Here is a 93716-nt window from a genome sequence, read left to right on the forward strand (position 1 = left end):
ATTGGCACGGACATGATTGCGGTAGCCATTATGCTCATGCCAGCCAATCCAACAAAGCGTATTGGGGCCCAAAGATAGAGCGTACAAAGCAGCGAGATCAAGAACATATTCAAGCGTTAGAGGCTGCTGGATGGAAGGTCATAGTGCTGTGGGAATGCGAGATAAGAGCTAATTTTGAGGAAGTTCTTTTGAAAACTATTGCCACACTTTAAGCAATTTTGCCGAAACCGATTCTGGCTTCCTATGAAAAAGGGCTACATTCTGATGTGCTGGATCGCCCAGTCACCGGAATGTGGCCTTTATGATTTCTGACTGCCTGCACCGCTGATTTTCCTGTCGTGCTTTATGCAAGGCTGTAATTCAAGTGATATACAAAAGAAACATACAGTTAACTGGAATTTAACAATCTGGATGATTACTTTACCGTGCTAAGCATTCGATATGCGGGGATGTTTGAGCAGGAAGCGTTAACTTACATTTTAGGAAACCCGGCCAATATCACTATCTCTGATTTGGAAATGCCTGTTATGAATGGAACCGGGGCTAATTCGGGAAGTTAAACGGAAGGGCCTCAGCACACCTGTCATGGTGCTAGAAAGCCCTCAAAAAACATACAAGAGCGGCTTATCAAAAACGGCAGTTGGAAATACAGAATAAGAAAGTTCTGCTTTTTCACAAAAAAGCTGCTGCTTTACAGATATAGCATCTGCTTAGCAGCAGCCCTAAAAAAGAATCCGCAGCAGCTTACTCTGTATCCTCTACCCGGAATACCTCTATAAACCGTCTGCCGCTTTCAAGCGCTTCCTGATGGGTGTTATAAAAAATGTCGATTTTATTTCCCTTGATGGATGCCCCGGTATCCTCTACCGTATAGATTATCCCATCAATTTTCAGCCTGGTTCCCAGTGGAAAAACATGCAGATCAGCTGCAACCGTGCGCTCTGCCTTCGGTATCGTCTCCGAATAGGTAAGCTTGTAATCTCCCGTGCATATCTCACAGGCGCAATATCCCGTAACCTCAAACATACCGCAGGACTCCTCAGCTTCTGCTTTCGACTCGGCGTTGGAAGTTTTCTTAATACCTATGTCCGGTTTCAATATGGCCTGCCTTTCCGTTTGCAGCGCCCACTGCTGCCCTTCTCCCCCAGGGGCCCCCTGTTCTGCAGTTATACTGCCTAATTCCACCACAACCTCTTCTCCCTGTCCCTCAGCATAAGAAGGAAAAGAAACCAAACCCACAGCAAATAAAAGGATAAAAATTACGTTCCTCCCCTTATTAACCCCCATGCGTTTCTTCTCCTCTCATATAAATTCTGGCAGCTGAAAGACGGCGCTATAGATACGGCGCAGCTCCCCTATTGCTTATGGACAAAGCTCCGGCAGGGCCGTCTTATACTAGCATAATATTATATATATCGTCCCGATTGCCATGTAAATAAGGGCAGTTTTTAATATCTGCCTTTTATTCAGACTTTTTCCGCTTCATGGGTTCTTAGTTTTACGATTGGACAGAAGATGAAATTGCCTGTGATTTCCGCAGAATGCTAACATTAGAGCAATACAGAAATTCTGAGATCAGCGCGAATATCGCAGATCCTTTTACGAAATGGACCTGACGCCTGAACAAAGCACTCCGGTTAAGATTGACGCTGCAGAGACGTGATCCAAAATGCGGATGAAGATGCCGAGGGTATCTCAATATATGAACTAGAGAAAAATAAAGAGCTTTAGAAGGATTGGTTAAAGCAGGAAAATGCGGTTCCTTTGTTCGCCCGGAATAAGGCCCCAGCACTGATGATTACAGTGGCTTTTGGAGGAAGACGCTCTGTACTTATGTAAACTATACGTCTGTGAAGCATTATGCCCCACAGACGTTTTACGCTATCAATTCCTGCTTCTTGTTATCGGGTTCTATCAATTCCCCTTATTATTAGCTGGAAAAGGAGGCGCCTTCCTGCCCCTCAGGCTTCACAATCTCAATGCTCAGCTCCTCCAGCTGTTTGTGATCAACCGGCGTGGGCGCCTCCGTCATCAAGCAGGAAGCGTCCTTGACCTTGGGGAAGGCGATTACGTCACGGATGCTGTCTGCACCTACCATCAGCATAGCCACACGATCCAGTCCGTAGGCCAGGCCCGCGTGAGGAGGAACGCCGTATTGAAATGCCTTCAGAAGAAAGCCAAACTGCTCCTGGGCCTGCTCCGCTGTAAAGCCCAAAACCTCCAGCATTTTCTCCTGAATGTCCGCCTGGTGAATACGGACTGAGCCTCCTCCCAGCTCGGTTCCATTCAGGACGATATCGTATGCTTTGGCACGCACAGCTCCCGGATCGGTATCGATCATAGGCCAGTCCTCCTCCATTGGCATAGTAAATGGATGATGCATTGCCATAAAGCGGCCCTGCTCCTCTGAATATTCAAGGAGAGGAAACTCTGTTACCCACAGAAACCTAAAATCATCCTTTTTCAGTAAATTCTGCTGCCTTGCCAGCTCCAAACGGAGATTTCCCAGCACATCATATACCACCTTGTCCTTATCAGCGGCAAACAAAAGCAAGTCTCCTGCTTTCGCTCCCATTGCAGCTACAAGAGCAGTCATTTCCTCCTCCTTCATAAACTTTGAGAAGGAAGATTTCACTGTGCCGTCCTCCTGAATGGCTGCATAAGCCAGGCCCTTGGCCCCAAAGCCCCTGGCTAGCTCAACCAGAGCGTCTATCTTCTTGCGGGGCATCCCTCCCTGTCCCTCAGCATTAATGCCGCGGACTGAGCCGCCGTTATCCAAAGCGTCCCTGAACACGGCAAACTCGCAGTCTCTCACGACTTGGGAAACATTTTTAAGCTCCATGCCAAACCGCATGTCTGGCTTATCAGAGCCGAAGCGATCCATTGCTTCCTTCCAGGTCATACGCTGTATAGGCAGTGGAATGTCAATATTTAGGATCTCCTTAAACAGCCTCTGAAGAAGCCGCTCATTTACATCCAGAACATCCTCCACATCCGCAAAGGACAGCTCCATATCAATCTGTGTAAACTCAGGCTGGCGGTCTGCTCTTAAGTCCTCGTCACGGTAGCACCGGGCCAGCTGGAAATAGCGGTCATAACCGGAGCACATCAAAAGCTGCTTAAAAAGCTGGGGCGACTGTGGCAGCGCGTAAAAGGAGCCCGGATGCACACGGCTGGGAACCAGATAGTCCCGAGCGCCCTCAGGCGTGCTTCCGATCAGCGTAGGAGTCTCAATCTCCAAAAAGCCCTCTTCTGCCAGAAACTGCCTTGTAAGTATGGCAATACGGCTTCTGGTCATCATATTCCTCTGAATATCCGGCCTTCTTAAATCCAGATAGCGGTATTTTAAGCGCAGCTCCTCCTTTGTCCTAGAGTTTTCCTCAATCGGAAAGGGAGGGGTTTCCGACTCGGAAAGAATACGCAGCTGCCTGGCCCTGACTTCGATTGCCCCGGTTGCCAGATTTTCGTTTACCCCTCCGGATCGGGCCTCTACCACGCCTTTTACCGCGATTACGAACTCGCTTCTGAGCTTCTCAGCCTTTGCAAAGCTTTCCTCGCCACAGTCGCTCTCCTCAAAAATAAGCTGGAGGATTCCGGAGCGATCCCGCAAATCCACAAAAATAATCCCCCCCTTATTTCTGCTTTTCTGAACCCATCCCATAACGGTCACTTCCTGACCGATGTTAGCGGCAGTTACTTCTGTACATCTGTGGGAACGCTTCATCCCAACCATTGATTCTCCCATATTTAATCTCCTTTTGTCAGTCAGGGCTTCTTTAACCATCCCTGTTCCAATTATCAATACTTCCAGTACAGCCTATCCTTTAATTTTTCAGGCTCTTCCTGTAAAATTCCTTAAACTCTGTATAGCCTTCCCTGCTAAGCTGCTCCTTTTGAAATCTTTTATTCTTGTTCATCTGAGCTACCAGCACCTGAACACCCCTGCTGCGCTCCTGCATGGCTTCCCGTATGATTCCTGCCAGAACCCCGCTGTCCATTCCCTTTTCAAAAAGAAACGCCTTCTTTCCCGTGGCTCCAGGCACTGTAAAGCCGTTATCCAGCAAAATCGTAACGATTCTTTCAAAACCGATGGAAAAGCCGCAGGCCGGGGTTTCTATACCTGTAAATCTGCCAATCATCTTATCATAGCGGCCTCCGCCTGCAACCGAACCTCCAAAGCCCTTCATGGAAACCTCAAATATGGTTCCTGTGTAATAGGACATGCCTCGTACCAGGGTAGGATCAAACTCCAGCCCGAACCTGGCCTCTGCCACCTCTGCAACCGTATCCATAATATGGGCCAGATTCCTGCTGATTTCCACCGGCAGGACGTCGGAAAGCTGCTCTCCCAAAGCACGGACTCCTGTTGCGTCCTTATTCACATTTTTAAGCAGCTCCAGGTAGGCGGTTACGCTGGCCTTTGCATATCCGGCCTCTAAAAGCTCTCTCTCCACGCCCTCCAGGCCGATCTTATCCATCTTGTCCAGAATAATGAACACCTGCTCCATTGAGTCTTCCGGGAAGCCGCAATGGAGGGCCATCCCCCTTAAAATGCCTCTGTCATTGATCCTCACGGTAAATCCGTTGTCCGGACAGATCCTTCCAAGAGCAGTGGCGGTGGCCAGAATCAGCTCAATTTCAGCCAGGCTGGTGGCGTCTCCCAGAATGTCAATATCGCACTGGACAAACTGGCGGAATCTCCCCTTCTGTGGCCTGTCCGCACGCCACACGCTTCCCATCTGAAGAGCCTTAAATGGGTTGGGCAAAGACGCTGCGTGATTGGAATAATACCGGGATAAGGGCAGAGTCAGATCATAGCGCAGACCGCTGTCAACCAGATCCTTTTCTGAGGAAGCATGCTCCAGGTTCAGCTTCTCCCCCCGCTTTAAAATTTTAAAAATCAGCTTCTCATTATCTCCGCCCTGCTTACTGGTAAGGTTCTCTATATGCTCCACACAGGGAGTCTCTATCTGGGAAAATCCAAAGCTTTTATAGGTTTCTTTAATCTGGTTCATCACATACTCACGGATCTGCATTTCCTGAGGCGTAATATCCTTCATACCTGTAACCGGTTTTTTCGCTAATGCCATACCTGCTCTCCAATCCTGTTTTGTTTAATATCTATATTTTAATGAACTTTTATGATTTTGCAAGTCTTTTAGAGGAATTAATAAAGTATTTTTTCCTTTCGCTCAAGCATCTCGCCGATTCTGGAAATATACTGCTCTACTTCCTTAACGTTTTCACAGCGCTCCCTCCGGTTTTCTGCAGGATACACTACCTTAGTTGTAACGCCTGGGCCGCAGCCGATGATGGTCTGCTGTTCCTCCATAATCAGGATATTGTAAATACAGGCTTTGCCAGGAAGGGAATAGCCTACATTCTCAAAATTTCCTGCCATATTCTTCTGACGGTAGAGATAGTAAGGCTCCATGCCCAGCTCACGGGCGCAGGCCTCGCTCAGGTCAATCATCTCCGGCGGGTTCTGAATCTGAAGCTCTCCATGCTCCTCCTTAAAAAGCTTCAGCCGCGCCGCCCGCTTGATTGCCAGTGAGTGAACCGTCAGCGAATCCGGCCTTAGGGCCTTCACCTCTTCCAACGTATGCTCCACATCCTCCAGCCCTTCCCCGGGAAGACCCATAATCAGATCCATATTGATGTTGTCAAAGCCCAGCTCGCGGGCCATATGGAATTTCTCCCTCACCATCTCCACAGTATGCTTTCTGCCTATAAAATCCAGCGTTTTCTGGTTCATGGTCTGAGGATTGATGGAAATACGGCTAACTCCATGAGCCCGAAGCGTCTTAAGCTTTTCCTCAGATATACTGTCCGGCCGTCCGGCCTCCACAGTAAATTCCATCGCATTCTGCATGTTAAAGAGCCCTTCCAGCTTACATAAAATCAAATCAATGTCCTCCGTGGGAAGGGCTGTAGGCGTACCCCCTCCAAGGTAAACGGTATCCAGCGGCCGTCCCTCCATCTTCCTTGCCGTATATTCCAGCTCTTTAAACAGGGCCTCCAGGTAAAGGCCGGTACGGCCCATCCATTTGCTGATGGGATAGGAGGTAAAGGAACAGTACATGCAGGTGGTGGGGCAAAAGGGGATTCCTATATAAAGGCTGTAGCCTCTCTGGTAATCCAAAGGCCTCAAAAGTCTCTTTTCCCTGGCTGCAATTTCGACGCACAGATCAATTTTCCTTCTGCTGGCCAGATAGGTATCCTTCATAAACCTTCGGATTTCATCCTCCGTCCACCCTTCCTCCAGCCTTGCAAGGGCTATCTTTACAGGGCGAATGCCGGTGAGAGACCCCCATGGAAGGGTTCGGCCTGTGCGGGCTGTAAGCATTTCATAAAGCAGCTTCTTTACCACATTCTTAGCGCCGGAGTGATCCGTCAGATCCGCGGGGCGACCCCCCCAGGCTGTTAAGGAAAAGCCAGTCAGGCCGGGAGGACATACTTGGGGCTGTTTAGGCGCTGTTTTTGTGGAGCTTCTAAGGCTGCCCAAAGCCTCCGCTTCCACAGAAACCGCTCCGTCCTCAGACGCTCCCGGCTCCCATATGTAGACTCCGACTTCACCGGTTCCCAGCCGCGTCTCCACATAAAAATCCACACCATCCTTTACCTCATGGGCGTATGTCTCCCCCGGATAAAAAGACATCAGAAGCTCTCTGATGTCCTGTTCATATACATTATCCTGTATCAATAATCCTATCATATCTGTCCCGCTTTCTGTCCTTACTTTACCTTATATAAAGAAATGCCCCTTATCTGTAAAAGGCCATGGGATTGCACTGCTTCTCATATCCAATGGACGTAAGCTCCCCATGTCCCGGATATACTGTGGTATCATCAGGCAGTACAAACAGCCTGTCAAGAATGGAATGAACCATCTGGCTGCTGCTTCCCGTTGGAAAATCCGTTCTTCCATAAGACTCCCTAAACAGAGTATCCCCTGCCAGAAGCAGCCGCTCCTCAGGTATATAGTAGCAGACAGAGCCGGCTGTATGGCCTGGCGTTTCCAGAACCTTCCAGGTTACGCCAAGAAACGTCAGCTCCTGCCCATCTGTTACAAACTCATCTGCGTGAAAGCCAAGCGGCATCCCCTGAAAGCGTTCCGACAGATTCAGTCCAGGATCGGCCAGCATAGCGTCCTCTGTCTCAGAAGCATATATTTTTAGCTGGAATGCCCGGCGTATTTCAGGCGCGGCCAGCATATGGTCGAAATGTCCATGGGTCAGCAGTACGGCGGACGGAGTAACTCCCAGCTCCCTGCATTTGTTGGAAATGAAAGGATAATTGCCAGCCGGATCCACCACCACGGCTTCCTTGGAATCCTCATTGTAAACCAAATAGCAGTTGGTGCTCACTGCTCCCAGAACCCAGGTTTCAATCCGTATATTGCTCATCTTTTTTCTCCCTTCTATAGCCCCGTAAGTTCGATCCAAGCTGACCAAGGGTTTCCCTTCCGATGTTTAACCGCTTGTACGCTCAATATCCATCACACCCTCAATCTGGCGTATCTTATCTGTCAGACGGTTCAGCTCTTCTGTACCGTGAATATCAAAGGTCATTATAATCGTAGCCTTCCCCTGCTTGCTTGTACGCACATTCATCGATGTAATATCGATCTGCTTCTCCGTAAATACCTTGGAAATATCTGCGAACATGCCAATGCGGTTATTGGCAAAAATCTGAATTTCAGCCGAATACTGCTCGTTGCCGCTGGCTCCCTCTGCCACCTGCCATTCCGCGTCAATCATGCGTCCCCGCTCATCCTCAGGCAGATTGATAATATTGATGCAGTCTGTCCTGTGAATGGAAACTCCACGGCCTCTGGTGACGAAGCCTACAATCTCATCTCCAGGTACCGGATTGCAGCATTTTGAAAAGCGGACAGCCAGGTCATGGATACCTTTCACTACGATTCCGCTTCTGGATTTTCGAACCGTAGCTTCGCCGGATCTGCCGCCCGTATCGGCAATTCCCTTAAGCACATCCTCATCAGAGATCTCCCGCTTCAGCTTCTTCTCCCGCTCCTCCACCATCTTGTTGATGACCTGACCCTCCTTCAGGCCGCCGTGTCCGATGGAGGCAAGAACAGAATCCCAGTCCTTAAAGGCATAGCGGTTCATTACCTTTTCCATAAATTCCGGCTTTCCTATCTCGCCCCAGTTAATGCCCTTGGACTTACAATACCGTTCAATGGCCTCTCTGCCCCGGACAATATTGTCCTCCTTCATCTCATTCTTAAACCACTGATTGATCTTGTTCTTGGCCTGGGTGCTCTTGACAATATTCAACCAGTCTCTGCTGGGGCCCTTGGAATTTTGTGAGGTAATAATTTCCAGTTGATCTCCGTTCTGAATTACATACTCGATGGGTACCAGCTTGCCGTTGACTCTGGCCCCAACCATCTTATTGCCAACTGCACTGTGTATACAATATGCAAAATCAATGGGCGTTGATCCGCTGGGAAGGGTCTTCACATCTCCAGAGGGGGTAAAGCAGTAAACACTGTCGGAAAACAGATCCAAATCTCCCTTAACCATGCTCAGAAATTCCTTGGAATCATCTGTGTCCCTCTGCCACTCCAATATCTGGCGCAGCCAGCTAAGCTTCTCCTCCTCTCTTCCGGCCGCCACCTGCCCGCTTCCGCTCTCCTTGTATTTCCAGTGAGCCGCAATACCGTATTCAGCCGTCCGGTGCATAGCAAAGGTGCGTATCTGTATCTCAAAGGGCTGCCCATTGCTTCCTATAAGTGTAGTATGGAGAGACTGATACATATTCTGCTTGGGCATAGCGATATAATCCTTAAAACGGCCAGGAATGGGCTTATACATCTCATGAATCACGCCAAGGGCCGCATAGCAGTCCTTCACTGTCTCCACCATAATACGCACTGCAAATAAATCGTATATCTGATCCAGTGTTTTATTCTGGTTTACCATTTTCTTATAAATACTGAAAAAATGCTTCACCCTGCCGCCAACTGTAGCGTCGATGCCAGCCTCCCTCATATGGCGCCTTACTTCGTCTACTATCTCCTGAACAAATGCCTCCCTGGTATCCTTTCGCAGATCTACCTTTTCCACCAGATCATAGTAAACCTCCGGCTTTAAAAATTTGAGAGACAGATCATCCAGCTCTATCTTAATCTTTGATATACCAAGCCTGTCGGCGATGGGGGCATAGATCTCCAGGGTCTCCCTGGCCTTTTCCTTCTGCTTATCCGGCTTCCAGTACTGGCCGGTACGCATATTATGGAGCCGGTCAGCCAGCTTTATGATAATAACCCGGATATCCTTTGCCATGGCTAGGAACATTTTCCTCAGGTTATCCGCCTGAATCTCCACCTTATCTTTGTCCCAGTTTAACTGGGTCAGCTTCGTAACTCCATCCACCAAAAAGGAGACCTCTGAACCAAACTCCTCCGTCATCTGATCCAGCGTCATAATCGTATCCTCAACCACATCATGAAGAAGCCCTGCCGCGATGGTTTCCTTATCCATCTCCAGATCTGCCAGTATGATAGCTACACATAAAGGATGAATAATATACGGCTCTCCGGACTTTCTCTTCTGCTCCTGATGAGCCTTATCTGCCAGGCGGTATGCCTTTTCAATCATTGTAATATCATCCGAAGGATGGTATCTGCGGATGCTGCGGATTAAATCCTGGTAAAGCTCCTCCGGGCTTGTAAAGTCTGCAGGAGCCTCCAAAACAATATCCAATTTTTCTTTTGTTCCCTCGTTTGCCATATCTGCGGTCACCTTTTTCTATGGATAATTAAAATACATTATAAATTTATTTATGTAAAAAAGCAAGGGGGGCAGGGAAAAAACGGGATTCCAATTATAGCATACTGTAATCTCTATTCCAAGCAACCTAAAAATACCGCCGGCCGGGTATCGGCTGACGGTATAAGCTTTTTCATACTCCAGTATTTTCCTGGCAGTCAGCACACAGCATTCTGTCCAGAGCGTTTTCTTTCTTAACCGCAGATCCGGCTACCTGTTTTGCTTCTGTATCTGGGTCGGCTCAAAGGAACCAATGGCTCCGCATAAGCTGCAGACATCCTCTCGCTTCTCGTAGGTCGCTCCGCAGAACATGCAGCGGTAGCCCTGAACTGTAACTGTACGCGGAGTCGGTTCCTGTACCTCCTGCTTCTGGCTGCCCTTTGCCAGTTCCGCAAGAGCCATCAGAAAACGGTGCTCATGATCCCGTTCAACAGAAGCGATTTTTCTGAACAGCTCCGCAATCTCAGTAAAGCCCTCTTCCTCCGCCTTTTTTGCAAAATCCGGATACATGGAGGACCACTCCCCAAATTCTCCGTTCATAGCCTCCTTAAGATTAGCCGCGCTGTCCCCAATGCCGCCGCTGAAGGTTTTATAGAGAAGCTTTCCATGGATGGATTCGTTCTTGGCCATCCTTTCAAAAAGCTCTGCTACCTCTCCATGGTTTTCCTTCCTGGCCTTCTCCGCAAAAAAAGTATACTTATTTCGTGCCATAGACTCTCCGCTGAAGGCCGTTTTTAAATTTTGTTCTGTCTGACTTCCTTTTAGCTCCATTTTATCATCCTCCTCAAAATAGTAATAATTTTTAACGCTATATTAACACTTATATTAATACCATTATAAGTAGGACATTTTCTTATGTCAATCGCTCGGATTGTTTTTGGCATATTTTTATATCACATAATTAATTAAATATTCATTCGATTTCTTTCAGGGAGCTGCCTCCGCCTCGTACTACTGCCGGCACGCTGCTGCCTCCAATCAAAAGGATGCCCCGCAGCCAGACGCAGAGCATATAGAATCTAAGGTAAAAGGGAGCTATATTGTCATAAAGCAATCAAAGGCGGTTAATTTCCCTCATACATAATTGCTGATTCTACCTCATAGCCCTTCAGCCTCTCACGGCCCTTCAGGCCCTGAAGCTCCATTACGAAGCAAACCTTTACCACAGTGCCACCCAGCTGCTCAATCAGCTTAATCATGGCTTCTGTGGTTCCTCCGGTAGCGATCAGGTCATCGACGATTACCACCTTCTGTCCGGGCTTTATAGAATCTCTGTGCATTTCGATCTCGGCTGTGCCGTATTCCAGAGCGTACTGGGTGGAAATCGTCTCGCAGGGAAGCTTTCCCTTCTTGCGGACAGGAACAAAACTCTTATGCTGTACATAAGCCACCGGCACTCCGAAGATAAAGCCTCTGGATTCCGGCCCCACCACTACATCATAATCCAGATCCTTTACCATATCAATCAGTCTGTCCACAGCCAGATGAAGGCCATCTGCGTCCTGCAGAATACTGGTCACATCCCTGAATATAATTCCCGGTTCCGGAAAATCTGGGATACTTCTTACATATTCCTCTAATCTCTTCATTTTTCTCTCCTTCGTCTTTCCCTGGGCTCCCAGCCTCTGCATCCTATTATAACCAATTCCTGTAAGCCTGTAAAGTCCAATGGGCCAGTGTAACCCTCTTGCCCTGGGCCGGAAAATTGATTATAATTAAGGAAAGGACATCATGAACAGGAGAAGAAGCATGTTAAAAGAGGAACGGCAAACACTTATATTGAATCGCCTTCACACCTCTGGAAAGGTGGTCGTAAGCAAACTAGCTGTAGAGCTGAATGTATCAGAGGACACCATCCGCAGGGATCTTCTGGATCTGGATCAGAGGGGTCAGGTAAAACGGGTATTCGGAGGAGCCATCCCTCTGGAGCGCCCGGTCATCAGCTATTTTGACCGTGAGAGCGCTGATGTGGAATTAAAGCAGCGTCTGGCCGAGAAAGCTCTTACCTTTCTTAAGCCGGAGCAGCTGGTAGCCATAGACGGCAGCAGCTTTAATCTCCACTTTGCCAAGAACATTCCCAACCATATCCGGCTGACCGTTCTTACCAACAGCTATTCTATTGCCCACGCCTGTTCTATGAAGGAGCAGGTGGATGTGATTGTGCTGGGAGGCCGGCTTCTTAAGGACTCTATGACCAACGTGGGAGAAACAGCAGCCCGGCAGGCAGCTCTCTACCACCCGGACCTCTGCTTCATGGGCGTGTACGCCATACACCCGGAGTATGGCATGACCATCCCCTATCCCGATGAGGTCAGTGTTAAGAGCCAGCTGATTCAATCCTCCAGGCGGGTTATTGCCCTGGTAAATCCCATTAAGCTGAATACGGTCTCCAGATACCATGTATGCGGCATTGAAGCTTTCACCACCCTTGTCACAGACGAATCTGTGTCAGGAGAAATGGCGGCAGATTACAGAAACCGGGGACTGGATTTCATCTAGCCAAGGCACGTCTGCACGAGTTTGCGTTAAATCTTTCATAAATTGCATGCTTCCTATTTTAATTCTATATATTTTTCTTAATTTATCGCATATTATCGCAATTTCATGCGTTTTTTTGCTTGACATTACGGTAATATAGGCTATAATACACTTAGAGAGTATAAAAAGCAGGGCGAGGCAATTCCCCGTCCCAGAGAACACAGGAGGATTTATCATGAAATTTTTTGTTGACACAGCGAATGTAGAAGATATCAGAAAAGCCAATGATATGGGCGTTATCTGCGGCGTTACCACCAATCCGTCCCTCATCGCAAAGGAAGGCAGAGATTTTGGCGAGGTCATCAGGGAAATTACCTCCATCGTAGACGGTCCTATCAGCGGAGAGGTTAAGGCAACCACAACCGACGCAGAAGGCATGATTCAGGAAGGCCGTGAAATTGCAGCCATTCATCCCAACATGGTAGTTAAGATTCCTATGACTGTAGAGGGGCTAAAGGCAGTTAAGGTTCTGAGCGCCGAGGGTATCAAAACCAATGTAACGCTCATCTTCTCCGCCGCGCAGGCGCTGCTTGCCGCAAGAGCAGGCGCTGCATACGTGTCCCCATTCCTGGGACGTCTGGATGATATCTCCACGCCGGGCATCGACCTGATCTGCGATATTACAGAGATCTTTCAGATGCACAATATACAGACCGAGATTATCGCAGCAAGCGTCCGTAACCCGATCCATGTCATCGACTGCGCTAAGGCCGGCGCTGACATCGCTACCGTACCCTACGGCGTCATTGAGCAGATGACAAAGCATCCTCTGACTGATCAGGGAATTGAGAAATTCCAGGCAGATTACAAGGCTGTATTTGGCGAGTGATTTGTCTCCTTTCTAAAACATAAACTGCCTTTCTAGGTATTCCATAAATAGAGTCTCAGACAGCAGAAAAGCAGTTGAAGCAGGAAGCTCCATCACCGGCTTTGCCTGTTGTCTGTAAAGGCGGCGTAATCGGCCCTTGCGAAAATAGTGCATTATAAAACACGGTTCCAAGCGTTATCAAAACTATCTGGAACCGTGTTTTTACTCATCCTTTTTTACATGGCAGCCTGTTTCTGCCTCCTGCATATAGGCTCAACGCTTTCTTATATAATCCTTACATTCTTCAGGGCCCCTGTCTTAGAAAACTGCGTCCATTCACACACATTCACTGCATGGTCTCCGATGCGTTCCAGGTACTTGGCAATCATCAAAAGATCAATTCCCTGATCCACCTGGTCAGGAGAGGTCTTAAGAAGCTCCACCACATCAGTTTTTACCTGGTTGAACAGGGCATCCACCTCATCATCTTTTTGTATAATCTCCAGGGCAGCGTCCACATCCTGGCGGATAAAGGCTTCTATTGCATCATGAACCATCTTCTGAGCGGCAGATGCCATCACAGGAAGATGCTTAACGATGTGGTATGCGTGCTTGCTCTTGGTTCTCAGTATCAGCTCCGCAATATCCGAAGCATGATCCCCGATACGCTCCAAATCCGTAACCACCTTAAGGGCGGTGGACACCTGGCGCAAATCTCCTGCTACCGGCTGCTGACGCAGTATCAGAGACAAGCATCTGGCTTCAATCGCCCGCTCCATATCATTGACAGTTCTGTCTCCCTTAATGACATCCTCCGCCATCACATAGTTCTGATCCTCGAAGGCTGCAAAGGTCTGCTCTATTGCAGCCTCCACCGCATGGGCCATTTCCTTCAAATCCTTTTTTAACGCTTCCAGCTCATGCTCATAAGTAACACGTACGCTCATTCCAAACCTCTTTCAATATTTGATTAGCCAAACCGGCCCGTTATATAATCTTCCGTCCTCTTATCCCCCGGCATCGTAAACAGCTCATCGGTGGTAGCATACTCTACTACCTCTCCCACCAGAAAGAACGCCGTATAATCTGCGATACGGGTCGCCTGCTGCATATTGTGAGTTACGATGGCCACCGTATACCTGCTCTTTAAATCATCCATCAAATCCTCTATCTTCAGTGTTGAGATAGGATCCAAAGCAGAGGTAGGCTCATCCATCAAAAGAACCTCCGGCTCTACCGCCAAAGCCCTGGCAATGCACAGACGCTGCTGCTGTCCGCCGGAAAGCCCCAGGGCAGACTTCTTTAAGCGGTCTGACACCTCATCCCATAATGCCGCGCCCCTTAAGCTTCGCTCCACAATCTCATCCAGCTGTCCTTTGTTCTTAATACCGTGAATCCTTGGGCCATATGCTACGTTATCATAGATGCTCATAGGGAAGGGATTGGGCTGCTGGAAAACCATGCCGATTTTCTTTCTCAGAAGCGTTGTGTCTACCTGAGGGGAGTAAATATCCTCATTGTCCAGCAGAACGGTTCCCTCTATCCTTACGCCTGGCACCAGATCGTTCATGCGGTTTAAGGTCTTAAGATAGGTTGACTTTCCGCAGCCGGAGGGTCCGATGAACGCAGTAATTTTATTTTCATATAAATCCATAGTAATATCTTTTAAAGCATGATTTTCGCCATAGTACAAATTCAGGCCCTGGGTTGAAATCTTTGTTTTGGTTTCCACTGATTATTTCCTCTCTTTTTCTCAGGCGTTGGTTTCTACATTCAATTTATAGGACAGATACTTTGCCAGCCCGTTGATTCCAAGAACTATTACCAAAAGCACCACAGCCACTCCAAAGGCCTCATTATACTTCGCCTTCTGCATAAACAGATACAGCTGAATGGTCAATGTGCCGCCTGACTCAAAAATCTTAGAAAACAGATTTCTGGGCAGGTAGTATCCGCTTCCTGCGGTAAACAAGAGCGCTGCCGACTCTCCTACGATACGCCCGATTGCCAGAATCACTCCCGTGAGTATACCAGGCATAGCGCTGGGCAGAAGAATTGTACGAATCATATACCACTTCGTAGCTCCGATTCCCAAAGCGCCGTGGCGGTAGCTGTCAGGCACAGTCTTTAGCGCCTCCTGAGTCGTCCTTGTAATCAGCGGCAAAATCATAAGTGTCAATGTCAGCGCACCTGTCAAGATAGAATAGCCCAGGCCCAGAGTATTTCCAAAAAACACCATACCGAAAAGACCAAATATAATAGACGGGATGCCGGAAAGAGTCTCTGTGGTAAATTCAATCAGACGCACCGCCCGCCCCGGCTTCGCATACTCATTCAGATATACGGCAGAGCCGATTCCCAAAGGGGTTGCGATTAACAAGGTGATTACCACAATGTATAGGGTGTTAATAATATTTCCCAGGATACCATAGGTACCCTTTGTAGCGCTGGAGGCAGTGCTCAAGAAGGACCATGTCACATGGGGAAGGCCCCGGACAAAGGCATAGCCCAAAATGCCTGCCAGAAGGAGAATGGAAAGGCCCGCACACCCATAGATAATGCCTGTAAGAAGTACATCAGAGGGTCTTACACGTCTTCCGTAAATGCTGTCCCTTGGATCAGAATCGCCGTGAATGGAAACTGCCATATCACTTGTCATTTTTTTTATCTCCTTTCTTTAATATTCTGGTCAGGCTGATATTAATAAACATGATAAAGGCAAATAGTACCAAACCAATGGTAAAGAGCACCTGTCTGTGAAGCCCTGAAGCGTAGCCCATCTCTGAAACGATAGCTGTAGTAAGGAAGCGTACAGAGTTAAATGGAAAAGGAATATTAACGGAGCTTCCCGATACAAGGCTGATGGCCATAGCCTCTCCAATGGCGCGGCCGGTGCCCAGAACCACAGCCGTAATAATACCCGATCTGGCAGCAGGCACAATCACATGAAAAATCGTCTGAATCTTAGTGGCTCCCAACGCCAAGGAGGCGCTCTTTAAATGAGCTGGAACGGCTCTGAGAGAGGACTCGCTGATATTGATTACCGTAGGCAGAATCATCAGGGCCAGTACCAGCACCGCTGATATGAGATTCGCTCCGCCTGTAAACTGGTGGGTTTCAGAGCCCTTAAAAAGAATCAGCTCCAGCTTATACATCAGCGGATTCAGAATCAGAATACCCAAAAGGCCGTATATGACAGAGGGAATCCCAGCCAACAGCTCCACTGCAGGGCGAACCATGCCGCAAAGCCTTGGAGGAGCAACTTCTGCCAAAAAAACAGCCGTCATTACCCCGATTGGCACCCCGATTAGGATGGCCAGGAAGGTGCCTACAATAGAGGTCAAAATAACGTAAAGAATACCAAAGCTGGGTTCCGCTGCCGTCGGCTGCCACACCGTCTGAAACAGAATATCCCCAATACCTACTTTAAATAGTGCGGGCGTACCGCTGATGAGCATATACAATGTAATAGAAGCAACAGCTAACACGGCGAAAAAGCCGCAGACAGTAAAGATTACCTGTGCAGCTTTTTCAACGGCAGACTTGCTGCCATGATGGGAACGTATGGAAAAGGTTTCCGTAGTCATGCAGGAAAGTCTCCTTTCTATCTCTCTATTAGTCTACTGTAATCAGACCTACCGAGCGGACAATTTCAGTTCCCTCATCAGAGCTGATAAAGTCAAACATAGCCTTAACCAGTTCATTCTGCTGGCTGATTTCTCCCTTGGTTGCCATTACGAAGGGACGGCTTAAAAAGTAGCTGCCTGCCTTGATCGCTTCCTCCGTAGGCTCAGCCCCCTCCAGCTTCAGAGCCTTTACGCTGTCATCCACCACATCCAGCGATACATAACCGATGGAGCCTGGAGTAGATGCAACCTTAGCCATAACTGCCCCTGTACTGTCCAGCTCATTGCTGTACTTACAGGCGTCCTCAAGGCTTAACAGCTCCTCAAAGGCGCTTCTTGTACCGGAGCCAGCCTCACGGCCAATGACCACAATCGGAGCATCGCTTCCTCCCACATCCTTCCAGTTAGTTACGGCTCCTGAATAAATATCCGACAGCTGCTGCTTTGTCAGATCCTCTACTGCATTTGCCTTGTCAACCACTACCGCGATACCGTCGATTGCTACAATATTCTCTGCCACACCCTTGGCCTTCTCCTCATCCTTTAAGTTTCTGGAAGAATTACCAATATCCGCAGTTCCGTTGCTTACTGCCTCGATTCCTGCACCAGAGCCCACAAACTCAGCCGTTACCGTTACATTAGGGTATTTTTCCATAAATGCTTCGCTCAATGCATTTGCAAGCTTCTCCATAGAGGTGGAGCCTACCATGCTGATGGAACCGCTTAAGCCTGCCGCCGTCTCTGCTGTGGCTGCTGTCGTATCCATGGCCTCCGTATCGCCTGCTGCCTCCGCTCCAGAGTCTGGTTCTGTTGTCTTTGCTGCCTTTCCGTTACATCCTGCTACCGCTCCCACAGCCAGAACAAGGGAGCTCATAAGTGCTATTACCTTCTTGCTGTTCATTCTCATAATACATTGCCTCCAAATTCATTGGCGCCAGTCTATCTGTACGCTTTCTATTTTCTTTTCACCTGTTACAAGATGGAGTATACAAAAGATTTACATGAGCTGAAAGCAAGGTATGGTATAGTTTTTGTAAAATCTGTGTAAACCAGCATAAAGATTCTGTAAGGAGAGCCTGCAATAGAAATTTAAGAAAATCCTACAGCAGCATACCGCTTGGTATCAGCGCAAAACAGCCGGTCTTAATCCTTCTCAGGATGAAGCCGGCTGCTGCACTATTATTTGAAAGGCAAAAAGAACCTAATGCCATCTCTTTTCCTATCTATGCCTTATAACTCCCTGTAAGGACAGGCTGTATTCAGGAATCATATACAGAGACGGCTATAAAAATGCCCTGACAATTTCCTCCATCTCATTCCATTTCTTCTCCATATCCTCTACAAGCTTAAACTGGGTTCTGCAGCGATCCAGATTGTGCCTCTCCCTAGCTGTCTTAAAATATACATCTCCCTCCAGATAATCCGTCAGAAACCTCATTCCACATTCCAACGTCATCAGACGGGCGCCCTGAGGCAGCATGTTCACCTCATGCTCTGTCAGGCTTCCTGCACATCCCTCTAAAAAGCCCTTTGTATATGTTTCAAACAGAGGAAGGGACAGAGCTACCTTGCTCAGATCCCGTTCATCCTCCTCAGCCGTGTTGGCCCCAAAGCGGATGGAATCTCCAAAATCAAAGATGGATAGTCCCGGCATAACCGTGTCCAGATCAATGATACAGATGGCCTCGCCGGTGGCGTCGTCAATCATTATGTTATTTAGTTTTGTATCATTGTGAGTCACCCGCAGGGGAAGCCTGCCTTCCCGGAGCATATCCATGGCAAGGCCCATGTCTGCGCTCCTGTCCATAACAAACTGAATCTCCCTTTGAACCTCACTGGCCCGGCCGCATATATCTCTCTCCACAACCTCTTTAAAGGTAGAAAACCGCCTGGGCGTATCATGAAAGCCTGGTATGGTCTCAGCCAGCTCCTTAGCCGGATAATCTGCCAGCAGCCTCTGAAAATGTCCGAAGGCCTTCCCGCTCTGATAAAAGTCCTCAGGCTTTTCTACCAGATTATAGCAGGTGGCATGCTCAATAAAGAGGTACATTCTCCAGTAATCCCCTTTACTGTCTACATAAAAATGGTTTCCCGCCTTCGTATTGATCAGATTCAGCGTCTCCCGATCGGGATCTCCTCCATTTTTTATAACTTCCCGTCTTAAAAAGGAGGTTACTCCCTGAATATTTCTCATAAGAGAAACAGGGTCCTTAAAAATGCCTGTGTTCATTCTCTGCAGAATATAGGGGCGGCCGCACACCAGCTTAAAGGTGTCATTGATATGACCGCTTCCGTACCGCTGGCAACTTACCACCTCTCCCTCAGTAGCAAATGCCTCTGAGGCTTCCTTCCAAATACATGTATCCCTGTCTCCCATCCTTTAGTCCTCCCAAAGTTTCCGGGGATACAATCCCCTGTCCTTCAATTCCCGGATGGCATTTACCACCACCGCCTTATCCTCCTTATAGGTTACTCCGTACCAGCGATCCACGCTTTTTCGCACTGTAACCTCTGCCTTTCCGGCTTTTAACAGTTCATCTACTACATAGGGCAAAAAGTACTCGCACTTTAGCGGGTTCACTGGAAGATTTTCCTTTAAAAAGGCGCTGAATCTTTTTTCCAGCTCTCCTATAATGCTTTTTGTAAAGCCCCACATATTCATGGACACGATGGTGTCCTCCTCCAGCCTGGTCCAACTGGCCCCGTCGTCCTCCGTATATTCCGCCACGTCTCCGTGCTTCTCAATCCTGGTGCGCTCATGGATATCCTTCAGATGTCCGCTTTCGTCCACTGAGCAAACGCCTCTGGCCACATGCCCGTTTTCCGTAAGTGTATTATACAGCTGATAGCCTATCATAGTGTACTGATACCGCTCCTGATCCTCCGACTTCATCAGCTGGTCATAAATCATGCGAAAGGCCTCCTTTCCGTAGTAATCATCTGCATTAATAACCGCAAAGGGTCCATCGATCAGCTGACTGCAGCAAAGCACCGCATGGGCCGTACCCCAGGGTTTTACTCTTCCTGCCGGAACAGAAAAGTCTGCCGGAAGCTTATCCAGCTCTTGATATACATACTCCACCTCTATCTGTTTGCTGATGCGGTTACCGATATGAGACTTAAATTCTGCCTCAATGGACTTCTTGATGATAAAAAGCACCTTCTCAAAGCCTGCCTCCTTTGCATCAAAGATCGAAAAATCTATAATAATATTTCCGAACTCGTCAATGGGGTCTATCTGCTTTAAACCACCATAACGGCTGCCCATACCAGCCGCCATTATCACCAAAACCGGCTTTTTACCCATGTCATTTTACCTCGTTTCCACTTAATATTATGTTTTTATTTTATCCTTTCACCCCGCCGCCTGTAACGCCCGCAATAATCTTCTCAGAAAGGAAGAGGTACAGAATAAAGGTTGGCAGGAAAACGATAACTACAGCTGCAAACATACCGGCCCAGTCCCCCGTATACTTCATGGAATTGATCATCGAATAAAGCCCGACCGCTACAGGACGCACTCTGTCCGAGTTGCCGAATATTAAAGATATAAAGTATTCATTCCAAATATTAATAAAGTTAAAAATGGTCACAGTTACAATTCCCGGCTGGGCCATAGGGAGCATAATCAGCCAGAAGGTCTTTACAGGCGGACACCCGTCAATGGCAGCCGCCTCCTCAAACGCCCTGGAAAGATTGGCAAAAAAGGTGGTCAGAAAAATGGTTGTATAGGGCACGTTGATACCCACATAAAGGAATATAAGAGTTCCCATATTGGCAGTCACATTGTTAAGAATATTCAGACCTGCTACAATGGCAAAGAGCGGCAGGACAATCATGACCACAGGAACGCCCATGGAGGCAACCAGCCCTGTCTGAATCAGCTTATTACAAACAAAATCAAAGCGTGACAAGGCATAGGCTGCCGGCGCACAGATTACAATTAACAGAGTGCAGGACACAATAGAGTAAAGAAGAGAGTTAAAGAAAATTGTAGATACATTGGAGTTAACCCAGGCCTTTACATAATTTTCAAAATGAAATCCGCTGTCCAGCAGCTTATCCGCAAAAATTTCCTTTGTGGTAGAGAAGCTTGCCATAAGTACCCATCCTAATAACAGACAGGTGAATAAAATCCAGAGAGTAAGCGCCAAATACCCAGGCGCCAGCTTTAGCTCCTTCTTCAATCGGAAGGGCTCTCTGTATTTCCTTTCTTTTTTTCTAAATAATCCAGCCATTTCATGCCCCCTTTCTAGAATTCCAAATCCTTGTCTTTTAGCAGGTGGTTACAGAGCCAGAAAACAGCTACCACGCATACGCTCAGCATAACGCCCACAGCTGCGCCGATACCGGCATTTCGTTCCGTAACGCTATTGCCAGCTCCAAAAATCTGCATATACATGTAAACCATCGGCGTGATGGTCTGGGTATCAGCCGTTACCGTTGAAAACAGCTGGGACCATACGAAAAAGCCTACGCTTGTCACGCTCCACATGGTAACATTCGTTCTGAACACACCCTTTAGCAGAGGCAGTGTAATATAACGGAACTGGCGGAATTTGTTGGCTCCATCCAGAGTTGCCGCCTCATAGTATTCGTCGCTGATCCGCTCAATTCCACTGGAAAAAATCAGCATATGGTAGCCTACCATACCGAAGCAGTAAGCCACAAGAAGAGCCATAAACTTATGGTCATTATCCAGCCACTGAATCTTTGCCAGAGCATCCAGGCCCAGCTTTGAAAAAAACGACTTTAGCAGGCCATACTTAGGGCTGTATACATATTGCAGCCACATGGTAGCCAGGGCTACCGCACTTACAATATTGGGCAGATAAATCATGGCCCTGAAAAAACTTTTGAACCGAATACCGCTGGTAATAATCACCGCAAACAAAAGAGCCAGGGACATAACAATAATACCGCCCACAAACCAGATACGAGCCAAATTCCACATAGAGATGCGGAACAAGGTGGTATTTGCCAGCCTTGTATAATTTTCAATGCCGGTAAAGGTCCATTTTGACATAGGGTCCGTGATGCCTTCAATTTTAAAGAAGCTCATTAAAATCGTTCTGATAATGGGGTACAGGAATATCAGAATAAACATTACCACTGCCGGTGTCATAAATACAATAATCATACCTTTGTTTTTTTTCACACCTGTGCCTCCTTACTTGCTGAACATGCCTTCCCGGCATGGTATTGGATGTAAAAAAGGTGGCAGCGCGAAACGATGCCACCTCTAAAACGCCCAAAATTTAGTTTCCCGCTGCCTTCAGATTTGCCACAAACTCGCCGGCTGTGATAGTGCCGCTGCAAAGCTTCATCATGTTCTCCTTAATAATAGGAGTCATATCCACATTATCCTCTGCTCCGGCTGCCCAGGGGTAGCGGGTTTTAAGACTCTCAAGGACAGGCTTTACATCTGCCAGCTGTGACGGCCACTCTGTATTTGTTGTATCAGAGGGGATTCCCAGAGATTCCTCCGAAAGCTTCTTGTCAAACTCGCCCTTGGTAATATAGGTGATCAGCTGGAACGCAGCCTCTGCATTCTGAGAATTTTTATTAATCGCCAATACCTGAGCTCCGAAATTGGACGCCTCTGTGCCGTCCTTTCCTCCCTCAACTGCCGGGTAGCTAAAGCAGCCCCACCGGAAATCATCGCCTGCCATGTTCTTTACTTCGTTAGGCAGCCAGGAGCCATTAAGGTACATAGCCGCTGTCCCCATTGCCAGTTCCTGATTCTGGCCTGCCGGAAACACATTGGAAGCGATATTTTCAGAGAAATATCCCTTCTTGGCAAACTCCTCATAGGCTTTGGCAGTCTCCATCACAGAAGGATCATCCCACTTGTTATTTTTTACAATATCAGAGGTTGCCTCATACCCGTTGATTCTGCACATGTGGTGTCCGAAAAGGCACAGAACATAAGCGTCATCGCTGGTAATCGGCGTATATCCCGCATCCTTAATTTTCTGGCAGGCCGCATCCAGCTCAGCCCAGGTAGTGGGAACGGATGTAATTCCTGCCTCATCAAAGATATCCTTGTTATAGAAAAACGCAAATACATTAGGCTGATACGGAATGGATTTAAGGGTTCCGCCCCCTACTTCCCGGCAGGCCGCCATCAAAGACGCGTTGGCCGTAGCCTCATAGCCGGCACCTTTGGCCAGCTCCTCCAAATCCATCAGATAGGAGCCCCAGGTGCTGTTTACACGGTCAATATCCTCATCAAACAGATCGATATTGGTTCCTGCGTCCAGAGCAGGCTGAAGTCCTTCTCTAATGCCAGTACGTCCTTTAAACTGAAGATCCACCGTAATACCTGTGTCTGCCGTAAATTTGTCAACTGCTTCCTTGATTACCTGGCCCTGGGGCTCCGTTGACTCCCACATAGACCAGTATACCAGTCCTTTGGTCTCTCCACTGGAAGCTTCTGTGGTATCTGCCGCTGTGGTAGCTGGGGCTTCTGCCTTAGCATCTGCCGCCCCGGTCTGTGAGCCGCCTCCTGAGCAGGCTGTCAGAGAGCCAGCCATCACCGCTGCCAATGCCAGAGCACATACATTCCTTTTTTTCATCAAGACTTCCTCCTTTTTTATTTGGGCAGTGTCAAGTATTGCTGTTCCAATCGGCTCCTCCCCCCCAATGAAAGCAAGGGTTCCAGGCGTTTTTACCCCTGAAAAGCCTATCCCCCTTTTTACCCTCTTGATAACCAGTTAGTTTACTTCCGAACCCCTGTCAAATTCGGGCTAAAAACTGAAATGCCCCCAAAAGCCGGGCAATTCTTAAGGGACAAAGCCTGCCTGAATTTTGTATTGGACAGGGCTTTGCAAAGCATAAATGAATAATCCAGAAGGATGGAAAGAGGACTGGTTTTTTCATAAGTCACTTTCCACTGCCCTTATTTGTGTTTTTGTCTCATCAAGAACATTTTCTATATCCTAATTATAGTAAATATGTACATTTAATTCTTTGGATAATCTATTATTATTTTTGCACAAAAGGGTTAAATTATTAATTGTATACAAATATTCTCCTTCCATTTTTTATTATTATATCACTTTTATACACCTTTCAGGTCTTAAGTTCTTTTATAAACGCATTAGAAGCATAACAGCCGGAATATCTCCTTTTGTATCCTTTATCTCGTAAGCAGCAGATTTCATTCTCTTATTTAACATTGGGCGTCTTCGAGGTATAATATCACCAGACGGCATACCTCGCTGGTTCAGTGACACGCGAAAGCGGGTCAAAGCACCCAACCGGACCATGTGCGCCCCCGAAGGGATACCATGACCGGAAGATATGGTATACTAGACACAAAGCGGCTAGTATGGCTGCCGGTCTGGGATGCAGCAAAATAAGGCTCCACGAATTACATTCTATTTTGCCGCACCCCCTCGATGCTTTGTGGTATAATCATAAAAAAGGCAAGGAAGGTGAACGCTTATGGCTTATCAAAGCGTAGAATTAAAAGACAGTATTTCCATTAAAAAAATCGTGTCGGTTCATTACTTTCAGTACATGAGCGATTTTTCCTTTCCTGGAGAAAGCCATAACTTCTGGGAACTGATTTGTGTTGATCGCGGAGAAATTGACGCCATTGCCGGCGATCGAAGGCTGACTCTCAAAAAAGGCAATATACTCTTTCACAAGCCCAACGAATTTCACAATGTGCTGACCAATGGCCGGGTCTCTCCCAGCCTTGTGGTGATCGGCTTTGAATGTCACTCGGAGTGTATGAAGGCCTTTGAAGATCAGCTTATGAACATACAGGATACGGAAAAGGAGCTGCTGGCTCAGATTATCATTGAGGCCCGCAATACCTTTTCAGGACGTCTAGACGACCCTTATCAGGAGCAGCTAATCTTTCTGGAGCCCTCTGCCTCCTTCGGGTCGGAGCAGCTTATAAGCCATTACCTGGAGCAGATTATGATTCACCTGTACAGGCGGTATTTCTCTTATTCCCTGCCTGTAAATACCCATCGGCTTTTACCTTCTGAGGCCGGCAGCGGCAACGACACCTTCAACCGAATTGTCCGCTATATGCAGGAGCATATCAGCGAGCAGCTTACCATTGAGCGCATCTGCAAGGATAACCTGGTAGGCCGCTCACAGCTTCAAAAAATCTTCCGGGACGCCCAAAAATGCGGGGTTATCCAGTTCTTTTCCAGGATGAAGATCGATACTGCCAAGCAAATGATACGAGATAATCAAATGAATCTGACCCAGATATCTGACCGTCTGGGCTATACCTCCATCCACTATTTTTCACGGCAATTTAAGAAAATCACCTCCATGGCCCCCTCAGAATATGCTACCTCCATCCGCCTTCTCTCTGAAAAGCCAGTATAAGCCAAAGACAATTAATGATGTATACCGAAAGGAATTGTTTATGATCTGTTTATTTTATCAATAATTAAATAATTTCAGATAATTAAAAAAATATATAAAATTAAACAAATTAATTATCAATTTATTTAGATATAGTATTGACAAATCAATTTTGTAATGTTATTATATGCTTAATTTAATAAAGCAAAAAGAAAGGAGGCTTAGTCCATTGAATTCTTCAGCAGAAGCATCGGATTGTTCGTAGTATGATCCATTCAGGTTCTATCTGAAGCATCCTGCATAACAGCAGCTCAGACGATCGAACCCAAGACCGGCGGCAGGGCTTCACATTGGACAACCTGTTGCGCCAAATACCGCATAAAATCCTCTATATGCAAAAAAGCAGAGGCGAACCTATCTAATTTTACATATGAAATATGTAACATACTTATCTTTATGGAATTCACAAAAGATCGATTGAATATACCAAATCATATCTATATCCAAATCCACAGAAGAATAATCGAATATACAATTATATCTTTATTCAAATCTACAGAAGAATAATCGAATATACCAAATCATATCTATATCCAAATCTACAGAAGAATGATGCAATATACTTGGTTTATCAATTTTACAACTGGCTAGTAATGATTGATCATACATAGCTAACCTGAAAACACAATATGTACTTTACCTGTAATCAGCGCCATCCCTGCAAGAGCAATTTGTAAGGGCAGCAGCCCTATGGACATTACCTATTTACCTTGGGATAGAAGAATGTCCTATTCATGAAAAGCTGGCATTTAAGGCATCGAAAGCTATTTCTCTTGGAACGTTGGAGAGGGCGCCTTCAGCAGATGTAACGGACAACCTTACAGCAGCCTGAGGGCATCGGATTATAGAATCTGGCAAAGCATCACCTGGCTACGGCCCTTTGCAGATTTCAGGCAGCAAAGAAATAGCATCAATTAAGCTGGAAAGGAGGCTGAGCATGCGAAAGTCAGCTTTATATTAAGCTCTGATTTTCAACAGAAAGCATAACGGGATAGAAGGCCCCATGGATTTCAGGTTAAATAAACACTCTTAAAATCATGGAGGAAAGGAATGAAACCATTTAAGAATCGTTGTATATCCCGATTGTTAATACTGAATCTGCTTCTGGCTAGTTTATTAACAAATACCACCTATGCACGAGATTTACATCGTTATACCTGTCAAACAGCTAACAACCATATATCCAGAGGTATGACAGAACGGCCGGAAGATTTCCTGAAGGATAAAGAAAAGGCCGAGGCATGGGAAAGAAAAGAAGCAGAGCGAATCGAAAAAACCCTTGAAAAGCCTGAACGAGAAGCATTGGAATCTTTTAAAAAGGATTCCGTAGAATTAACGAAATACTCTCAGACAAGAAACTATTTTTATGACTATCAAATAGAAGCAAACGAGAGAGAAAAAGAGTACAAGGAGCTTAAAAACGCGGTATCCAAAAACAAGATAGATAAACCTATGTTTGTTTATTATTTCGAATCCCCTGAGAACTTTGCATATAAGAAAGAAATAAGAACAACCGCTCAAAATGAAATCTCTTTGGAGAAGTTTAATGAATTTAAAGATACGATTCAGGATAAATTATTTAAGCAGGATGGCTTTAAGGATATCTCTTTATACGAACCAGGTAAAGGGGACGAAAAGCCAACTCCCCTGCTTATACATTTAAAATTACCTGTCAATACGGGTATGCTGCCCTATACCACTTCTGAGGGTGTAAGCACCCTGATCGAGCAGGGATACAGCATAAAGGTGGACAAGGTTGTCCGCGTCGTATTAGAAGGGAAGCAATATATAAAGGCAGAGGCCTCTGTAGTAAGCAGTCTGGACTTTAAGGATGATGTAAGTAAAGGTGACGCTTGGGGAAAAGCAAATTACAGTAACTGGAGCAATCATTTAACTGCTAACGAGCTTGCTGATGTAAATGACTACATGCGTGGAGGCTATACTGCTATTAATAACTATTTAATAGCCAATGGTCCCGCAAATAATCCGAATGCAGAGCTGGACGCTAAGATCACCAACCTTGAGAATGCGCTGAAGCGCGAGCCCCTTCCGTCTAATTTAATTGTATATAGACGATCCGGCCCTCAGGAATTTGGATTAACCCTTACTTCTCCTGAATACGACTTTAATAAGGAGGCAAATGTAGCCGCATTTAAAGAAAAATGGGAAGGACAAACACTGTCATATCCAAACTTTATCAGTACGAGTATCAGCAGTGTTAATATGAGCGCATTTGCTAAAAGAAAAATAGTGCTGCGCATCGCTCTCCCCAAAGGTACTTCCGGAGCCTATGTATCAGCCTTGCCCGGCTACGGAGGTGAATATGAAGTACTCTTAAATCATGGGAGCAGCTTTAAGATTAACAAAATTGATACCTTTAAAGATGGAGCCACCACAAAATTAATCGTGGATGCAACATTGATACCGTAAGATTTTCAGATTTAACATTTACAGGTAATTGCGAAACTCACTGATTGAGATATATGTGCTTTTTTATAGAAATAGATTCGGTTTAGCCATAATACAATCCTGATTTTACGCAGCCTATTAACGATATTTGAAAGGAGACAAGCAATGAAAAGAAAGATGACGAATAAAAAGGCCTTAAACTTTATAACACTTGCAGCAATAGCCAGCCAGGCATTCGCATGGCCTGCATATGCGCAAACGGTTACCCCCAATTACACTGACCCCAATATCCCCAGAACAGAAGCAGCAAGGGAAGCCCCACTTCCCAGCAGCGGACTAATGGCCTACTTTTTCTCTGATGAACACTTTAAGGATCTTGAACTAATGGCCCCAATGAGAAACGGAGGTTCTGAATTTGATCAAAAGGAGGCGCAAGCGTTTATAACAAAGGATCGCATAAAATCCATTCGCTGGACAGGCAGAATTATTCCTTCTGAAGATGGTGAATATACCCTATCGACGGATAAAGAGGACGCTTTAATGCAAATAAATAATTCAGGCGATATTGCCAAAGAGCTTACGGTCAATATGAGAAAGGGTCAGGAATATACGATCCGAATTGAAATAAAAGACAGCGGTTTAAGCTCCATCGAAACGCTCTCAGCCCCTGCCCTTTATTGGGAATTAAATGGCAATAAGGCCGTAATACCTGAGGAAAACCTGTTTCTTAGGGATTATTCGAACATAGATGAGAACGATCCATTTATACCTAATAATAATTTTTTTGACCGGAAGCTGAGAACAGCCAGATCCGTCAACTCAGGCTGGGAGGATGAAGATTTAGATACGGATAATGACAATATCCCGGATGCTTATGAACAAAATGGCTATACCATCAAGGATTTAATCGCAGTAAAGTGGGAAGACAGCCTGGCAGCACAGGGATATAAAAAGTATGTGTCAAATTATTTGTCAGCAAATACGGCCGGCGATCCCTATACCGATTATGAAAAGGCTTCCGGCACGTTCGATAAGGCCATCCGGGCAGAAGCAAAAGACCCATTAGTTGCGGCATTTCCAGTTGTTGGCGTTGGCATGGAGCGGTTGATTTTATCAACGAACGAGCATGCTTCCATTGATCAGGGCAAAACAGTTTCCAGAGCCACTACAAACAGCAAGTCTGATACAAATGTAGTTGGAGTATCGGTTAGCGCCGGATATCAAAATGGCTTTACCGGCAGCGTTACCACAAGCTTTTCTCACACTACAGAGAATTCAACCGCTGTTCAAAACAGCAACGGAGAATCCTGGAATACCGGCCTGGGCATCAATAAAGGGGAATCTGCATATATCAACGCAAATGTCAGATATTATAACACAGGTACTGCTCCTATGTATAAAGTCACGCCAACCACTAATTTAGTATTAGATGGAGAAACCCTAGCAACCATCCGGGCGCAGGATAATCAAATTGGTAATAACCTGTCTCCAAACGAGACCTATCCAAAAGCAGGCTTATCTCCTTTAGCGCTTAACACGATGGATCAATTTAGCGCCAGGTTAATTCCCATCAATTACGACCAGCTTAAAAAATTAGATGCAGGAAAGCAAATCAAATTAGAAACCACACAGGTAACTGGAAATTATGGGACTAAAAACAGCCAGGGACAAATAGTTACCGCGGGTAACAGCTGGTCTAACTACATAAGCCAGATTAACAGCCTATCTGCATCTCTCATACTGGACACAGGAAAGGAAACCCTAGAAAGACGTGTTGCGGCCAAGGATTCAAATAATCCAGAAGACAAAACACCTGAGCTTACAATCGGAGAAGCGGTTGAAAAGGCCTTCGGTGCTACAAAAAATAACGGCTTATTATATTTTAATGGTATTCCCATTGATGAGAGCTGTGTTGAGCTTATCTTTGATAATCATACAGCTAACCTCATCAAGGAGCGCTTAAAAACCTTAGATGATAAGAAGATATATAATGTCAGGCTTGAAAGAGGAATGAATATCCTAATAAAGACACCTTCATTCTTTACTAATTTTGACGGATATAATACGTTTCCTGGATCCTGGAGCAATACTGATACTGCTAATCAGGATGGTTTACAAGGCGCGGCAAATAAGTTAAACGGCGAGACAAAGCTTACAATCCCTATGACTCAATTACGCCCTTATAAACGCTATGTTTTTAGCGGATATGCAAAAGCCCCTTCAGCTGCTAATCCGATTACCTTAAGCATCAAGGCCAAGGAACAGAAAACAGTTACTGTAACCCCAGGCAACGGCTACACCAAATTCAGCTGCGAATTTGAAACAACGGAAGCAAACGCTCCCAATGTAGAAATTACCTTAACCGGCAGCTCCGTCTTTTTGGATAACCTATCCATTACAGAATTAAACAGTATACCTGAAATCCTGAAAGAACCTGAGGTTAAAGTTCCAAGTGACCAGGAAATTGTGGAAGCCCATAAGACATATTATGCAGATATAAATCTTGATATGAGTACCGGAAACGCATATATAGACGGTATGTATTTTGAACCAACACAAACCAACAAGGAAGCCCTTGATTATATTCAGAAATACAGAGTAGAGGCTACCTTACAAAACACAGGCTTCAAGGATATTGGAACTAAGGATAAGGAGCTGCGTAACTATATGGGAGATACAAATCAACCTAAAACCAATTATGTAAACCTTAGAGGTTACTATACAGGAGGGGACAAGGTTATGTCATATAAAAAGCTAAGAATCTATGCAGTTACCCCCGATAACAGGGAAATACTGGTAATGAGTGTGAATTAACTATGTATTAGCTTAGACAGTCCCAAGGCCATTTAAGACTCTGTATGAGGGCGTCCCAACAGCCATGCAATGACTTGCGGGGCGCCCCCTCTTTATGAGCGCCTGGTTCGATCCCGCAAAATCACATATCATTTACCTCATCCGCTTTTCCGGATAAAATCTGTTCCGCATTTGGGACAATGGATACTCACCCTTCCGTGGCCTCTGGGAATACGCACCCTCTGCTTACAGCCCGGGCATTTAAAAATACGGTATTTCCGGCCCTCTGTCAAACGGAATCTCATCTTTTTCCAGTACTCCGTTACATAAAACCTGTATCTCAAAAAAATCTGGTTTTCCTGATACCGCCTGCTGATATTTTTGGAAAACATACGCAGATATACGGTTATAAGGCCTATAAAAGCAAACGCCTCCAGCAAAAGAGAGGGAAGCCGCCCCCTAATCATCACATTCAAAAGCAGCAGGAGCAAAACCGCCCAAGCCATAGACTGACCAAGCTGATCCATGCCATACCTTCCTATCATAAAGCTCCTAAATTTCTCTCTTAATTGTTTCATCGATTCTACTTCCCTTCCTCTAGCTTCCCTGCTTATATACTGAAATCTCACTGAAAAACACTATAAACTACTTTGTCCAAGAAATCAATGCCCCGGCCGGTTATTAATGAATTGTTTATAACTGCTTCCTGGCCTGAACATAGTAAATGCTTATTGCCTGGGGCCTTTTTCCGTCTGTACAGGAGCTCTGGTTTAAAACAGCAGCTGAGGGGGCATTGACAAAGGCTCCGGCCCCGCGCCGCCGCCAAGACGGATATAATCCAGGGAAAAGTCCCAGAAGCAGGCGGTAGCTGCCGGCATCAGGCGGTGCCGGCGGCGCACCAGCAAAAGTCTGGAGAAATGCTCCGGCTTTATGATCCGCTTGTAAACCAGCCTCTGCCTGTCTGTAAAATATCTGGCTCCTTCCGGACATATAGCCAGAGCCGTATTCTGTTCTACCAAAGGAACAACGCAGGACAGGGTATTATATGTGCAGAGGATATTACTCTTTTTGGCAATCTGTCCAAACCAGCTGCCGATCTCTCTCTGGATAGGCGGTCTGGCCGGAATCATCAGCGACTCCCCCGCAATCTCTGACAGCTCAATGGTATCTCCCTCTCTCCTTGCCAGAGGATGGCTGCTGCTTAGGAGGGCAGCCCAGAATTCTGTTTTTATCTCAGCGATCTCATATTTCTCCGTATTGAAGGGATCTCTTACAAGTCCTATGTCTACCAATCCCTTTTCCAGCTTTTCACTGACCTCGTCTCCGTTACCGCACCAGATATTGAATTGAATATTGGGATATTTTTTATGGAAGCCCTTTATAAAGCCTGCAAGGGTGCTGGCCCCGCAGGTCTCTGTCACTCCTATGGAGATGATTCCCCTGTCGGAGCTTTTAATCCGCAGCAGCTGGTTTTCCGTCTTTTCCACAAGGGACAGTATTTCCTCCGCCTGCTGCTTTAGGAAAATCCCCTCCTCTGTCAGCTGTATCCGCCGCTTCCCCCGGACAAAAAGAGAAGTCCCAAGCTCCTCTTCCAGCTGCTGTATCTGCCTGCTTAAGGGCGGCTGAGCCATACAGAGGCGGGCAGCAGCCCTGGTTATGGTACCTTCCTCCGCCACTGCCAGAAAATACCGAAGATCTTTTATATTCATGCTCAATCACCATACCTTTTTAGTATTATAATATATATATTATATGTATTATATCATAATAAATCAATATGGTATAATATGCCCATATAACATACCGCTCTGGTTCGGTGACATGGGAAAGCGAGGCAAAACACCAAACCATGTGCCCTAGAGGGATTTCATAGGCGGAGGATATGGTATATTCATTTTTATAAAATAGTCGTTGGGAGGAATCTATATTGAACGAAAAAGAAAGACTGGAGCTATATCTCCATTACAGCCTGTCCCTTACCGGAGGCTTTATGGGCGCCTACGCTCTTATCAACCGGAGTGAAATTTTCGGCTCCGCGCAAACTTCTAATCTGATCCATTCCGTAATCGATTTGCTGGGGGGAAACTGGGAGTCCATTCTCCTTCGTCTGGCGGCCCTTTTCCTGTTTATTCTGGCTATCATGGCTTCCGTCCTTCTTCCCAGATATTATAAGATAAATCTCCGTCTGGGCTGTATCGTTCTGGAGCTTATAGTGGTGGCGGCTCTGGGTTTTTTTCCTGAAAGCATGAATCCCATGGAAGCCCTTTATCCTGTGTTTTTCATTATGGCTCTGCAATGGTGTACCTTCGGAAATGTAAGGGGATATGTATGTTCCACTATCTTTTCCACTAATAATCTGAGGCAATTTATAGCTTCCCTCTGTGAATACTATTATGATAAAGATCAAAAGCATTTAGAAAAAGCCAAAATTTATGGAGGCACTCTCCTTTATTATCATTTGGGAGCGGCATCGGCAATTTTGTCCTCCATTCCTTTGGGCATTCAGTCCGTCTGGCTTTGCCTGATTCCCTTGTGTATCTCCCTGGCTCTGCTGGAGGCAGAACGGCTTCTCCTGAAGGTGAGAGCCTCCCAGGCATCCCTGTAGCTTTACGCAACGCTGCTCTTTAAAAAAATAGGAAGGGGGTACAAATGCCGTACAACGGCATCTTTATTTATAGTCCTTCTTGCGAAGTATCAGGAAAAAATGCTATAGTATAGAGAGTATTTGCATAAGAAAGGGGGACTACTATGGCAGCTTTGCCAAACCTGGGTGAAACCCTGTGGGGCTTTACCGTGACACAGCTGGGAACGATACACATGCTGGGAGCAAAAACCGTAGAATTTTTTCATGAAGGAAGCGGCGCCCGGCTTTTATATATCCAAAACGACGACCAGGAGCTGGGCTTTAATATCATTTACAGGACGCCCCAGAAGGACGAAACCGATACTAACCATGTGCTGGAACATTTGATCCTCTCCTCCTGCCAGAAATATCCCAGCAGGGATATTTTCTTTGACATGGACAGCAAAAGCTATTCTACCTTTATGAATGGCCTAACTGACAATACCCACACTTCCTATCCCCTGTGCACGCAAAGCCAGGAGCAACTTATAAGGCTTATGGACGTATTTTTAAGCTGCATGGAATCTCCGGAGTTCTTGAGAGAAAAAAACTTCTTTCTCAGAGAAGGAATACGCTTTGAGCTGGATTCTCCCAAGGGTCCTCTGACACTTCAAGGCACAGTGCTCAGCGAAGACTGGGGACACCTTACAGATATCCAGGAAAATGCAGACAGCTTTACAGCCAAAGCCTTGTATCCCCACATGGAGGCCTCCAATCTTTTAGGAAGAGCCCACCTGCATTACAGGCAGCTAAGCTATGATCGGGTGAGGGAGGCATTTTACAGAAATTACAGATACTCCAACTGTTTGGTAGTGCTTTATGGAGCCATGGACTTTAGCCGGATTCTGGAATTTCTCCATAAAGAGCACCTTTCCTTCACAAAACAGAAGGCTAACCCAAGGGCAGAGCTTCCATACAAATACAAAAAGCCCCAGACGGGCTTTAGAACGCTTATCCAGGAGAGTCCCGCATACAAGGGCACGCCTGTAGAACAGGCTGCAATTATCGATTATGCCATCGACCTATCAAACAGCTCGCAGGAAGAGCTGATCTACTGGGATTTGTTTGCCGTCCTGCTGGATCATGATGCGTCTCCCTGGCATAAATACGCCAGAAATCAGGGTATAAACAATATAATGGAGGCATATCTGGATCTGGCTCTTCCCCTCCCTGCTCTGAAGTTCCGCTTAAGAAACGGGGAAGCTAGCCAGATGGAGGAGTTTAAGGCTTCCATCGGCAAAGGACTCAAGGAAATAAAAGCCTGCGGTGTTTCCAACAGACTGTATCAGGCCACATTAAAGGAAAACCGCCTGACAAATGCTCTTACCAGGGAGGCGGCCCACTTAGGCTACAGTATCTCCGAGGAAATCGGCCGGTATTGGAGCGTCACAGGGAAAACAGACTATTTTCAGCTCTATGAGTACGCTTTTAATAAATTTTCATCGGACAGAAGCCAATCCATTATCAAAATGCTGGCAGCAAAAGCATTGGAGCCCCAAACCAGCGCCCTCGTAGCCACACTACCCAGTCCCGGTTTGGCTGAGCAGCTAGAAAATGAACGGAAGCGTTATCTGGCGGAGACCTTTGCCTCCCTGTCCGAACACAAGCGAACCAGGCTGGTAGAGGAAACCCGCTCATTCCGGCAATGGAATGCCAGAGACTGGGGCTGCATGAACTTTCTCATAGAGCCAGAGTCCCTCCCCCTTCCTCCCCCTCCGGCCGCCTTTGCAAAAACAGAAGCCGGCTCCATCACCTGCTACACCGCCCCTGCTCCTGTTACCGGAGTGGGAAGCTATCAGCTTTGCTTTAACTTAAGCCCCATTTCACAGGGGGATCTGGCCTACCTGTCCCTGTACCAGCTGCTTCTGACCGAGCTGAAAACCCTCAGATATACTGTAGAACAGCAGAAAACGCTGGAGCAGGAGTATCTTCACGAATGTACCTTTGACGAATTCTATCCAGAGCCTGAGGCGGGCCTCTACAGCTATCCCCAGATGTCTGTGTCCTGGTATGGGCTGACAGAAGATTTTTCTCAAGGACTAAACTTTCTTCTGGAGGTAATGGGAGGCAGTGATTATAGTGACATACCTACGATTATCCAGGTTCTGGAAAAATACCTGCCAGATTATGATCTGTCCAGAACAGACAATGCCTCCGCCCTGGCCTTTAGTCTGGCAGAAGGCTACATCCGCCGGGAATCCAGATTCCGCAATCAATTAAACAGTCAGGAAATTTTTTATTTTCTGAAAAACATATTAAAACGAATGAAGAATGATCCAGATTTTGGAAGGAGCGTTTCAGAAAAGCTGAGGGAGCTCTCCCGCTCGATTCTGTGCGGTTCTCCTTTGATATTTATGGCCGCAGCCTCAGAAGAGGTCCTGGCTGCCATCCAAACGCAGGCCATTTCCAGACTGGGACAGCTAAAGGCTGCCCCCCGCAGATCCTTTCTCCCCTACTCCTTTCCTCCCCAAAGACAGAGGATGGCAGTATGTGTGGAGGCTGCCTCCCAGGAGACCAGAATGTTGGGAGATTTTCGTAAAAACAGCCAGTTTAAGGGCCGATACCTTCCCTTTCTGCTAGCCTGCGCAGATAAGTATTTAAAGCCCTCCATCCGTTACCAGGGCGGAGCCTACGACAGCGGGGCAGATTTCTATATTCCTGCCGGTTATTTCTCCCTGTGGAGCTCTGCCGATCCAGATGTAAAATCTACCTTAAATATCTTCTCTAAGGCCGGAGCCGCTATTGCAAGTCTCCCCCTGACCCAGAGGGAGCTGGACGGCTACATTTTAAACGCTTACGCCCAGGCCCTTCTGCCAGCGAAAGCCCTGGGCAGCCGCATGCGGTTTATGCTCAGGGATCTGGCAGGAATTGATACAAAGAGCATTAACCTCATGATTGAGGACATTCGCCATGCCCGCCTGGAGGATCAGCAGGAGGCTGCCCGTATGATCCAGGCCATTCTGGAGAAAGGGCCTGTTGTTACAGTAGGAAATGAACGCAGTATTTTGAAACACCGATCATGCTTTGATGAAATCGTTGACTACAGGCAAGATTTCCGTTCTATCTAGCAGCTTCTTTACGTATCGTATAGTGTATAGAAGGAGGAACCTATGCCTATGTATCTCCCGGAAATTCTTTTTGTTATTGTTCTTGGAACGCTTATGCACTTTATGTACAACTGGTCCGGCAAACATCCTTTCGCCGGACTCATTGCCCCTGTCAACGAATCGGTTTGGGAGCATATGAAGCTGCTTTTCTTTCCTATGCTCCTGACAGGTCTTTGGCTGCTGCGCCATGAAACCGATCCCTGCCGCATATCCGCTTTCCACGCCGGACTGCTGCTGGGAACAGGGCTGATAGCCGGTATTCACTACGCTTACGTAAAAGCGCTGGGACAGTCTTATCTCATACTGGATATTGCGGATTTTATCCTGTCCGTCCTCCTGGCTTTTGGGTTTTTCCGGTTTTTTTCCTCCAACTGCCTCCTTGGCAAGCTAAGCCCTATAACCTCCATAGCTGTTTTCCTGATGCTCATCTGTTTTTTCATCTTTACCTACCATCCGCCAGATTGGCCCATCTTTCAAGAACCTGCAAAGTAAAAAGATACCGGATTCAATACCTCTAACTTCTTTCCAAGCAACCATCCTAACACGCCTTTCCGCTCTCTTGAAAGGCGTTAAACATCTTCGCTACCTTTTCCACATCCTTAGCCTCACAGATTTTTTTTATATTTATCTCATCGCTGCACAGTCCTGCAATTGCCTGAAGCTCATCAATGTGGGAATTGTTATCCTGGGCTGCCAGAGTTATAACAACCCATACCGGCCCTAATTCGCTTCCAAAATCGACGCCCTGATCCAGCGTCAGCAAGCTGATTCCTGTCCTTTTTACGCTGGCATCCGGTCTGGAATGTGATAAAGCCAGGCCTGGTCCAATCACAATATAAGGCCCCATTTCCTTAACCGTGTTGATCGTCATTTCTATATAAGCTTCTTCTATATATCCGCTGTCTACTAAAAGCTGTCCTGACAGCCGCATTGCTTCTTCCCAGTCTTTTGCAGAGGCCTTAAGACGGATATTTCTTGTTTCTATGATTGACCTCACTGTCCATCCTCCTCTTTGTGCAATCCCAAACGTTCAAATTGTTCCTTCGGGCTGTCATTTTTTCGCATCTCCTCTATCATTGCCTTACACATTCGTTTTTCTGTCTCTGAATCCTTCACCGGATATCGTTCTTCTGGGTCTGTCCTGATATCAAAAAGCAAGGTACCAAACCTACCTACTTTAAATTTATCCTTTGCTTTTATCTTTAACAGCCTGCAGCCCTTTGTAAAAGAGAAGGGTTCTGTCAACTGAGCCGTACGCAATTCACCTACTGTGAAGCGTTGATTCATATGCAGGGGCATAAGTGTATAATTGTATATATCATTTGCCTTCTTTGGCAGAGGCGCCCGCATATATACATAGCTTCCATCTGTGATATTGACATGACCGCTGAATACTCCGAATATTGCATAATCCCTTACCCTTTTGTCACTGCGTATGGTATCTGCCAAATCATGCCCCTGCATGCCGCCTGGAACCTTCTTTCCAAAATAGCTCAGCAGGGTAGGCGCCCAATCAATCATCTGTACCAAAGCCTGACGTTTCTCGCCCTTGATCCTAGAACGCGGGTCCCAGATAAACAGAGGCGTATTCGCTATTTCATTGTAATAAGGCATCTGATTCTTACCCCAATACTGGTGCTCTGCCAACAAAAACCCATGATCCGTCCCCACAATCAGCATAGTATCCTTCCACATATCATACCGATCCATTAAATCTAATATTCTACCCAGATTGTGATCACACATAGATACAACTGCCTGATATTGGCAGCGGCAATGTGCGATTGCTTCTTCACTTTCCTCCACAGCCCCCCGGGGCCAGTCAAAATGGGCTCCTTGATAGTGCTCAGGATAGAGAGCTTTGTATTCCTTTGGCGCATAAAACGGCTCATGTGGATCAAATGTCTCCAGATGCAGCAGCCAATGATCTGAATTCTTGTTATGTTCAATAAACTCACAGCCACGGTCAAAGCATTTGGTCTGAGGGAAATCCCGTTCTTCCACAATATACTGCCGATTGACCCAATCATACCTCCAAAGCCCGGACTCCCCTCCCCCCGTCTGCTTCTGGGGCACTTTAACCACCGGGGGGATGTGAGGGCTGTCTACCTGTCCCTTCCAGTGATCCCCCTCCTGCCCTCTAACTGCTTCCCAGGAGGAATAGCGAGTGTGATAATCAGCTCCTCCGTCTTCCCAATAATGCAGATGATCGCTAATCAGATGTGTGTAAATACCCTGGTTCTTTAAAAGCTCAGGCATTGAATCATCAAAGGGTTCCAAAGGCCCCCATTCTCTATGAAGAAAATTATATCTTCCTGTATGAAGCTCTCTCCTTGCAGGTATACAGGGCATGCTCCCTACGAAGCTATTTTGAAAAACAGCCGTCCTTCTGGCAAGCCTTGTAAAATTAGGCGCAATGGTTCCACAAGCTGGATTATAAGGCGGAAGGTAACGGCGATTCAAGCTATCGTAAAATACAATGATCGCTCTCATAAAACCTCTTTTCTAGCATAGGGATAATGTGCATCTACAATCTTGCCTATCTGCTTTGCAATTCCGGCTCCATCCATAATATTGACAACTTCAACCATGTGCGTATCCTCTTTAAACCGCAATCCCTCTGACAGCTTTTTAGAAATAGCCACTACATCAGCCCAATCCATCAAAGAGTTCAGCTCGCCTACCGCTGTATGCTTTACATCTGCGTTGATTCCCTCGGCTGCCAGGCCTTTTTTTACCAACATCTCCGCTACTGCGCTGCTGCCCAAACCATAGCCGCACATAAATAGAACATTCACCTTATCCTTCATAACCTTCTCCACTCCTTCGCTTCTCAGTCAGCGTCACAAATAATAATGAAAGCGGTTCACACCACATCATGGTAAAAGCTTGCCAATCCAATTCATAATCTGAGTAATCGCCGGCCATACTGTGCTGAAATCAAACATGCCGGACCAGCCTACGCCCTGAGGATACTGCATCAGATGAATTGCCCATATGGACCCAAATGTCTGTATGACTCCAAGCAGTATACAGCATGTAATGATCGCCTTGATTCCACCTTTTTTATTAGCTACTACTCCCACTGGTCCGCCAGAGAAAAATAAGGGTACAAATCCTGGCAAAACCATGATAGGGCTTTTCACTAAAATCAGAATACCAATGCTGATTACCGTACCAACTGTGCAGAATATGAATCCCAAGGTCGCTGCATTTGGTGAAAACGGAAGCAATGCCGCAACATCAATCGCCGGAACTGCATTCGGCACTACCTTTTCCTGGATTCCCTTAAAGGATTCTGTCAATTCGGCGCACATCATTCTTACACCAGTCAGCAGGATTACCATATCCATCGAAAATGTAATTCCTACTTCAAGCATATAAACGATCCAGCTGCTGCCTCCAGCCAGCTCCTCAATTCCTGAAATTCCAAGGGGCATCATAAAGCCGCCTACAAAAATCCACATAATTACACAGGTCGCAACCACATTGTTGTTGAAAATAGACAGCCATCCCGGAAGCTTCAGATTCTCTGCATCCTGCTCCTTTTTTCCAAACAAATGCGAGATTTTTCCAAAGAACCAGAGTCCAACCTGTTGATTATGGCCTACCGTGAATCCAGCCCCTCCTGTTACCTCATCGCAGATACCCACAGCCAGAGTAGTTGAATAGGACCAGTAAACCCCTACCAAAATACCAGTAATGATTACTGCCAGCGTATTATTTACAGCAAGGTTGGCAATGACCAGCCAGAGTACGGACTGCGCGTGGGCAGTTCCAGCATTGCCTGTAAGAAACACCCCTTTTGCCTTTGTATATTTTCCAAAATATACCATCAATAAATTCACCCCAAAGGCAATGAGAAAGGAATATCCCATAAGGCCAAACAAATCGCCCAGCGCTTCCTGACTCGTAGCTTTCATTGCGTAAGAATCCATAATATAACCCTGAATTCCAGTTGCCTTACTTACTGCTGATACAATGGGCTTAAAGGTACTGCTAAATTGATTCCCCCCAAATATTACCATCTCAATACCAACCATAGCGCTGATGGTTCCGACGATTGTTCTTGCGGCGCTCTCCCGCTTCAACAGGTAACCGGCACAAATTAAAAGGCCTATCAAAATTACAGGTTTTGTTAAAAAATCGTTTAGCAAAAAATCAAAAATAATCCTCATCTTCAGCTCCCCCTTTTCCTTCTCATGGCTGTCTATTCCCCCACCCGCTCCTTTTCATAATAGGATAAAAATAGAGCCATCAAGCTTGTTTTCTGATGACTCTATTATACCATTTTAATCATATTTACTCAATATCAATTAAATATTCATTTGATTTTCATTAATTAAGAATAATATAATGATTTAATTTGACTATTTATGTTGTCTTTTCCAAATATATGCTTGTTTTTCTTGTACAAATTGCCCAATATTCTCTACAGGACTATCAGTAATAATATTCAGATAACAGGCAAGATCCGACGGCGTAACGTACATGGCAGTTTTGTTAAATTTGCTGTGCTCTGCCAGAATATAGGTCTCCCTGGCGTTCTGTATACAAATGTTTTTAATATCATACTCATATTCATCAGCTGATAAAGGAGCGAAGCTGGAATCAAACCCCTTTACTCCTATAAAGGCTTTATCAAACCGGTAGGATTCTAGCATCTTTGTAGTCTGCCTCCCTACAACGGATCTGGAATATTCTTTAAAAAAGCCACATAGCAAAAAAACATTTATATGCTTTTTCCACAGCGCCTCAAGCTGCGGAATTCCATTTGTAATAACGGTAATATTTCTTTCTGTAATACACTCTGCCATTGCCAGGGTAGTCTTACCGGCTCCAATGAAAATCAGCTCCCCGTCGTTTATTTTGCTAGCTGCAAGTTCTCCAATCCGCCGCATAGGATTTGTAATATTGCTTTCTACAATTTTTCGTTTATATATGGATCGATCCTTAATTCTTCTTGCTCCGCCCCATAGCCTGAGTAATAAGCCTTCCGTTTCCATTGCAGCCAAATCCCGCTGAATCGTGGATGGAGACACCCCCAGAGCCTCCTCTAGCTGTTTTTTGCTCACCGCCTCGTTTTCTGCCAGAAGCTCCATTATCTTCTCTTTTCTAATCTCAAACGTCATTTTCCCCTCCTGAGCTTTCCTGTGCTCCGCTTCCTGTAAGCGCCGCCTGTCTCTTTCAAAGGCACTGATATTTCCAGTTCCCAAGCTCCCCCTCATCTCAATGCAGGTATTAAAAACAAAACGGATTACAGTCTCCCTAAAGAGCTCTGCCGTTTATAGCAGCGGTAGCCCTCTTTCATTTAATCATTTAGTCATTTAGTATGACTAAATTTTATCCTATTTTACTATTTTTGTCCACCATATATTTTCATCTCGGCTTTAACACCTTTGCTGTTCACAGCCAGCCTTACTATGTAAGGTCAAAAAACCAATCTGACAAACAACAGACTTATGAGACATTTGTTCACTAACCGTAAACTACCTATTTCTGCAATACATTCACGGCATATTTAAAAAAACTATTGACAACTTATCTTTATTAGGATATAATCCTAAATAAGAAATATAACTTTTTACATGGAGTCCGATATAATGAAACGCAATACCATTCAACGAGCCTTAACACTGGAAGCCGTTCAGAAACTGCAAAGCCATCCAACCGCAGATGAAGTATATGCAGCGGTGTCAGCAGAGCATCCTCATATCAGCAGAGGAACGGTATACCGCAACCTGAATCAACTGTCAGAAGACGGGAAAATCCGTGAGATGGAGGTTCCTGGCGGAGCAGATCGGTTCGATCATTGCTGCCATGAACATTATCATGTACGATGCTTAAAGTGCGGCCGGGTCTTTGATGTGGATATGAAGGATATACCTGACTTGACAAAAGCGATCAGAGACACACATGGATTTCATTTTAGCGGATATGATTTGATGTTCAAGGGTGTTTGTCCAACCTGTATCCAATCCCAGGACGATTCTGAACCCCATACAGTAAACGGAGCTTCAGAGAACACCCCTTAAGCAGAGCGCATACGGGCGCATCATACCCGTAAATACATATACAGAAGGAGATAACTATGAGAAGCATTACACAGCTCGACCTGCAATATGCACACCGTTTTTATGGGTTCAAAGGAGAAGCCCAGTATCTGCATGGTCACACAGGAGTCCTCACCATCGAGGTGGAAGGAAGTGTCAATCCCGGAGTGAATATGGTCTTTCCTTGTAACGAAATTCAAAAAACCGCTTGGGAGGTTCTGAAAAACTTTGACCATGCCCTGGTGCTGCGGGAAGATGATCCTCTGCTGCCTGCCATTCTTGGTGTGTACGAAAAGCAGGGAATCAAAAACGGTGCCCCTGATAACACAATGACCGGCCCCGCTTTCAAGACGGAGCTTGCCACCGCCTATCCAGAATGCCGTCTTGTGGTGACAAAGGAAACTATGACTGTAGAGGGTATGATTAAAATTGTCTATGATCTTCTGAAAGACAAGCTGAACATCGTCAAGCTGACCTTTTCCAGCGGAGTCAATAAGGCGTCGGAGGAGTACGATCCGCATTTGGAGATAGACCGCTGTCCGCTGTGCGGTATTGCACTGGATGAAAACGGTGTGTGTCCCAAGTGTGGTTACAAAAAAAGATAATCGTTCATATTGAGTATTTCAAATGTCAAAGGGGCAGCCGCAGGGGTAAAAGCCAATAAGGAAGTATTACAAAAAGCTAACTTAAGGGCTGACAGACAGAGTTGCACTTAAAAGGGTGTGTATCGCATTCAACCGGTTCACACTCTTTTTTCTTCCTGTTACACAGTAGAACGCCATTTTTAGGGGTATGAGTATAAAACCCTTACCTTGCGTCTATTATTCCCGGAAATCCTTGTAAAATCAAAGGATTTTTGCCCCTAAATGCGAACTTTCCATCCTGGGTTGAGATTGTCCCAATTCTTTTCCTAGCTGTTTCAGCGCTGACAATTTCCAGTCGTCTGCATTGGTGCGGCAAATGTCTAAAATTTATTTTTGAGTTTTTTAACGATTCTCCAATATATTGAATCCATTCGTTCTTTACTCTGAACTAAAATATCATAGGTATCTGCTATTCCCACTACATAAATAAATAGATAAACAGAACAAGCTGTAAAAAGGCACTGAATTTCTAACACTGGAAATCTGAAAAAATTAAGTGTCTCCAAAATACACGCAATGAAGATTAAACTGATTGCAGCAATTATAAGTACCACACAAGCAAAGGTAATGGATAGTGTTTGGTTATTAGCAAAAAGATAATAAGGAATGCCTGCCAATATCATAATGGCAACCCTCATTGCGGCACGCATAGTTGTTTTTCTATGAAACGAAAGAAATCCCTCCGCACTCTCTCTGCTAACATAAAATCCTTTTTCGGTTGATATAGTTTGTTCTGCGTTTTCTTTCAATAAGCTGTCAACAGAAACTTCAAAGATGTTACTCAACATGAGAAGTTTATCCGTTTCAGGATAACCTTGATTATTTTCCCATTTACTAATCGCTTGTCTGGTAGTGTTTAGCTGTTCAGCTAATGCCTCTTGAGAAAAACCTTTATCTTTTCGTAATTTGAATAGCTTTTCACCAAATGTCATGTAAATGCCTCCTGTATAATTTGTATCCTAATTGTAGCAAATCACCATGTCATTCTCTAGCTTTTTTGAAATGCACATTGTCAACTTTGGGTTGCCAATATGTAATATTCTAAAACTTTATTCATAGAGTAGCTCATTTCTTTTCTTTTTCCTGCTGTCAATCGGTTTTTCTGTGTCCTTTGGCATTAGCCACATATAACTAAATTTAGCAGCTCTCAGCATGCGATTTTCTTCACGCAACTTTTGTACTCGTCTCTCGGAAATGCCCCATTTTTCCGCTTCCGAGGCTGTAATATACTCTATCATTTTCTATCTACCATTTCTTAGACTATATTATATACGGACATCCGAATAATGGAAAGACCATGAAACGACCTATTTCAGACAACGCTATGATGTTTTCTTTTCGTTCGCATTTGACATTTTTTAAGTAGGGTGTTATTATAAAATGAAGAAATCTTTTAGGAAACTTTTTTCAAAACTTCGTCAAAATCACTCTGTGTGGCGTTACAGCTGGTGAAAAGGAAAAGAGAGGTTGGGAAGTATCCCAAACCCTCATTTCGTCAGCCTTGCAAACTGCAAAAGCAATCGCCGTTCCAGCTTCCACACTTCCGTCATAAGCCCTTTTAAATCGTCCACATCTACGAAACTAATACCGCTCGTTCCGATTTGCCGGAGCAACAAACTGGAATCTGGAGAGGTGATCCCATGAGAAAAGAATTTGAAATCAATGGATGTATAGAAGTTCAGCCTGAAATAACCGAAGATGAATTTTGGAGTATTTTTATTGATTTTGTTGAATCTAAAGGTTGGTCCTTTGGTGGTGGAATTTCAGAAATTCATGATGGGTATTATATTTTGTCTAACGGCCAAAAGGGAAAGTCTGTGTTAGATGAAAATCCCGATTTGTAGAGAATAGCAGAGCTATTTAGCATTGTCAACGCTAAAATGAGCGGCTGCTGCCGCCGTTGACAATACTGCCTGCCCCTCCCCTCCTTTACGGGTAATCAAGAGGGCAAAAGCAGCAAGTGCTTTCGCCCTCATAATATGATGAATCTATGTATCCATTTAAAGGCCATAAAAGCCTGTATTTATGCGGCTTTACGGGTTCAGAATTGAGGTGGGTAATGGTTTTATACTCCCACCTCCAAAAACGGCGTTCGTTTTCACTATAGGAATACAGCACCCTATAAGATTAGTAAATTTTTAACAGAGCATATATAACAAATGCCTTATGCCGTCTAGAAAACCTTTGATGTAATCACATACGTTCAATGTATATATGTTACTTCCTCTCATCAGCCAATTCCTCCATACACGATTCCCAGAATAAACACAATTACAGCTAGGGGCACATATACATATTTTGCCAGAGACCTGAAAATGCCTGGCAGCCCTTTTTCTCTGCCTTCCTCCAGCTCTCTTCGGATCTCCTCATATCCCAGAACATAGTAAATGGACACTGCCCCCAGCACAGCGCCGAAGGGAACTACGATAATTGTAATGAAATCCATCCAGGAGCCAACCTTCGGCTCTGCCTCCAGGATAAGCCCTACCAGCAAGGCAATCCCTGCGCAGAGGCCTACAGACGTCCTTCTGGACAGCCTGAACCGCGTCTGCCAGGATTCACTCACCGCCTCGAACATATTAATCAGGCTGGTAATTCCCGCAAAGGCCACCGAGATAAAAAAGAGAGCCGCAAAAAGCTGTCCCATAGGCATCTGACGGAAGATATTAGGCAGCGTAATAAACATCAGAGGAGGTCCTGCATTGGGCTCAATTCCAAAAGCAAAGACAGCAGGCATAATTGCCAGAGCTGCCATCATTGCTGCCGCAGTGTCAAAGAACGCGGTGCGGATAGAAGCCTTTGGAATATCCTCTGACTTAGCCAAATAGGTTCCATACACAATCATACCGGAACCAGTAATGGAGAGAGAAAAGAATGCTTGGCCCATGGCCATAACCCAGGTGTCCACCTGAAGCAGATCTTCCCAATGAGGCGTCAGTAAAAACCTGTATCCTTCCACTGCCCCAGGCAGAAAAGCCACTCTCACCGCCAGAATCGCAAAAAGCACAAAAAAGGAAGGCATCAGTATCTTATTGACCTTTTCAATTCCCTTAGTTGCTCCAAACATCAGTATCAGCGCAGCCACAAGGATAACCATCACATGCCAGGGTACGCTTCCGAAGTCGCCCGTAGCCTGGCTGAAAAAAGCAGCCGCATCCTCCGTAAGTATAGCCCCTGTAAGGGAACCGGCCAGAGCACGCACAACCCAGCCAACAATAATGGCGTATCCAATAGCAATCCCCAGAGAGCCTAAAAGGGGTATCCACCCCAGGGCATATCCCAGCTTCCCCTTATTCAAGGTATTCCAGCAATATTCATAGGCTCCCAGTGTTCCGGTCTTAGCCCTTCTTCCAACAGCAAACTCCGCCGAAAGACCCACCAAGCCGAACAGTGCCACAAACAATATATACGGAACTAAGAACGCCCCGCCGCCGTACTGGCCCACACGGTATGGAAACATCCATATATTGCCCATTCCAACTGCTGAGCCTACACAAGCCAGTACAAACCCAAAGCTGCTTCCAAAGCCACCGTTTGGATGAACCGGCTTAGAGAAAGATGCCTGATCGTTCTGTTTACCCATAACTTCTCCTTCATCCTATCTTTGTTAGTTGGTTATATTCTATCATAAACCTTATTTACTATACTAACCTAATATTATAAATTAGTCAACGCTTTAAAGCAAGAAAGCACCAGTTCGATTCACCTTTGCCGCTATAAGAAATGAATTTCATATTCATAGGTAACAAAAGAAAAAACCTCCCAGGCGGTTTCACACCGCCCCAAAGGTTTTTTCTCTGATTTTATATTTCTTTCCTAGCCTGCACCATTAAAGCCTGTCCAAAAATCCAGGGGCCATGCACTCCCCGAAGGATCCAACCACATAATACGTGCCATCTGCAGGCTTCTCTTCACCTCTGCCAAAGGCTGCCAGCATTGCCTTCATTCCGCTGGTCAACGCTCCCCCAACGTCAGCCTGAAGGCTGTCGCCTATGAACAGGCATTCATCTGCACAGCATCCGCATTTCTCTGTGCACAGCCTGAAAAATTTCTCTGATGGCTTTTGCTCTGGGGCCTCCTCGCTAGTAAGTATCCAGTCTATATAGGGAGTCACTCCCAGCTTCTCCAGCTTTTTGTACTGGATATAAGCAGTCATATTGCTGCCTGCTCCAACCACAATATCCCTTCCCTTGAGAAATTCCATAAACTCCAGAAGCCCCGGATAGGCTGTCATTTTGTCCAGCATCGTATCCCAATAGGTGTGATACATGGCCAGGGCATGGGGAAACAAAGGCTTACCCAGCAGCTCCAGCATACACTGGTAACGGAGCAGACGGTTATGGCATGCGGCGCAGTCCCTCCCCACTCTTTCCTCCACCATCCTTCCAGCCTTCCGTAAAGCCTCCTGAAAACCCATACGTGAAAGACCGAGACACTCTCTGCAGTAGTCCCACAGAGCCTCTGTAGCCGTCTTATTATAGAATTCATAATCGTACATTGTACCATCTATATCGAATATCACTGCTTTTATCATCTTCAACTCCCCGTTTCCGATAACGATACCAATTATCTTTGACCATAATAAGCATTTGCTCCGTGCTTTCTTAAATAATGCTTATCCTGCAGCTTTTGGGGCGCAGGCTTTACATTGGGATTAATCTGTTCACAGCGGGCTGCCATCTTAGCCACCTCCTCTAGAACAACGGCATTGTGCACAGCCTCCGCAGCATCCCTGCCCCAGGCAAAGGGCCCATGGTTCTTACAGAGACAGGCAGGCACTGCCATATATTCCTTATCCTTAAAATAATCCGCAATCAAAAGCCCTGTATTTTTCTCATAGGCCCCCTCAATCTCCTCTTTTGTCAGGCAGCGCAGACACGGGATCTCACCGTACATATAATCTGCATGGGTGGTACCATAGCAGGGAATCCCTCTGCCCGCCTGAGCCCAGCTGGTGGCCCATGAGGAATGGGTATGAACAATACCACCCACCAGGGGAAGAGCCTTGTACAGCTCCAAATGAGTAGCGGTGTCAGAGGAGGGATTAAGGCTTCCCTCCACACGATTGCCCTCCAGATCCATCACTACCATATCCTCTGGCGACAGCCTATCATAATCCACACCGCTGGGCTTGATCACAAACAGCCCCTGCTCCCTGTCAATGGCGCTGACATTTCCCCAGGTAAAGGTTACAAGCCCGTATCGGGGCAGCTCCATATTAGCCTCATAGACAATTTTCTTCAGATGTTCCAGCATCCTTTACGCTCCCTCCTTGCTTTATCGCTGTCATTTCTCATATCCGGTATGTTCTCCAAAGGCTACTTCCTTATGGCTCCAGAATATACATATCTATCTCATCAATCTCACGGTTGGTAGAGACTATAACATCCTTTCCATCTCTGGTATACTTAAACACATTGGCAGATCCACAATCCTCATCTAGAATCTGAACCTCATAGCCTTGGGTATCCTTATTATATGTAAAGGCCAGAAGATTTCGGGCTCCCTTCCTATGTCCGATCACAACCCTCGGCTTTCCGCAAAGCATACCGCCGTAGATAGAGTGGGTAAATTCAGCTGGCCTGTCATAAGCATAAACCTTCTTATAATCCCCATCCTCCCTCTTATAAATACTGATATATTCCCCGTGAAAGGGAGCCATCACAGCCAGCTCCAGCTCACCATCCCCATCCAGATCCACAAGAACCCCATCGCTTGCAGGAGTATCCAGAAGCTGTTCTATTTCCCACGGTTCCCCTGCCTCTGCAGGAGGCTTAAAGAGGAACACTCCATTTTCAGAAGAAATTACGCTTGCAGGTGCCCCCTTAATTTCCACCCTGTAATACCCATGGTTCTTAAGCAGGCCGTCCTTAATCACTTCCAGCTGAAGCTGGTTTTCGTCGTTAAAGCTGCTTAGATCCCCAGGCAAAACCGCCGCGTACACCTTTCCAGGCATAGACCAGTCCTCCTTATATTCATGGCCTGACTTGAGGGTACAGGCAATCAGATAATGCACGCCATTTCTTTCCAGAATATCAAACCTGTGTACATGAGGAAGAGATACCAGCGTTCTCACTTCCCAGCAGCCTTTGTCCCTTGGGGTTACAATTACAATTTTAGCCTCTTTGGAATCATTGGGAGAATAGAATTTGTGGGTAGCCAAAAATTGCCCGTCTGTGTCCGGCACCTGAACCATAGACATAGTTCCCCCCGGCCCTGTCCACACAGTATCCTCCTCATTGCCGTCCATGTCAAAGAGCAGGCATCTGTCTACCTTCTCTGCGGCCACCAGAAAATGCTCTGCTCCCTGATAATGGAGAGGAGCGATGGAATAACATTTTGTCAGCTTCCCAATTACTTTTTTTTCAACCTTCATATATTTGCCCCTCCTTTAACTTGCAAAGCCAGTCTAAATGGCTTTGGCTTATATAAATACACTGCCTATCTGCGCTGTGCGTCCAGAATCCCCGCCATCATCCGATTGGCCTCAGCCAGCTCCTTCCTCCACTCAGGATTGCCCGTAAACCAAAATTCTGTCACATACGTTCTCACACCCAGCTCCCAGGCTGCCTCTATGGCGCGTTTAAAGTCCACATGCCCCTGGCCAAAGGGAACCTCACGAAATACGCCAGGGACGGTTTCCTTTAAATGCATAGCTGCCAGATGGCCCTTTCCCAGACGGAGATCGTCCACTACATCTGTGCCATAAGTTTTAGCTGCATTGGTAATATTCCCAATATCAGGATAGACGCCTAGATACATAGAGGAAACAAGATCCACATACTTCATGGCCTTGCCCACTGTGTTCATAAACTCTGTCTCCATGGTTTCAAAGCCCAGCACAACACCGGCTTTGGCCCCCATCTCCACTGCCTTTTTAAGGTTTTCTGTAAAGAGCCTTTTTGTCTCATCTGTAGACTCATCATAATATACATCATAGCCTGCCAGCTGGATAATCCGGATTCCCAAATCATCTGCCAGCCGGATTGCCTTCTCCATAATCTCCATTCCGCGGCTTCGGACAGCAGGATCGCTGCTTCCCAGAGGGAATTTCCGATGACCGCTTAGACACATAGTCCGTATAGGCAGTCCTGCTTCCTTCATCACCCTCACCAGCTTAAGGCGCTCCTCCTTAGAAGCATCCAGCCGCCCAAGCTTCTCCTCTGTCTCGTCAATACTGATTTCCACAAAATCGAAACCAGCCTCCTTTGCCGCCTCCAGCTTTTCCTTCCACGCAAGCTGTGATGGCATGGCTTTTTCATATAATCCAAGGGTATATGCCCGTTCCATTACTTGCCTCCCGTTCGTTTACGCCATTGTCCGAATACAAAGCTCAAAATAACATAACATCACTGTTCCGGCTTAAAATCGGTTTTATGCACCTGGTACACCCTCACACCTTTCTCTCTTATAGCATTAAGAGCATCCTGAGGCGCTTTCTCATCGGTTATAAGATATTGAATCTTCTCAATCGGACAGCTTGTAAAGCTGCTGTTTCTGCCTATTTTCGTGTGATCTGCCAGTACAAAAACATCCTGATTGGCATGGTCAATCATCATCTCGTTGATACTTACCTCATTGAATATCTCCGTAGTCATTCCTGCCTCCGCACTGATACCAGAGCAGCCGACAAACGCTTTCTTCGCGTATACATTTTGAAGATTTCTCAGGGTAAAATCCCCCACCATGGCATCCTTGGGATGACGCAGCTCGCCTCCTGTAAGCACCACATTCACCCCCGATGGATAATCCCGTCCTATCGCCTTTCCATTATTGGTGATAACCGTTACATTGCCGCACTGCATATGCTCCAGTATCTGAAGGGCATTGCTGCTGGTGTTGATAAATATGGTATCGTTTTCCGCTACAAAGACGGCTGCATATCTGGCAATCAGCCCCCGGTACAGCTGCACCTCATCCTTCATATATTGGGGGGCCATGGTTGACACGGCCCCTCCATAGGTACGAACAAGAAGATTCTGTTCCTCCAGATACTGAAGATCTCTTCTGACTGTAATCAGGGATACACCCAATATCTGTGAAAGCTCATCTACACGGACTTCCGGATTCCCCTGCAGCATTTCCACGATCCGATTCCTGCGGCTTTCCACGAAAGCCCTCTCTCTTTTCATATTCCACACCTCTTATAGTAAGATATCTATATTAAGTCCGCAGCGCAACAAGATTCCTCTGCTCTCCATCCGCATTTCTTTAATTTTTGCACTGCTCACTGCCTATGTGGATATTATATCCGATATAAAAGCCTGTGTCATGCTGTTATGTTCGTTTCAATCATTAATTTTAGATAAGACCCTTTTCTTTCATTTTATCTTCCATTTCCTGGGCTGACATAATATTGCGCAGCCCGATTACAACCGTTCCTTTTTTCTCAGCGTCCTTGAACATACCTGCAAAATTCTGGGCACAAAATACTACGTCATACTGGCTGGCTGCTGTTTTGCCTTCGGAAAGAGCACAATGGTGAACCTTTCCAGGCTTAATACCCACCTTATCCAGCATCTTCTGCATGGTCATTTTCATCATAAGGCTGGAGCCTGCTCCATTTGCGCAGCATACAATAAAGCTCATGTTTTCCTTTGCCATCATTAAAACCTCCTGTTATTAGCGATTCAATATTCAGATGCAGATTCCATCCAGCAGCGATTCAATCTGTCTCTGAAGACAGCCTTTTAGGCGGATGCACAGAGCGCCCCTCGGCATGTGTCATCACACGTGACGGGCGCCCATACTTATTTGCCAAGGCAAATTGAAATGTTACAATTCATTTATACACTATTATTTCTTCTCTTTCAATGCCTTATATGCTTCATAATCTTCTGTAATCAGGAAATAACCCTTCTTATCCTTCATATACTGAATTTGAGGAATAGCCAAAAGCACAATTACTACGATCGCAACGCCGGCATAACTTAAGAACTTCATCAAAGCTGTCATTACAGGCCATACAACCGCCCAATCCCACATACCTAAATATCCGCCGTAAGCCGCCATTCCAACCCAGCCTGCGATAATAGCAGAACCAAATACCTGGCATATACCAGAGATGAAGGGCAGAATAAGAGCCGCCTTGATGCCTCCCTTTTCATTAGCAAACACAGCGATGGTGGCATTGTCAAAGAATACTGGCACGAATCCGCAGATAACAAGCACCGGGCTTTTTAACGCAATCAGCGCAATGATTGCCAGAAGCTGACCTGCAAAGCCTGCAAGGAATCCCAGAGGAACTGCATTTTGAGAACCGAAGCCATAAATAACAGCACAGTCTACACCTGGAAGGGAACCTGGCAGCAGCTTGTCTGCAATACCCTGGAAGGAGGCTGTCAGCTCGGTCACGAAGGTTCTTACTCCTAACTGAAGGATTGCAAGATATACGGAGAAGTTCAAGCAGGTCTGAATTACATAAAAGAACATGCTGGCGCCTTCCTTTAAAAAGCCCTGCTCTACCAGATAATCACGTCCCAGGATACAGAGAATGGAGCCGAAGAAAATTACCATCAGGATAGAGGTACATACCATGTTCTCATTGAAAATGGACATAAAGCCCGGAAGTTCTATATCATCAATTTTCTTAACCTCTTTTCCGTCCTTCTTTTTTCCAAATAGCTTCTCAGCCAACCAGGTATTAAAGGCAATACCAAACATCTGCTGATGAGCCAGGCAGAAGCCAGCTCCGTCTGTCAGCTCCTGGCAGGGCTTAATGGTCAGGTTAGAACCCACTGCCCAATATGCTCCCAAAATCAGAGCCATAACAACTAAAAGGCTTATATTGTTGTTAATCAGGAAGGGACACGCAAACAGGATAAGCCAGTATGCGGTAGATGCCTGCTGTACCTGAACATGACCGGTGGTAAACAGAGCCCTAAGTTTAGTGTATCTGGAAAAGCGCACCAGAAGAATGTTTACGATAAACGCAATCAGCAGCAGAATCATCGCATTGCCAAAGGCCTTGCCAAACACTTCTTCAACGCCAGCTGTAACTGCATTTTGGCCGAAGTAAGGGTCAATTACCATAGCATCCATGTTAAATCTGTCCTTAAGACCAACCAGAACCGGACGGAAGTTATTAACCAGGCCGCCGGAACCAACCGATAGAATCAGATAACCTACAATCGCCTTAATCACACCTGCCAGCACGTCATACCACGGCTTCTTTAACAGAATGTAACCAATCATTACAATCAGACCAATCATAAAGGCCGGCTGCTGTAATACGTTAACTGCAAAATATGACCATATCTTCATTAAAATATCCATAATGTCCCCCTTATTTATCCTTCCAAACAGGTTTCCTGTATCTTTATTAAATCCTCTGGTGTTTCCGCCTCTAAAAGCGCCGCTACTGCTTTTTCATTCATCAGCAGCTCTGATAATTTTGTCATGTTCTCCAAATGCTGATCCGGATTACAGGAGGCCAGAGTAAAAAACAGTCTTGCGTCCATCTCCGGATTACCCGGCTCAAAGCTGACAGGCTTTTTCAGCTTCATAAAGGCGATGGCTGTCTTATGCACTCCTTTCGCGCACTCCTGGCAGTGAGGCATTGCCACGTTGGGCATAATGACAATATAAGGACCGTACTTCTTCACACAGGCTATAATATCATCCTTATAATTGGCTTCCACCGTTCCATCTACCTCCAGACACTCGCAGCTCATGCGGACGGCCTCCTCCCAGTCAGAAGCCTCCTTTGCAAATTTGTAATGGTTTAACTTTACAAACTCTTTTAACATTTTCATCCCCCTTTACGGTTCAGTGCTACAGACAGGAACGAAACGGTATATTCTGAGGAGCCTCGAAGCAGTCCTCAAAGCCTCTGCGGTGATGGTACGCTTTCTTGTCCTTGTCGGTAGGATACACATATTTGCCTCCCACCTCCCAGAAGAACGGATGGAACTTGTAATCCAGACGGTCTTTCTTCATATCATAGAGTACCCGGATTTCATTCACATCTGCCATAAAGTTGGTCCATACATCGTAGTGGATAGGAATAACCACCTTGCATCTTAATGCCTCTGCCATTCTCAGAATATCGCATGAGGTCATCTTATCCGCCATGCCTACCGGATTCTCACCATAAGAGCCAAAGGCCACATCCACGTCGTAATCCTTGCCATGCTTCGCAAAATAGATGGAGTAATGGGAATCACCACTGTGGTAAATGTTCCCTCCCGGCGTCTTTATCAGGTAATTCACTGCCTTGTCATCCATATCCGTAGGGCATATGCCGGTCAGCTCTTCCCGGTCAGGCCCTGTGGAATCAGTAGTAACCAGACAGGTACGGTCAAAGGAATCCAGGACTACAATCTCCACATCCTTCATCTTAATGGTATCCCCAGGGCGTACTGTGATGCAGCGCTCCTCAGGAACTCCCCATTTTACCCAAAGCTCAACCGACTTTTTCGGCCCGATGAACGGAACCGGAATCTCCTTTCCATTGTCGTCTACCGTTGTCATCTTGCTCTGAATTACATGGGCCGCGTATTCAGCGCTCATATGATCCTGATGGTAATGGGTGGCCAGCACTGCGTCCACCTGCTTAATGGCAAACGGATCAATCACAAAAGGCACCGCTCTTAGGTTTGGCTGCATAGCCCTGGCTCCGCACATGTTAGCCATCTGGTGTCCCACTGCCATCTTGCCATTGCCGTGGGTACGCTTTCCATTCCCACACCATAGGTCAATGGTAAGGTTACAGCCTCCGGGAGTCTTAAACCACATTCCAGTACAGCCCAGCCACCACATGGCTACAGTTCCCGGCTTTACTTCCTCATTCTCAATTTCCTCGTTCAGCCAGGTACCCCACTCCGGAAATGTGCTCATGATCCAGGACTCCCTTGTCATCTCGCTCACTTTGCTCATATTGTTATCCCCTTTCACGTTCAATATGCAACATTTATATGATTGATTTGTTCTTTAGTTGTACTTTACCATATTTTACGATTGAATACAATGGTTTTATATGAACGATTGTGTATTTTTATGATTGTTTCTTACTTTCTCTTTAACATATATGTCTTTTTTTATATTTTTAATAGACACCAGATATAGCACATATACACTTTGCCCATTGTGGCAGCAAAAAATCCACCGAGCAATCTGTCTTTAAGATTCCTCCTGTGGATTTTCTTATAGATTATGACCAGATTGCCTTAACAGATACAGATCCAGTTTGAACATTTATGCAACATAGGTTGAGCCGGCAAGAAAGGCTTTCTGCCAATCCTGCCGGCTTATTCATTCAAATCTATATTGAAAAGCTCTGACTGCTTGTTGATGTTATAGAGTATACAAACTATTTGTGTCTTAAGTTTGTCCAGAGACTAAACAGTTTCTAAAGAGCTTTAAGAAATTCTGACGCTATCCTTTAAAGAACCTTTTTAAATTCTTGTATCCATTTTCTATTTACATACAATATCATATAATGTATAGTATAGTTATGTTATATAACATAAGATATTCCTCTGGATCATTCTAATCATAGCAGCCACTCCTGCCTATTTCAAGCGCAGATGGAGGTGCCCCTAAAAAACAACGCCCACTGGCCGGGCTCACATTGCTGCTTGCAGGTTCCGGGATTACAGCAGGAGCATTCCTTATGGGAGGGTGCTATCCAAACACCAAATCCAGGCATACGTTCTCTTTCTGGCACGGGCTGCTGCCATGGATAGACCAGCGGATGACATGTATGATTTGGATGATTGGTGGGATGACGTTTACGATTGGTAGAATCGGGATGGCTATCCATAAATTATCTTTGTTTACTCACTATCATATAAAAAAAGGAGACAGCAAATTATGGAGAAAAAATTATACCGTTCCAACCGTAACAAAATGATCTGCGGCGTATGCGGCGGCCTTGGTGAATATTTCAACATAGACCCCACCATCATCCGCCTGCTCTGGGCTCTTTTTATCTGTACAAGCGCCGGGATTCTGGCCTATATTATTGCAGCCATTATCGTGCCTGTTAACCCCAGCTAAAAACAATCCCGTTAAACGTCTAAAAGGTCATTCTGTTTCAGAGATTATACCATATCCTCCGGCGATGGTATCCCTCCGGAGGATGCACATGGTTCGGTCTGGTGTTTTGAACCGCTTTCGCGTATCATCGAACCAGCCCGGTATAATATCTACTGGCGGAAGGCCTTGGAGCCATCTGAGACGAATGTTCTTCCAACTCCCAGGCCGTTCATGAAAACGAATCAGTACTCAGGTTTTTCCTGATAAATATTCATACATCCATGATCTTGCAGTATATCACTGCCACTACGGTTGATATCAGCGTCGCCACCAGCGCCGGACCTACAATGGCCCCAGGGGCTACGCTTCCGTACTGGCTTCTGTAGGCAATCATGTTCATGGGAATCAGCTGGAGGGATGAAATGTTTATAATCAGAAAGGTACACATCTCATTGCTGGCAGTTCCTGGCGGCTGGGCCTTCCTGGCCCCAGTCTGGTTCTGGCTCTTCTTTTGCATTTCCTCTACCTTCTTAAGTTCTTCCATTGCCCGCAGCCCAGCTGGCGTGGCAGCCCAGCCTAACCCCAAAACATTGGCAATCATATTCACAGCAATCTGCTTCCTGGCTTCTCCCTCTGGAGGCAGTCTGGGAAATAAAAAGTTTAAAACTGGCGACATTTTTTTTGACAGCTGATCCACCAGTCCTGCCCTGTGAGCTATCTCCAGAACTCCCGTCCAGAGTGTCATAACTCCCAGCATGGTAATACATAAAGTTACCGCCTCCTTAGACGCCTGAAGAGCTCCGTCTGTAACCGCTGAAAGCTGTCCGTGAAAGGCTCCCCATAGAACGCCTGTCAAAGTCATTCCAGCCCATAGATAGTTAAGCATCAAACACCTGCCTGCTGCACTGCCTTTACTTCAGTTTATAACATCTGTCAGATTTCTAGTACAAAAACGTGCCTGGTTGCCCGGTCTGCATATCTAAGATCAAACTTAAAATGCTGCATTATGGAAATTCCATATCAAATTCAACCAAAGGCTATCTTTCTAAAACGAACATACGGTTCCAGGCGGCTTTTATAGCTACTGAAACCGTATTGGGGGTGCAGCATTTTCGTAGAACCTACGTTACAACATTTCTACAAAGTGCATACATTATTTCTGATTTAGGGCTCTTTTATTTAGCTCCTAAGGCTGCCATTGTAATATAATTATAAGGCTGGTTAAAGTGAGGAAGGAAGAAAATATCCAGCAGCTTCATCTTATCGATTGTCACACCTTCCTCTATTGCCAGAGAAAAGAGATGAATGCCCATGGAAATATCTTCTGTAGAGGCCATCTGCGCCCCCACCACTCTCCGGGATTTTGTTTCGTATACAATCCTGATTTTTACTGCCGCATTCTCCTTCATAAAGCCCGGACGCTGTAAATCTTCATAATCTGTATAGCTTACTTCCAGCCCTGCTTTCACAGCAGCTTTCACAGAAAGACCGGTAGAAACCATATTATAGCCAAATACGGAAATACCATTCGACCCCTGTACGCCGATGGTTTCTAATTCCGTTCCACCTATGTTATGACCGGCAATGATTCCAGAACGCACGGCATTGGTCGCTAAAGCAATATAAGTAACCTCCTGTAATGCGTTTGAATACACTGTAGCGCAATCCCCAATCGCATAAACGTCAGGATCACTGGTCTGTTGACGCCGATCCACCAGATAAGCGCCATTTTTAAACAGCTTCAAATGTTCTTTGCCCAACTGATTATTAGGAATAAAGCCGATTGCGTTGATAACGGCGTCAACCGGATATTCCCCCTTTTCCGTCTTTAGTGCAGCAACACGCCCATCTTTTCCATGATACTCTGTTACCCTTTCTGAGAAGTGAACTTCAATACCATGATCCACCAGCCGCTGATCCATATCTGCTGTAAATTGCTCATCATAATACGTTGACAACGAGGTTGGAGCTACGTCAAAAAGCAAAACCTGCTTTCCTCTGCGTTTCGCTGCTTCCGCAATCTCTACACCGATATATCCCGCTCCAATCACAGCAACTGTTTTTACTTCTTCCTTTGATAATTCCTTGTCTACTTCCTGTCCCTCCTGGAATAGCTTCAAAAAATGGACTCCGTCTAAATCCTTCCCAGGAATATCCGGCGATATGGGCAAAGAGCCTGTCGCCAAAATCAATTTGTCATATGACTCGTTCCAGGTGTTTCCCTCCTTGTTTATGCAGGAAACGAATTTTTTAGCGAAATCTACAGACGTAACGGTCGTCTCCATATGGATTGAAGCGCCTTTCTCTTCAAATGCCTTTGAGCTGGTATAAAACAGATTTTCGTAGGAATCAATCTGTCTTCCTACCCAAAGCGCGGTGCCGCACCCTAAATAGCTGAGGTTCGTATTTCGATCAATCATAACAACTTCCTGATTTGGGTAGTTATCTAATAGTGTATTTGCGGCCGCAATTCCCGCATGGTTTGTTCCAATAATTACTGTTTTCATAGAAACACCTCCTAAATTTTGTTTTTCATGTTAAATTATATAGAATTACTTTGTTATTTTCAATCACTTTAGAGATTTTTGAATGATATTTTTCTGAATACATAAGCTCAAATTATGTAATGCTCCATATACTTTTTACATGTTTCCTCCCCTGTTTATTCCAACTGATATGATTTTAATTTCCTGTATAATGTGGTTCTTGATATTTTAAGGATATTAGCTATCTCCTTTTTACTATATCCATCAGCAAGCATTTTTTTTAACTGTATCTTTGCAAGCTCCTCCAAAGAGCAGTGCTCCTCTTCTGTCAATTCCTTTTTCCACAGATCTTCTTTATATCTCCTGCTGGCGATCCGCTCCAGCATGAATTCTATATCTGTCACTGTACAATCTCTGTATTTTCTCCATAATCCCTTCAGATGTTCCGATGATAATCTTAATTCGTTTTTTTCATATAAATGGCAATAATATTTTAATCCTGTCTGAATGTATCTTGAAAAAATCGTAAAGTCATTATACAGCGTTTCCGTATTTTTTATCTCATTCTTTGATATCAAATAATAAAGGTCCTGACTAAATCTTCCATCCTCTGCCAATTCTGCCAAATTCGCTGTTGTACAAAAAATAAACCTTACATTTGTGTGTATGCTGTATCCACCTTTCAATATAATGCGTCCCGTCCTTATAAATTCAGCTAATTTTTCCTGAACATAAAGCGCCAGATACTCTGGCTGTACAATAAGTATCGTTCCCCGGTTCAGTCCACGCAAAAGTCCATTCTCATCCAATAAATAATGAACGAACAATTCCCGATAGGAGTTTTGTGCATAAACCAATTTTAAATCCTCCAGCCGCCTTGGCGACTGATTAAAAATTGCTTTTCCGAGCATTTCATTTAAAACATTATCTTCTCCTGAAATCAGTATATTCTCATCTATTTTTGCATACCTCTTTGCCTTCTCTATCATCTCCTCTCCCAAAAACTGCTTCAGCCACCTGAATGTCACAAGTGTTCCAATTGAGAAAAGCTTTGATGTATCTTGAATATTCCGATAGGGACGAAAGCTCAAAACAACGCCATATTCCTGTTCATTCAGCCATACTCTCTTGCTGTTTATTATTCCATAAAAACTCCCGCTTTCATAATGAATAGAAACTTTTTCATTATCAATTCCTTTGCCCTTCCTGTACCATTCCTCAAGCTCCGGATAAATTCTGGCTGCATTTACTCCTATATAATCTTCCTTTATCCCGAAAATATCCCGAAATGTCTGATTTAAATATAGAATATTCCCATATACATCTGTATATAAAACAGCATCCTCCATTAAATCCAGAATGGATTCAATCTGCATAATCTTCTGTTTTAACCCCTTCTTTTCAATGTGATTCTGTATCCTGGCTGCCACTAATTCCGCCATTCGTTCCATAAAAAACACAGTAGAACCAATGTTTTCAAATAGTGTTTTCACCTTAAATCTTGGCAAAACAAGGGCAATCACTCCCAAAATCTGATTCCCATAACGAATAGGAACTCCTATAAAGCCTCGCATTTTACATTCCTTATATTTTTCACATTCTCTACAGCTTTGTATCGAAGCTTTTTCATCTATCAGCAAATTCTGATTATTCATAAGAACCGTCGCAATCAAAGAACCATACTGAATATGGTTGTACAGTGAAAAATATCTGAAAGAACTCCCTACAATATTCATGCTGGAATCTGTAATAATCACATCTGTATCTAATACATCTGAAATCACCCCTGCAAAATTATCTACAAACCCCTTTATTGTTCCTAACATTGTCCCCATTCTTCTGCCCTCCCCTATACAAATAGTCTACTCAGCAAATTAAGAAAGAGACCCTCACATGCATGATTTGCATATGAGAGTCTTATTCTTCAGTTAAATATAAAATAAAAGCTTCCCAGACCTACCTTTTGCTAATCCTTACTTCACAAATGTCATCTCCCTTTGCAATTGTTTTTCCGAGATAGAAATCAAAATTAAGCGTTTCACAAATACCCCTGTCACCATCCATGGCAATATCACAAAGCACCTCGCACTCCTCATCTGACGCGCCCAGTTTCTTCCATGCTGCTACCAGCGGGCAGTAGTGGAAATCAACGCTTAACGTTCCTTCTTTACAGTTGTCTTCCATCTGAAAAACACCCTTTACATTATCGTTAATAAATTCTCTGTAGAAAATATTAAAATCATCTGTGTGTGTATACTTTGTTTCACCATGGAAGCGTCCGCATGCTCTGATTGCTTCATGGGCAAAAGCATCACTTAACCCCTGCTTCTTTGCCTCTTTATACATCAAATACATCCAGGCTGCTCTATGTTCAAATGCGTTTCTTAAATCCTCGGTGTGCTGCCCTCTATCCTCTGCTTTGTTCTTAATCATTTCTTTTCCTCCTGAAAATTTTTATATAAAATGGATTAAAGCGTTTCAGCTACATAATCCATTAAGGCTATAATCTGATACGACATCGTTACAGCTCCCGGATCCAAATATCCTACCCCCTTATTTGCCTGATAGGTTGCGCGGCCTCTGACTGCTTCCATATTCTTTGTATTCTCTGCTCCATCAACAGCCGCTTTCTTCACTCTCTCGCACAGGGTTTGGTCATCACAATTATGTTCCAAACAGACCTTATATTCCTTTACCGCAGGCGCAAGACTATCGAGCATTGTCTTGAAGCCTTCCTTTGCCTGTCCTCTGCTGGCTATAGCTCTTAACATTGCCTCAAGCACATCATATAGCTCCTGACGCCCTAATGCCTCCTTTGTCTGAACTGCCCTTGCTGCCGCCAAATATGCACTTCCATATAGGACACCCGAGGAACCTCCAATTACAGACATCATGATTTTTCCGATTTCCTTCAGTTCATCACTAATATTCATAGCTGCCAAGCTGTCAATATCCTTAACAAGACTTTCAAATCCCATATTAATATTAGACCAATGATCGCCGTCTCCTGTGGCGAGATCCAGCTCCGTCACATAATCTCCCTTGTCATGTATCAGAGCATAGGCGCGCTTAATATATTCCGCGTAATCCGCTGCTGTCAGTTTAAACCCCATCATCTTTCCCCCCTCAGAACTTTAACGCCGGCGTATCACAAGGCTTATCTAACAATTCCTTTAATTCTGCATCCAGCTTCATCAGCGTCAGAGAGCAGCCCGTCATATCCAGTGCCGTTGTATAGTTTCCAACTAAGGTTTTGTGCACTTTAATTCCCCTCTTCTTTAGATACGCCTGTACTTCCTTATTTAAAATATATAATTCCATAAGGGGAGTTCCCCCAAGGCCATTGACCAGAACAGCAACCTCGCTATTACTGTAGTCGTAATCTGCCAGAATTTTATCAAGAAGGATTTCTGCCGTCTCTTTTGCGGTTTTGATCCCTGTTCTTTCTACTCCCGGCTCTCCATGAATTCCCATACCAATTTCGATCTCGTCTTCTGCAAGGGTGAAGCCAGGCCTTCCCACTGCCGGAAGAATACAGGGCGTCATTGCCATTCCCATACTGCGGATGTTTGCAATGGCATGCTCAGCCGCAGCCTTTACTTCCGGCAGACCTGCCCCTGCCTCAGCCTTTGCTCCTGCGATTTTATGTACAAATACAGTTCCCGCAATACCTCTTCTCCCTGTTGAATATGTACTGTCCAAAACAGCCACATCATCTTTTACTACAACGCTTTCTACCTCAATACCATCTGCCTCTGCCAGATCCCGCGCCAGTCCGAAGTTCATAATATCGCCTGAATAATTCTTTACAATCAGAAGAACGCCTTTGCCCGTATTCATCTTTTTAATTGCAGTACCGATCCTGTCAGGGCTGGGCGATGAAAATATATTTCCGGATACAGCCGCATCCAGCATTCCTTTTCCAACAAAGCCTGCATGCAAAGGCTCATGTCCTGCACCTCCGCCAGAGATGACAGCAACCTTATTTCCTCTTTCATGGCGTGAAATTATTTCCGCATCCGGAGTATACTCCAAAAATTCAGGATATGCTTGCTGCATACCGTTCAGCGATTCGCTGACGACATCTGCCGGATTATTAATAATTTTCTTCATTTCAATAACACCTCTTTCAAATATAATTCATATGCAGCCGTCAAAAACAGCCTTTCCAGGTTCTACATACCTGCTTATCCAAGTCCAAGATATGCCTTTTTGATCTTCGGATCTGACGCAATCTTCTTTGCATCTCCATTCATTGTCACAACACCATTTTCCAGAACGTAGGCTCGATCTGATGCTGACAATGCCATATTTGCATTCTGCTCAATCAACAGGATAGTAACCCCCTGTTTATTGATTTCTTTTATCATATCAAAGATCATCTCTACAAAATTGGGTGCCAGGCCCAGTGAAGGTTCATCCAAAAGCAGCAGCTTGGGACCCGGCATTAAGGCCCTTCCTACCGCAAGCATCTGCTGCTCTCCCCCTGATAATGTACCAGCCTGCTGCCTGTATCGTTCCTTCAGTCTCGGAAACAGCTTGTAAACTCTTTCATAGCCTGCGTTAATCGTTTCTTTCTCTTTTACAATATAGGCTCCTAATCTGAGATTCTCCTCGACTGTAAGCTCTGGGAATACCTCTCTTCCTTCAGGAGATATACTGATATTCATTTTTGTCATCCGATAGGGCGGGCAGTTTGTAATATCTTTCCCCTCAAATTCCACCTTTCCCCTGCTTGCTTTTGTAACGCCTGCTATGGTATTTAGCAAGGTTGTCTTACCAGCGCCATTGCTTCCGATTAGAGAAACTATTTCTCCCTTATCAACCTCCATCTTAATTCCCTTCAATGCATGAATTACCCCATAATATGTATTCAAATCACTTATTTTCAGCATCCTTTTGAGCTCCTCCCAAATACGCCTCAATTACCTTTGGGTTATCTGCGATTTCTTTTGGAATGCCATTCGCAACCGGCTTTCCATGATCAATGACGTAGATGCGGTCTGATACATTCATTACGACACTCATATCATGCTCGATCATGAGAATCGTATATCCCTGGCCTTTCAGCTTATTAATAAACTCCATCAATTCTGAAGATTCCTGCGGATTCATTCCGGCAGCTGGCTCATCCAGAAGAAGCAGCTCAGCGCCTGTTGCGATTGCTCTTGTTATTTCCAATTTACGCTGTTCGCCATATGGAAGATTCGCCGCATAATCGTCCCTTCTGTGATCCAGATCAATTAACTTCAATAGGCGGATTGCATTGGCTGTTTTTCTGTCTTCCTCTTGCCTGAATGCCTTGGTTCTGAATACAGCTTGGAACAAATGATAGTTTGTTTTTATATGCGCTCCAATCAATACATTTTCTATAACCCGCAGATCGGAGAACAAACGGATGTTTTGAAATGTCCTGGAGATTCCCGCTTCGACAATCTTCTTCGGCTTTTGATTCTGGATTTCCTTATCCTTAAAAACAATGGTTCCTTCATCTGCTTCATAAATACCTGTCAGCATATTGAAAACAGTTGTCTTTCCAGCTCCGTTAGGTCCGATGATGCTGACGACCTCCCCTCTGTTTACATTAAAACTAACATGATCTACAGCAACAATGCCGCCAAACTTTTTTGTAATATTTTTAACCTCCAGCAACAGCCCTTTGTCTGCCATTATTTCACCCCTTTGTTTCATTCCACAAATTCAAAGGCCCATACTGATCCATTGCTTCTACTTCTTTCTGAACCCTCTTCGTAAGATGATACGGCATCGTAGACTTCCATCCCAGGATTCCCTGTGGTCTGAAACGCATCATCAGAACCAGGATCACACCATATAATACAAATCTATATTCCATCAGGAACCTGGATACTTCCGGAAATGCAATCAGCAGCGCTGCTCCTATAAACATTCCACGAATTGTTCCCATCCCTCCAAGAATTACGATACTAAGAATCAATGTTGATACATCAAAGTTAAATGTATTTGGATCAATATATCCTATCAATGAAGAATATAATGCGCCGCCTACCGCACAGATACAGGCAGAAATCACAAACGCAAGGATTTTATAGCTTGTTACATTGATTCCCATCATGGTACTCGCCAGTTCATCCGCTCTGATTGCCTGAAGTGCGCGGCCAGTCTTTGATTTAACCAATGCGATGCAGAAAAGAGTTGTCAGCACTACCAAAACCAGCATCAGATCATATAATCCGTAATTGGAAATGGTTAATTCCATGCCAAAAATAGATGGCTTCGGTATATTTTTAACACCTAATGTTCCATTTGTTACAGACGCCCAGTTCATTGCAATCATCTTTACAATTTCACCAAAACCTAATGTAATAATCGAAAGATAGGTTCCTGTCACTCTTAATGTTGGAAGCCCTAATAATACCCCTACAAGTCCCGAAACTAACATTCCCAACAGCATCGCCGGAAAAAAATTCATTCCCAGCTTTACTGCGCATAAGGATGAAGTATATGCTCCTATTGCCACAAAGCCTGCATGTCCCAGTGATACCAGTCCTGTATATCCGGTCAAAACATTCAACCCCAGCCCCAGTAATGTGTATGAACCAATTTTTACACATACCGTCAGTAAATACGTATTGTCCAGCATTACAGGGAGGGCGATCAATGCTATGCCTGTAGCGAGCAGCAAAATCTTTTTGTATTTGTCAATGAATGTTTGCATTTGATGTAAACTTACTTGCTTTTTTCCATTCCCAGTCTTCCCCATATTTATACCTTAGTAATACCTTTCCGTCCAAGCAAACCATTTGGTCGTACAATCAGAACAATAATTAGAATAATAAATGCGATAGAATCCCGGTATGTGGAGCCCAGAAAGGTTGCCGCCATACTCTCTGATATGCCTACAATTAGTCCGCCAAGTAATGCTCCCGGCAGGCTTCCGATTCCACCAAGCACTGCTGCCGCAAATGCCTTCAAGCCTGCCATAAATCCCATATTAGGATATACGATCTGATAATATCCTCCGACTAAGGCTCCTGAGATTGTTGCAGACACCCCTGCCAGGAAGAAGGTGAATGAAATAACAAAATTCACATTAACTCCCATCAGATTTGCCGCTTTCGAATTTTGTTCACTGGCACGCATTGCAAGACCTATTTTTGTCTTATACACAATAAATACCAGAACAGACATTAACGAAAGAGAAACTACACACATCATAATCTGTGTTGATGAAATACTGATTGCACCTAACTGAACAGAGCCGTAATTAAATAGTTGGGGAAAATTTCTCTTCTCCGAACCGAGAAATACAATCAGCAGATTTGTCACAATATTGGAGATACCGATTGTGGTAATTAACGATGCGATCGGCATGGACTTTTTCTTTCTTAATGGCTCCAGGGCTGCCTTATTAATCAACACGCCAAGTATTCCGGTTGCAATCATGCTTATAATAATTCCAGGTACAGCTCCGAAATTCAGACCGATCAGAACCATTGAAATTTCCGCGCCAAAGGCATAAATTGCACCATGAGAAAAATTCACAAGTCTTAGAATACCAAAGACAAGAGAATATCCTACCGCTATCAACGCATATCCCATTCCTAAAGCCAAACCATTCACTATCTGTTGTATTAACATGAGATACCCTTTCTATGGGAGGATACCTTTCGCTCCAATGGGACATGCCCATATCAGAGGCATCCTCTGCTCTTTAAGCTTATAATTCCTGTTATCAATTTATATATTGAATGTCTGCCTAGTTCATTCTGACAAACTTCCCATCCCTGATTGTAACCTTTACAAATTCCTTATCAACATCTCCATTTGAATCAAACTTTGTATCTCCTGTAACACCCTTATACTCAATCTCATATAATTTGTTTTTCACCGTCTCCGAATCTGTTGTGCCTGCTTCCTCGATTGCTGTCAGCAGCATTCCAGCTGAATCGTATGCCTGAGATGTTAAGGCTGACGGAGCTGCTCCAAAATCCTTTGTATAGCTTTCTACATATGCTTTTACCGCAGGATCATCTGATTCTGAGAAAAAAATAACGGGGAAGCAAACACCCTCTACTGCCTCTCCTCCCAGCTCTATTAGCTGCTGGCTATAGGCATTTGAAAAACCTACAATTGCAATATCCGGATTAATCTGCTTATACTGCTTTGCAACCGGAGCTACCAGATTATACATTCCACAGCAGATTACAACATCTGCTCCCGCCTCATTCAACTTCGTAATTGCAGGTGTATAATCATCGGAGCCTTCCATAACCTCCTCATGGGCAACAACCCTGACATCTGGATCTCCTGACGCTTCAACCAGCTGCTTGATGATCTGAGAAGTATTTGTTCCCCAGTCCGTCATAATAGAAATAATTCCAATCTTCTTCTTTCCAAGATCATTGATTGAGATATCCACACTTGCCTCACCCTCTTTGGAAATGATCGTATTGTTTCTGAAAATATAATCTCCTATTCCTGAATAATCTGGATGTGAAGAGGATGGAGAGATTTCAATGATTTTATTTTCCTGATAAATCGGAGCTGCCGTCATACATACACCTGAAGCAAAATGTCCGATTACGCCTGCGGCCTTTTTATCAGATACAATTTTCTGAGCAATTGTTGTCGCCTCCTCCGATGTGTTCTTATCGTCATAGGGAACAATTTCAACCTTCTTTCCTAACACGCCTCCCTTATCGTTCCATTCCTTAGCCATCATGTTCGCGGCATTGGTGAAACCAATTCCATACTCTGAATTATCACCTGTCATAGGACCAGCTACTGCAATCTGAATTGTATCAGAACTTCCTGAATCCCCCCTTGCGCCGGCATTTGATCCTCCGCCTGAGGCTCCACATCCTGATAATATCGCTGTTACCAGTGCTCCCGCTAATGCTACACTTAAAATTCTCATTCTCATCCTTTTCTCCTCCTTTATCACCAGAGCATTTCATCTTGCTCAATTACTTTTTCTACCTTTAATCATTCACCATGATATCTAGAATTACTTCGTCCGTTGTCTTCATTCCATCTCTGGCCAATTTCACGACCCCATTTATTGTTTTCTGCAGCCCATCCTTTACAATGCCATCTCCTGACATAAAGGCGTTATTTTCTCTGGCCATAATGCTTCCCATGATCGCGGCATCCACGCTCGTTGCTATCTTAGCCGCACAGGAGGCGCTTGCTCCGTCACAGATAATTCCCGATATATTCGCCAGCGTATTGGCGACTGTATCCGAAATCTGTTTTTCATTACCCCCATACAAATATGTAATTCCCGCTCCTGCTCCCGCTGCTGCGCTGACTGCTCCACAATATGCTGAAAGTCTTCCAATTCTGTATTTCTGATAGATCGCCAGCAAATTACTTAAAACCAAGGCCCTGATTGTCATTTCTTTTCCAGCCTTAAGATACTTTGCATATTCCAGAACTGGCAACGAAACGGTCATACCCTGATTTCCGCTTCCTGAGTTAATCACTACCGGAAGCTCGCATCCATTCATTCTTGCGTCAGAGCCTGCTGCTGCCATAGCCTTTGCCCGAGTTTTAATATCATCTCCATAATATCTAAGAAGCGTTTTCCCAATATTGGCTCCGAAGTTTTCTGACAATCCTCTGTTTGCAATCGCTGTATTACAGCGTATCTGCTCTTCAATCAGAAACATCACTTCCTCCATCGGCACTGTATTTGCAAAGGCAAGGATATTTTCCACACTCAGACAGGAATAATCAACACCGTTTTCCTTTTCCTGAACCTTGGCTTCAAAAATAAGCGATCCATTTTTTTCAATTCTAGTGATTCCTAAATGTGTTCTGGCCAGCTCTATCTCAACCTCATCTGAGCCCGCGAACATTTTTTCAATGATATGAAGCTTCTCCATGGTTTCCAGACGTGATACGGTACACATCTTTTTCCAAAGCAGCCTGTTACATAAGCGAAGCTCTTCGTTTGTCACCTCCATTAAAACCTCCAGCTGCTTATCTGCCTTTCCTCCGATAGCACCAGCTATGGCAGCCGCCTCAATTCCCCTCATGCCTCCTGTCATTGGAACTACTGCACTTTTAGCGTTCTTTATAATATTTCCGCTGCAGGCAATTTCAATGCGTTCCGGTATACAGCCTAACACCTCTGCCGCTTTAGCTGAAACATATGCAATAGCAATTGGCTCTGTACAGCCAAGGGCCTTTACTAACTCATTCTTTAAAACATTCATCATATTTTCATTCAGTTCCTGCTCCATTTCTTTTCCACTCCCAATTCCTGTTGTTATTAAAATCTTATCCCTTATATTCCCATTTTTCAAGCCGTTTTTGTATATTATGTCAATTTTTCCCTTTTATACAAGTTTATTTTAGTGCAACTAGTCTATATTTGTGTATTATTAAACCATCATTCATATATTTTGTTTCATTTCGAAACATCTGCTAATCATATCCACAAGTAAAAAATTGGCTATCTTTCACTTTTGGGTTCTGCAAGGTAGGCTGGTTATTACAGGAGAAGCACATATTCGGATTGATGATTTTGAAAAGCTCCTAACTTCTATCCTGGATCGGAAGGGAGAACCTTACAAAACGCCCAGAAACCTGGCGTCCGGTTCGATTCGTACCTTAAACTCTGCCGTTTGTAAAGAACGCTGTGTATCTTTTATCCCGTTTAATGTGTTAAAAGGACTTGATAATGAAGCAGTCATCAGCGACAGCCGATCCGCAAAACTTTTAAAACTGAAAGATTATGTATTTGTCTACTGTGATTCCTATACCATTGATAAAAATGCTACGGAAGAACAGATTGAAACTTACATCAAGCGAGACGATTGCCAGGGAAAAAATGATCCCGATTGACGGCATTGTAGCTGTCTATGACAGTATCTCCTATTCAAAAAACTGCGGCAGAACCAGCCGTGTTTATAAAGACGGCCTAGCCTTCAAATTTGAGGAGGATGCGTTTGAAACAGTTTTCCGTTCAATCGAATGGACGCCTACCAGGTCCGGACAGCTTGCCCCAGCTGCATTGTTTGACACCATTGAAATTGACGGCTGCGCGGTTTCCAGGGCAAGTCTCCATAACCTTACCTCTATCAAAGATCTGGAGCTGCAGCCAGGCTGTCGGATATTAGTCTCCAAACGCAATATGATTATCCCCCATATAGAGGACAGCCTTGACCGGGATAATTCCATATACAGCTTTCCTGGCACCTGTCCCAGCTGCGGGGCTCCAACCAGAGTCCATACACGCAAAGGGGACAAGGGCCGCACGTTCAAAGTTTTTGGAATATAACTGGCTGGATTCATTCCAGAATCTTTACCACCTGGAGCGGATAGCTGGCATAAATAGTACTGCAAAAGAGATATCTTCTCAAATGCTGTATGACGAGTTCCTGGAACAGGTTAAGAAGCAACCTGTAAAAACAGCAGTGATTGACTCCGCAGATAAATTTACATATTTGGAACTTCATCATATGGCTTTAGGAATTGCAGACCACCTGAGTGAAATGGGGATTAAACCAGGCAGCAATATTGCAGTTTTGCTCCCCAAAAGTCGATTTCAGGTAGCTGCGATATTAGGTATTTTATATGCTTCTTGCGTTTATGTGCCTGTTGACTTAGAGCAGCCGGAACAGCGTTGGAACACAATCGTAGCCAATGCTGATATAAAAGCAGTTCTTGTTCATTCGGGTCATAGTGCAGTTTTTGAACATGTGCCGGTGTTACCGGTAGACCAGATCGAGGCAATAAGTAATAACAGTATGATACTGCGAGGAACCCCCGATGATTTGGCATATATTATTTTTACTTCAGGAACTACTGGTATTCCTAAAGGTGTGGTTATCACACATAAAGCTGCTTGGAATACAATTAAAGATATTAACCAGAAATTTTTCGTCAGTAGTCAGGACTCGGTGTTAGGGCTGTCAAAACTTAATTTTGATTTGTCTGTCTATGATATTTTTGGATTATTATCATGCGGAGGAACCTTGGTTTATCCAAAACTCTCAAGATACATGGACCCGTCTCATTGGGTAGAGCTTATACAGGAATACGAAATCACCATCTGGAATTCCGTACCCGCGTTTATGCAGATTTTAACCGGTTATTTTACTGGTAAGAGTGAGAAGCTGCCACTTCGCGTCGTGCTGTTATCAGGAGACTGGATTCCGGTAGGCATGCCTGGGGATATACAAAAATGTGCTGGTGATGCCATGGTTATCAGCTTAGGCGGTGCAACGGAAGCCTCTATCTGGTCCATATATCATGAATGTGTTGATAATGAGATACGTGAGGTGAGTATACCTTATGGCAAACCTCTATCGAATCAGGGATTCTCTATTTATGATGCAAAAGGACGCCCATGCCCGGTATACGTGACAGGAGAACTTTGTATTTGGGGAACAGGTCTTGCCGAAGGGTATTATAATGACCATAAGCTGACAGAGGCAAAGTTTGTTACGGGCAGAGAAAATGGCAGAATGTATAAAACAGGGGATATTGGCTGTTATCTGCCTAATGGTGAGATTGAGTTTAAGGGGCGAAATGATAATCAGATAAAGCTGAGAGGACACCGTATTGAATTAGGAGAGATCCAGTCTACTCTGGAACAGCATAAATCTGTTTCACAGGCTATGGTGGTGCTGAATGAGGTAAAAACGGATATTTATGCTTTTGTAAAGACTGTTCAAGGGAATGTGAAGAATTTTGATTTAAAACAATATTTAGAAGCGTATTTACCAAAGTATATGATTCCTGCGGATATTATTTCGGTAGAAGAGTTTCCGCTGACTGCCAATGGGAAAATAGACCGGGATAAAATTAAAAAGTTAATCATTAAACAGGAAAACGCAGAAGGTAAAGAAATGCGGGAAGAAAATCCTGATGAACTACAGAATAAACTGATAGAGCTTTGGAACAGCGTTGTTCCCCAAAGCGCAGCCGGGGTATTTGACAATTTCTATGACTTGGGAGCGGATTCACTAATACTCGCCCAGATGGCTACAAAAGTTAGAGAACAAATTTCTAAGGATATTGCCTTTGACGCTTTACTGAGAGAACTGATTTATAATCCGACCATTCAAAAACTGTCGGAGTTCATTAGGAATAATACAGAAACGGAAGTCGAAGAGAAGAAAATGGAGGACACAAACTCTGAACTTGTATTTGTGAGGGAATATGGCGGAGATCTGGAGAAAGGACTTAGTATAATATTCCATGGTGCATTAGGTTCATTTAACCGTTTCGACTATCTTGCAGATTCTTTAATTGCAAGTAAGGGAGAAAAAGTGATTGGGATAGGTATTAAAGATACGAATAAGTATTGTTCAATACCGTCAACTAATTTGATTTGGATGTTATCAGATATATATTCCCAAATAATCTGTAGTTATCAGGTAAAGGCCGTAAGTTTGATAGGGTATTGTTTCGGTGGTGTTATAGCATTAGAGACGGCAAACCGCCTTAATGAAAATTCAATAACCGTGAAGTCACTCTCAATATTAGACAGCCTTTTATTGCCTCCTTCATTTAAGGTAGAAGATGAACTGCTAATGGAAATGATGTTTTTGGACAATATCCCAGTTTCTTACGCAGATATTGAGATGCCGAATCCTGCGCTGTATGAGCAGATTATAGTCCAGGAATCAATGAAAAAAGGAGTAATTAATAAGGGCTTTCTGACAAGTATATCTGGAACAACCGAACGGGAGCAGTTAGGTAACTTTTTCAGAGAATTGGCAACGATGCAGAAAGAAGAACGGTTCGGATTATACGCAGTAGAGTGTAAAAAGAATACGAATGTAGAGATGCCGATGGAGCTTATTAAGAGTTTATATCAGGTTTGCGTTGCGGCATTTGAAGCCATGCATTATGAAATATGCCTGTATTTAGGTACAATAAATTATTTCTTTGCCCCGGAGGGCGAAGTGGGATTTAAGAAAATGGTGTTGGAGACATGGGAGGGATTGGCATTAGGCGCTTTTAACGTTATCGAAACCCCTGGAAACCATTATACTTGTATGGAACAGAAAGAGAACGCAGAATATTTGGCAGGCTTATTATGTGATTTAAAAGAATGATGGACATTGTACATCAAGATTACTGCTTTTACAAAATAAAACATTTTTGGTAACTTAAAAGGCTGGCAGTTAAAAGAAAAGGATGTGATATGATGTCAAATAAAAATGATACTCGGCCTATGCTGCTTCATGACAGCCTGCAAAGTTTAGTATTAAAACTTAGCGTACCTGCGATTATCGGCATGGTGGTTGTTGGGCTTTACAATTTTATGGATGGAGTTTATGTCGGACAAATGGTAGGAGATAACGCTATGGCAGCGGTATCTGTGTCCTATCCATTTACGCTTAGTATTCTGATTGATGTTACGTATCCATGGCCGCCAATTTTTGTAGGGGCAATAGGCATAGGCTTTGGTTCTATTTTGTTTCGCAGCAGATGGAAAGGTGAAACAGAGTAATTTTACATGATATGAATGCAATATAGCAGGGGAAAAGAAAACAAGTATGAAGATTGATATTATTTTACGGGTTGTTATTGATTAAAGCCTTGGTAATAAAGAAGATATTAAAAGCAGAATTTTGTTGGGTTTGTTTTATCTAAAAAGGGTGTATTTGCTTATGCATGAAATATTGATATGCAAGAAATTATATGTAAGATTCTAAAAATAGGATATGAGTCTTCAGTAAAAGCAGGGTAAATTCTTAAATAGTATTTTGATAATAACAAGTATCAATAAAATAGTAGCTAAAGGTAATATTTGGAGAGTAATGAATAGATAGGTTCATTGCTCTTCATTTGTATTTATTAAGTAAAGTCGCGTTACAATCTGTTTTCGTGTGCTTCATGTTGGTATGATTATTGATAAATTATAAAGAAAAAACTCTGATTATCTCCAAAAAGCCTGGAAATACGGGCAAATCACGGGATAAGGACACCGAATTTACTACCCATTTACTACATTCGGAGAGAGCCTTGACACGCTTTCCTTTCCCATGAAGTCCACTATCCCAAACAGCGCACATCGAAAAATCGAATACAACACCGCAGATGGCGGCGTTCTCTTTTCCCTTTGTGGAGATCAGGACGCCGCTTTTTTGCGCCCAAATAGAGGAAGGAGCGACCGCCTATGTACTTTACGTCCGGCAGTGACCGGGCCTTTGAACAGCTCATGCAGACAAGGCCAGGCGCGGATCATTTTGACAACGGCGAGGCCGGAGCGCCGGAGGACTGCGGCACCTGCCGCTTTTACCGCCCACACTGGAAGTATCAGTTTTGCGTCTATGCAGAATGTCCTTACCAGTCGGGCAAGCTCACCGCCCTTGACGGAGCGGTGAAATTTCAAGTGAAAGGAGTGGACGACGAGATGGCAGTTTTTCGCGTGGAGAAAAACCGGGGCTACACGGTGATGTCTAACCACCACCTGCGGAACAAAGACCTATCCCTAAAGGCCAAGGGCCTGCTGTCACAAATGCTGTCCTTGCCGGAGGATTGGGATTTTACCCTAAAGGGCCTCTCCCTTATCAACCGGGAAAACATTGACGCCATACGGACGGCGGTGTGGGAGCTGGAAAAGGCCGGGTACATCACCCGCCAGCAGAACCGGGACGGCAAGGGCAAAATGGCCGATATGATCTACACCATTTATGAGCAGCCGCAGCCCCGGCCAGAGGCAGAGGAGGAAGAACAGCCGGGATCGGAAAACCCGGTGTTGGAAAATCCAACATCGGATAATCCAACGTCGGAAAACCCGGTATCGGGAAATCCAATGCAATTAAATAAAGATAAACAAACTAAAGACCCATTAACTACGGATGGATTAACTACCGATTCCATTCCTATCCTTTCCCCTACCTCTCCTTTGGGGAAAACAGCGGCTGCGCCGCCGGAACGGAAAGGAACGGGAGCGAAGTCACAGAGCGCCGTAGCGGTTTATCGGGAAATCATCATGGACAACATCGAGTATTCCCATCTGGTGCAGAACACCCGACTTGACCGGGAGCTGCTGGATGAAATCGTGGACTTGCTGGTGGAAACCGTATGCAGCGCCCGAACGACTATCCGCATTGCCGGGGACGATTACCCCGCCGAGCTGGTGAAATCAAAACTGATGAAACTGAACAGCTCCCACATGGAGTTTGTCTTTGACTGTATCAGCAAAAACATCACGGAAATCCGAAATATCAAGAAATACCTGCTGGCGGTTCTGTTCAACGCCCCAAGCACCATCAACGGCTATTATACGGCACTGGTGGCCCACGATATGAACACCGGCAAAATCTGAAAAAGGAGGACAGCCCTATGAAACAGGGAACTTTGATTTTTGACGAGCAGGCAGACCGCTATGACATCCGTTTTGACCTGTCGGACTACTACGGCGGCCTGCACTGCGGAGAAACCTTTGATGTACTGGTAGGCGGCAGATGGAGGCCCACCCGCATAGAAATGGCTGACAACTGGTATCTGGTGGGTATCCGCACCGACGACCTCTCCGGCCTGCGGGTGCGGATCTAAGCTGTGCTGCCTGCCTGCTTTGACTTTCCAAAGGAGGGATAGCAGTTGCAGGAAGAAATCGAACAGAAAACCATCGCATTAGCGGTTAAGACAGGCAAGCTCACCGGCCAGGTATTACAGGCGGCCATGAAGAAATTTCTGGCTGCCCGTCAAACAGCCAAGAGTAACCCCCACCAAGGCAGACAGAGCTTGCGGCAGCTCAAAAAGGACGGTTGCGCCCTGTCCAACATTGAAATCACCGATGCCAACATCGGACTGTTTCGGCCCTGTGCCAAGAAATACGACATTGATTTCACCCTGCGGAAAGACCGATCCATCCATCCGCCCCGGTATATCGTGATTTTCAAATCCAAGCAGGCGGACAATCTGGAACAGGCGTTTAAGGAGTTTACGGCCAAGAAGCTCAAACAGCAGGAACGCCCCTCCATCCGAAAGCCCCTATCCGCCATGAAACAAAAGAGCGCGGCCAAAGATAAGCAGCGGGCAAAGGAGAAAGTCAAGGAAAGGGGGCTGTCGCTGTGAAGCCAGAAGTAAGAAAACAAATCCTGTCCAACGCACCATATCTGCTGTTCGTTTACCTGTTCGGCAAGCTGGGACAGACCTACCGGCTGGCGGCTGGGGCGGACTTGTCGGAAAAGCTCTTGCACCTTGCAGACGGCTTCTCCCTTGCCTTTGCAAACGCCGCCCCCAGCTTCCACCTGTTCGATCTGGCGGTGGGTGTGGCCGGTGCGGTGGCATTGCGTCTGATGGTGTACTGCAAGAGCAAGAACGCCAAGAAATACCGCAAAGGCGTAGAATACGGCAGTGCCCGTTGGGGCGGCCCCAAAGATATCGCCCCGTACATCGACCCGGTGTTTGATAACAACATTCTCCTGACCCAGACGGAACGCCTCACCATGAACAACCGCCCCAAAGACCCCAAGACCGCCCGGAACAAAAACGTGCTGGTCATCGGAGGTTCCGGCAGCGGCAAGACGAGATTTTTTGTGAAGCCGAACCTGATGCAGTGTACCTCTAAGCTCTATCCGGTTAGCTTCATTGTCACCGATCCGAAAGGGGGCCTGATCGGTGAGGTGGGCCAGCTCCTTGTGCGAAGCGGCTACCGGGTCAAAGTGCTGAATACCATCAACTTTTCCAAAAGTATGCGATACAACCCATTCCGCTACATTCATTCGGAAAAAGACATCTTAAAGCTGGTCAACACCCTGATCTGCAACACCAAGGGGGAAGGCGAAAAAAGCGCCGAAGATTTTTGGGTGAAGTCGGAACGTCTGTTGTATTCGGCCCTTATTGGCTACATCTGGTACGAAGCGCCGGACGATGAAATGAATTTCACGACGCTGCTTGAAATGATCAACGCCAGCGAAGCCCGCGAGGACGACCCGGAATTTCAATCGCCGGTTGACCAGATGTTTGAACGGCTGGAAAAAAAAGACCCGGAACACTTTGCGGTGCGCCAGTACAAAAAATTCCTGTTGTCGGCAGGCAAGACCCGCAGTTCCATTTTGATTAGCTGCGGGGCCAGATTAGCGCCATTTGACATCCGGGAAGTGCGGGAGCTGATGGAGGACGACGAGCTGGATCTTGACACCATCGGGGATGAAAAAACGGCCCTGTTCCTCATTATGAGCGACACGGACACGACCTTTAACTTCATTCTTGCCATGGTGCAGAGCCAGCTTATCAACCTCTTATGCGATCGGGCCGATGACAAATACGGCGGGCGGCTGCCCGTCCATGTACGGCTGATTTTAGACGAGTTCGCCACCATCGGCCAGATACCCAACTTTGACAAGCTGATCGCCACCATCCGAAGCCGTGAAATATCGGCTTCTATCATTTTGCAGAGCCAGTCACAGCTAAAGGCCATCTACAAGGATGCCGCGGAAATCATTTCCGACAACTGCGACTGTACGCTTTTCCTGAGTGGCAGAGGCAAGAACGCCAAGGAGATCGCGGACGTGCTGGGGAAAGAAACCATTGACAGCTATAACCAGAGCGAGAACCGGGGCGCGCAGACCTCCCACGGACTGAACTACCAAAAACTCGGAAAGGATATGCCATAATTCATGGTGACGAGTTCAGTTGCCTTGAATAACAGATGAACAGGGACACGATCAACTGGATTCGGATAAAACGAAAACAGGAGCTCGCTATGGAGAAATTGAAAAAGCATATCCATGATGACAGTAACGGTCTGGACTATGTTCTGGTCGGAGACTACTATATTCCAGACTTACAGCTGCCGGAGGAAAGCCGCCCCATCGGACGGTGGGGACGGATGCACAGGGAATATCTGCAAGAGTATTGTTCCGACCGGTACAATGAATTACTTCTGTCTGGAAAGCTGTGGACATATCTTGCCGATCTGGATGAGCAGGCACAGAACCGTCTGGATTGTACCATTGCCCAGATAAAAGAAACAGAGGGAGTCACGGAGGAATTGAAAGCAAAAGACCAGCTTGCATGGGTCGGTCACATGAACAGCATACGCCACCGGGCAGAGGAAGTCATTCGGTCTGAGATGATTTTCGTCTGAGATGATTTTCGTCTGAGAAGGTGGAAAAACTGAGGCCATTCACTTTTATAGTGGATGGCCTTTTTGCTACCTGCGTTTTTTCTTTTTTGGCATATAATACGGCTGTGGCTTGGCTTTGCCCCGCATATTGTTTGGGTTTTTAAGCAGTTTGGACAGGCTCAGTATCCGCAGAAAAGCCGAAAAGTCCTCGGATGAAATTTTTTCAAAAGGAATCTGCATTTTATCACAAAACTCATGGATCATAGCTTCTGTGTCGTTTCCCATCTGTATGGCCTGTTCAAAATTCTCTTTGACCTCATCCAGTGTTGGCTGTGGGTCAGCTGTGGTCTTGTCTTTCAAATGATCTTCCCGTATATCCCGGACAATGCTGTCCAGATCATCATGAAGGATATGGCTGTAAAAATCGTTCTCCTGTACCTGACCCAATTCCAGCGTCCGCATATACAGATCATTTTCTCCCGGTGCGTGTTCTTTCAGAATGGTCTGCCGGGTAGCTTCCAGAATCAGATTCATCTGGTTCACCCGCATATCAGCGATCCGGTCAATAAAGATTTCCATATCAACCATCAGCCGCAAGAAATTTGGATGAGTCGCCAGTTCACAAAGCAGGCGGTTGTTGATCTTTCCGCTGCTCAAAAGTTCCACCATAGCGTCACTCAGATGCAGAGCTTGAAGCTCCGTGTTTGGGTGATTTTTATTTTCTGACACGCCCATCAGATAATCAGTGGATACTCCGTAAAACTTTGCCAGTGTCGCAATCGCAAATGGGCTGATGTCTTTGTAGTCATCGCTCTCATATTTCCCCAGTGCCGACTTAGACAGACCGGTCTGTTCTGCCAGCTGTTCCAGCGTCAGGTGCTTATCCACCACTCGCAGGTCTTTGAGCCGTTCCGGGATTGACAGTTTTGTGTACATCAAAGCACCTCCTTGCCAACGGTTTTTGTTTTTCATTATAGCACATTTCCGAGAGCGTGGAAATATGCGGTTTTCATGTGTTTTTCCTGCGTCTTGGACATACGGGAGCAGCCCTCTTTTTTCGGTAAACTGGTTCTTGTCAGGAGACATAGAACCTTGAAAAATGAATGACCGGCTGCAAGGGGGATGACCTCCGGGGAAGTGACGCTACGATAAGAGCGCACCAAAGAGGACAATACGCTGGGAGAGAATCCGGGCAGGAATACTTTGCAGACAGACCGGCAGACAGAAAAATAAACGATGCGGGATATACCGCACCAAATGAATGGAGGTAGATCATTATGAAACTGAATATGAAGGAAAAGAAAATTCTTTACGCTTACGCCTGCCCCAGCCATCACAACACAGTGACAAGGCTGAAATGGCTGACAGCATTGACTGTTGACCCGGAGGCGAAAAGCCAGATGCTTCATCTTGCTCGTAAAATTGAGACAGAGACAGAGGAAAGGTGGTACGAAGCCTTTTACCATCATCTGCGTATGGAGATGGACGAATACCGCCGGATTAGACGCAGTCTGCGTGCGCTGAAAGCAAACACCGATTATGAGGAGGAACTGTATGAGGAAGCTGTCTAAATATGAAAAAGAAACCATCATCAACTGGAATGAGGGCGAGACGATTGCCAGTATCTACACCTTCAATGCCAGCTTGAAACGCAGACTGGAGGATTTCAGCCGGAAGTACCCTCTGCTGTGCCGCTTGGAACGCAGTACGCCGGAAGGTAGCGTGACCTATGTACTGGACAAGTCCCGACTTTCGATCCGGCTGGTGCCGCCGTACAGCGAAGAACGGCTGGCAGCTGCAAGGGAGTACGCAAAAGAGCATGGCTTTCAGGTCATACAGACAGAAGAAAAAATCGCTTAAAATGAGGGCGATTTACGAAAAAATATCGGGTCTGCACCCGCTGTTTTGATCGGCAATTTCCGCAGGCGTATTCTGTATCCACTTCTCGCCTATGGGCGTAAATGTACGGATACGGAGCCGGTGAAACTGGCAAAAACCGCTTCTGCGGTGAAGGCCAGCTTCGCCGGTGCGGGAGTACAGAGGGCAGCCAGCCCTTTGTGCCGGGGTGCAGGGGCGGCAGCGCACTGCTGGGGTCAAGGGGCAACGCCCATTGGCGGGTTGAGGGCAGCCAGCCTCATCGGGTCAAGGGTGAAACGCCTTGCCCAGGGAAAGTTGATGCCTGCGTCAACTTATACTGGGTATTACCTGACGCAAAACTTCGCAGGTCTGGCGGCTTTGCCGCCCTCCCCAGCCCAGAACATCTTTGCAGGAAGGAGGAAAAATGTTTGAAATTAACAAGACACAATGGACGATCTGGGAAGCATGGCACTTACAATCCCCGGCACAATGACCGTCGGTTCGATGTAGAAAATAGCGAACACATTGACGCTGAGCGTGCCAGACAAAATGTGTACTGGGACTGTTACCGGGGCTTTACCACCCACGACTTTCGGGAAAACCCAGAGCAGCCGGATTTCAGCTTTGAGGAAATTGAACGGATGTATTACTACGAGCATTATGCCGACCATGTCAATGCTCAGAACGCCCGGAACGAGAAAACCCGGCACATTGAGCGCAATCGCACTGTGGATGATCTTTTGAAAAATAACAAGACCTGTCCAGAAGAAAGCATCTACCAGATCGGCACTATGGAAGAATCCGTTCCGCCGGAGACTTTAGCGCTCATTGTCAGTGAATTTTATGAGGAATTTGAAAACCGTTTCGGTTCTCATATCCACATTTTAGACTGGGCGCTCCATCTGGATGAAGGGACTCCGCACATCCATGAGCGCCATGTATTTGACTGTGAAAATCGGTATGGAGAGCTGTGCCCCCAGCAGGAAAAGGCGTTGGAGGAACTGGGTATCCCTCTCCCTAAACCGGAACAGCCAAAAGGAAAGCACAATAACCGGAAACAGACTTTTGATGCAGTCTGTCGGACAATCTTATTTGACATTGCCAAACGGCATGGGCTGCATCTGGAACAGGAGCCGTCTTATGGTGGGCGTGACTATTTGGAAAAGCAGGATTATATCCTGATGAAGCAGAAGGAGCAGCTGGCGACACAGGAGCAAAAGCTGGAGGAACTGACGCTAAAAATTGAGGATGTAGAAACCTTACTGGAAGATGTTTCCGGTGCAGCCTATGACAAGGCGGTGGAGGTTGTGACCGACAAGGTTCGGGAACAAACCCAGCTTGAAGGTATGGAAGTAATTGAGAAATATCGAAAGAGCGTGGTATCGCCCAATGCCAAAAATTCGCCAGAAGTTGTGAAGATAGCGAACACTCTGCTGAGTAGGGTGCGAGAAAAATTACAGCAGTCTGCTGAAAAAGTTCTCAAAAAGGTACAGGCGGTGCTGTTAAAACCGGAGGTCAAACAGGCTGGCAAAGAGCAGATCAAAAATAAAGCCAGAAAATCCATTAAGGAGAAGCTGGCACAAGGCAAACTGGACGCTGATCGGGAGAACCGGGAGCGCTGGGAGCGTGAAGGACGGATTGCTCCAACAAGAAAACAGGATATGGAATTGTGAGGCATCTGATTTTCTATGGAAACCGGATGCCTTTTGCATTGTTTGGAGGTGGAAGAAACGAATGTATTTGAAGCAGTAAAACAGTCTGTTACCACAAGGCAGGCTGCTTTGGTTTATGGAATTTCAGTAGGACGCAACGGGATGGCTCGTTGCCCGTTTCACGATGACAGGCATCCCAGCATGAAGGTGGACAGACGGTTCCATTGTTTTGCCTGTCAGGCAGATGGAGATGTGATTGATTTCACTTCCCGTCTTTTTGGACTAAGCAGTAAAGAAGCTGCCTTAAAGCTGGCAGAGGACTTCTCAATCAGCTTTGACCGCAAAGGCCACGATCCGCCACAAAAGAGAGTAATCAAAAGAAAAATCAGCGAGGAAATGCGATACCGGCAGGCAGAGCAGAAATGCTTTCGGGTGCTGTGCGACTACCTGCGTTTGCTGGAACGATGGAAAGAAGAATATGCGCCCAAACAACCGGAGGATGACTGGAATCCTTTGTTTGTGGAGGCTCTGCACAGGCAGCCATATATCGAATATCTGTTGGATCTTCTTTTGTCTGACAGCATAGAAGAACGAGCTTTTGTAGTTGCTGAGTATGGAAAAGAGGTGAGGAAAATTGAACAGCGAATATCAGAGTTTATCGCCAGCCACCCAGCAGGCTGTGATGAGCGCAGCCGAAGCCATAGCGCCGGAACAGAGCGTTGATGAGGTGCGGCAGAGCCTTTCTGTTACCGACAAGGGAAAAACAGCCAACACCATCGACAACTGCCGGATTGTGTTCTGCTGCGATCCACTCCTGCGGGATGCCATCCGGCTTAATCTCCTGACAGACCGGGTAGACATTGTACAGGACTTGGGCTGGCGCAGGAATACCAGCGCTCTGACGGATACTGATGTGAAATATCTTCTCCTCTATTTTGAGAGAAACTATGAGCTGACCAGTGAGAAAAAGATCACGGCTGCCCTTTCTATCGTAGCAAACGAAAATTGTTACCATCCAATTCAGGATGTGCTGAACAGCCTTGTCTGGGACGGTACACCACGCATCCGATCCTGTCTGCACCATTTTCTTGGTGCTGATGAAAGTGACTATGTGGAAGAAATGCTGAAACATTTCCTGCTGGGTGCTATACGCCGGGTATTCCGTCCCGGTTCCAAATATGAGGAAATGCTTTGTTTGGTGGGCGGTCAGGGTGCCGGGAAGTCCACCTTCTTCCGACTGCTGGCGATCCGGGACGAATGGTTCTCTGATGACCTGAAGAAGTTGGATGACGACCGGGTATTCCAAAAGCTACAAGGTCACTGGATCATTGAGATGTCAGAGATGCTTGCCACCAGCAGCGCAAAGAGCATTGAAGAAATCCGTTCCTTTATTAGCCGACAGAAGGAAACCTACCGGACACCTTATGAATCTCAGCCTAAAGACCGGCTTCGGCAGTGTGTGTTCGGTGGTTCCTCGAATACGCTGGACTTTCTGCCGCTGGATCGAGCCGGGAACCGGCGCTTTCTCCCAATCATGATTTACCCGGAGAATGCAGAGGTTCACATTTTGGAGGACGAGGACGCTTCCAGAGCGTATCTGTTGCAGGTATGGGCAGAAGCTATGAGCATTTACCACAGCGGCAAATATTCCATGAAATTCAGCAAGTCCATCCAGCGTCAACTGGTGGAGGTGCAGAAAGACTTCATGCCGGAGGACACCGAAGCCGGACAGATACAGGGATTTCTGGAACACTACACCGGAAACATGGTCTGCTCAAAACAGCTGTTCAAGGAGGCGCTAGGACATACCTTTGATGAGCCGAAGCGGTGGCAGCTCCACAATATCAATGAGATCATGAACACGGTTGTGACCGGTTGGAAGCCTTTTTCCAATCCCCGGATGTTTGCCGGATATGGCAGACAAAAGGGCTGGGAACGGGACACTTCCGGCAACGAACTACCCAGCAACGAAGGTGGATTTGTAGAACTGAGTGAAGAAGAATGCCGTCAGCTGGAACTTCCGCAGGAGTGGATCGCCTGACAAGGACGGTCTGTTGCCGGGATGGTTGCCGGGTTCGTTGCTGATAAATTTATGGTTTTGATATAGAAAAAGCCCGCAAGTAAAGGCTTTTTATGATCTATCTATGTTTTCGGCAACGAAAGCAACGAGATTTTATAAGAAAATTTGAAAAGTAAGAAATCAGGGTCAGACGATAGTTTACAGGTTTTTTGATGTCCGTTGCCGGACTTCGTTGCCGCAGCCACCGTCTGATCCCCTATTCTATGGAGGTAGCCTATGGAGAAAAACAAGAAGCAGAATAAAAAAGTCCAGTTTGTAGTGGTTCGTGAGTTTTCTGGGGACAAAACCATGCGAGAAGCCTTTGAGCAGCTGATCGAGCGTCAGACCTGCGAACACTTCGAGGAATGGTTGGAGCATCGGGAAATGGCACAGAAAGCGGCGTAAAGCAGTTGAATCATGGACAGGGACATGATATTATAATGGTATCGTGTCCCTGTTCATAGAAGGAGAACACTATGAGCAGGAAAAAACAAGTTAATCAGAAAATCACAGCCCTTTATTGCCGTATCTCTCTGGAGGATGGCGGCGATAATGAGAGCATGAGCATCAGCAACCAGAAACTTATGCTCCGGGACTTTGCCGAAAAAAACGGAATGTTCCAGTATGAGTATTATGTGGATGACGGTTATACAGGCCGCAATTTCAACCGCCCTTCTTTTCAGCGTATGATTGCCGATATTGAGGCGGGAAAGATCGGCTGCGTTATCACCAAAGACCTGTCCAGACTGGGCAGGAATTATATCGAAGCTGGCAGCTATATCGAAATCTTTTTCCCAAAACACAATGTACGCTATATTGCCATTACAGACGGAGTGGACAGCCTGACCCGTCAGGAAATGGACATTACGCCGTTTAAGAATATCCTGAACGATATGTACAGCCGGGATATTTCCAAAAAGGTGCTGGCAGGGCGTATGACCCGTTCCCGGCAGGGAAAGTTTTGTGGTGGGCAGCCGCCCCTCGGTTTGATGCGTGACCCGGAGGATAAGGGACATTTGATCCGTGACCCTGAGACAGCACCGGTAATCCGAAAAATCTATGATATGGCGCTGGATGGCTGGGGATGTATGCGGATTGCAAAGCAGCTCATGGATGATAAAGTCCCGATCACCAGAGTAAAAAGCAACACAGAATGTGATGTAAATTACTATTCATGGGGAAGTGCAAGAATCAGCCATATCCTGCGGAATCCCTTTTATAAGGGCGCACATCTGGTCTGCCGGACACATCAGAAAGGGATTCGTTCCAACACCTATGACATTATCCCTCGTGAGGACTGGGAAATTATCGAGGATTGCCATGAAGCAATCATCTCCCCGGAAGAATGGGAGCAGGTGCAGGAAATCATTGACCGCAGACCAACCATTATGAAGGGCAACTCCTGCCCCTTTTATAACCTGTTCCACGGTATCATTTATTGTGCGACTTGCGGAAAGTCCATGCAGGTGCGGTATGAAAAGGTTGGCAGAACCGGAAAGAACCGTTTTACCGGCGAACAGCGGGAACCGATTGATAAGGCGTATTATATCTGCCAGACCTACAACAGGCTGGGCAAGAACGCCTGTACCAGCCACAAGATCGAAGCCAGAGATTTATACAACCTTGTGCTGAAAGATATTCAGGAACTGGCAAAGACTGCGCTCAAAGATGCCGATGCTTTTTATCAGCGGCTGAGCAGCCGGATGGAGCGCCGGTATCTTCTGGATGCCTCCCAGACACAGAAGGAATGTCAACGACTGGAAAGCAGAAATCGTGAAATTGATGAGATGTTCCTGAGCCTATATACCGATAAGGCAAAAGGAATCCTGACTGAGCAGCGTTTTATGAAGCTGACAGCAACACTGGAACAAGAGCAGGAAGCCAACCAGAAGCGCCTGCAAGACCTACTGTTGATGATGCGCCACTCTGACGAACAGGAAAATGAAGTCCGCACCTTCATCAAAGAAATCCGGCGCTATGCAGCCATTGAAGAACTGGATGAAGCGGTGCTGAACCGGCTCATCAGCAAAATTTTGGTGGGCGAAGTCAAGAAGATTGACGGACAGAAGGTGCAGGAAGTCAGAATCGTTTATAACTTTGTCGGAGAAATCCCGGAGATTACAGCATAATCATTTCGCCTCATCTCTCAATCAGCGAGGGATGAGGCTTTTCTTTTTGTAAAATTGCAATAGATATATTCATAATTTGTTTGTCAGTAAATTATCAGTAGTATAGTAGAAAATGATATCTCAGAGTCTCATACAAATTATAATGTTTCTGGATAAGTTGGTAGCTTCTTCTTCCCAGTCAGCTGATCGAATATCTATCTTGTAGCTTTATTAATACGATTTTACGAAAACCCAAAAGACCCACCTGAAATTAAGATAATCGGGTGGGTCTTTTGAGTTAATTGTCACGTTTAGCTTTATATTGTGTTAGGTGATTGAAGTCATCTTCATTTAAGGATACTGTCTCTTTATTTTCACATAAGGACAATACATAATTAATAAATTGCATTCTATTTTCTGTTCGTTCACTGTAATATTTTCTAACCGTCGGATTATTAAAAAACTGCACTTTATGATTTACAGCAGGTTTATATTCTATCATGGATTCAACAAGATATTCTATATCATCTTGCATTTCTGGCGGATACTCTTCTTCAATTAGAGCATAAACACTTGCTGTTATCAAATTGCGATCATCGTCCCATTCTTCTTCGGAAGAATAGTACTGTGGACACAGAAAAGGGAAATCTTTAAGCAATTCTCCTTTACGACAACAATCTTCAAACACAATAAGAGCTACATCTCGTTCTTCATTTTGGATAGAAAAAAAAATCGTATCCTTATAGTTGAATTCTAATTTAAATATATAATTTACCATTTCACCACACTCCTGCAAATGTTAAACAGCGGCTAACAATGCAGGAAGAAATTCAGGTGCTACAAAGGCAACGCCTACAGCTGTGACAAAAATACCGGCTGCAATCAGCAGGTCTTTATTCACAGACAAATTCAATTTTCTGCGGTGTATCTCTCTTTTCGCTTCCTGCATCTTTTTCAAATCTTTTTGTCCTTTTTTATAATCTTTTGAATCTTTAACTTTCTTCTGGACATCTTTAGGAACTTTCGAACCGTCAAGAGTTTTCCCATGACTTGGTGTTCCATCTACGTTTTCTACACCATGAATATTTTTGCTATTATTATCTACATGTACATGGGGCTTAGCATTGTCAGAAGACGGTCTATCAACTCTATATGTCCAACCCTTTCCTAAATCATGTGTTTGTCCATAGCCTCTAGTAGCGATCACATCCTCTAAGACAACCGGCTGAGTCCCTGAATATGAACCAGTTTCCACCCCCAAAGCTTCAAGGGCAACCTGTAACTGTTTAGCGGTTTCATCTGTGGCTTCACCGTACCGTTCTCTTTCTGATTCCGCTTTTTGTACAAGCTGTTGTATTTTGTACAATGTACTATTTTGCTCTGCGGCAAAAGCTGTAGTACCCGTTGCAAATACCATTGTTAAGACCAGGATAAAACTCATGATTTGATTTGCTAATTTTTTCATTGAAATATACCTCCTCATATTTGTTTAGATACTTATGTTGATCGAATCAATCTAACATGAGGATAGTATAAATCTCATTTCTTATTTTCTGGCACATCAAATCCTTAATAATTCTTATTTTTAATCATATACATGTAATTGATCCCAATTAAATATCGCTATTACAATCAGGTACTTGCATAACTGGTAGAAGAATTTCAATAGAAAATTTAGTAATATCATGCTCTATATTTACTGAACCACCATTCTGTTCTACTAATGTCTGAATAGTCATTAAACCTATTTTATGGCTTGCTGTCTTCAAAGGTTGCTTACTTTTATAGTTTTCAATCATGACGCAAATTTGATTCTGTTGTTCTTTTTCTGTGATAACAATTGGAATCTTAGGGTCTGCATATTTCCGCAAGTTAGAAAAAATATTATCAAATGATCTTCGAATATCTCCTATATGTAAACGGCAAAAATACCCAGAATTAAACATCGGAATTTGTTTTACCAAGAATCCTTCAGATTCCAGTTCAGTACATTCCTCATACAATAGTTGGTTTAGAAATTCTCCTCCGTCAATTAGTTCGTTTGGATACTCAAACCTATTTTCTGTTTCTGTCACAAATTTATGAAACAATTCATCTGTCAAAATTTTCATATGATATGCCTTTTCGATGGCTTTTGTAAGGTAGAGTTTATGCTCTGCTTCTGTTAAATCTTTTTTATGAATCATTATTTCTAAGTACCCGGTAAGTTTAGTTAGAGGAGTACGAAGGTCATGAGAAAGTGATGCGACCATTTGCTCTCTTTCAGATCTCATTTTTTCCTCATTTTCTAATAAGGATAGTAACGATATTCTCATAAATTCAATTTCATTTCCGAGTTTTGCTATTTCATCTCTTCCTCCAATTTTAATACTACAATTCCTTCCAGATTGAGAAGAAAGTAATACTTGCTGATAAAGTTTGTTGATTCGATGTATGGTATAAGCGTTAAAAGGTATAAGAATTCCCAGGAAAAGAAAAAATCCAAATAACAAACCAGCAGTATTCCACCAAAAAAAGTAAGAATTTCCCGGTGAGTAAGATGTAGCGTAGATAACGCCATCCGAGCAGTATATGATTTCGTATTTGTCTTCATCTTCAAATTCTGTGGATGCTATTTTTTCTTCATACAGGTGTTCCGGCTCTGTGAACAAAAAAATATCAGAATTTTGCTTATTCCATTCCGTGTCAGTCAATGCATTCTGTGTCGAAAGATTGTGATTAGTTACATACTTTTGAAAGTCTTGTACAGCAGCATCACTTTTTGCTTCCCAATAAGCATCAAACTTTGAATTATAAAAAAACCATTCCGCAATCACATCAGATAGCAAATAATGTCCTAACCATGCACAAATAAGTGCAAAAGCCGCAATAGCTAACATTTTTATTCCCAATCGTTGGGAAACAAGTTTGAGCTTTCTATTCAATACGGTACCCCTTTCCCCAAACAGTTACGAGATGGATAGGATGTCGGGAATCGTCTTCAATTTTATCTCTTAATTTCCGAATAAACACCATAACAGAGTTGTTATCAGTAGAGAAAAATGGTTTTTCCCAGACACTTTCATAGATATTTTGAGCTGAAAATATTTGCTTTGGATGAGCCAATAATAATCGTAATATACGATATTCTGTTGAGGTAAGTTCTAATTCCTTCCCATATTTCCATGCCATATTGCGACAGCAATCTACACGTAAGCCATTCCATTCAATATATTCTGATTTTCGTTTTGGGATTTGTTTTCCTTGATAAACAGTATACCTCCGTAGCAATCCCTTAACTCGTGCAATCAATTCCGGATAAGAAAATGGTTTTGCTAAATAGTCATCTCCACCAGAGGAGTACCCTAATACAAGATCAGAATTTTGAGTTCTCGCAGTTAGAAATAAAATTGGCACATTTGACCGATCTCGAATCATTCTACTAACCTGATAGCCGGACATCCCTGGCATCATAACATCCAAAATGATTAAATCGATATTGGCAGCCAACAATTTTAAAGCTTCTTCACCGGATTCTGCCTCAATTATATCAAAATCCTCATTGGACAATAAAACTGAAATAACCTCCCGGATTTCATGATCATCATCTACCACCATAATTTTTGATTTTTCTTCTATCATATCATTCATAACCTCTTTCAGTGTTGTCATTAAAACCATTCCGACAGTTTAAGATAGAGATTCTCTATCGCTTACTCATATGCTTTTAATAAAATTATATTTAAAAAACGGAGCCTTATCAAGATATTTTTTGTTAATAATTGTTATCTTGTATTTTTACAAAAATTTAGGTTGTCTTAAACAAGATAAGTGTTTTGAACTTTTCTACACACTTATATAGACTGATATGAATTGTTAAAAATTGATATGAATCAGTTTGGAACAATCAAGACACTGAGCAATGTAATTCATTTCAGAAACAATTAAATAGTATAGGTAAGCAATATACAAAGATAGATTTCTCAATGTTGTTTCCTTTTTTTAATTCATCACTTGACTTTGTGGCAAAGAGCTGATGAGCCAGGACGAAATCGCAACCATGGACGGAGGCAAGTGTATTTTGCAGGTGCGCGGGGTGAGGCCGTTTTTCAGTGAAAAATACGACATCACACGCCACCCCCGCTACAAATACCTCTCGGATGCCGACAAACAGAACACCTTTGATGTGGACAGGTACTTGTCGTCCCTGCGCCGGAAAAAACGGCGCGTGGTGTCGGAGGATGAACCCTTTGACCTTTACGACATCGACCTGTCGGACGAAGATTTAGCCGCCCAGTGAAGCGGCTTTTTTCCTGTAATCAATCAAATTTGTTCGCCGGAAACCGGCAGAAAGTGAGGCATATATGGAATTTTTCAATAGTGCAGTGGATACGTTACAGACCATTGTTGTGGGCCTGGGCGGGGCGCTCTGTGTATGGGGCGGCGTCAATCTGTTGGAGGGATACGGGGCCGACAATCCCGCCAGCAAGAGCCAGGGAATCAAGCAGCTTGTCGCGGGCGGAGGCGTGGCCCTCATTGGCATGACCCTCGTCCCGCTGCTGTCCGGGCTGCTGGGATAATCGTTTTATTTATCTGCAAGCAATACGCCGCGCCCTCCTGCTGTTTGGAGGGAGCGGGAAAGGAGGGATACGCACATGATTGATGATTTAATCGGGGAATGGATCAAAGGCATCCTGATTGACGGGATCAAAGGAAACCTGTCCGGCCTTTTCAGTACCGTGAATACCAAGGTCGGGGAAATCGCGTCGGATGTGGGCAGCACGCCGCAGGACTGGAACGGCGGCATTTTTTCCATGCTGCAAACCCTATCCGAAACGGTCATTGTCCCCATTGCGGCGGCCATTCTTGCCCTGGTGATGTGCTATGAGCTGATTGAAATGATCGTGGAAAAGAACAACATGCACGACTTCGATACGTCCCTGTTCTTCCGCTGGATGTTTAAGAGCGCCTTTGCCATCCTTATTGTGACGAACACATGGAATATCGTCATGGGTGTCTTTGACGCCACCCAGGCCGTCGTGAACCAAAGCGCCGGTGTCATCATCGGGGAAACCAGCATTGACTTTGATACCTTGATTCCGAATCTGGAAACCAAGCTGGAAGCCATGGACATCGGCCCTCTGTTGGGCTTGTGGTTTCAGACCCTGGTTGTGGGGCTGACGATGCACGCGTTATCCATCTGCATTTTCCTTGTTACCTACGGGAGAATGATTGAAATATACGCTGTGACCGCGCTGGGGCCGATCCCTCTTGCCACGCTGGGCAATGCCGAATGGCGGGGCATCGGCCAAAACTACTTGAAATCCCTGTTGGCGCTGGGCTTCCAAGCGTTCCTGATTATGGTTGTTGTCGGCATCTATGCGGTGCTGATTCAGGACATCGGCACGATGGAGGATATTTCCGGTGCGATCTGGGGCTGCATGGGCTACACGGTGCTGCTGTGCTTCTGCCTGTTCAAGACGGGAAGTATCAGTAAAGCAGTGTTTACCGCCCACTGACCTTACAATTTTTACGCAGGAGGAAAAAACTTATCAAGGAATCGCAGAAGAAAACCTATCACATTATTTACGCCGACCCGCCGTGGAGATATGACCAGAAAACGGTACAGGGGGCAGCGGAAAACCACTATCCCACCATGGGAATCGACGCGCTGTGTGCCCTGCCGGTGGAAACACTGGCCACCAAGGACTGCCTGCTGTTTTTGTGGGCTACGTTCCCCATGCTGCCGGAAGCCCTGCGGCTGATCAAGGCGTGGGGCTTCACCTTCAAAACCGTGGCCTTTGTCTGGCTGAAACGGAACAAGAAAAGCCCCACCTGGTTTTACGGGCTGGGACACTGGACAAGGGGAAATGCGGAAATCTGCCTGCTTGCCAAGCGGGGGAACCCCAAACGCTATTCCCGCAGCGTCCATCAGTTTATCATTTCCCCCATTGAGGAACACAGCAAGAAACCCGACATCACCCGCGAGAAAATCATCGAGCTTGCGGGCGACCTTCCCCGCGCAGAACTGTTTGCCAGACAGAAAATTCCTGGCTGGGATGTGTGGGGCAACGAAGTGGACAGCGATTTTTCCCTGTCCGCACGAGAAACGAGGTGATTTTATTTGGCTTATGTCACTGTCCCCAAGGATTTTACCAAGGTGAAATCCAAGGTGGTATTCGGGCTGACGAAACGCCAGCTCCTTTGTTTTGGCGGTGCGCTGCTGGTCGGTATCCCGCTTTTCCTGTTAATCCGGGGCCGCATCCCCACCAGTGCGGCGGCGCTCCTTATGGTGTTTGCCATGCTTCCGGGCTTTCTGCTGGCACTGTATGAGCGCCACGGGCAGCCCCTGGAAGTGGTGGTGCGCCAAATCCTGGAGTGCTGCTTTATCCAGCCCAAGGAACGGCCCTACCAGACCAACAACGCTTACACCGCCCTTGTGCGGCAATTTCAGATGGAACAGGAGGTAAATGCCATTGTTCAAAAAGCAAAAGAACGAAACGAGCGCAAAAGCGCCGGTCAAGCTCACCCGCGCCGAAAAGAAAGAGATTCAGGCCGTCATCCGCAGGTATAAGGGCGACGGCAAGCCCCACTCCGCACAGGAGAGTATTCCCTACGAGGCCATGTATCCAGATGGGGTTTGCCGTCTGACGCCCCGCAGGTTTTCCAAGTGCATCGAGTTTTCAGACATCAGCTATCAGCTTGCCCAGGCGGACACCAAGGCGGGCATCTTTGAAAGCCTATGCGACCTTTACAACTATCTGGATGCCTCCATCCACATCCAGTTTTCCTTTCTCAACCACAAGATCGACCCCAGGCAGTACGCCAAGAGCCTTGAAATCCGGGCGCAGGGGGATGATTTTGACGACATCCGCACGGAGTATTCCGCCATCTTAAAAGACCAGCTCGTCAGCGGGAACAATGGACTGGTAAAGCGGAAGTTTCTCACCTACACCATTGAGGCCGATAACCTCAAACTGGCCCGTGCCAGACTGCACCGCATTGAAACCGACCTGTTGGGCTATTTCAAGAGCATGGGGGCCGTGGCGTGGGGGCTGGACGCAACGGCCCGGCTGGAAGTCATGCACCGCATGTTCCACCCGGACGGGGAGCCGTTTTCCTTCGATTGGAAGTGGCTGGCTTCCTCCGGCCTCTCCACCAAGGATTTTATCGCCCCGTCGTCGTTCCGTTTCGGGAACGCCCGAATGTTCGGGCTGGGGGGCAAGTACGGGGCTGTCAGCTTCTTAAACATCCTGTCCCCGGAGCTGTCGGACGAAATGCTGGCTGACTTCCTCAATACGGAAAACGGCATTGTGGTGAACCTCCATGTGCAGGCCATCGACCAGAGCGAGGCCATCAAGACGGTGAAGCGCAAGATTACCGACCTGGACGCCATGAAGATTCAGGAGCAAAAGAGGGCTGTCCGCAGCGGTTACGACATGGATATACTCCCCAGCGACCTTGCCACCTACGGACAGGACGCCAAGGAGCTGCTAAAGACCTTGCAGAGCCGGAATGAACGGATGTTCCAGCTCACCTTTCTGGTGATGAACACCGCCGGCACCCGGCAAAAGCTGGACAACGATGTATTTTGGGCCGCAGGCGTGGCGCAGAAATACAACTGTTCCCTTGTCCGGCTGGACTACCAGCAGGAGCAGGGCCTTATGAGCAGCCTCCCTTTGGGGGCCAGCCATATCAAGATCGAGCGTTCCCTGACGACCTCCAGCGTGGCCGTGTTCGTCCCGTTCGTGACGCAGGAGCTTTTTCAGGACGGCGACGCCATGTATTACGGCGTCAATGCCAAGACCGGCAACATGATTATGCTGGACAGGAAGCGGGCGCGCTGCCCCAACGGTTTGAAGCTGGGAACGCCGGGCAGCGGCAAGTCCATGAGCTGTAAATCCGAGATTTTGAGCGTGTTCCTCTGTACGCCGGACGACGTGTATATCTGCGACCCGGAGGCGGAGTATTACCCCCTTGTCAAGCAGCTTCACGGCCAAGTGGTGAAGCTCTCGCCCACCAGCAAAAGCTATGTGAACCCGCTGGACATCAACCTGAATTACTCCGAGGATGAAAGCCCGCTGGCCTTAAAATCCGACTTTGTGCTGTCGTTCTGTGAGCTTGTCATGGGCGGAAAGAACGGTCTGGAAGCCATTGAAAAGACAGTGATTGACCGGGCCGTGCAGGTGATCTACCGGCCCTATCTGGCAGACCCCCGCCCGGAAAATATGCCGATTCTTTCCGACCTCCATAAAGCCCTGTTAGACCAGCATATCCCGGAGGCCGACCGGGTGGCGCAGGCCCTTGACCTGTATGTGTCCGGCTCCCTGAACGTCTTTAACCACCGTACCAACGTGGATATTAAGAGCCGGATTGTGGCCTTTGACATCAAGGAGCTGGGCAAACAGCTAAAGAAAATCGGTATGCTGATTGTCCAAGACCAGATTTGGGGCCGCGTGACGCAAAACCGCAGCCAGGGCAAGGCGACGTGGTTCTTTTGTGACGAGTTCCATTTGCTTTTGCGGGAGGAACAGACGGCGGCCTTTTCCTGCGAGATTTGGAAGCGATTTCGTAAATGGGGCGGCGTCCCGACAGGTGCCACCCAGAACGTGAAAGACCTCCTTTCCTCCCCGGAAATCGAGAACATTTTGGGTGCGACACGTTGACGCACAAACATCACGCTATGAGGGTAATACTTCATAGACTTATGGCCATGTGATGCTAAAAGCGTCGGGCTTATCTCGGCAGGGATGAGCAACAACTGATAACCCGATAGGT

At 45.5% G+C, this 93716-nt stretch carries 87 protein-coding genes and 3 pseudogenes (1 of these 90 only partly in view); 36 read left to right on the forward strand and 54 right to left on the reverse strand.

What is annotated here, in order from left to right; translation table 11 throughout:
* Positions 1 to 212, forward strand: partial view of a very short patch repair endonuclease gene (locus FYJ39_RS11595; protein WP_154472623.1) — the 3' portion only. 199 nt of this gene lie to the left of the window's left edge; only the last 212 of its 411 coding nucleotides appear in the window; the start codon falls outside the window, past its left edge; it ends in the stop codon at positions 210 to 212.
* A gap of 532 nt (positions 213 to 744) precedes the next feature.
* Here FYJ39_RS11595 and FYJ39_RS11600 read toward each other — a convergent pair.
* The 8 genes from FYJ39_RS11600 to FYJ39_RS11635 all read right to left on the reverse strand — a co-directional run bounded on the left by FYJ39_RS11600 (position 745) and on the right by FYJ39_RS11635 (position 11386).
* Positions 745 to 1287 (reverse strand): 3D domain-containing protein, encoded by a 543-nt coding sequence (locus FYJ39_RS11600; RefSeq protein ID WP_154472624.1) that lies wholly within the window; start codon positions 1285 to 1287, stop codon positions 745 to 747.
* Positions 1288 to 1930: 643 nt separating this feature from the next.
* On the reverse strand, positions 1931 to 3745 hold the full coding sequence (gene aspS, locus FYJ39_RS11605) for an aspartate--tRNA ligase (RefSeq protein ID WP_154472625.1): 1815 nt from the start codon (positions 3743 to 3745) through the stop codon (positions 1931 to 1933).
* Positions 3746 to 3824: 79 nt separating this feature from the next.
* A complete protein-coding gene (hisS, locus tag FYJ39_RS11610) occupies positions 3825 to 5090 on the reverse strand; it encodes a histidine--tRNA ligase (protein WP_154472626.1) in 1266 nt (421 codons plus the stop codon).
* A 77-nt stretch (positions 5091 to 5167) separates the two neighbouring features.
* On the reverse strand, positions 5168 to 6715 hold the full coding sequence (gene hemZ, locus FYJ39_RS11615; RefSeq protein ID WP_154472627.1) for a coproporphyrinogen dehydrogenase HemZ: 1548 nt from the start codon (positions 6713 to 6715) through the stop codon (positions 5168 to 5170).
* Positions 6716 to 6764: 49 nt separating this feature from the next.
* Complete coding sequence (locus FYJ39_RS11620; protein WP_154472628.1) at positions 6765 to 7406, reverse strand: MBL fold metallo-hydrolase; 642 nt, start codon at positions 7404 to 7406, stop codon at positions 6765 to 6767.
* Between the two features lie 66 nt (positions 7407 to 7472).
* Positions 7473 to 9758 carry a RelA/SpoT family protein gene (locus FYJ39_RS11625; protein ID WP_154472629.1) on the reverse strand — a complete coding sequence of 762 codons (2286 nt, stop codon included), beginning with the start codon at positions 9756 to 9758 and terminating at the stop codon, positions 7473 to 7475.
* 249 nt (positions 9759 to 10007) lie between these two features.
* Positions 10008 to 10568 (reverse strand): rubrerythrin family protein, encoded by a 561-nt coding sequence (locus FYJ39_RS11630; RefSeq protein WP_154472630.1) that lies wholly within the window; start codon positions 10566 to 10568, stop codon positions 10008 to 10010.
* Between the two features lie 293 nt (positions 10569 to 10861).
* Positions 10862 to 11386 (reverse strand): adenine phosphoribosyltransferase, encoded by a 525-nt coding sequence (locus tag FYJ39_RS11635; RefSeq protein ID WP_154472631.1) that lies wholly within the window; start codon positions 11384 to 11386, stop codon positions 10862 to 10864.
* A gap of 160 nt (positions 11387 to 11546) precedes the next feature.
* On the opposite strand from FYJ39_RS11635, the gene FYJ39_RS11640 reads away from it, so the two are divergent.
* Positions 11547 to 12296 (forward strand): DeoR/GlpR family DNA-binding transcription regulator, encoded by a 750-nt coding sequence (locus FYJ39_RS11640; RefSeq protein ID WP_154472632.1) that lies wholly within the window; start codon positions 11547 to 11549, stop codon positions 12294 to 12296.
* A 214-nt stretch (positions 12297 to 12510) separates the two neighbouring features.
* Complete coding sequence (fsa, locus tag FYJ39_RS11645) at positions 12511 to 13164, forward strand: fructose-6-phosphate aldolase (RefSeq protein ID WP_154472633.1); 654 nt, start codon at positions 12511 to 12513, stop codon at positions 13162 to 13164.
* 263 nt (positions 13165 to 13427) lie between these two features.
* Here the strand turns inward: fsa and phoU are convergent, their stop codons facing one another.
* The 10 genes from phoU to FYJ39_RS11695 all read right to left on the reverse strand — a co-directional run bounded on the left by phoU (position 13428) and on the right by FYJ39_RS11695 (position 23347).
* Positions 13428 to 14090 carry a phosphate signaling complex protein PhoU gene (phoU, locus tag FYJ39_RS11650; RefSeq protein WP_154472634.1) on the reverse strand — a complete coding sequence of 221 codons (663 nt, stop codon included), beginning with the start codon at positions 14088 to 14090 and terminating at the stop codon, positions 13428 to 13430.
* A gap of 23 nt (positions 14091 to 14113) precedes the next feature.
* Positions 14114 to 14875, reverse strand: a complete 762-nt coding sequence (gene pstB, locus FYJ39_RS11655; RefSeq protein ID WP_178258411.1) for a phosphate ABC transporter ATP-binding protein PstB — start codon at positions 14873 to 14875, stop codon at positions 14114 to 14116.
* Between the two features lie 21 nt (positions 14876 to 14896).
* Positions 14897 to 15802 (reverse strand): phosphate ABC transporter permease PstA, encoded by a 906-nt coding sequence (gene pstA, locus FYJ39_RS11660; protein WP_154472635.1) that lies wholly within the window; start codon positions 15800 to 15802, stop codon positions 14897 to 14899.
* The gene (pstC, locus tag FYJ39_RS11665) at positions 15792 to 16730 is read right to left on the reverse strand and encodes a phosphate ABC transporter permease subunit PstC (protein WP_154472636.1); all 939 of its coding nucleotides are present in this window, start codon (positions 16728 to 16730) and stop codon (positions 15792 to 15794) included. The genes pstA and pstC overlap by 11 nt, the downstream gene beginning before the upstream one ends.
* Before the next feature lie 28 nt (positions 16731 to 16758).
* Complete coding sequence (locus FYJ39_RS11670; RefSeq protein ID WP_154472637.1) at positions 16759 to 17676, reverse strand: phosphate ABC transporter substrate-binding protein; 918 nt, start codon at positions 17674 to 17676, stop codon at positions 16759 to 16761.
* A gap of 375 nt (positions 17677 to 18051) precedes the next feature.
* Positions 18052 to 19146: a phosphotransferase enzyme family protein gene (locus tag FYJ39_RS11675; RefSeq protein ID WP_154472638.1), complete on the reverse strand. Its 1095-nt coding sequence runs from the start codon at positions 19144 to 19146 to the stop codon at positions 18052 to 18054.
* A 3-nt stretch (positions 19147 to 19149) separates the two neighbouring features.
* Positions 19150 to 20076: a nucleotidyltransferase family protein gene (locus FYJ39_RS11680; RefSeq protein WP_154472639.1), complete on the reverse strand. Its 927-nt coding sequence runs from the start codon at positions 20074 to 20076 to the stop codon at positions 19150 to 19152.
* Positions 20077 to 20116: 40 nt separating this feature from the next.
* The gene (locus tag FYJ39_RS11685) at positions 20117 to 21007 is read right to left on the reverse strand and encodes a carbohydrate ABC transporter permease (protein WP_154472640.1); all 891 of its coding nucleotides are present in this window, start codon (positions 21005 to 21007) and stop codon (positions 20117 to 20119) included.
* 14 nt (positions 21008 to 21021) lie between these two features.
* Positions 21022 to 21927, reverse strand: a complete 906-nt coding sequence (locus tag FYJ39_RS11690; protein ID WP_178258415.1) for a carbohydrate ABC transporter permease — start codon at positions 21925 to 21927, stop codon at positions 21022 to 21024.
* Between the two features lie 100 nt (positions 21928 to 22027).
* On the reverse strand, positions 22028 to 23347 hold the full coding sequence (locus FYJ39_RS11695) for an ABC transporter substrate-binding protein (protein WP_154472641.1): 1320 nt from the start codon (positions 23345 to 23347) through the stop codon (positions 22028 to 22030).
* An 871-nt stretch (positions 23348 to 24218) separates the two neighbouring features.
* Between FYJ39_RS11695 and FYJ39_RS11700 the strand changes: the two genes are divergently transcribed.
* The 3 genes from FYJ39_RS11700 (at position 24219) to FYJ39_RS11710 (ending at position 30386) form a co-directional block, all read left to right on the forward strand.
* Positions 24219 to 25124: an AraC family transcriptional regulator gene (locus FYJ39_RS11700; RefSeq protein ID WP_154472642.1), complete on the forward strand. Its 906-nt coding sequence runs from the start codon at positions 24219 to 24221 to the stop codon at positions 25122 to 25124.
* A 1089-nt stretch (positions 25125 to 26213) separates the two neighbouring features.
* Positions 26214 to 27593, forward strand: a complete 1380-nt coding sequence (locus FYJ39_RS11705; protein WP_154472643.1) for an ADP-ribosyltransferase — start codon at positions 26214 to 26216, stop codon at positions 27591 to 27593.
* A 144-nt stretch (positions 27594 to 27737) separates the two neighbouring features.
* Positions 27738 to 30386 carry a binary toxin-like calcium binding domain-containing protein gene (locus FYJ39_RS11710; RefSeq protein ID WP_154472644.1) on the forward strand — a complete coding sequence of 883 codons (2649 nt, stop codon included), beginning with the start codon at positions 27738 to 27740 and terminating at the stop codon, positions 30384 to 30386.
* Between the two features lie 137 nt (positions 30387 to 30523).
* Here FYJ39_RS11710 and FYJ39_RS11715 read toward each other — a convergent pair whose 3' ends face one another.
* Positions 30524 to 30943 (reverse strand): hypothetical protein, encoded by a 420-nt coding sequence (locus tag FYJ39_RS11715; RefSeq protein ID WP_154472645.1) that lies wholly within the window; start codon positions 30941 to 30943, stop codon positions 30524 to 30526.
* A 192-nt stretch (positions 30944 to 31135) separates the two neighbouring features.
* Complete coding sequence (locus FYJ39_RS11720) at positions 31136 to 32074, reverse strand: LysR family transcriptional regulator (RefSeq protein ID WP_154472646.1); 939 nt, start codon at positions 32072 to 32074, stop codon at positions 31136 to 31138.
* Between the two features lie 218 nt (positions 32075 to 32292).
* On the opposite strand from FYJ39_RS11720, the gene FYJ39_RS11725 reads away from it, so the two are divergent.
* The 3 genes from FYJ39_RS11725 to FYJ39_RS11735 all read left to right on the forward strand — a co-directional run bounded on the left by FYJ39_RS11725 (position 32293) and on the right by FYJ39_RS11735 (position 36587).
* Complete coding sequence (locus tag FYJ39_RS11725) at positions 32293 to 32970, forward strand: YoaK family protein (RefSeq protein ID WP_154472647.1); 678 nt, start codon at positions 32293 to 32295, stop codon at positions 32968 to 32970.
* Positions 32971 to 33113: 143 nt separating this feature from the next.
* A complete protein-coding gene (locus FYJ39_RS11730; protein WP_154472648.1) occupies positions 33114 to 36056 on the forward strand; it encodes an insulinase family protein in 2943 nt (980 codons plus the stop codon).
* A 42-nt stretch (positions 36057 to 36098) separates the two neighbouring features.
* Positions 36099 to 36587 (forward strand): DUF6512 family protein, encoded by a 489-nt coding sequence (locus FYJ39_RS11735; protein WP_154472649.1) that lies wholly within the window; start codon positions 36099 to 36101, stop codon positions 36585 to 36587.
* 46 nt (positions 36588 to 36633) lie between these two features.
* Here the strand turns inward: FYJ39_RS11735 and FYJ39_RS11740 are convergent, their stop codons facing one another.
* From FYJ39_RS11740 to FYJ39_RS11760, 5 genes are all read right to left on the reverse strand, one after another.
* On the reverse strand, positions 36634 to 37092 hold the full coding sequence (locus FYJ39_RS11740; protein ID WP_328597548.1) for a PTS sugar transporter subunit IIA: 459 nt from the start codon (positions 37090 to 37092) through the stop codon (positions 36634 to 36636).
* Positions 37089 to 38588, reverse strand: coding sequence for a sulfatase (locus tag FYJ39_RS11745; protein WP_154472650.1), 1500 nt, complete (start codon positions 38586 to 38588; stop codon positions 37089 to 37091). Before FYJ39_RS11745 ends, FYJ39_RS11740 begins: the two co-directional genes overlap by 4 nt.
* Positions 38585 to 38905: a PTS sugar transporter subunit IIB gene (locus FYJ39_RS11750; protein WP_154472651.1), complete on the reverse strand. Its 321-nt coding sequence runs from the start codon at positions 38903 to 38905 to the stop codon at positions 38585 to 38587. The genes FYJ39_RS11745 and FYJ39_RS11750 overlap by 4 nt, the downstream gene beginning before the upstream one ends.
* A 66-nt stretch (positions 38906 to 38971) precedes the next feature.
* Positions 38972 to 40273 (reverse strand): PTS sugar transporter subunit IIC, encoded by a 1302-nt coding sequence (locus FYJ39_RS11755; protein ID WP_154472652.1) that lies wholly within the window; start codon positions 40271 to 40273, stop codon positions 38972 to 38974.
* Between the two features lie 192 nt (positions 40274 to 40465).
* On the reverse strand, positions 40466 to 41227 hold the full coding sequence (locus FYJ39_RS11760; RefSeq protein ID WP_195840421.1) for a DeoR/GlpR family DNA-binding transcription regulator: 762 nt from the start codon (positions 41225 to 41227) through the stop codon (positions 40466 to 40468).
* Positions 41228 to 41698: 471 nt separating this feature from the next.
* Here FYJ39_RS11760 and FYJ39_RS11765 point away from each other — a divergent pair, with 471 nt between their 5' ends.
* Positions 41699 to 42130: a Fur family transcriptional regulator gene (locus FYJ39_RS11765; protein ID WP_154472654.1), complete on the forward strand. Its 432-nt coding sequence runs from the start codon at positions 41699 to 41701 to the stop codon at positions 42128 to 42130.
* Positions 42131 to 42186: 56 nt separating this feature from the next.
* Positions 42187 to 42753, forward strand: a complete 567-nt coding sequence (locus FYJ39_RS11770) for a 6-pyruvoyl trahydropterin synthase family protein (RefSeq protein ID WP_154472655.1) — start codon at positions 42187 to 42189, stop codon at positions 42751 to 42753.
* 359 nt (positions 42754 to 43112) lie between these two features.
* On the opposite strand, the gene FYJ39_RS20935 is transcribed toward FYJ39_RS11770, so the two are convergent.
* Together FYJ39_RS20935 and FYJ39_RS11780 are read right to left on the reverse strand one after the other, a co-directional pair.
* The gene (locus tag FYJ39_RS20935) at positions 43113 to 43724 is read right to left on the reverse strand and encodes a helix-turn-helix domain-containing protein (RefSeq protein ID WP_154472656.1); all 612 of its coding nucleotides are present in this window, start codon (positions 43722 to 43724) and stop codon (positions 43113 to 43115) included.
* Positions 43725 to 43841: 117 nt separating this feature from the next.
* Positions 43842 to 44030 carry a DNA-binding protein gene (locus tag FYJ39_RS11780; protein WP_154472657.1) on the reverse strand — a complete coding sequence of 63 codons (189 nt, stop codon included), beginning with the start codon at positions 44028 to 44030 and terminating at the stop codon, positions 43842 to 43844.
* 402 nt (positions 44031 to 44432) lie between these two features.
* On the opposite strand from FYJ39_RS11780, the gene FYJ39_RS11785 reads away from it, so the two are divergent.
* On the forward strand, positions 44433 to 44636 hold the full coding sequence (locus FYJ39_RS11785; RefSeq protein WP_154472658.1) for a hypothetical protein: 204 nt from the start codon (positions 44433 to 44435) through the stop codon (positions 44634 to 44636).
* A 386-nt stretch (positions 44637 to 45022) separates the two neighbouring features.
* Here the strand turns inward: FYJ39_RS11785 and FYJ39_RS11790 are convergent, their stop codons facing one another.
* The 10 genes from FYJ39_RS11790 to ulaG form a co-directional block, all read right to left on the reverse strand.
* The gene (locus FYJ39_RS11790) at positions 45023 to 46375 is read right to left on the reverse strand and encodes a sodium-dependent transporter (protein ID WP_154472659.1); all 1353 of its coding nucleotides are present in this window, start codon (positions 46373 to 46375) and stop codon (positions 45023 to 45025) included.
* A gap of 246 nt (positions 46376 to 46621) precedes the next feature.
* Positions 46622 to 47326, reverse strand: coding sequence for an HAD family hydrolase (locus FYJ39_RS11795; RefSeq protein ID WP_154472660.1), 705 nt, complete (start codon positions 47324 to 47326; stop codon positions 46622 to 46624).
* Positions 47327 to 47358: 32 nt separating this feature from the next.
* Positions 47359 to 48048, reverse strand: a complete 690-nt coding sequence (locus tag FYJ39_RS11800; protein WP_154472661.1) for an L-ribulose-5-phosphate 4-epimerase — start codon at positions 48046 to 48048, stop codon at positions 47359 to 47361.
* Between the two features lie 70 nt (positions 48049 to 48118).
* Positions 48119 to 49168: a hypothetical protein gene (locus FYJ39_RS11805; RefSeq protein WP_154472662.1), complete on the reverse strand. Its 1050-nt coding sequence runs from the start codon at positions 49166 to 49168 to the stop codon at positions 48119 to 48121.
* A 65-nt stretch (positions 49169 to 49233) separates the two neighbouring features.
* Positions 49234 to 50082, reverse strand: a complete 849-nt coding sequence (locus FYJ39_RS11810) for an L-ribulose-5-phosphate 3-epimerase (RefSeq protein ID WP_154472663.1) — start codon at positions 50080 to 50082, stop codon at positions 49234 to 49236.
* A 59-nt stretch (positions 50083 to 50141) separates the two neighbouring features.
* Complete coding sequence (locus FYJ39_RS11815) at positions 50142 to 50924, reverse strand: DeoR/GlpR family DNA-binding transcription regulator (protein WP_154472664.1); 783 nt, start codon at positions 50922 to 50924, stop codon at positions 50142 to 50144.
* Positions 50925 to 51093: 169 nt separating this feature from the next.
* Complete coding sequence (locus FYJ39_RS11820; RefSeq protein WP_268890672.1) at positions 51094 to 51399, reverse strand: PTS sugar transporter subunit IIB; 306 nt, start codon at positions 51397 to 51399, stop codon at positions 51094 to 51096.
* Positions 51400 to 51588: 189 nt separating this feature from the next.
* Positions 51589 to 53067, reverse strand: coding sequence for a PTS ascorbate transporter subunit IIC (locus tag FYJ39_RS11825; protein WP_154472665.1), 1479 nt, complete (start codon positions 53065 to 53067; stop codon positions 51589 to 51591).
* A 14-nt stretch (positions 53068 to 53081) separates the two neighbouring features.
* Positions 53082 to 53540: a PTS sugar transporter subunit IIA gene (locus FYJ39_RS11830; RefSeq protein WP_154472666.1), complete on the reverse strand. Its 459-nt coding sequence runs from the start codon at positions 53538 to 53540 to the stop codon at positions 53082 to 53084.
* A gap of 25 nt (positions 53541 to 53565) precedes the next feature.
* A complete protein-coding gene (gene ulaG, locus FYJ39_RS11835; RefSeq protein ID WP_154472667.1) occupies positions 53566 to 54669 on the reverse strand; it encodes an L-ascorbate 6-phosphate lactonase in 1104 nt (367 codons plus the stop codon).
* 936 nt (positions 54670 to 55605) lie between these two features.
* Here ulaG and FYJ39_RS11840 point away from each other — a divergent pair.
* Positions 55606 to 55791 carry a PspC domain-containing protein gene (locus FYJ39_RS11840; RefSeq protein ID WP_154472668.1) on the forward strand — a complete coding sequence of 62 codons (186 nt, stop codon included), beginning with the start codon at positions 55606 to 55608 and terminating at the stop codon, positions 55789 to 55791.
* Positions 55792 to 56041: 250 nt separating this feature from the next.
* Here FYJ39_RS11840 and FYJ39_RS11845 read toward each other — a convergent pair whose 3' ends face one another.
* The 12 genes from FYJ39_RS11845 to FYJ39_RS11900 form a co-directional block, all read right to left on the reverse strand.
* The gene (locus FYJ39_RS11845) at positions 56042 to 56656 is read right to left on the reverse strand and encodes a nucleoside recognition protein (protein ID WP_154472669.1); all 615 of its coding nucleotides are present in this window, start codon (positions 56654 to 56656) and stop codon (positions 56042 to 56044) included.
* A gap of 289 nt (positions 56657 to 56945) precedes the next feature.
* Entirely contained in the window at positions 56946 to 58277 is a 1332-nt protein-coding gene (gene nox, locus FYJ39_RS11850; protein WP_154472670.1) for a H2O-forming NADH oxidase, read from the reverse strand.
* A 155-nt stretch (positions 58278 to 58432) separates the two neighbouring features.
* Positions 58433 to 60091, reverse strand: a complete 1659-nt coding sequence (locus tag FYJ39_RS11855) for a sigma 54-interacting transcriptional regulator (RefSeq protein WP_154472671.1) — start codon at positions 60089 to 60091, stop codon at positions 58433 to 58435.
* Positions 60092 to 60212: 121 nt separating this feature from the next.
* Complete coding sequence (locus tag FYJ39_RS11860) at positions 60213 to 60689, reverse strand: L-2-amino-thiazoline-4-carboxylic acid hydrolase (protein WP_154472672.1); 477 nt, start codon at positions 60687 to 60689, stop codon at positions 60213 to 60215.
* Positions 60690 to 60724: 35 nt separating this feature from the next.
* Positions 60725 to 61372, reverse strand: a complete 648-nt coding sequence (gene dhaL / locus FYJ39_RS11865) for a dihydroxyacetone kinase subunit DhaL (protein ID WP_407923838.1) — start codon at positions 61370 to 61372, stop codon at positions 60725 to 60727.
* Between the two features lie 10 nt (positions 61373 to 61382).
* Positions 61383 to 62369 carry a dihydroxyacetone kinase subunit DhaK gene (dhaK, locus tag FYJ39_RS11870; RefSeq protein ID WP_154472673.1) on the reverse strand — a complete coding sequence of 329 codons (987 nt, stop codon included), beginning with the start codon at positions 62367 to 62369 and terminating at the stop codon, positions 61383 to 61385.
* A 74-nt stretch (positions 62370 to 62443) separates the two neighbouring features.
* Positions 62444 to 63151, reverse strand: coding sequence for an ABC transporter ATP-binding protein (locus tag FYJ39_RS11875; RefSeq protein ID WP_154472674.1), 708 nt, complete (start codon positions 63149 to 63151; stop codon positions 62444 to 62446).
* Positions 63135 to 63926, reverse strand: coding sequence for an ABC transporter ATP-binding protein (locus FYJ39_RS11880; RefSeq protein WP_154472675.1), 792 nt, complete (start codon positions 63924 to 63926; stop codon positions 63135 to 63137). The genes FYJ39_RS11875 and FYJ39_RS11880 overlap by 17 nt, the downstream gene beginning before the upstream one ends.
* Before the next feature lie 4 nt (positions 63927 to 63930).
* A complete protein-coding gene (locus tag FYJ39_RS11885) occupies positions 63931 to 64953 on the reverse strand; it encodes a branched-chain amino acid ABC transporter permease (RefSeq protein WP_235919815.1) in 1023 nt (340 codons plus the stop codon).
* Between the two features lie 47 nt (positions 64954 to 65000).
* On the reverse strand, positions 65001 to 65876 hold the full coding sequence (locus tag FYJ39_RS11890) for a branched-chain amino acid ABC transporter permease (protein WP_154472677.1): 876 nt from the start codon (positions 65874 to 65876) through the stop codon (positions 65001 to 65003).
* Between the two features lie 118 nt (positions 65877 to 65994).
* A complete protein-coding gene (locus tag FYJ39_RS11895) occupies positions 65995 to 67161 on the reverse strand; it encodes an ABC transporter substrate-binding protein (protein ID WP_154472678.1) in 1167 nt (388 codons plus the stop codon).
* 58 nt (positions 67162 to 67219) lie between these two features.
* Positions 67220 to 68485, reverse strand: a complete 1266-nt coding sequence (locus tag FYJ39_RS11900) for an L-cysteine desulfidase family protein (protein WP_154472679.1) — start codon at positions 68483 to 68485, stop codon at positions 67220 to 67222.
* A 208-nt stretch (positions 68486 to 68693) separates the two neighbouring features.
* On the opposite strand from FYJ39_RS11900, the gene FYJ39_RS11905 reads away from it, so the two are divergent.
* The 9 genes and pseudogenes from FYJ39_RS11905 (at position 68694) to FYJ39_RS11945 (ending at position 77304) form a co-directional block, all read left to right on the forward strand.
* A complete protein-coding gene (locus FYJ39_RS11905; protein ID WP_178258018.1) occupies positions 68694 to 69089 on the forward strand; it encodes a hypothetical protein in 396 nt (131 codons plus the stop codon).
* Complete coding sequence (locus tag FYJ39_RS11910; RefSeq protein ID WP_195840422.1) at positions 69037 to 69525, forward strand: hypothetical protein; 489 nt, start codon at positions 69037 to 69039, stop codon at positions 69523 to 69525. The genes FYJ39_RS11905 and FYJ39_RS11910 overlap by 53 nt, the downstream gene beginning before the upstream one ends.
* Positions 69526 to 69607: 82 nt before the next feature.
* A complete protein-coding gene (locus tag FYJ39_RS11915) occupies positions 69608 to 72313 on the forward strand; it encodes a non-ribosomal peptide synthetase (RefSeq protein ID WP_235919816.1) in 2706 nt (901 codons plus the stop codon).
* An 89-nt stretch (positions 72314 to 72402) separates the two neighbouring features.
* The gene (locus FYJ39_RS21515) at positions 72403 to 72711 is read left to right on the forward strand and encodes a hypothetical protein (protein ID WP_407923839.1); all 309 of its coding nucleotides are present in this window, start codon (positions 72403 to 72405) and stop codon (positions 72709 to 72711) included.
* Between the two features lie 669 nt (positions 72712 to 73380).
* Positions 73381 to 74535, forward strand: coding sequence for a DUF6017 domain-containing protein (locus FYJ39_RS11925; protein ID WP_154472681.1), 1155 nt, complete (start codon positions 73381 to 73383; stop codon positions 74533 to 74535).
* Positions 74536 to 74552: 17 nt separating this feature from the next.
* Positions 74553 to 74765 carry a DUF5348 domain-containing protein gene (locus FYJ39_RS11930; protein WP_154472682.1) on the forward strand — a complete coding sequence of 71 codons (213 nt, stop codon included), beginning with the start codon at positions 74553 to 74555 and terminating at the stop codon, positions 74763 to 74765.
* 45 nt (positions 74766 to 74810) lie between these two features.
* Positions 74811 to 75287, forward strand: coding sequence for a PcfB family protein (locus FYJ39_RS11935; RefSeq protein ID WP_154472683.1), 477 nt, complete (start codon positions 74811 to 74813; stop codon positions 75285 to 75287).
* Positions 75284 to 76825 (forward strand): annotated as a pseudogene (locus FYJ39_RS11940) (VirD4-like conjugal transfer protein, CD1115 family); the annotation flags it as partial. The gene FYJ39_RS11935 and the pseudogene FYJ39_RS11940, both read left to right, overlap by 4 nt.
* A 95-nt stretch (positions 76826 to 76920) precedes the next feature.
* Positions 76921 to 77304 carry a TnpV protein gene (locus FYJ39_RS11945; protein ID WP_154472684.1) on the forward strand — a complete coding sequence of 128 codons (384 nt, stop codon included), beginning with the start codon at positions 76921 to 76923 and terminating at the stop codon, positions 77302 to 77304.
* Positions 77305 to 77370: 66 nt separating this feature from the next.
* Here the strand turns inward: FYJ39_RS11945 and FYJ39_RS11950 are convergent, their stop codons facing one another.
* On the reverse strand, positions 77371 to 78219 hold the full coding sequence (locus FYJ39_RS11950) for a helix-turn-helix domain-containing protein (RefSeq protein ID WP_154472685.1): 849 nt from the start codon (positions 78217 to 78219) through the stop codon (positions 77371 to 77373).
* A gap of 341 nt (positions 78220 to 78560) precedes the next feature.
* Between FYJ39_RS11950 and FYJ39_RS11955 the strand changes: the two genes are divergently transcribed.
* From FYJ39_RS11955 to FYJ39_RS11985, 8 genes are all read left to right on the forward strand, one after another.
* A complete protein-coding gene (locus FYJ39_RS11955) occupies positions 78561 to 78854 on the forward strand; it encodes a hypothetical protein (RefSeq protein ID WP_002594258.1) in 294 nt (97 codons plus the stop codon).
* Positions 78838 to 79143, forward strand: a complete 306-nt coding sequence (locus FYJ39_RS11960; RefSeq protein ID WP_004612788.1) for a hypothetical protein — start codon at positions 78838 to 78840, stop codon at positions 79141 to 79143. The genes FYJ39_RS11955 and FYJ39_RS11960 overlap by 17 nt, the downstream gene beginning before the upstream one ends.
* Before the next feature lie 120 nt (positions 79144 to 79263).
* Positions 79264 to 79572 (forward strand): hypothetical protein, encoded by a 309-nt coding sequence (locus FYJ39_RS11965; RefSeq protein ID WP_154472686.1) that lies wholly within the window; start codon positions 79264 to 79266, stop codon positions 79570 to 79572.
* Positions 79569 to 80813 (forward strand): serine/arginine repetitive matrix protein 2, encoded by a 1245-nt coding sequence (locus FYJ39_RS11970; protein WP_154472687.1) that lies wholly within the window; start codon positions 79569 to 79571, stop codon positions 80811 to 80813. Before FYJ39_RS11965 ends, FYJ39_RS11970 begins: the two co-directional genes overlap by 4 nt.
* Positions 80814 to 80828: 15 nt before the next feature.
* The gene (locus tag FYJ39_RS11975) at positions 80829 to 81515 is read left to right on the forward strand and encodes a CHC2 zinc finger domain-containing protein (protein ID WP_154472688.1); all 687 of its coding nucleotides are present in this window, start codon (positions 80829 to 80831) and stop codon (positions 81513 to 81515) included.
* A complete protein-coding gene (locus FYJ39_RS11980; RefSeq protein WP_025489030.1) occupies positions 81475 to 82833 on the forward strand; it encodes a virulence-associated E family protein in 1359 nt (452 codons plus the stop codon). Before FYJ39_RS11975 ends, FYJ39_RS11980 begins: the two co-directional genes overlap by 41 nt.
* A gap of 255 nt (positions 82834 to 83088) precedes the next feature.
* Positions 83089 to 83256 carry a hypothetical protein gene (locus tag FYJ39_RS20510; protein ID WP_002594253.1) on the forward strand — a complete coding sequence of 56 codons (168 nt, stop codon included), beginning with the start codon at positions 83089 to 83091 and terminating at the stop codon, positions 83254 to 83256.
* A gap of 71 nt (positions 83257 to 83327) precedes the next feature.
* Entirely contained in the window at positions 83328 to 84980 is a 1653-nt protein-coding gene (locus tag FYJ39_RS11985) for a recombinase family protein (RefSeq protein ID WP_154472689.1), read from the forward strand.
* A 277-nt stretch (positions 84981 to 85257) separates the two neighbouring features.
* Here the strand turns inward: FYJ39_RS11985 and FYJ39_RS11990 are convergent, their stop codons facing one another.
* From FYJ39_RS11990 to FYJ39_RS12005, 4 genes are all read right to left on the reverse strand, one after another.
* Positions 85258 to 85737 carry a hypothetical protein gene (locus FYJ39_RS11990; RefSeq protein WP_007491796.1) on the reverse strand — a complete coding sequence of 160 codons (480 nt, stop codon included), beginning with the start codon at positions 85735 to 85737 and terminating at the stop codon, positions 85258 to 85260.
* Positions 85738 to 85758: 21 nt separating this feature from the next.
* A complete protein-coding gene (locus tag FYJ39_RS11995; protein WP_154472690.1) occupies positions 85759 to 86424 on the reverse strand; it encodes a hypothetical protein in 666 nt (221 codons plus the stop codon).
* Positions 86425 to 86572: 148 nt separating this feature from the next.
* Positions 86573 to 87883, reverse strand: a complete 1311-nt coding sequence (locus tag FYJ39_RS12000) for a sensor histidine kinase (RefSeq protein WP_154472691.1) — start codon at positions 87881 to 87883, stop codon at positions 86573 to 86575.
* Positions 87876 to 88580, reverse strand: a complete 705-nt coding sequence (locus FYJ39_RS12005) for a response regulator transcription factor (RefSeq protein WP_235919817.1) — start codon at positions 88578 to 88580, stop codon at positions 87876 to 87878. Before FYJ39_RS12005 ends, FYJ39_RS12000 begins: the two co-directional genes overlap by 8 nt.
* Positions 88581 to 88962: 382 nt before the next feature.
* Between FYJ39_RS12005 and FYJ39_RS12010 the strand changes: the two are divergent.
* The 6 genes and pseudogenes from FYJ39_RS12010 to FYJ39_RS12035 form a co-directional block, all read left to right on the forward strand.
* Positions 88963 to 89238, forward strand: a pseudogene (locus FYJ39_RS12010) (VirD4-like conjugal transfer protein, CD1115 family); the annotation flags it as partial.
* A 64-nt stretch (positions 89239 to 89302) separates the two neighbouring features.
* On the forward strand, positions 89303 to 89518 hold the full coding sequence (locus FYJ39_RS12015) for a Maff2 family mobile element protein (RefSeq protein ID WP_002566673.1): 216 nt from the start codon (positions 89303 to 89305) through the stop codon (positions 89516 to 89518).
* Between the two features lie 75 nt (positions 89519 to 89593).
* The gene (locus FYJ39_RS12020; protein WP_154472693.1) at positions 89594 to 90457 is read left to right on the forward strand and encodes a VirB6/TrbL-like conjugal transfer protein, CD1112 family; all 864 of its coding nucleotides are present in this window, start codon (positions 89594 to 89596) and stop codon (positions 90455 to 90457) included.
* A gap of 62 nt (positions 90458 to 90519) precedes the next feature.
* Positions 90520 to 91056, forward strand: a complete 537-nt coding sequence (locus tag FYJ39_RS12025; RefSeq protein WP_456236686.1) for an MT-A70 family methyltransferase — start codon at positions 90520 to 90522, stop codon at positions 91054 to 91056.
* 6 nt (positions 91057 to 91062) lie between these two features.
* Positions 91063 to 91512 (forward strand): PrgI family protein, encoded by a 450-nt coding sequence (locus FYJ39_RS12030; protein ID WP_154472695.1) that lies wholly within the window; start codon positions 91063 to 91065, stop codon positions 91510 to 91512.
* Positions 91409 to 93589, forward strand: a pseudogene (locus tag FYJ39_RS12035) (VirB4-like conjugal transfer ATPase, CD1110 family); the annotation flags it as partial. The gene FYJ39_RS12030 and the pseudogene FYJ39_RS12035, both read left to right, overlap by 104 nt.
* Between the last annotated feature and the right edge of the window lie 127 nt (positions 93590 to 93716).

The organism is Clostridium porci (assembly GCF_009696375.1).
GTDB lineage: Bacteria > Bacillota > Clostridia > Lachnospirales > Lachnospiraceae > Enterocloster > Enterocloster porci.

Excerpts from the sequence above, each read along its gene's own strand:
- FYJ39_RS11600 (WP_154472624.1), bottom strand. The coding sequence starts at position 1,287 with ATGGGGGTTAATAAGGGGAGGAACGTAATTTTTATCCTTTTATTTGCT.
- aspS (WP_154472625.1), bottom strand. The coding sequence starts at position 3,745 with ATGGGAGAATCAATGGTTGGGATGAAGCGTTCCCACAGATGTACAGAA.
- hisS (WP_154472626.1), bottom strand. The coding sequence starts at position 5,090 with ATGGCATTAGCGAAAAAACCGGTTACAGGTATGAAGGATATTACGCCT.
- hemZ (WP_154472627.1), bottom strand. The coding sequence starts at position 6,715 with ATGATAGGATTATTGATACAGGATAATGTATATGAACAGGACATCAGA.
- FYJ39_RS11620 (WP_154472628.1), bottom strand. The coding sequence starts at position 7,406 with ATGAGCAATATACGGATTGAAACCTGGGTTCTGGGAGCAGTGAGCACC.
- FYJ39_RS11625 (WP_154472629.1), bottom strand. The coding sequence starts at position 9,758 with ATGGCAAACGAGGGAACAAAAGAAAAATTGGATATTGTTTTGGAGGCT.
- FYJ39_RS11630 (WP_154472630.1), bottom strand. The coding sequence starts at position 10,568 with ATGGAGCTAAAAGGAAGTCAGACAGAACAAAATTTAAAAACGGCCTTC.
- FYJ39_RS11635 (WP_154472631.1), bottom strand. The coding sequence starts at position 11,386 with ATGAAGAGATTAGAGGAATATGTAAGAAGTATCCCAGATTTTCCGGAA.
- FYJ39_RS11640 (WP_154472632.1), top strand. The coding sequence starts at position 11,547 with ATGTTAAAAGAGGAACGGCAAACACTTATATTGAATCGCCTTCACACC.
- fsa (WP_154472633.1), top strand. The coding sequence starts at position 12,511 with ATGAAATTTTTTGTTGACACAGCGAATGTAGAAGATATCAGAAAAGCC.
- phoU (WP_154472634.1), bottom strand. The coding sequence starts at position 14,090 with ATGAGCGTACGTGTTACTTATGAGCATGAGCTGGAAGCGTTAAAAAAG.
- pstA (WP_154472635.1), bottom strand. The coding sequence starts at position 15,802 with ATGACAAGTGATATGGCAGTTTCCATTCACGGCGATTCTGATCCAAGG.
- pstC (WP_154472636.1), bottom strand. The coding sequence starts at position 16,730 with ATGACTACGGAAACCTTTTCCATACGTTCCCATCATGGCAGCAAGTCT.
- FYJ39_RS11670 (WP_154472637.1), bottom strand. The coding sequence starts at position 17,676 with ATGAGAATGAACAGCAAGAAGGTAATAGCACTTATGAGCTCCCTTGTT.
- FYJ39_RS11675 (WP_154472638.1), bottom strand. The coding sequence starts at position 19,146 with ATGGGAGACAGGGATACATGTATTTGGAAGGAAGCCTCAGAGGCATTT.
- FYJ39_RS11680 (WP_154472639.1), bottom strand. The coding sequence starts at position 20,076 with ATGGGTAAAAAGCCGGTTTTGGTGATAATGGCGGCTGGTATGGGCAGC.
- FYJ39_RS11685 (WP_154472640.1), bottom strand. The coding sequence starts at position 21,007 with ATGGCTGGATTATTTAGAAAAAAAGAAAGGAAATACAGAGAGCCCTTC.
- FYJ39_RS11695 (WP_154472641.1), bottom strand. The coding sequence starts at position 23,347 with ATGAAAAAAAGGAATGTATGTGCTCTGGCATTGGCAGCGGTGATGGCT.
- FYJ39_RS11700 (WP_154472642.1), top strand. The coding sequence starts at position 24,219 with ATGGCTTATCAAAGCGTAGAATTAAAAGACAGTATTTCCATTAAAAAA.
- FYJ39_RS11705 (WP_154472643.1), top strand. The coding sequence starts at position 26,214 with ATGAAACCATTTAAGAATCGTTGTATATCCCGATTGTTAATACTGAAT.
- FYJ39_RS11710 (WP_154472644.1), top strand. The coding sequence starts at position 27,738 with ATGAAAAGAAAGATGACGAATAAAAAGGCCTTAAACTTTATAACACTT.
- FYJ39_RS11715 (WP_154472645.1), bottom strand. The coding sequence starts at position 30,943 with ATGAAACAATTAAGAGAGAAATTTAGGAGCTTTATGATAGGAAGGTAT.
- FYJ39_RS11720 (WP_154472646.1), bottom strand. The coding sequence starts at position 32,074 with ATGAATATAAAAGATCTTCGGTATTTTCTGGCAGTGGCGGAGGAAGGT.
- FYJ39_RS11730 (WP_154472648.1), top strand. The coding sequence starts at position 33,114 with ATGGCAGCTTTGCCAAACCTGGGTGAAACCCTGTGGGGCTTTACCGTG.
- FYJ39_RS11735 (WP_154472649.1), top strand. The coding sequence starts at position 36,099 with ATGCCTATGTATCTCCCGGAAATTCTTTTTGTTATTGTTCTTGGAACG.
- FYJ39_RS11745 (WP_154472650.1), bottom strand. The coding sequence starts at position 38,588 with ATGAGAGCGATCATTGTATTTTACGATAGCTTGAATCGCCGTTACCTT.
- FYJ39_RS11750 (WP_154472651.1), bottom strand. The coding sequence starts at position 38,905 with ATGAAGGATAAGGTGAATGTTCTATTTATGTGCGGCTATGGTTTGGGC.
- FYJ39_RS11755 (WP_154472652.1), bottom strand. The coding sequence starts at position 40,273 with ATGAGGATTATTTTTGATTTTTTGCTAAACGATTTTTTAACAAAACCT.
- FYJ39_RS11760 (WP_195840421.1), bottom strand. The coding sequence starts at position 41,227 with ATGACGTTTGAGATTAGAAAAGAGAAGATAATGGAGCTTCTGGCAGAA.
- FYJ39_RS11765 (WP_154472654.1), top strand. The coding sequence starts at position 41,699 with ATGAAACGCAATACCATTCAACGAGCCTTAACACTGGAAGCCGTTCAG.
- FYJ39_RS11770 (WP_154472655.1), top strand. The coding sequence starts at position 42,187 with ATGAGAAGCATTACACAGCTCGACCTGCAATATGCACACCGTTTTTAT.
- FYJ39_RS20935 (WP_154472656.1), bottom strand. The coding sequence starts at position 43,724 with ATGACATTTGGTGAAAAGCTATTCAAATTACGAAAAGATAAAGGTTTT.
- FYJ39_RS11780 (WP_154472657.1), bottom strand. The coding sequence starts at position 44,030 with ATGATAGAGTATATTACAGCCTCGGAAGCGGAAAAATGGGGCATTTCC.
- FYJ39_RS11785 (WP_154472658.1), top strand. The coding sequence starts at position 44,433 with ATGAGAAAAGAATTTGAAATCAATGGATGTATAGAAGTTCAGCCTGAA.
- FYJ39_RS11790 (WP_154472659.1), bottom strand. The coding sequence starts at position 46,375 with ATGGGTAAACAGAACGATCAGGCATCTTTCTCTAAGCCGGTTCATCCA.
- FYJ39_RS11795 (WP_154472660.1), bottom strand. The coding sequence starts at position 47,326 with ATGATAAAAGCAGTGATATTCGATATAGATGGTACAATGTACGATTAT.
- FYJ39_RS11800 (WP_154472661.1), bottom strand. The coding sequence starts at position 48,048 with ATGCTGGAACATCTGAAGAAAATTGTCTATGAGGCTAATATGGAGCTG.
- FYJ39_RS11805 (WP_154472662.1), bottom strand. The coding sequence starts at position 49,168 with ATGAAGGTTGAAAAAAAAGTAATTGGGAAGCTGACAAAATGTTATTCC.
- FYJ39_RS11810 (WP_154472663.1), bottom strand. The coding sequence starts at position 50,082 with ATGGAACGGGCATATACCCTTGGATTATATGAAAAAGCCATGCCATCA.
- FYJ39_RS11815 (WP_154472664.1), bottom strand. The coding sequence starts at position 50,924 with ATGAAAAGAGAGAGGGCTTTCGTGGAAAGCCGCAGGAATCGGATCGTG.
- FYJ39_RS11820 (WP_268890672.1), bottom strand. The coding sequence starts at position 51,399 with ATGATGGCAAAGGAAAACATGAGCTTTATTGTATGCTGCGCAAATGGA.
- FYJ39_RS11825 (WP_154472665.1), bottom strand. The coding sequence starts at position 53,067 with ATGGATATTTTAATGAAGATATGGTCATATTTTGCAGTTAACGTATTA.
- FYJ39_RS11830 (WP_154472666.1), bottom strand. The coding sequence starts at position 53,540 with ATGTTAAAAGAGTTTGTAAAGTTAAACCATTACAAATTTGCAAAGGAG.
- ulaG (WP_154472667.1), bottom strand. The coding sequence starts at position 54,669 with ATGAGCAAAGTGAGCGAGATGACAAGGGAGTCCTGGATCATGAGCACA.
- FYJ39_RS11840 (WP_154472668.1), top strand. The coding sequence starts at position 55,606 with ATGGAGAAAAAATTATACCGTTCCAACCGTAACAAAATGATCTGCGGC.
- FYJ39_RS11845 (WP_154472669.1), bottom strand. The coding sequence starts at position 56,656 with ATGCTTAACTATCTATGGGCTGGAATGACTTTGACAGGCGTTCTATGG.
- nox (WP_154472670.1), bottom strand. The coding sequence starts at position 58,277 with ATGAAAACAGTAATTATTGGAACAAACCATGCGGGAATTGCGGCCGCA.
- FYJ39_RS11855 (WP_154472671.1), bottom strand. The coding sequence starts at position 60,091 with ATGGGGACAATGTTAGGAACAATAAAGGGGTTTGTAGATAATTTTGCA.
- FYJ39_RS11860 (WP_154472672.1), bottom strand. The coding sequence starts at position 60,689 with ATGATTAAGAACAAAGCAGAGGATAGAGGGCAGCACACCGAGGATTTA.
- dhaL (WP_407923838.1), bottom strand. The coding sequence starts at position 61,372 with ATGATGGGGTTTAAACTGACAGCAGCGGATTACGCGGAATATATTAAG.
- dhaK (WP_154472673.1), bottom strand. The coding sequence starts at position 62,369 with ATGAAGAAAATTATTAATAATCCGGCAGATGTCGTCAGCGAATCGCTG.
- FYJ39_RS11875 (WP_154472674.1), bottom strand. The coding sequence starts at position 63,151 with ATGCTGAAAATAAGTGATTTGAATACATATTATGGGGTAATTCATGCA.
- FYJ39_RS11880 (WP_154472675.1), bottom strand. The coding sequence starts at position 63,926 with ATGGCAGACAAAGGGCTGTTGCTGGAGGTTAAAAATATTACAAAAAAG.
- FYJ39_RS11885 (WP_235919815.1), bottom strand. The coding sequence starts at position 64,953 with ATGCAAACATTCATTGACAAATACAAAAAGATTTTGCTGCTCGCTACA.
- FYJ39_RS11890 (WP_154472677.1), bottom strand. The coding sequence starts at position 65,876 with ATGTTAATACAACAGATAGTGAATGGTTTGGCTTTAGGAATGGGATAT.
- FYJ39_RS11895 (WP_154472678.1), bottom strand. The coding sequence starts at position 67,161 with ATGAGAATGAGAATTTTAAGTGTAGCATTAGCGGGAGCACTGGTAACA.
- FYJ39_RS11900 (WP_154472679.1), bottom strand. The coding sequence starts at position 68,485 with ATGGAGCAGGAACTGAATGAAAATATGATGAATGTTTTAAAGAATGAG.
- FYJ39_RS11915 (WP_235919816.1), top strand. The coding sequence starts at position 69,608 with ATGCTGTATGACGAGTTCCTGGAACAGGTTAAGAAGCAACCTGTAAAA.
- FYJ39_RS21515 (WP_407923839.1), top strand. The coding sequence starts at position 72,403 with ATGATGTCAAATAAAAATGATACTCGGCCTATGCTGCTTCATGACAGC.
- FYJ39_RS11925 (WP_154472681.1), top strand. The coding sequence starts at position 73,381 with ATGTACTTTACGTCCGGCAGTGACCGGGCCTTTGAACAGCTCATGCAG.
- FYJ39_RS11930 (WP_154472682.1), top strand. The coding sequence starts at position 74,553 with ATGAAACAGGGAACTTTGATTTTTGACGAGCAGGCAGACCGCTATGAC.
- FYJ39_RS11945 (WP_154472684.1), top strand. The coding sequence starts at position 76,921 with ATGGAGAAATTGAAAAAGCATATCCATGATGACAGTAACGGTCTGGAC.
- FYJ39_RS11950 (WP_154472685.1), bottom strand. The coding sequence starts at position 78,219 with ATGTACACAAAACTGTCAATCCCGGAACGGCTCAAAGACCTGCGAGTG.
- FYJ39_RS11955 (WP_002594258.1), top strand. The coding sequence starts at position 78,561 with ATGAAACTGAATATGAAGGAAAAGAAAATTCTTTACGCTTACGCCTGC.
- FYJ39_RS11960 (WP_004612788.1), top strand. The coding sequence starts at position 78,838 with ATGAGGAAGCTGTCTAAATATGAAAAAGAAACCATCATCAACTGGAAT.
- FYJ39_RS11975 (WP_154472688.1), top strand. The coding sequence starts at position 80,829 with ATGGAAACCGGATGCCTTTTGCATTGTTTGGAGGTGGAAGAAACGAAT.
- FYJ39_RS11980 (WP_025489030.1), top strand. The coding sequence starts at position 81,475 with ATGAGCGCAGCCGAAGCCATAGCGCCGGAACAGAGCGTTGATGAGGTG.
- FYJ39_RS20510 (WP_002594253.1), top strand. The coding sequence starts at position 83,089 with ATGGAGAAAAACAAGAAGCAGAATAAAAAAGTCCAGTTTGTAGTGGTT.
- FYJ39_RS11985 (WP_154472689.1), top strand. The coding sequence starts at position 83,328 with ATGAGCAGGAAAAAACAAGTTAATCAGAAAATCACAGCCCTTTATTGC.
- FYJ39_RS11990 (WP_007491796.1), bottom strand. The coding sequence starts at position 85,737 with ATGGTAAATTATATATTTAAATTAGAATTCAACTATAAGGATACGATT.
- FYJ39_RS11995 (WP_154472690.1), bottom strand. The coding sequence starts at position 86,424 with ATGAAAAAATTAGCAAATCAAATCATGAGTTTTATCCTGGTCTTAACA.
- FYJ39_RS12005 (WP_235919817.1), bottom strand. The coding sequence starts at position 88,580 with ATGATAGAAGAAAAATCAAAAATTATGGTGGTAGATGATGATCATGAA.
- FYJ39_RS12015 (WP_002566673.1), top strand. The coding sequence starts at position 89,303 with ATGGAATTTTTCAATAGTGCAGTGGATACGTTACAGACCATTGTTGTG.
- FYJ39_RS12020 (WP_154472693.1), top strand. The coding sequence starts at position 89,594 with ATGATTGATGATTTAATCGGGGAATGGATCAAAGGCATCCTGATTGAC.